This is a genomic window from Kribbella sp. NPDC004138 (genome assembly GCF_053603655.1).
The window spans coordinates 56527-143722 of the sequence record NZ_JBSGFZ010000029.1 but is presented as its reverse complement, the minus strand read 5'-3'; the positions used below and the strand labels follow the sequence as shown (position 1 = coordinate 143722).

General features: G+C 70.0%; 60 protein-coding genes (1 of these 60 cut by a window edge). 37 read left to right on the top strand and 23 right to left on the bottom strand.

All coding sequences use genetic code 11. From position 1 onward, the window contains the following. The 3 genes from ACWEOO_RS34495 to ACWEOO_RS34485 form a co-directional block, all read right to left on the bottom strand. The coding region (locus tag ACWEOO_RS34495) for a CoA transferase (protein WP_452146611.1) at nt 1–1058 on the bottom strand (1058 nt) is incomplete at its 3' end. A 2-nt stretch (nt 1059–1060) separates the two neighbouring features. After that, nucleotides 1061–2071 (bottom strand): acyl-CoA dehydrogenase family protein, encoded by a 1011-nt coding sequence (locus ACWEOO_RS34490; protein ID WP_452146610.1) that lies wholly within the window; start codon nt 2069–2071, stop codon nt 1061–1063. A 24-nt stretch (nt 2072–2095) separates the two neighbouring features. After that, on the bottom strand, nt 2096–3241 hold the full coding sequence (locus ACWEOO_RS34485) for an acyl-CoA dehydrogenase family protein (protein ID WP_452146609.1): 1146 nt from the start codon (nt 3239–3241) through the stop codon (nt 2096–2098). Between the two features lie 110 nt (nt 3242–3351). On the opposite strand from ACWEOO_RS34485, the gene ACWEOO_RS34480 reads away from it, so the two are divergent. The 11 genes from ACWEOO_RS34480 (at nt 3352) to ACWEOO_RS34430 (ending at nt 20960) form a co-directional block, all read left to right on the top strand. Then, nucleotides 3352–4098 (top strand): class II aldolase/adducin family protein, encoded by a 747-nt coding sequence (locus ACWEOO_RS34480; RefSeq protein ID WP_452146608.1) that lies wholly within the window; start codon nt 3352–3354, stop codon nt 4096–4098. Nucleotides 4099–4102: 4 nt separating this feature from the next. Continuing rightward, the gene (locus tag ACWEOO_RS34475; protein WP_452146607.1) at nt 4103–5620 is read left to right on the top strand and encodes an AMP-binding protein; all 1518 of its coding nucleotides are present in this window, start codon (nt 4103–4105) and stop codon (nt 5618–5620) included. Further along, on the top strand, nt 5620–6654 hold the full coding sequence (locus ACWEOO_RS34470) for an acyl-CoA dehydrogenase family protein (RefSeq protein WP_452146606.1): 1035 nt from the start codon (nt 5620–5622) through the stop codon (nt 6652–6654). Before ACWEOO_RS34475 ends, ACWEOO_RS34470 begins: the two co-directional genes overlap by 1 nt. A 124-nt stretch (nt 6655–6778) precedes the next feature. After that, nucleotides 6779–7780, top strand: a complete 1002-nt coding sequence (locus ACWEOO_RS34465; protein WP_452146605.1) for a hypothetical protein — start codon at nt 6779–6781, stop codon at nt 7778–7780. A 5-nt stretch (nt 7781–7785) separates the two neighbouring features. Then, a complete protein-coding gene (locus ACWEOO_RS34460; protein WP_452146604.1) occupies nt 7786–8940 on the top strand; it encodes an acyl-CoA dehydrogenase family protein in 1155 nt (384 codons plus the stop codon). Continuing rightward, nucleotides 8937–10115 carry a cytochrome P450 gene (locus ACWEOO_RS34455; RefSeq protein WP_452146603.1) on the top strand — a complete coding sequence of 393 codons (1179 nt, stop codon included), beginning with the start codon at nt 8937–8939 and terminating at the stop codon, nt 10113–10115. The genes ACWEOO_RS34460 and ACWEOO_RS34455 overlap by 4 nt, the downstream gene beginning before the upstream one ends. A gap of 63 nt (nt 10116–10178) precedes the next feature. Beyond that, on the top strand, nt 10179–11381 hold the full coding sequence (locus ACWEOO_RS34450; RefSeq protein ID WP_452146602.1) for a cytochrome P450: 1203 nt from the start codon (nt 10179–10181) through the stop codon (nt 11379–11381). A gap of 29 nt (nt 11382–11410) precedes the next feature. Next, the gene (locus tag ACWEOO_RS34445) at nt 11411–17956 is read left to right on the top strand and encodes an amino acid adenylation domain-containing protein (protein WP_452146601.1); all 6546 of its coding nucleotides are present in this window, start codon (nt 11411–11413) and stop codon (nt 17954–17956) included. Beyond that, entirely contained in the window at nt 17953–19041 is a 1089-nt protein-coding gene (locus ACWEOO_RS34440; protein ID WP_452146600.1) for an NAD(P)H-binding protein, read from the top strand. Before ACWEOO_RS34445 ends, ACWEOO_RS34440 begins: the two co-directional genes overlap by 4 nt. 3 nt (nt 19042–19044) lie before the next feature. Continuing rightward, the gene (locus ACWEOO_RS34435) at nt 19045–20178 is read left to right on the top strand and encodes a Gfo/Idh/MocA family oxidoreductase (protein WP_452146599.1); all 1134 of its coding nucleotides are present in this window, start codon (nt 19045–19047) and stop codon (nt 20176–20178) included. 5 nt (nt 20179–20183) lie between these two features. Further along, nucleotides 20184–20960, top strand: a complete 777-nt coding sequence (locus tag ACWEOO_RS34430; RefSeq protein WP_452146598.1) for a thioesterase II family protein — start codon at nt 20184–20186, stop codon at nt 20958–20960. Here the strand turns inward: ACWEOO_RS34430 and ACWEOO_RS34425 are convergent. From ACWEOO_RS34425 to ACWEOO_RS34415, 3 genes are read right to left on the bottom strand one after another with little or no spacing between them, the layout of a single operon-like run. Continuing rightward, a complete protein-coding gene (locus ACWEOO_RS34425; protein ID WP_452146597.1) occupies nt 20932–21954 on the bottom strand; it encodes a methyltransferase in 1023 nt (340 codons plus the stop codon). The two genes, ACWEOO_RS34430 and ACWEOO_RS34425, sit on opposite strands and share 29 nt — an antisense overlap. 16 nt (nt 21955–21970) lie before the next feature. Then, the gene (locus ACWEOO_RS34420; RefSeq protein WP_452146596.1) at nt 21971–22990 is read right to left on the bottom strand and encodes a methyltransferase; all 1020 of its coding nucleotides are present in this window, start codon (nt 22988–22990) and stop codon (nt 21971–21973) included. After that, nucleotides 22987–28233 carry an amino acid adenylation domain-containing protein gene (locus ACWEOO_RS34415; RefSeq protein WP_452146595.1) on the bottom strand — a complete coding sequence of 1749 codons (5247 nt, stop codon included), beginning with the start codon at nt 28231–28233 and terminating at the stop codon, nt 22987–22989. Before ACWEOO_RS34415 ends, ACWEOO_RS34420 begins: the two co-directional genes overlap by 4 nt. Nucleotides 28234–28359: 126 nt before the next feature. On the opposite strand from ACWEOO_RS34415, the gene ACWEOO_RS34410 reads away from it, so the two are divergent. Both ACWEOO_RS34410 and ACWEOO_RS34405 read left to right on the top strand, forming a co-directional pair. Beyond that, nucleotides 28360–29301 carry an aldo/keto reductase gene (locus ACWEOO_RS34410; RefSeq protein ID WP_452146594.1) on the top strand — a complete coding sequence of 314 codons (942 nt, stop codon included), beginning with the start codon at nt 28360–28362 and terminating at the stop codon, nt 29299–29301. Then, the gene (locus tag ACWEOO_RS34405; RefSeq protein ID WP_452146593.1) at nt 29298–30572 is read left to right on the top strand and encodes a condensation domain-containing protein; all 1275 of its coding nucleotides are present in this window, start codon (nt 29298–29300) and stop codon (nt 30570–30572) included. The genes ACWEOO_RS34410 and ACWEOO_RS34405 overlap by 4 nt, the downstream gene beginning before the upstream one ends. On the opposite strand, the gene ACWEOO_RS34400 is transcribed toward ACWEOO_RS34405, so the two are convergent. Next, nucleotides 30553–32259: a carbamoyltransferase family protein gene (locus tag ACWEOO_RS34400; protein ID WP_452146592.1), complete on the bottom strand. Its 1707-nt coding sequence runs from the start codon at nt 32257–32259 to the stop codon at nt 30553–30555. The genes ACWEOO_RS34405 and ACWEOO_RS34400 overlap by 20 nt on opposite strands. 1 nt (nt 32260) lies before the next feature. After that, nucleotides 32261–33385 (bottom strand): class I SAM-dependent methyltransferase, encoded by a 1125-nt coding sequence (locus ACWEOO_RS34395; RefSeq protein WP_452146591.1) that lies wholly within the window; start codon nt 33383–33385, stop codon nt 32261–32263. Nucleotides 33386–33570: 185 nt separating this feature from the next. On the opposite strand from ACWEOO_RS34395, the gene ACWEOO_RS34390 reads away from it, so the two are divergent. Then, complete coding sequence (locus tag ACWEOO_RS34390) at nt 33571–34002, top strand: VOC family protein (protein ID WP_452146590.1); 432 nt, start codon at nt 33571–33573, stop codon at nt 34000–34002. A 46-nt stretch (nt 34003–34048) separates the two neighbouring features. Continuing rightward, nucleotides 34049–35641 (top strand): (2,3-dihydroxybenzoyl)adenylate synthase, encoded by a 1593-nt coding sequence (locus ACWEOO_RS34385; protein WP_452146589.1) that lies wholly within the window; start codon nt 34049–34051, stop codon nt 35639–35641. A gap of 3 nt (nt 35642–35644) precedes the next feature. Here ACWEOO_RS34385 and ACWEOO_RS34380 read toward each other — a convergent pair whose 3' ends face one another. Next, on the bottom strand, nt 35645–36742 hold the full coding sequence (locus tag ACWEOO_RS34380; protein ID WP_452146588.1) for a methyltransferase: 1098 nt from the start codon (nt 36740–36742) through the stop codon (nt 35645–35647). 114 nt (nt 36743–36856) lie between these two features. On the opposite strand from ACWEOO_RS34380, the gene ACWEOO_RS34375 reads away from it, so the two are divergent. Genes ACWEOO_RS34375 through ACWEOO_RS34350 form a run of 6 tightly spaced genes read left to right on the top strand, consistent with a single transcriptional unit; the run spans nt 36857 to nt 43418 of the window. Then, nucleotides 36857–38071, top strand: a complete 1215-nt coding sequence (locus ACWEOO_RS34375; protein WP_452146587.1) for a cytochrome P450 — start codon at nt 36857–36859, stop codon at nt 38069–38071. A 13-nt stretch (nt 38072–38084) separates the two neighbouring features. Continuing rightward, complete coding sequence (locus ACWEOO_RS34370; protein WP_452146586.1) at nt 38085–39458, top strand: NtaA/DmoA family FMN-dependent monooxygenase; 1374 nt, start codon at nt 38085–38087, stop codon at nt 39456–39458. Beyond that, nucleotides 39455–40156 carry a PIG-L deacetylase family protein gene (locus ACWEOO_RS34365; RefSeq protein WP_452146585.1) on the top strand — a complete coding sequence of 234 codons (702 nt, stop codon included), beginning with the start codon at nt 39455–39457 and terminating at the stop codon, nt 40154–40156. The genes ACWEOO_RS34370 and ACWEOO_RS34365 overlap by 4 nt, the downstream gene beginning before the upstream one ends. Next, complete coding sequence (locus tag ACWEOO_RS34360) at nt 40143–41846, top strand: AMP-binding protein (protein WP_452146584.1); 1704 nt, start codon at nt 40143–40145, stop codon at nt 41844–41846. Before ACWEOO_RS34365 ends, ACWEOO_RS34360 begins: the two co-directional genes overlap by 14 nt. Continuing rightward, entirely contained in the window at nt 41839–42123 is a 285-nt protein-coding gene (locus ACWEOO_RS34355) for a phosphopantetheine-binding protein (RefSeq protein ID WP_452146583.1), read from the top strand. Before ACWEOO_RS34360 ends, ACWEOO_RS34355 begins: the two co-directional genes overlap by 8 nt. Further along, nucleotides 42123–43418 (top strand): cytochrome P450, encoded by a 1296-nt coding sequence (locus ACWEOO_RS34350; RefSeq protein WP_452146582.1) that lies wholly within the window; start codon nt 42123–42125, stop codon nt 43416–43418. The genes ACWEOO_RS34355 and ACWEOO_RS34350 overlap by 1 nt, the downstream gene beginning before the upstream one ends. Here the strand turns inward: ACWEOO_RS34350 and ACWEOO_RS34345 are convergent. Next, nucleotides 43315–44586 (bottom strand): nucleotide disphospho-sugar-binding domain-containing protein, encoded by a 1272-nt coding sequence (locus ACWEOO_RS34345; protein ID WP_452146581.1) that lies wholly within the window; start codon nt 44584–44586, stop codon nt 43315–43317. The two genes, ACWEOO_RS34350 and ACWEOO_RS34345, sit on opposite strands and share 104 nt — an antisense overlap. 113 nt (nt 44587–44699) lie before the next feature. Here ACWEOO_RS34345 and ACWEOO_RS34340 point away from each other — a divergent pair, with 113 nt between their 5' ends. From ACWEOO_RS34340 to mdoH, 6 genes are all read left to right on the top strand, one after another. Continuing rightward, on the top strand, nt 44700–46556 hold the full coding sequence (locus ACWEOO_RS34340; protein WP_452146580.1) for an ABC transporter ATP-binding protein: 1857 nt from the start codon (nt 44700–44702) through the stop codon (nt 46554–46556). After that, entirely contained in the window at nt 46553–48346 is a 1794-nt protein-coding gene (locus ACWEOO_RS34335) for an ATP-binding cassette domain-containing protein (protein WP_452146579.1), read from the top strand. Before ACWEOO_RS34340 ends, ACWEOO_RS34335 begins: the two co-directional genes overlap by 4 nt. Before the next feature lie 61 nt (nt 48347–48407). Next, nucleotides 48408–49715 carry a condensation domain-containing protein gene (locus ACWEOO_RS34330; protein WP_452146578.1) on the top strand — a complete coding sequence of 436 codons (1308 nt, stop codon included), beginning with the start codon at nt 48408–48410 and terminating at the stop codon, nt 49713–49715. Between the two features lie 47 nt (nt 49716–49762). Beyond that, a complete protein-coding gene (locus ACWEOO_RS34325; RefSeq protein WP_452146577.1) occupies nt 49763–50818 on the top strand; it encodes a glycosyltransferase family 2 protein in 1056 nt (351 codons plus the stop codon). A gap of 122 nt (nt 50819–50940) precedes the next feature. Next, nucleotides 50941–51441, top strand: a complete 501-nt coding sequence (locus tag ACWEOO_RS34320) for a hypothetical protein (protein WP_452146576.1) — start codon at nt 50941–50943, stop codon at nt 51439–51441. Beyond that, entirely contained in the window at nt 51438–53444 is a 2007-nt protein-coding gene (gene mdoH, locus ACWEOO_RS34315) for a glucans biosynthesis glucosyltransferase MdoH (RefSeq protein WP_452146575.1), read from the top strand. Before ACWEOO_RS34320 ends, mdoH begins: the two co-directional genes overlap by 4 nt. 32 nt (nt 53445–53476) lie before the next feature. Here mdoH and ACWEOO_RS34310 read toward each other — a convergent pair whose 3' ends face one another. Beyond that, complete coding sequence (locus tag ACWEOO_RS34310) at nt 53477–55825, bottom strand: alpha-L-rhamnosidase-related protein (RefSeq protein ID WP_452146574.1); 2349 nt, start codon at nt 55823–55825, stop codon at nt 53477–53479. Between the two features lie 197 nt (nt 55826–56022). On the opposite strand from ACWEOO_RS34310, the gene ACWEOO_RS34305 reads away from it, so the two are divergent. Beyond that, the gene (locus tag ACWEOO_RS34305) at nt 56023–56694 is read left to right on the top strand and encodes a GAF and ANTAR domain-containing protein (RefSeq protein WP_452146573.1); all 672 of its coding nucleotides are present in this window, start codon (nt 56023–56025) and stop codon (nt 56692–56694) included. Between the two features lie 25 nt (nt 56695–56719). On the opposite strand, the gene ACWEOO_RS34300 is transcribed toward ACWEOO_RS34305, so the two are convergent. After that, on the bottom strand, nt 56720–57148 hold the full coding sequence (locus ACWEOO_RS34300; protein WP_452146572.1) for a DUF6458 family protein: 429 nt from the start codon (nt 57146–57148) through the stop codon (nt 56720–56722). Between the two features lie 103 nt (nt 57149–57251). Here ACWEOO_RS34300 and ACWEOO_RS34295 point away from each other — a divergent pair, with 103 nt between their 5' ends. Continuing rightward, entirely contained in the window at nt 57252–58700 is a 1449-nt protein-coding gene (locus ACWEOO_RS34295; RefSeq protein WP_452146571.1) for an MGH1-like glycoside hydrolase domain-containing protein, read from the top strand. A gap of 51 nt (nt 58701–58751) precedes the next feature. Further along, on the top strand, nt 58752–59189 hold the full coding sequence (locus ACWEOO_RS34290; RefSeq protein WP_452146570.1) for a ribonuclease H family protein: 438 nt from the start codon (nt 58752–58754) through the stop codon (nt 59187–59189). A 61-nt stretch (nt 59190–59250) separates the two neighbouring features. On the opposite strand, the gene ACWEOO_RS34285 is transcribed toward ACWEOO_RS34290, so the two are convergent. Then, nucleotides 59251–60078 (bottom strand): SAM-dependent methyltransferase, encoded by an 828-nt coding sequence (locus tag ACWEOO_RS34285; protein ID WP_452146569.1) that lies wholly within the window; start codon nt 60076–60078, stop codon nt 59251–59253. Between the two features lie 220 nt (nt 60079–60298). On the opposite strand from ACWEOO_RS34285, the gene ACWEOO_RS34280 reads away from it, so the two are divergent. Genes ACWEOO_RS34280 through hrpB form a run of 3 tightly spaced genes read left to right on the top strand, consistent with a single transcriptional unit; the run spans nt 60299 to nt 65061 of the window. Next, nucleotides 60299–61078 (top strand): class I SAM-dependent methyltransferase, encoded by a 780-nt coding sequence (locus ACWEOO_RS34280; RefSeq protein ID WP_452146568.1) that lies wholly within the window; start codon nt 60299–60301, stop codon nt 61076–61078. A gap of 16 nt (nt 61079–61094) precedes the next feature. Next, nucleotides 61095–62519, top strand: coding sequence for a M1 family metallopeptidase (locus ACWEOO_RS34275; protein WP_452146567.1), 1425 nt, complete (start codon nt 61095–61097; stop codon nt 62517–62519). 43 nt (nt 62520–62562) lie between these two features. After that, complete coding sequence (gene hrpB, locus ACWEOO_RS34270; protein WP_452146566.1) at nt 62563–65061, top strand: ATP-dependent helicase HrpB; 2499 nt, start codon at nt 62563–62565, stop codon at nt 65059–65061. 142 nt (nt 65062–65203) lie between these two features. On the opposite strand, the gene ACWEOO_RS34265 is transcribed toward hrpB, so the two are convergent. The 6 genes from ACWEOO_RS34265 to ACWEOO_RS34240 all read right to left on the bottom strand — a co-directional run bounded on the left by ACWEOO_RS34265 (nt 65204) and on the right by ACWEOO_RS34240 (nt 79770). Then, nucleotides 65204–65743 carry a hypothetical protein gene (locus ACWEOO_RS34265; protein ID WP_452146565.1) on the bottom strand — a complete coding sequence of 180 codons (540 nt, stop codon included), beginning with the start codon at nt 65741–65743 and terminating at the stop codon, nt 65204–65206. A gap of 126 nt (nt 65744–65869) precedes the next feature. Continuing rightward, nucleotides 65870–66841: an AraC family transcriptional regulator gene (locus ACWEOO_RS34260; protein ID WP_452146564.1), complete on the bottom strand. Its 972-nt coding sequence runs from the start codon at nt 66839–66841 to the stop codon at nt 65870–65872. A 175-nt stretch (nt 66842–67016) separates the two neighbouring features. Continuing rightward, a complete protein-coding gene (locus ACWEOO_RS34255) occupies nt 67017–67979 on the bottom strand; it encodes a TAXI family TRAP transporter solute-binding subunit (protein ID WP_452146563.1) in 963 nt (320 codons plus the stop codon). 11 nt (nt 67980–67990) lie between these two features. After that, nucleotides 67991–70012, bottom strand: a complete 2022-nt coding sequence (locus ACWEOO_RS34250) for a TRAP transporter permease (protein WP_452146562.1) — start codon at nt 70010–70012, stop codon at nt 67991–67993. A 211-nt stretch (nt 70013–70223) separates the two neighbouring features. Further along, a complete protein-coding gene (locus ACWEOO_RS34245; RefSeq protein ID WP_452146561.1) occupies nt 70224–76385 on the bottom strand; it encodes an RHS repeat-associated core domain-containing protein in 6162 nt (2053 codons plus the stop codon). Between the two features lie 52 nt (nt 76386–76437). After that, nucleotides 76438–79770 carry a LamG-like jellyroll fold domain-containing protein gene (locus tag ACWEOO_RS34240; protein WP_452146560.1) on the bottom strand — a complete coding sequence of 1111 codons (3333 nt, stop codon included), beginning with the start codon at nt 79768–79770 and terminating at the stop codon, nt 76438–76440. Nucleotides 79771–79988: 218 nt separating this feature from the next. Here ACWEOO_RS34240 and ACWEOO_RS34235 point away from each other — a divergent pair, with 218 nt between their 5' ends. The 3 genes from ACWEOO_RS34235 to ACWEOO_RS34225 are packed head-to-tail and all read left to right on the top strand — an operon-like array spanning nt 79989 to nt 82968. Continuing rightward, complete coding sequence (locus tag ACWEOO_RS34235) at nt 79989–80645, top strand: response regulator transcription factor (protein ID WP_359924600.1); 657 nt, start codon at nt 79989–79991, stop codon at nt 80643–80645. Next, complete coding sequence (locus ACWEOO_RS34230) at nt 80642–82018, top strand: sensor histidine kinase (protein WP_452146559.1); 1377 nt, start codon at nt 80642–80644, stop codon at nt 82016–82018. The genes ACWEOO_RS34235 and ACWEOO_RS34230 overlap by 4 nt, the downstream gene beginning before the upstream one ends. Then, nucleotides 82015–82968: a TAXI family TRAP transporter solute-binding subunit gene (locus ACWEOO_RS34225; protein ID WP_452146558.1), complete on the top strand. Its 954-nt coding sequence runs from the start codon at nt 82015–82017 to the stop codon at nt 82966–82968. Before ACWEOO_RS34230 ends, ACWEOO_RS34225 begins: the two co-directional genes overlap by 4 nt. Here ACWEOO_RS34225 and nadB read toward each other — a convergent pair. The 3 genes from nadB to nadC all read right to left on the bottom strand — a co-directional run bounded on the left by nadB (nt 82897) and on the right by nadC (nt 86346). Then, complete coding sequence (nadB, locus tag ACWEOO_RS34220) at nt 82897–84456, bottom strand: L-aspartate oxidase (RefSeq protein WP_452146557.1); 1560 nt, start codon at nt 84454–84456, stop codon at nt 82897–82899. The genes ACWEOO_RS34225 and nadB overlap by 72 nt on opposite strands. Continuing rightward, the gene (gene nadA, locus ACWEOO_RS34215) at nt 84453–85421 is read right to left on the bottom strand and encodes a quinolinate synthase NadA (RefSeq protein ID WP_452146556.1); all 969 of its coding nucleotides are present in this window, start codon (nt 85419–85421) and stop codon (nt 84453–84455) included. The genes nadB and nadA overlap by 4 nt, the downstream gene beginning before the upstream one ends. Before the next feature lie 64 nt (nt 85422–85485). Next, on the bottom strand, nt 85486–86346 hold the full coding sequence (gene nadC, locus ACWEOO_RS34210) for a carboxylating nicotinate-nucleotide diphosphorylase (protein ID WP_452146555.1): 861 nt from the start codon (nt 86344–86346) through the stop codon (nt 85486–85488). A gap of 67 nt (nt 86347–86413) precedes the next feature. Between nadC and ACWEOO_RS34205 the strand changes: the two genes are divergently transcribed. Continuing rightward, nucleotides 86414–87118: an NUDIX hydrolase gene (locus ACWEOO_RS34205; protein WP_452146554.1), complete on the top strand. Its 705-nt coding sequence runs from the start codon at nt 86414–86416 to the stop codon at nt 87116–87118. 69 nt (nt 87119–87187) lie between these two features. Here ACWEOO_RS34205 and ACWEOO_RS34200 read toward each other — a convergent pair whose 3' ends face one another. Beyond that, nucleotides 87188–87196: the 3' end of a S8 family serine peptidase gene (locus tag ACWEOO_RS34200; protein ID WP_452146553.1), read on the bottom strand. 3750 nt of this gene lie beyond the right edge of the window; 9 of the gene's 3759 nt are visible here — the last part of the coding sequence; its start codon lies beyond the right edge, outside the window; its stop codon occupies nt 87188–87190.

Below are 87196 nucleotides of genomic sequence, written 5' to 3'. Positions count from 1 at the left end.
CAGGTTCGACGATCTCGACTGGTCCGTGGACGTCGAGGGGACGACGGTGAGGCCTCGCGGCCGGAGCGCCAGGGACGCGCCGGGGCCAGCGCACCGTTGCCCCCGGCAACCGACTGCAGGAATCCGCGGGCGGCCAGGTGCGGATCCTCCAGGGCGTCCGCACATGTCATCACGGTCCCTACCACCCATTCGACGTCCAGCCCGGCCGCGAAGATCTCCTGCTTGGTCCGGGACCGGTACCAACCGCTGATCTCCGCGCGTAGCGCCGCACGGTTCGCCCAGCGATTGGCCCACACGAACCGCTCGTCGTAGGTCAGGTCCTCGCGTCCGTACACGGTGCACTGCCGGCTCCAGTCGACCGGCCGGACGGTTCCGGGGACGACGTACCCGTCGGCGCACCGGAAGACGCCCGACGGGAAGCTCGATGCCAGGTGACCGGCGTTCGCGGTCGCCTCGGACGCGGACCGATTCGGTGACGTCATGGTGTACAGCGCGGCCGCAGCCTGGGACTCGAAGGCGAAGGAGGCGACATCCCGCCAGGGCAGCCGTGCCGTCCGCTGCCCACCGAGCAGTGCGGCGCCGGCCAGGACAGCGGCGTACGCACCGGCAAGGTACTGACTCTGCCAGCCGGGAAACCGGAGCGGAACGCCTTCGTCGTCGACGCTTTCCGCGAGCAGCCCGGAGGCGGCCTGCACCAGCAGTTCGTCGTCGGGGTGCGGGAACGGACTGACCTGCAGCCAGACGGGTCCACCCGACGACGAGGGCTCGTCCGGCCCGGGCTCGTCGGCGAGGACCAGGTCGGCCCAGGCCACGCCGTGCCCGACGGCTGCCGGCGTCCGCCGGACCAGCCGTTTGCCGGTGTTGAGGTGGACGAACAGCGGGCTCGGGTCGGCCGTGTCGGCGGCGTCGATCCGGGTTCTCCGGGCGACGTCGAGGGCGGCGGGCTCGAGTTTGACGACGGTTGCCCCGAGCATCGACATCAGCCGGCCGGCGTACGGCCCGACGACGCCTTCGCCGAGCTCGAGGACGCGCAGGCCGGACAGCGGTGGCCGGAGCATGATCAGCCCAGCGCGTGCTGGGCCACGCGCTCGTAGTGCAGGTCCGACGATCCGCCGAACGCCTGGATCCACAGGGCCCGCCGGTACCAGCGGTGGACGGGATGCTCCCAGGTCATCCCGATCCCGCCGAGCACCTGGATCGCCTGTTCGCAGGCGCCGATCGCCGCCCGCCGGGCCGCGACCAGCGCGCAGCTGACGCCGATCGGCGCACCGTCCGCCGCGGCGGCCCTGGTCAGCGACCGCGCGAGCTCGAGGTCGACGTACATGTCGGCGATCCGGAACGCGACCGCCTGGTAGCTGCCGATCGGCCGCCCGAACTGCTGCCGGGTGCAGGCGTGTTCGCGAGCGATGTCGTACGCCCGCTGGGCCACGCCCACGGCTTCCGCGGCCAGCAGCAGGAGACCGCGCGACCGTACTGCCGCGGTCGCCGCCGCGGTGCCGACACCGCTGTACAGGCGCTCCGCGGGCGCTGCGGTGAACACGATCTCGCCGACGGGTCGCAGCGGATCGAGAGACGGCCGACTGCGCTTGACGACACCACGGCCGGACAGGTCCACGCAGAAGAGCATCGGGCCTGTCGGCGACGAGGCCTCGACCAGGACAGAGGAGACAGCATCGACGTCCGGGACCCGGTCGACGGCGCCCGACAGGACCCACGGCTCGCCCGGAGTCGCGACCACGTCCGGCGCGGCGATGGCCGGGAGGCCGTCGGCCAGCCGCAGTGCGACACCGGCCGGCCCAGGTCGCAGCCGTCCGAGGGCAGCGACACACATCGTGCTCCACCAGGGCTGCGGCGTCAGGTGATAGCCGCACTCCTCGGCCAGCAGGACCTGTGCCGTCGGCGGCAGGTCAGGGTCGAACCAGCCCAGCGCCTCCAGCTCGGACCACGCCTGGGGATCAGGCGTGCGAGGGCCGTCGGCGAGCGCGGCGACGCGGTCCGGCGGATAGCTTCGAGCAAGGACGTCGCGTGCGGTCAGTTGGATCGTCAGACTGTCGTCCGTCGTCAGTGTCACGGTCCGCTCCTGTCTGGTGATCGGCTACCTGGTCTTGGGCAGTCCGGCCACCTGTTCGGCGATGACGGACTGCAGGATCTCCGTGGTTCCGCCCTCGATCGTGCTGCCACGGCTGCGCAGCAGCTTCGAGGTCCAGCCGGCGACGGACTGGTGCCCGAGATCGAGTGCATCGATGCCCAGGACATCGACTGCGAGCGCGGTGAGGTCCTGGTGGGTTCGCGACCACTGGAGCTTGAGGATCCGGCTCTCGTCGCCCGGGCGGCCGGTGGCCCGGATCGTAGTCAGCGTGCGTGCGGCGGTGGCCTCCAGGGCCCGCTGGTCGACACACAACTGCGCCAGTCGGCGGCGCAACGACGGGGTCGCCGCCTCGCCGCGCTCCTTCATCGTGGCGATCAGCCGGTCCAGTTGCACACCCAGCCGCGAGACGAGCGTGACGGCGAGCGTGATTCGCTCGTGCGCGAGCGTGCTCATCGCCACCGGCCAGCCCGCTCCCGCGGCCCCGACCAGTCCGGCGTCGCCGACCTCGACGGCGTCGAACCTGATCTGGCAGAAGCCTTCGTCGCCGTTGATCTGCCGGATCGGCGTGACCTCGACGCCCGGGGCCGTCATGTCGACGAGCAGCAGGGACAGGGCCCGGTGCTGCTCGGCGTCCGGATCGGTGCGGGCGAGGACGAGGCAGTAGTCCGCGAGGTCGGCGTACGACGACCAGAGCTTGGTGCCGGAGATCCGGTAGCCGCCGTCGACTCGCACGGCCCGCGTCCGCACCGAGCTCAGGTCGGATCCGGCCTCGGACTCGGAGAAGCCGAGACAGAACATCTGGCTGCCGTGCAGGATCGGCTCCAGGTGCTGCCGTTGCTGGGCGCTCGATCCGTGGCCGATCAGTGTCGGTCCGGCCATGTGCAGGCCGACCACGTTGGGGGGCTCCGGAACCGCGGCCCGGTCACACTCTTCAGCGAGGATCAGCTCGTGCTGGACGCCGAACCCGTGGCCGCCGTGCTCCACCGGCCAGGTGAGACCGACGTACCCGCCGTCGAACAGTCGCCGGCTCCACGCCTGCAGGGCAGGCTTGGCCCGGTCGCCGAGGGCGGGGGCGTACGCGCGGTTGTCCCGCAGCCAGCCGCGCAGCTCGCGGCGGAAGCTCTCCTCGTCCGACCTGCACGCGATGTCCACTTGGTGACCGTAGCCACGTCCGTCGCGCCGCGGCTAGCGTGCGACGGCAGACAGGGTTGATCGCCACATCCGCAACGGATGCCGGCCCGACGGGCGAGGGAGCGTACGCCATGGACGCAACGAGAACGCCGTCCCCGATCGCCGCGGAACGTCAGCGGCGCAAGGTGCAACTGGCGGCGACGGTGAGGATCCTGGCGCGCCGCGGGCTCGACGAAGGGGCCGGCGGGCATGTCACCGCCCGCGATCCCGAACACCCCGACCGGTTCTGGATCAACGCCTTCGGCCAGCCGTTCTCGTCGGTCCGGGTGCGCGACCTGCTGCTCGTCGACCACGACGGAAACGTTGTCGAGGGCAACGGGCGGGTCAATCCAGCCGGGTACGCGATCCACTCGCAGATCCACGCGGCGCGGCCGGAGGTCGTCTCGGCCGTGCACACGCATTCGACGTACGGACGGGCCTGGGCGGCAGTCGGCCGTGGGCTCGACCCGATCACGCAGGACGCCTGTGCGTTCTTCGAGGACCACGCCGTGCACGAGGAGTTCCCCGGGGTCGTCCTGGATCGCGCCGAGGGCAAGCGGATCGCCGGCACGCTGGCCGACGGGAAGGCCGTGATCCTGCAGAACCACGGACTGCTGACCGTCGGGCGGTCGGTCGGCGAGGCCGCCTGGTGGTTCGTCCTGATGGACAAGTGCTGCCAGATCCAGCTGCTGGCGGAGGCGGCGGGCGGCGCGAAGCCGGTGAGCCTCGAGAGCGCGCGGGGAGTGGCCGAGTTGATGGGAACCCCGGCGATGGGGCGGTTCAACTTCCGGCCGATGTACGCCGAGATCGTTGCCGCCGCCCCCGATCTCTTGGCGTGACCCGGTGGTCGCACTGCTGAGCGACCTGGTTCGCGGGTCCGGCGCGGACGAGGCGATCGCGGATCAGCGTCGTACGTTGACATGGGCCGAGCTCGATGCGCGGGTCAACGGCTGGGTACGGGCCCTTCGCGCGGCCGGTCTCCGGCCCGCGGACCGTGTCGCTGTCGTCAGCGGCAACCGGATCGAGTGCCTGGAGATCTTGCTCGCCTGCCTGCACAGCGGCCTGGTCCTGGTGCCAGTGAACTGCCGGCTCGCCGCGACCGAGATCGCCCACATCGTGTCGGACGCCGGCTGCGAGGTTGTCGTGTCGGACCCGGAACGCCGGGAGGTAACGGCCGAGGCAGTGACTGGCCGCGGAGTCCGTCACTTGTGCATCGAACAGGATCTCGGCGACGCGGACGCGGGGGAGCCCGACGCACAGAGCTGCGGCGGCCTGATGCTGTACACGTCGGGGACCACGGGCAGGCCCCGCGGTGTGATCAGCCACCTGTTCACGCCCGGTGCTCCGATCGACAGCGTCCGCGCGACGCTCCGGGGAGCGCGGCACGTGGTGGGGATCCCCAGCGGACGCCGCGGCCTGCTCGTCTGCCCGTGGTACCACTCGGCCCCTTTGTACTTCGCGCTCATGTCCCTGCTCCTCGGCAACCGGACGCGCGTGGTGGATCGGTTCGAGCCCGGCGAGTTCCTGGACGTCGTCGGCGCGGAGTCGATCGATCACTGCCATCTGGTTCCGACCCAATTGGTCCGCCTGTTGCGGTACCGCGCGTCGACCGGCCGGACCGGAGACACCGGCAGCCTCGAGACGGTGTGGCACGGCGGCGGCGCCTGTGATGTCGAAACGAAGAAAGCGATGCTGGCCTGGTGGGGGCCGGTGCTCGTCGAGTACTACGGAGCCACCGAAGGCGGCATCGTGGCGATGATCGACGCGCAGCAGTGGGAACGGCATCCGGGCAGCGTCGGCCGGCCGTTGCCGCGGACCACCGTCACGATCGTCGACTCCGCCGGGAGGGCACTTCCTCCAGGCACGCGGGGCCGGGTCTTCGTCGAGCGGGCCACGCGCGCCGGTTTCGAGTACCACAACGATCCCTCCAAGACGCGGGCCGCGCATCTGCGTCCCGGCGTCTACACCTTCGGCGAACTGGGGCACCTGGACGACGACGGATACCTGTACCTCGACGGCCGGGACGACGACACGATCGTGTCCGGCGGGGTCAACATCTATCCGGCCGAAGTCGTCGCGGCACTCCTGAGGCACCCGGCGGTCGTCGACGCTGCGGTGTTCGCCCGGCCCGACGCGGAGTTCGGCGAGGTCGCGGCGGCGCTGGTGATGACCGAGGAGCCTGACCACGAGCGCTTGCCCGCCGTACTGCGGGAGCACTGCGTGGGACTGATCGCCGGCTTCAAGGTGCCGCGGATGTGGTGGTTCACGCGTGAGTTACCGCGCGACGAGACCGGAAAACTCCGACACGCGACGATCCGCGAGTTTACCCGCGCACACGGCGGGCGCGGGAGACTGGCGTGATGAACACTTCGGATCACGCGCAGGAAGTGCTGAAGGCGGTCGAGGGCGTGCGGGACGGGGTCCTGACCGCGAACCGGGCGGCCGTCGACCGCACCGGCACGATCCCCGCCGAGAACTTCGAGGCGCTGGCCGCGCTCGGCCTGTACGGCGTCGGCATGGACGCCGAGGACGGCGGCGATCCGGACGTCGACTACCCGACGCTCCTCGGGGTCATCGAGCGACTGGCCTCGGGATGCCTGGCGACCACGCTGGTCTGGCTGCAGCACCTGGCGATGACCCGCGTCGCCGTGGGGCGCCAAGGGCCGGGCGCCGAGGCCTCCTGGCGGGCGGACGTCGCCTCCGGGCGATTCCGCGGCGGCATCGCCTTCGCCGGACAGTTGCCCGGGCCCCCGATGCTCCGGGTCGAGCGCGACGGCGACGAGTACGTCGTGACCGGCACCTCGCCCTGGGTCTCGGGCTGGACGCTCGTCGACGGTCTCGTCGTGGCCGCCCGGGATGCCGACGACAACGTCGTACGCCTGCTGACCGCGGCCGGGCCGAGCCCGTCGCTGTCGGCCGCGGACACCGACCTCTGGGTGCTCCAGGCAACGAAGACCGTCGAGCTGCGGTTCGACGGCCACCGGATTCCGGCGGCGTACATGCTGGACGCCACGCCGCTCGGCGAGATCCTCGCCGGGGACCCGGGATCCTTGCGGATCAACGGATCGTTGGCGCTGGGCCTGGCCGATCGCTGCGGGCGGATGCTCGGCGTCGCCGGTGACGACGACGAGCTCGACGCGGTGCGCCGGCGGCTGGACGAATCCGGCCCGGAGGACCTCGCGGCCGCCAGGGCGGCGGCGTCGAACTTCGCGGCCGCCCGTGCAGGGGCTGCCGTCGCGGCGAACGGCGGGCGTGCCCTGCAACAGTCGGATCCGGCGGGCCTGGCGCTGCGGGAGGCTGCGTTCGTTCTCGTCTTCGGCCAGCGCCGCACGATCCGCGAGCCCATGGTCGACGGCTGGCTCAACTGGAGCCGTACGACGGCCGCGGGGGACTGAGAGGTCTCGTTCAACCGCTCGGAACCGGCAGTTGTACGGCGCCTGCGGTCAGCCGCCGCGCTTCCCTTGCCGACGGCGGACACGCAGGATGAACGGACCAGTCCTCGCCAGGCAAGGAGGTCCGATGACGCCGTCCGACCGGACCGCTTCGCTGACTGTTCCGGCGTCCATCGCGGCCGAGTTCCGGTGGAGCTACGACGTCGGCAACCGCCGTCTCGCCGGTCTGTACGAGCGCGGCAAGGACGGGCAGTGGAGCGCGCAGACCGATATCGACTGGTCGATCGACGTTCCGTACGGCGACCGGCTGCCGTTCGACGCCCGGTTCGTCTCGCTCAACGAGGCCGGCGGTCCGCTTGCGGCTCTGGGCCCTGATGCGGCCGACCGCTTCCGCTGGGAGTTCCAGAACTGGATGGTGAGCCAGTTCCTGCACGGGGAACAGGGCGCGATGGTCGCGGCCGGCCGGCTCGTCGAGGTCGTCCCGGGGATCGAGGCCAAGTCGGTGGCCGCCACCCAGGCCGTCGACGAGGCGCGGCACGTCGAGGTGTTCGCGCGGTATGCGTCGGTCAAGATGCCGCACTTCTACGCCATCTCCGCGCCGCTGGAATCCCTGCTGGGAGACACGCTGCGGGACGGCCGCTGGGACATCACCCAGCTCGGGATGCACATCATGATCGAGGCGCTCGCGATGGCGGCCTTCCGCCTCGGGCAGCAGAGCTTCCACGATCCGCTGCTGCGCGACATCTGCCGCAAGGTGGCGCGCGACGAGGCCCGGCACGTCGCGTTCGGCATCCTCGCCCTGGAACCGGCGTACCTGGAGATGTCCGCGGCAGAACTGGCCGACCGGGAGGACTTCGTGCTCGAGTCCGCCGCGCTGATGGCGCGGCGGTTCCAGCTGGTCGAGATCTGGGAGCACCTGGGCATCGACCCGCGGGCCGGCGTCGCGTACGCGCGAACCGATCCGGTGATGGCCCGCTACCGCCAAGCGGTGTTCGCGAAGGTCGTGACGTCGCTGCGAGACGTCGGGCTGCTCACGCCGCGGGTGCGGGACGGACTGCGCGGCCTCGGCTTGCTGGGACCTGCGTCCGACCGTCCCGGTGACCGCGCGGCCGATGGACGGGAACGGTGACGCTGATGCCTGCGACGCTGGTGCGAGTGACCGACCTGCTGCCGCAGATCGCGGCCCGGGCGGACGATGTCGAGAACGAACGTCACGTTTCGGAGGAGATTCTCGACGACCTCCGCCGGACCGGAGCATTGCGGATGCTGTCGCCGGGCCGGCACGGCGGTGGCGACGAACCCCTTCCCACGGTGCTGCAGGTGGTCGAGTTGGTGTCCACCGCGGATGCGTCCGTCGGCTGGACCGTCGCCCAGCACGCACAGGCGCAGCTGATCCTGCGGCACTTCCCGGGTGCCACGGTCGACCGGGTGTTCAGCGGGTCTCCGGACCTTCTCGCGGCGGGTGCCGTCGCTCCGAAGGGCCGCGCCACGCGGATCGCCGACGGCTGGCAGATCAACGGGCAATGGCCGTTCGTCTCCGGAGCGCCGCAAGCGACGTGGTTCTTCGTCCAATGCCTGGAGGTCAAGGACGGTTCCCCGGTCCTCGACCCGGACGATCTGCCGGTCCTCCGGCTCGCGCTGCTGGCCGCGGAGCAGCTCGAGATCGTCGACACGTGGAGCACGATGGGGTTGCGCGGGACGGCCAGCCACGACGTACGGGTCAACCGTGCGGAGTGCGGTGACGCGTACACCTGCCACTTCGCGTCCACGCCGCCGGGCGACGAGCCGATCCTGCGGATCCCCGCGCGCGATCTCGGCGGGCTCTTCGTCGCGGCGGTGGCCGTCGGCAACGCCGCGGCGGCGCTGGACGACACGATCGCGCTGGCACTCGCGGGCAAGCGTCCGGCGTTCAGCCCGCACCCGCTGGGCAAGTCGCCGGGGTTCGTGCAACGGCTCGGCGAAGCGGAGGTCCGGCTGCGATCGGCGCGGGCCCTGCTGTCCGAACAGGCCTCGTGTGTGTGGGAGTCGGCGTTGGCCGGCGTACCGCTGGGTCTGCGCGACCGGGCGGCGCTGCGGTCGGCGGGACCGCACGTGGTCGAGTCGGCGACCGCCGTACTGGATGCCGCGTATGCGCTGGGCGGCGGCACGTCCTTGTACGACCGCTCGCCGCTGCAACGGCGGCTGCGGGACGGTCACACGATCACCCAGCACTTCGCGGCCGGGCCCGACGTCTTCGGCGCCCTGGGCGCTGTGCTCGTCGGCGCGGACCCAGGGACTGCGTTGCGGTGAAGGTCAGCTTCGACTCGGGTGACCCGGAGTTCGTGGCGGATCCGTATCAGACCTACGCCCGGCTGCGGGCCGCCGGCCGTGTCCTGCCCGGCGGGCCCGGGCAATGGATCTTCACGCGGTACGACGATGTGCAGCGGCTGCTGCGGGACGGCCGGCTCGGCAGCGAGTTCCCGGCGGCGGCCCACCGGGTCAAACTCGGCGACGGCCCGGCCGGGGACTTCTTCGGCCGGATCCTGATCGACCGGGATCCTCCCGATCACACCCGGCTGCGGCAGGGCATGCGGCACGCGTTCTCGCCGGGGTCGGTGGCCGGACTTCGCGCGCAGGTGGCCGCGACGGTGGACGAACTGCTGGCGCCACTGCTCGACGACTCCGGCTTCGACCTCGTCCCCGGCCTGGCCACGCCGCTGCCGGTGCTGGTGATCTGCTCGTTGCTGGGCGTTCCTGCCGAGGATGTCGAGCTGGTGCGGCCGCGGATGGTCGATCTGGCGACGGCGTTCGGCGAATTGACGCTCACGGATGAGCAGCGCCGGGCGGCCGATCGCGCGGTGGTGTGGCTGCGCGAGTATGTCGGTGCGCGGCTCGGGCAAGGTACGGCCGGTGACCTGTTGTCGCGGATGCTGGCGACCGAAGCCGACGGTTTCAGCCGCCAGGACACCGTGGACAACGCGATCTTCTTGTTCTTCGCCGGGTTCGAGACGACGACCAGCCTGATCGCGAACGGGACCGTCGCCCTGCTGACGCGGCCCGACCAGTTCGAGCGGCTCCGTCGCGATCCTTCGCTGATCCCGACTGCGGTCGAGGAGCTGCTCCGGTTCGACTCGCCGGTGCAGATGTCGATGCGACTCGTCCGGGAGCCTTTCGTCGTGGACGGCACGAAGATCCGGCCGGGGAGAGTCGCGGTCCTGCTGCTCGGCTCGGCGAACCGCGACGAGCAGGTCTTTCCCGACCCGGACCAGCTGGACGTCGGCCGGCACCCCAATCCGCACCTCGCCTTCGGCGGCGGCCATCACTACTGCCTCGGCGCGCCGCTGGCACGCCTGGAGGCAAGCCTGGTGCTGGAGCGGCTGATCCACAGGTTCAGCCGAATCGAACTGACCGGCCCACCAATCCGGCGCCCACACCCGAGCATCCGATCCTTCCGCTCCGTCCCACTCACCGCGAAGCCGGCCTGACCGAGGCGCCCGACCGGGCTTGGTTGCGTTGGCTGGTAGGGCTGATGCGGGCATATTCGAGCAATGGCCGACACCCGGACCGGCTTGCCGCCAAGGTTCGACACCGCGGATCCTGACCTTCTGCACGACGTGTACTCGCAGTACGTCGGGCTGCGGGAGTACGGACCGCTGTGCCGCTTCGTGCCGGGGGCGTGGGGAGTCACCCGGCACGCCGAGGTGTCGCGACTGCTGCGGCGTCCGGAGCTGGTGAAGTTCTTCCTGCCGCAGGCCTTCTTCCAGGACGCGGTCGGGTCCGGACCGGTGGCCGACTTCTTCCAGCAGATGGACATCGGCCGGGGTGATCCGGGTGTGCGCGAGACGCTCGCCCACGAATTCAGCGCGGCGTCGAGTCGTCGGCGGATCGAGGAGATCCAGGCGGCCGCCGCCGCGGCACTCGAACCCGTCCTCGAAGCCGGCCGCGCCGAGGTGGTTACGGAGCTGGCACGCCCACTGGTGCTGGACGTGTTCTGCGACGTGCTCGGCCTGCCGTCAGCGGTGCGCAGCGCCGTCGCCGGCTGGGTGTCGAGCCTGGTGAACTTCGGTGACATCAGCCCGACCGCGACCCGATCGGTGGACGAGGCGAACGTTGCAGTCCGGCAGCTGCGCGAGGTGGTGTCCGCCGAGTTGGCGGCCCGGGACCGAAGCCCGCGCGACGACGTACTGTCGCGCCTGGCCGCCGTGGCCACCGGCAACGACGTACGGCGGCGCTGCGTCGACACCGTCCTGGCCCTGCTGTACGCCGGTCTCGAGACCACGGCCAACCTGATCGCGACCGGCATCGCCGCACTCGCGGACTTCCCCGACCAATACGCCGTCCTCCGGGCGGCGCCGCACGACGCGCACCTCGCCGTCGAGGAGTTCCTGCGCTACGACCCGCCGATCCAGGTGACGCTGCGCTCGGTCCAGGCGCCGATCGAGATCGGCGGCCAGGTGATCCGGGCGGGGCGGACGCTCGCGCTGATGCTCGGCTGCGCGAACCGTGACGAACGAGTCTTCGCCGAGCCCGCGCGGCTGGATGTGCGCCGGCGCCCCAATCCGCACGTCAGCTTCGGCGGCGGCAGCTTCTACTGCTTCGGCGCCGCGCACGCCCGGTCGAACGCGACCGCGGTCTTCGCGGAGCTCGCCCGGCGATGTGCGTCGATCGGGCCGGCGGGGGAGCCCGAGCGGACCGCACAGTTCAACTTCCGTTCCTATACGCGGCTGCCCGTGAGCCTGCGGCCGGCCTGAGCCGATTCAACGACCGACTGGAGTGGGGCATGATCGAACAGATCGGCGACCTGGTGCTCGATCTGGAGCGGATGCGTGCCGATGTCGCGGACTGTCTGCGGGAGCCGGCGTCCGCCGTCGCCGACGACGCGGACCTGCTCGGGCTCGGACTCGACTCGATCAACGTGATGGTGCTGGCGGGGCAGTGGCACCAGGCCGGTGCCCGGGTGACGTTCGCCGAGCTGATCGAGAAGCGCACGCTCCGGGAGTGGTGGGAGCTCGTGTCGTCGCGGCTCTCCCAGGACGCGGCGGTGCTGGTTGCCGCCGGCAAGGAAGAGGAACCGTTCGAGCTGGCCGACATGCAGCACGCCTACTGGGTCGGTCGCGCGGACGGTCAGCCGCTCGGTGGCGTCGGAGCCCACTTCTATGCCGAGCTCGACGGTGCGGACGTTGACCCGGAGCGGCTGGAACGTGCTGTCCGCGCACTCACCGCACGACACGGAATGCTGCGCTGCGTCTTCCGGCCGGACGGTCGCCAGGAGATCCGCTCGGAGAGCGCCTGGCCCGGTGTGTCCGTGCACGATCTTCGCGGTGTCGCTGCCGAAGCAGCCGAGGGTGCACTGGCCGAGCTGCGGGACACCCTGTCGCACCGGCGTCTCGCCGTCGAGCGTGGCGAGGTCTTCGATGTTCAACTCTCGCTCTTGCCGACCGGGGCGACCCGGGTCCACGTCCAGATCGAGATGCTCGTCGCGGACGCCCACAGCTTCCGGATCCTGCTGGCCGAGCTCGCGTCGCTGTACGCCGCACCCGAAGCGACGCTCCCGCCGATCGAACTGAGCTATCCCGAGTACCTCTCCGCGGCGAGAGCGAGCCGGGAGAGTGCGCGCGAACAAGCGGCGAACTACTGGCGCGAACGACTGGCCGATCTCCCGGCGGGTCCCGACCTGCCGCTGGTCCGCGATCCCGGACAGGTGACGGAGCACCGGGTGACGCGGCGGTTCAACTGGCTGAGCGACGAGCAGTGGAGCACGCTCGCCGACCATGCCCGACGGCACAGCGTCACGCTTCCGGTCGTCTTTCTGACGGCCTTGACCGAGGTGCTCGGTGCCTGGAGCGCGACACCGCGGTTCGCGCTGAACCTGCCGTTGTACGACCGCCGGCCGGTGCACAGCGACGTACCGCTCCTGGTCGGGGACTTCACCAACCTGATCCTGCTCGAGGTGGACACCTCCGTCCGTGCCACCTTCGCGCACCGTGCGCAGCGGATCCAGGAGCAGTTGCACGCCGATGTCCGGCACGCCGACTACTCCGGCGTCGACGTACTGCGTGACCTCATCCGCACCCGCGGGCCGGCCGGTGCGGGCGCCCCGGTCGTGTTCACCAGCGCGATCGGGCTCGGCGAGCTGTTCAGCACCGACGTCCGGAAGACCCTGGGTGATCCTGGGTGGACGATGTCGCAGACGCCGCAGGTGTGGCTCGACTTCCAGGTCACCGAGCGCGAGGGCGGCCTGTACCTCAACTGGGACGTCGTCGAGGAACTGTTCCCGGCGGGCCTGGTCGACGACATGTGGGCCGCGCTCAGCTCGATCATCGACGGGCTGGTCACGGCGGAGTCCCGGTGGACGAGTACTGGCGACGATCTGCTTCCGCCGGACCAGCGAGAGGTCCGGCGGGTCGCGAACGACTCCGGTTCGCCGATGCTCCCGCGGACGCTGCATCACCGGGTTTTCGCCTACGCAAGCAAGCACCCGGACAAGCCCGCTCTGCTCTGGGGCAACGATTCGAGCCTGTCGTACGGCGAGTTGGCCGAGCGTGCGCTGCACCTCGCCGGGCGGCTGGTGTCGTACGACGTCGGCAGGGCCGAGCCCGTGATGGTGCAGGTCCCTCGTGGGCCCGAGCAGGTGATCGCCGTGCTGGGCGTGCTCGCGGCCGGCGGGAGCTACGTGCCGGTCGGCGTCGATCAACCCTCGGCCCGGCGGGACCGGATCGCCCGAATCGCCGGTGCGCGCTTGGTCGTCACCGGAACCGACACCGACACCGCACAGCTGCCGCCGAAGACGACCGCGGTCCCGGTGGCAACGACGGCCGGCGCCGGGCGACTGACCGAGCCGGTCGTCGTCGACCCGGAGACGATCGCCTACACGCTCTTCACCTCGGGGTCCACCGGGGATCCCAAGGGTGTGATGGTCTCGCACCGGGCGGCAGCGAACACCATCGACGCGATCAACGAACGCTTCGCTGTCGGCGCGGACGACCGGGCGCTCGCGGTCTCCGCGCTGGACTTCGACCTCTCGGTGTACGACATCTTCGGCCTGCTCGGAGCCGGCGGCTCGCTGGTGGTGCTGGACGACGGCGTACGCCGCGACGCGGATCGCTGGGTCGAGCTCGTCACCGGGCTCGGAGTCACCATCTGGCAGTCGGTTCCGGTGCTGCTCGAGATGTTGCTGACCGCAGCCGGCGGCCGGTCGCTCGGCCTGAGACTGGCGTTGCTCGGCGGCGACTGGGTCGGGCTGGATCTTCCCGCGCGTCTCGCGGAGCACAGTCCCGGCGCGAAGCTCGTCGCGTTGGGCGGCACGACGGAGACGGCCATTCATTCGACGGTGTGCGAGGTGACGACCGTACCGCCGGACTGGCGCTCGATTCCGTACGGACGGCCCTTGCGCGGCCAGATGTGCCGTGTGGTCGACGGCGTGGGACGGGACCGGCCCGACTGGGTGCCGGGTGAGCTGTGGATCGGCGGCGCGTCGGTCGCGGACGGGTACCGCGAGGATCCGGAGCGGACCGCCCGCCAGTTCGTCGACCACGACGGGATCCGGTGGTACCGGACGAACGACCGGGCGCGCTACCGGCCGGACGGCACGATCGAGTTCCTCGGCCGGATCGACCTGCAGGTGAAGATCCGCGGCCACCGCATCGAGCCCGGCGAGGTCGAGGCGGCCTTCCGCAGCCACCCGTCGGTGGCCGACGCCCTCGCGCTGGTCGTCGGATCCGGAGTACGGCGACTGGCCGTCGCGGTCGTCCCCGCGGCCGGCAGCGCTCCGGACGCGGACGGGCTGCGCGAGTACGTCGGCGGCCTGCTGCCGGGATACATGGTTCCGGAGCAGATCGAGTACGTCGCCGCCTGGCCGCTGTCGGCGAACGGCAAGGTCGACCGCCGAGCGATCGCCGAGCGGCTGGCCGCGCCGACGGACCCGGGGGAGTACCAGGCGCCGGCCGGCGCGGTGGAGGCACTGGTCGCCGAGGCCTGGACCGAGCTGCTGGGACTGCCGGCGGTCGGGCGGGACCAGAGCTTCTTCGCGCTGGGCGGGGACAGCCTGGTCGCGACCCGCCTCGTCGCCCGGCTCCGGGATGCCGGTGTGCGCGGCGCGGATCATTCGCGGCTGTTCAACGCGCCGGTTCTGAAGGATTTCGCGGCCGGCCTGACGATCGGCACGGCGCCTGATTCCGCACCTGCCCTCCGCCCGGCACCGGCCGAACGCTACGAGCCGTTCCCGTTGACCGATGTCCAGCGCGCCTACTGGATCGGCCGCGCGGACGGTTTCGCCCTCGGTGGGGTCGGCTCCCACTGGTACTGGGAGTTCGACGGCCGCGACGTCGACCTGCAGCGTCTCGAAGCGGCTGTGAACCGTCTGGTCGGGCGCCACGACATGCTGCGCGCGGTCATCGACGAGTCCGGCACGCAACGCGTACTGCCGTCGGTCCCGCGCTACGTCGTGCAGGTCACCAGGACCGACGAGGCCGGAACCGAGGAGCTCAAGGCCCTGCGCGACGGGCTGGCCCATCGGATCCCCGACATCAGCCGCTGGCCGCTGTTCGAGATCAGGGCCGTCGAGTACGGCGGCTCGCGGACCCGGCTGGCCTTCAGCTTCGACTACATCGCACTCGACGCGTTGAGCATCGTGACCTTCTTCGCGGAGCTGTCCGCGCTGTACGTCGAACCGTCGGCCGGCCTTCGCCCGCTGGAGCTCTCGTTCCGGGACTACGTCGTGCACAGTGACCGCGACCCCCAGGAGCGCGAGACCGCTCAGCGTTACTGGCTGGATCGGGTCTCCGAGCTGCCGCCTGCCCCGGCGCTGCCGCTGGCGGCGGACCCGGCGACACTCACCGAGCCGCACTTCGTACGCCGCGAACTGCGGATCGAGGCGGCGGCCTGGCATCGGCTGACGGCCCAGGCGCAGCGGCACGGTGTCACCCCGGCCGCCGTACTGGCGACGGCGTACGCCGAGGTGCTGGCCACCTGGAGCGGGCAGGACCGACTGACGCTGAATCTCACCCTGTTCAACCGGCCCCCGGTGCATCCCGGGATCGAGCACGTCCTCGGCGACTTCACGTCGCTGCTGCTGATCGAGCACGATGCCCGGGGCAACGATCGCCTGATCGAGCTGGTGCGCCGGTTCCAGCAGCAGTTGTGGACCGACCTCGAGCACCGCGACGTCTCGGCGATCTGGGTACTGCGCCGGCTGGCGCGCGAACTCGATGTGCCCGCTGTCACGATGCCGGTCGTGTTCACCAGCGCACTCGGTGTGGCGAGCGGTATGGACAGTGGCGAGTTCCCGTTCGGGACGTTGTGCTGGGGCGTCTCGCAGACACCGCAGGTGTGGCTCGACAACCAGGTGATGGAGCGGGACGGCGGGCTCGTCGTCAACTGGGACGCGGTGGACGACCTGTTTCCGGCGGGGATGCTGGACGACATGTTCGCCGCGTACGGCCGGCTGCTCGAGTGGCTGACCGATGCGGACTGGGAGGCACCGCCGCCCGAGCTGCTGCCGGCTCCTCAGCGCGCGATCCGGGAGCGCGTCAACGCGACGGAAGGCCCCTTGCCTGACCGCACTCTGATCCACGACTTCTTCGAGCAGGCCGCCGCGGCGCCGGACAACGACGCTGTGCTCTGGGACGTCCGCGAGCGTTTGAGCTACGGAGAGCTGGCCGAGCGAGCCCTTCGAGTTGCCGGACACCTGCGGGAGCGGGGGCTCCGGCCCGGTGAACCCGTCGGCATCACGCTGCCCCGCGGCCCGGGGCAGATCGCCGCGGTGATCGGCGTCCTGGCGGCGGGTGGATGTTACGTGCCTGTCGCCGTCGATCAGCCGGACGAGCGGATGCGGCGGATCTACGCGGCCGCGGGCGCGCGCTTCGTGCTGACCGGCGCCGAGCAACCGATGCCGGACGTCCTGCGGGCGATCGACCTGACCGAAGCACTGCGAGCCGATCCGTTGCCGGAGCCGGTGACGGTCGATCCCGACGCACTCGCGTACATCATCTACACCTCAGGTTCGACCGGCGTTCCCAAGGGCGTCGAGATGACGCATCGCGGCGCGTTGAACACCATTGACGACGTCAACGAACGGTGCCGGGTCAACTCCGCGGATCGTGTCCTCGCGGTGTCGTCGCTGGACTTCGACCTGTCGGTGTACGACGTCTTCGGGCTGCTGTCCGTCGGCGGCAGCGTCGTACTCGTCGATCATGACGACCGCCGCGAGGCCGCCCACTGGGTGCGGCTCGTGGCCACCCGGGGCGTCACCGTCTGGAACTCCGTACCGGCGTTGCTGGACATGTATCTGGTCGCCGCCGGACTCGGCGCCGTCACCGGACCGTTGCGTGTGGCAATGGTCTCCGGTGACTGGGTAGGACTCGACCTTGCCGAGCGGTTGCGGGAACGCCACCCGGGCTGCCGGCTGATCGCTCTCGGCGGCGCCACGGAGGCCGGTATCTGGTCCAACTGGTTCGAGATCGAGTCGGTCCCCAGTGCGTGGCGCTCTGTTCCGTACGGCGTCCCGCTGCGGAACCAGGCCTTCCGGGTGGTGGATCGCCGCGGGCACGACTGCCCGGACTGGGTCGCGGGGGAGTTGTGGATCGGCGGCGCATCGGTCGCACAGGGCTACCGCGGGGATCCCGTACTGACGGCCGAGCGGTTCCTGGCTGTGGACGGGCAGCGCTGGTACCGGACAGGAGACCTCGGCCGGTACTGGCCGGACGGCACGCTCGAGTTCCTCGGCCGCACCGACTTCCAGGTCAAGGTCCGCGGCTACCGGATCGAGCTCGGCGAGGTCGAGGCGGCGCTGCTCGGCCATCCAGACGTTTCCCGGGCGGTCGCGTTCGTGCAGAACGAAACGGCCGGCCAGCGGCTCCTTGCGGCGGTCGTCCCGGCGCCCGGCACCCTGCCGGATCTCGACGACCTGCTGGAGTTCGTGACCGGCCGGTTGCCGGCGTACATGGTCCCCGACGCTGTCGCGGTGCTGGACGGGATCCCGCTGTCCGGCAACGGCAAGGTCGACCGGCGGGCGGTCGCCGATCTCGCCGGCCTCGACGGCGGGAGTACGCCGGGGGCCGAGAAGGACGAGCCGCCCGAGCCCGGTGTCGAGGAGCTGCTCGCCGAGCTCTGGCGCGACCTGCTGAACGTTGCGGTGGTCGGCCGTCGGCAGAGCTTCTTCACCCTCGGCGGGGACAGCCAGCTGGCGATCCGGCTGGTGGCCGGAGTCCAGCGCCGCCTCGGGGTCGAGCTGTCGTTGCGCGAGGTCTTCGGTGCACCGACCCTGGCGGAGCTGGCAGCAGCCGTGAGCGCGCATCTGCCGGGCGAGGTCGACGAGGGCGAATTGTGATCGGCATCGTCGGCGCGACAGGCGGCGTAGGCACCGCCGCGTCCCGGCAGCTCCGGAGCTGGGGCACGGACCGGTTGCGGCTCGGTGTCCGGGATCCGCGCCGCGGCGCCGCGCTCGCCCGCGAGCTCGGTCCGGGGGTGGAGGTCGTCGCGGTCGACGTGACCGATTCCGCCGCTCTCCGACGGTTCTGTGACGGGTGCGCCGTCGTTCTCAACTGCGCCGGGCCTGCGGTCGATCTGGGCGATCGCGTGGCCCGCGCCACGGTCGAGGCGGAGACGGGGTACGTCGACCCGGCGGCCGGCGGCGACCTACTGAGCGGGCTCGGCCGGCTCGACCCGGCCCGCCGCGGTGTGACCGCGGTCCTGGCCGCGGGTCTGCAACCCGGCCTCACCGGACTGCTGCCGCGCTTGCTCGCTCGACGGTTGCCGCTCGCGGGCGGCGTGGTGTCGGGCTACATCGGCGGCCGGGACCGATTCACGGTGTCCGGCGCCACCGACTACCTCCGCGGCAGCGACGACTTCGGCGTGGCCTTCGCCCAATGGCGTGGCGGCACCCGGGTTCTCGGGTTGCCCGAGCTGGCCGAGGTTGAGCTGCCGTTCTTTCCCGAGCGGGTCACCGTGCGGCCGTACCTCAGTACCGAGCTCGAGAGCTTCGCCGTGCGCATAAGACTCAGCGAGGCGACCTGGGGGAACGTGTTGGCCGGCAAGCACCTGCGGGACGCGCTCGGCCGCACAGCGGCGCTGAGCAGATCGGACCCCGGGGCTGCGGCGGCGGAGTTGCGTGCTGCTGCGGAGCTGGACCTGTTCGGCCGTTCGCCGTACCACGTCGTCCTGGTCGAGGCCGTTGCACCCGATGGCAGTGCCGCGTCGGTCATGGTGCGTGGGACAGGCGCCACCGAGCTGACAGGTGCGGTCGCCGCACTGACGACCCGTGCCGTGGCGTCCGGTGACGTACCTCCCGGTCTGCATCAAGCGGCGGACGTCATGGACCCCGACGCCGTGTTGACCCTGCTGCGGACCGCCGATGCCGTGACCGCGGTCGAGTACCTCGACGGACCCGCCCGCCTCGACGAAGAGGAGTTGTAGCCCATGCGTGCGATCGTGTGCGGTACCCGGTTCGGCCAGGTGTACCTGCAGGCGTTCCGGCAGCCAGGCAATCCGGTCGAGCTGGCGGGTGTCTTCGCCGGCGGCAGCCCGCGATCGCGCGCTGTGGCACGCCATTACGGCGTACCGCTGTTCACCCGGATCGACGACATCCCAGGAGATGTCGACATCGCCTGCGTCGTCATCCGCGGTGGTTTGCTCGGCGGTCAGGGCACCGATCTCGCACTGTCCCTGATGGAACGCGGCCTCCACGTCCTGCAGGAGCATCCGTTGCACCGGGACGAGCTGGCCGCGTGCGTACGGCAGGCGCGGCGGTACGGCGTCGTTCACCGGCTCAACTCCTTCTACGTGCATGTCGAACCGGTACGTCGGTTCATCGCCGCGGCCAGGCAGCTGTTACGGACCCAGCAGGTGCGCTACGTGGACGCCGCGTGCGGTTTCCAGCTCGCCTACTCACTGCTCGACATCCTCGGACACGCACTCGGAGGCCTGCGGCCGTGGGGATTCGTCCAGCCTGCGGACGGCGCCGAAGTGTTCGGCCTGACCCGGCTGGACGTCCCGTTCCGCAGTCTCGACGGCGTCCTCGCGGGCGTGCCGATCACCCTGCGCGTGCAGAACCAGATGGACCCGGAGGACCCGGACAACTACGCGCACCTGATGCACCGGATCACGATCGGCGTCGAGGGCGGGAACCTGAGTCTGCTCACGAGCCACGGACCGACGATCTGGAGTGCCCGGCCGGACTTCCCCCGCACGGTCGGTGCGGACAACGCCGCGTCGCATTTCGCGTCCGGCGGCGGCGATGCGCATCTGGACCTGCCGAGTTCGCTGACCCTCGGTCCGGCCGAGGCGCCCGGTTTCCGTTCTGCCTTCGAGGACGTGTGGCCGGCCGGCGTCGCCCGCGCACTGACCGAGCTCGTCGACGCCGTCGAGGCCGGGCGATCCGGCAGCGCGCACGAGCAGTCCCATCTCGCGCTCTGCGAGCTCTGGCAGGACATCACGAAGGTTCTGGGCCCACCGGAGCTCGTCAGGTCGGACGACCCGTCGTTCCTGCTCGCCGATGACCTGGACGCCTTGCGATCGGCGCGACCGGACGCGACCCCGGCCGGTCGGCGATGAGCCCGGTGCGCGCCTCTGCGGACGGCTGGCTGCGGTGCTACCGTCCGCGGCCCGACGCCCGGGTACGGCTCGTCTGCCTGCCGCATGCGGGCGGGAACGCGGCGTTCTACCGGCCGTGGATCGATCTGCTGCCGCCGACGGTGGAGCTGGCCGCGGTGCAGTACCCCGGCCGCCTCGACCGGATGACCGAACCGCCGGTCCCGGACATGCCCACGATGGTGCGGACCCTGACCGCGGTGCTGCTCGCGGACCGCCGCCTTCCGCTGGCGATCTTCGGCCACAGCATGGGCGCGGCGATCGCCTTCGAGGTCGTCAGCCGGCTGGAGCGTCAGCACGGCGTGGAGCCGGTCAGGGTGGTTCTGTCCGGCCGGCAGCCGCCGGAGCACCACAGATCGGAGACGGTCGACGTCGAGGACGACGACGCACTGTGGGCAGAGGTACGCCGGCTCGGCGGGACGACGGACGACTCCCTCGACAGCGACGCGATTCGCGCCTTCGCACTTCCCGGGGTGCGCGCCGACTATCGCCTGATCGACTCGTACGCGCCGGTGCGGCGGCCACCGATCGCCACCCCGATCACGGCCCTGGTCGGCGATGCGGACCCGGAGGTGAGTGTCGCCGAGGCCGGTGACTGGCGCCGGCACTCGACCGGCGGGTTCGAGCTGCGGGTGTTCTCCGGCGACCACTTCTACCTGGTGGCGCGGCGGACAGCGGTGATCGCGGACGTGGTGCGCGCACTCGGCGAGCCCGCGGTCACCCGCGCGCCGGGCGCGCTTCGATGATCGGGAACATCGCGGTCGGCACCACCTGGACCACCTCGAAGCCGTGCACGGCCAGGAGTTCGCCCACCTCGCGCTCGGTCCGCGCCTTGCCGGCCAGCATCGCCAGGCTCAGCAGGTCGTAGATCTTCCCGACATCGAAGGCGTCGCCTTCCTCGATCACCGGATCCATCAGGATCAGGCTGCTGTCCGGGCGCATCGCGGTGCGGAGCCCGGTCAGCAGCGGTGCGGCTCGATCGTCGGACCAGTCGTAGAGCACGCGCTTCAGGATGTAGGCGTCGGCGTCGGCGGGGAGTGGGTCGAAGAAGCTGCCGGGCAGGATGGTGCAGCGGTCGGTGACGCCGGCTTTGTCGAGAACTGCTGGTGCGTTGGCGACGACGTGCGGGAGGTCGAGCAGGGTTCCGGTGATGCTCGTGTGGCGGGCGAGCAGGCCGGCGAGGAAGGCGCCGTCACCACCGCCGACGTCGACCACCGAGCCGAAGCGCGGCCAGTCGAGGGCGCGCAGCATCGCGCGAAGCTCCAGGCGGGTGCCCGCGGCCTGGATCCCGTCGTACCGCGTGCTGTCGTCGGGATGGGTCGCGAGGTACTCGTAGTACCCCATGCCGTGGACGTGCTCGAAGGCCGACTCGCCGGTCCGCAGGGTGTGCCTGAACTCCGCCCACCCGTGGAAGTTCGCGGCCATCAGCGGGTAGGCGTCGGCCAGCGAGAGGGGGTGGTCGGTGCGGAGGAGGTCGGCGAGTGGGGTGAGGGCGAAGGTGTGGGGTTGGGTTTCGGTGAAGATTCCTTTGCAGGCGAGGGCTCTGAGGACTCGGTAGAGGGAGGGGGCGTGGGTGTTGGTGGCGGTGGCGAGGTCGGTGATGGTGCGGGGTCCGTTGGTGAGGTGGTCGGCGAGGTGGAGTTCGCTGACGGCTCGGATGCCGAAGGGGACGATGTAGTCGGCGAGTTCTTGCAACCGGAAGATCGTGTCGATGAGAGAAGGCTGCCGGGTGGTCGTCATCTGTCGCGCACCGTCCTTAGTCCCGCGTTGCTTCGAAGATGGTCAGTGTCTGGGTCGTGATGCTCCCGGACAGCAGGAGACCGGCCTGCGACAGGAGTGTGGCGAGGTCCTCGCGGCTGCGGTCCGGTCCGGCGACCAGCACGAGCGAGTGCAGATCGAGGAGCTTTCCGATGTGGAACTGGTCGCCGTCCGGCAGTTGCGCCTCCAGCAGGATGAGCCGGCCGTCCGGGCGCATCGCGGCCCGGACCCGCCGGAGAACGGCGCGGGCTGCCGTGTCGTTCCAGTCGTGCAGGATGGTCTTGAGGATGTAGGCGTCGGCGTCGGCGGGGAGTGGGTCGAAGAAGCTGCCGGGCAGGATGGTGCAGCGGTCGGTGACGCCGGCTTTGTCGAGGACTGCTGGTGCGTTGGCGACGACGTGCGGCAGGTCGACGAGAGTGCCGGTGAGGCCGGTATGGCGGGCGAGCAGGCCGGCGAGGAACGTGCCGTCACCACCGCCGACGTCCACCATGGTGCCCAGCTCCGACCACGGGTAGGCGTGCAGGACGTCCCGCAGCACGTACCGGTTCTGTGCGCGGACCGAGCGATCCACTTTCTCGCTCTCGAGCGGGTTCTGCGCGAGGTAGTCGTAGTACCCCGTGCCGTGGACGTGCTCGAACGCCGACTCGCCGGTGCGGAGCGTGTGGCCGAACTCGGCCCAGGCTCGCAGGTCGCCGATGACGAACGGGTAGGCGTCGGCGAGGGAGAGGGGGTGGTCGGTGCGGAGGAGGTCGGCGAGTGGGGTGAGGGCGAAGGTGTGGGGTTGGGTTTCGGTGAAGATTCCTTTGCAGGCGAGGGCTCTGAGGACTCGGTAGAGCGAGGGGGCGTGGGTGTTGGTGGCGGTGGCGAGGTCGGTGATGGTGCGGGGTCCGTTGGTGAGGTGGTCGGCGAGGTGGAGTTCGCTGACGGCTCGGATGCCGAAGGGGACGATGTAGTCGGCGAGTTCTTGCAGCCGGAGGATCGTGTCGACCAGCGAAGGCTGCCGGGTCTCGACGGTCACGAACGACTCACCGCGTTCGCCAGCGCCGCAAGGACTTCCGAGCTCCACGGACTCGCCTGGTCGAGCCGGCGAACCGCGAAGTCTCCGAGGCACGCACCTTCCCACTGCGTCACCGGATCGGAAGCCGGTTCGCCATCCGGAACGATGAGGGTGACGTCACCGGCGTACACCGGCCAGGGCCGCTCGGCGAAGGCGTTGACCAGACGCCCGTAGCCGTCGACGCAGTGCGCCAACACCTGCGCGTCCGGCAACGACCCGTCAGCCACCTCGTGCTCGCCGGTAAGGCCCGCGAGCGCAGGATCGAGGCCGAGCTCGCGCAGGCACAGGTCCTCGATCAGCACCGGATCGCTGACCTGGTACGGCGGCGTCGTACCGGCGACGACGACCAGCCGGCGCACGTCCTGGCCTTGCTCGGCACAGCGCAAGGACAGCTCCAGCGCGAGACGGCCACCGGCGCCGACGCCCACGATGGTCGCCGGCCCGTGGCGTTCTGCGAGCAGCTGGGCGTACTCGCCGACCGTCGCCTCGAGCTCAGCCTCCGAATGCCCGTCGTACGACGTATCGAAAGCCGACACCGGCTGCAGCCCGTCGGGCAGGTGCGCGAGCAGCGGGCCCCAGACCGGCACGCCGGGGACCGGCGGCACCAGCACCACGATGTGGCCGTCTGCCGCGGTCTCGTTCCGCAACGGGACCAGGCGATGCTTCGCCGGCGACGCGTCGTCGGCGCCGGCGACTCCCGGCTCCTCGTGGCCGGCGAGGAACTCGGCCTGCTGGGCCACGGTCGGCGCATCGAGGATGCAGCGCAGCATCTGATCGAAGAACACGGCACCGGCCGCCGGGACAGCTTCGATCAGCCGTCCGGCCAGCTTCGCAGCGAGCAGCGAGTCGCCACCCAACGCGAAGAAGCTCTGATCGCGTCCGACGACCGGCAGCTCCAGGACCTCCGCCCAGGTTGTGGCGACCGCCTGCTCGAGTTGGTTGGCCGGCTCCTGGCCGGCCGCCTCGGGTGCCTGACCTTCCGGCAGCCGGACCCAGGTGCCCAGCGTCGCCAGATCGACCTTGCCGTTGCTGGTGAGCGGCAACTGGTCGACGACCTCGATGCCGGCCGGCACCATGTACGACGGCAGCCGCCCGGCGACGTGGTCACGAACCGCGTCGGCGTCGAGCCGGGCCCGGTCGCTCTTGAAGCGGGCGAGGAACACCGTCATCCCGAGCTCGCCGAGCAGGTCGTCGTCCGGCTCCGGCAGGCAGTGCACGACATCGGCGGACTGCCTCTCGAGCTGGCGCTGCCAGGCGCCGCGGCTCAGGAACACATCGTCGGTCCCACGTCGCTCGTCCGCGAAGTCGCCGGTTTCGTCGAGCCGGGTCAGCAGCTCCAGCGACGTCATGATCTGGTAGTGGTCCCGGGTCATCTCCAGGAAGCAGATCCACCCGCCCGGTGCGAGCAGTTCGTGCAGGCGACTGAGCGTCCGGCCGACGTCCGCGGTGGCGTGCAGGACATCGCCGGCGATGATGATGTCGAAGCTGTTCGGCCGCAGGCCCTGGGCACGGAAGTCCTCGTCGAGGTCGTAGCGCGCATACCGCACCGACGACAGATGCCCGAATCGCTCCCGCGCACTGCTCAGGAAATACGGCGAGAGATCGGTGACGAGGTAGTCCACCTCACCGTCGGCGAAGCCGGCCAGCACGGCCGCGGTCGTACCGCCGCCGCCGGCTCCGACCTCGAGCACCCTCGGCACCGCATCGGCAGGCATCGCCGAGACCAGCTCCCGTACGGCGGCCGCCGCGACCCGGTTCGCCCAGCGGTTGAAGAGCGCGTCGGCGTACAGGTCCTCGGACACCTCCAGGCTGCCTTCGGGGAAGAGGAGCTGCAGCGGATCGGCGTCGGCGCGGACGAGTTCGGCCAGGTGGGTCGCGCTGGTGTGGAAGTAGTCGACGAGCTCGGTGTCGTCGCCGGCCGCCTCGCGGAGTTCCTCGATCCGTTTCCAGGCCGCCGAGACGAGCTCGTCGTCGGCATCACGCAGCAGCCGATACCGGCCGTCGGCCAGGTGCTCCAGGTGCCCGGTGGTGACCAGGGCGCGCAGCCACCGGCGGACCAGGCGATGGTGGGCCGGCGCGACCTCGGCGCGGGTGAGGATGGTGTCGAGGTCGTGCGCGGCGCCGTCGGTGAACAGGTCCGCCGATCGCAGGGTGCGGACCATCGCGAGCAGCGCGACCTCGTCGAGCTCCCGCAGATACGTCAGATAGGTCTCGGGTTCGAGGCCGACCAGCAGATCGTTGCCGGCATCCCTGGCCGCCGGGACCAGCGACGCCGGTGCCGGTTGCGCCTGCGCTGCCAGCGTCGCCGGCTGGACGAAGCCGACGAGGTGCCGCTGCAGTGGATCGGCCCCTTCCACGATCGCCGCGGACGCTGCGACCCCCGGGCAGCTCTGCAGAGCGCTTTCGACCTCGCCGAGCTCGATGCGGTGCCCGCGGATCTTGACCTGGGAGTCGGCACGCCCGAGGAACTCGATGGTCCCGTCGGGAAGGTAGCGGCCGAGGTCGCCGGTCCGGTAGAGCCGCTCGCCGCTCACCGGATGCTCGACGAACCGCTCGGCCGTCCGGGTCTGGTCGCCGTAGTAGCCGAGTGCGAGGCCGACTCCGCCGATGAACAGTTCGCCGCGGACCCAGTCCGGACAGTCGCGGAACGCCGCGTCGAGCACGTGGAAGCGCTGGTTGGTCAGCGGAACGCCGTACGGGATGCTCCGGGCGCCGGACGGGACCTCCTTGATCGGATGCCAGATCGACCAGATCGACGCCTCCGTCGCGCCCCCGAGGCTGATCAGCTGGACGCCCGGGAGACGCTCGCGGATCGCGTCCGGAAGGTTCACCGGGATCCAGTCCCCGGAGAGCAGCGCGACCCGGAGAGTCGGCAGCTCCACCCCGGGAGCCGAGGCCAGGTAGTCGGACAGCATCTGCATCTGCGCCGGCACCGAGTTCCAGACGGTCACGCCGCGATCGGCGATCAACGCCGCCCAGTGCGACGGGTCTCCGCGGCGGTCGTGCTCGGGCAGGACCAGCCGGCCGCCGACGGACAGCGGTCCGAAGATGTCGTACACCGACAGGTCGAACCCGAGGCTCGCCAGGCCGAGCACCGCGTCGTCCTCGCCGACGTCGAAGCGGTCGTTGATGTCGGCCACGGTGTTACGAGCGCCCCGGTGGCTGATCATGACACCCTTCGGCGTCCCGGTGGAGCCGGAGGTGTAGATGACGTAGGCGAGATCGTCCGGCCCCGTCGCAAGGCGCGGCAGGTCGGGTGCGTCCGCGGGTTCGATGGTGTCGACCGCCAGGATGGCGGTTCCTGACGGCCACGAAGCATCCAGATGGGTGGAGGTGGTCAGCACCGCGGCGGGCCGGGCGTCGGCGATGATCTGGTCGCGGCGCGCCGGAGGCTGGCTAGTGTCGACCGGGACGTACGCCGCGCCGGCCAGTAGAGCGCCGAGGACGGCGATGACCTGCGACGCGCCTTTGTCCGCGGTGACGAGGACCAGGTCACCTTCCGTACAGCCGGCCGCGACGAGCCACCGGGCCACCCCGCGGGCCCGCCCGGCCAAGTCGCCGTACGTGAGCCGGCCGAGCTGCGCACATTCCACCGCGACCCGATCCGGTGTGCGCTCGGCCTGAGCCATCACCGGCGCATGCAGCAGGTCTTCAGGTACGGCGGCATCGGTCCCGTTGCACTGCTCCCGGCGCGCTCGCTGATCGGCGGGCAGCGGGACCGGGTCCGGAGCCTCCCAGATCGCCTCGGTCGCCGCCATCTCGCGGAGCAGGCCGGCGAACGCAGCGAACATCGCGTCGACCACCCCCTCGGGGAAGACACCGTCGCGGACGTCCCAGTTGGTGTCGACCTGCCCGTCGCGCTCGATGTTCTGACAGTCGATCCAGACCTGCGGCGTCTGGCTGATGCCGTAGCTGGGCCGCGCGCCGGATCCGTCGGCCGGAGCGTCGCCCGCGACCATGCCGATCGCGCTGGTGAAAACCACCGGGAACAAGGCTTTGGGCCTGCCCGGGGTCCGGGCGAGCTCGCGGACGACCTCGATACCGGTGAAGCTCCCGTGGTCCAGGTCCTGCCAGAGCTGTGCCTGCAGCGCCCGCGCCCGTTCCCGCAGCGGGAGCCGACGGTCGGCGTCGACAGCGAGGAGGCTTACCGAGGTGAAGTCGCCCACCAACTGGTCGACCTGCGGATGCACAGGCAGCCTGTTGAGGACGGTGATGTCCAGCGTGAACGCGGGCTGTGCGCTCCACGCGGCGATGACCTCGGCGTACGCCGTCAGCACGGCGGAGGACGGCGTCAGTCCGAAGCGTGCCGCCTGCGCACGCAACGCGGCCCACTCGGACTTCGTCAGCGTCGTAGCCCAGCGGCGGAAGCTCGGTGGGGCCGCACGGGACTCGTCGAGCACCGGAAGGACAGGTGCTGCAGGCAACGAGTCCAGCCGGCCTAGCCAGTAGTCGCGATCGCGGGCGTGGCGGCTGCCGCTGCGGCTCTCGCGCTCCGCGACGAGGTAGTCGCGGTAGCTGATCTCGAGTTCGGGAAAGACCGCGCCGGGGTCGTCGTAGCGCCGGAGCAGCTCGCCCAGGACCACGCGGATCGACACGAAGTCGCACACCAGGAAGTCGAGCGACAGGTGGACGACGTCGCGCCCGGCGAGCCTGGTGACGCGCAGATCGAACATCGGCCAGCTGTCGGGGGAGTAGACGCGGTGATCCATCGCGGCACGGACCTGGAGGAACTCCGACGGCGCGGCGCCGGTGCGCAGATCGAGCACCGGCACCTCGAACTCGGGCACCTGCTCCAGCACGCGCTGGTAGCCGTCCGCGCTGATGATCGCGCGCAACATGTCGTGCCGAGCGATCACCGCGTTCCAGGCGGCCTGCAGCCGGCCGGCGTCGAGATCGGTGAACTCGAGCTCGCCGTACCCGTGGCAGCCGACACCGCCGTAGTCGAAGGCGTCGCGGCGGCCGAGCAGGTAGGCGGACTGGACGTCGCTGAGCGGGAACCGCTCGTGCCGCTGCTCGGGGCTCGGACGGATCGCCGCGGTGTCCTGACGGAGGTAGTCCAGGACCTCGTCCCGCCGGGTCCGCAGGGTGGCGAGGCGGTCGCCGGTCAGGACGCCGCGCGGTGCCCGGTAGCGCACCGCGCCGGACTCCTCCCACAGCACGACGCCCGCGAGCCGCAGTTCTTCGACGAGAGTTCCGATGTGCATCACAGTTGCCCTTCCTCACGAAAGGTACGTGCGGTTCAGTGGATTCCACGCGTTGCACCAGGTCTGCAGTTTTCGAACCGTATCCGCATTGCGGCGGGCGGCCAACGTGAGCAGAAGGGCACCGGGATGGAACAGCGGAAGGTGGGCGAGAGCGACCTTGTCACGTCGGAGATCGCTCTCGGGTCGTGGCTGACGTACGGCGACCGGGTTGACCGGGAGACCGCGGCCGACTGTGTCCGGCGGGCGTACGAGCTGGGGATCTCGTTGTTCGACTGTGCGAACGTGTACGGCAGAGGCGCCGCGGAGTCCTTGCTGGGTGAGGTTCTGGGCGACTTCCCGCGGGACAGCTATCTGCTGGCGACCAAGGTGTACTTCCCGATGGGACGCGGCGAACTCGGACTGTCGGCCGCGCAGGTCCGCAAGCAGTGCGACGAGTCGCTGCGCCGCTTCGGTGTCGACCACATCGATCTCTATCAGTGTCATCGCTACGACACCCGCACGCCGCTCGAGGAGACGATGACGGCACTGACGGAATTGGTTGCTGCGGGCAAGATCCGGTACGCCGGGTTCAGCGAGTGGACGGCGGAGCAGATCACGGCCGCCGTCGAGCTTCCCGGCGTGACGAGATTCGCGTCCAGCCAGCCGGAGTACTCGATCCTGCACCGCGCGCCGGAGGAAGCCGTCTTCGGCGCCTGTGAGCAGTTCGGGATCGGGAACATCGTCTACTCGCCGCTGGCGCAGGGCGTCCTCACCGGGAAGTACCGCGCAGGAGAAGCGCCGCCGGAGGGATCGCGTGCGGCGAGCCGGGCGACGCGGGGATCGATGGGTAGCTACGCAGGTGCCGAGAACATCGCGAAGGCCGACCAGTTGCGGGAGGTGGCAGCCGCCGCCGGATTGTCGATGACCCAGCTGGCTCTGGCCTGGGCGCTGCGTGATCCGGTGGTCAGTGCCACGATCGTCGGCGCCAGCCGGCCGGAGCAGCTGGAGGATTCCGTGAGCGCGTCCGGCGTCACACTCGACGCCGCCACCCTGGCCGCGATCGACGCCGTGACCGGTACGCCGTCGTGACCGGCGTCGCGCCCGCCTCGACGGGGCAACGGCTGCTGTGGTTCCTCGACCACTACCAGAGCGAGAGCAGCATCAACTGCCCACTGGTCTGCCGGATCCGCGGTGAGGCCGGCGAAGGACGTCTGGAAGCCGCGCTCGACCGCCTCGTGGCGCGGCACGAATCGCTACGGACGACGTTCGACGGGCGCGGCTCGAGGCTGCGTCAGGTCGTTCATGCTCCGGCCCGTGTGGTCGTCCGGCACGAGCGGTGCTCTGCGGGCTGGAGCGACGAGCTCGTCGAACAGCTCCTGGATGCAGAGCTTCGGACGCCGATCGACCCGCAGAAGGGTCCGCTGCGCGCGACCGTCTGGCACTTCGGCGCGGCCGATCACCTGCTCTGCCTCAACCTCCATCATCTGGTCGCCGACTCGTGGTCGTGCGGGGTCCTCTTCCGCGAGCTCGGCGCTCTGCTGGAGGACGCCCCGCCCGATCTGCCGCGGGTCGACTGGCAGTACCGCGAATTCACCGACTGGCAGGACGAGCTGCTCACCGGCTCTGCGCTCGACCGGCATCGGGCCTACTGGCAGCGGCAATTGTCCGGCCTCCGTACTCCGGACCTGCCGGTGCACGGTGGTCCACGCACGGCGTCCGGCCGGTCGGAGATGGTCGAGGCCGGCGTTCCGGGGGAGGTGGTCGACGCGCTGGAGGCAGTGGCCAACTCGCAACGCACCACGCTGTTCGCGGTGGTGCTCGCGACGTACTTCGCCGCGCTGCATCGCCGGTGTGGCGGGCATGACCTGGCGGTGGCCACGATGCTGGCCAACCGTTCGCGGCCCGAAACGCGCTTCACCGTCGGACTGCTCGCCAACATGGCGATGCTGCGTGTCCGGCTGCCCGTCGAGCCCAGCCTGGCGGACATCGTCCGCAAGACCCGGAGCACGGTGCGGGACGCGCTGCGGTTCCAGGAGCTGCCGTACCAGCTCGTGCCCGGCACCGGCGCCGCCCGCGCGGCCAGGACCGACAGCGTGGTCTTCCAGATGATGCCGGAGCCGATCCAGCAGGCCAGCCGGCACGACGCCGTCCAGCTCGAAGGGCTCGTCCCGCACGTCGGCGGCCGCTTCGACCTCGAACTCTCGGTGCTGCCGTGTGCCGACGGTCTCCGGGCGATGCTGTTCCACCGCCCGGAGCGGTGTGATCCGGACTGGGTCCGAAGGTTCCTCGCGGACTACGTCCGCATCACGTCGGCGGCGGCCAGGGCGCCGTATACGCCGATCAGTGCGCTGCCGAGCTGAGTTCCACCGTGCGCTCGAGGTCCGTCTCGCTGCGCGTCACGACGAGATCGTCCAGGACGAGCAGGTCGATGCCCGGGGCGCGGACGAAGGTCGAGACGGCGTCCTGGCTCGAGTGCACGATCGGTTCGCCGGCCAGGTTCAGCGAGGTGTTCGCCACGGCAGGCAGACCGGTCCGGCGCCGGAACTGGTCGATGAGGTCCCAGTAGACCGGGTTCGTCGTACGGGAGACGCGCTGCGGCCGGGCGGACCCGTCCACGTGGGTGGTGGCCGGCATCCGCACCCGTACGTCGGGGCGGACGGTGCCGGCTTCGAGCATGAAGTCGGCACCGTCGCCGACCGTGTCCACGAAGAGGTCGCCGACATGTTCGGCGAGCACACTCGGAGCGATCGGCCGCCACATCTCGCGGCCTTTGACGATGTTCAGCCGCTCCCAGATGCGGCGGTCCCGGGGATCGGCGAGCAGGCTGCGCGTCCCGAGCGCCCGCTGACCGACCTCACCCCGGCCGCGTGCCCAAGCGACCACACGGCCGGCGGCCAGGGCTTCCGCGACGGTCGCGGCCAGGTCGGTCCCGGGCAGCGACCGGGACACCAGCCCGGCCTTCGAGACCGCGGCGGCCACGTCGTCGAGCTCCGTCGACCAGTAGGCGTGGTCCATGCGCACCGGGTGGAAGGAGTCCTGGCCGGCTGCCTCGACGAGTGCCGCGCCGAGCGACACGCCGACGTCGGTCGGCACCGGCGGCACGTACACCCGGTCGTAGAGGCCGCTGCGGGACAGCCGCCCGATCATCGTGCAGTTCATCCCGACGCCGCCGGCGAGGACCAGCGTCCGGGCGCCGGTCAGCCGACGGGCCTCGGCGGCCAGCGAGAGCACCGACTCCTCGACGGCCAGCTGGACACTCGCCGCGAAGTCGGCGTAGGACATCGCCTCCTCGCCGGTCCGTTCGGCGTACGGGTAGTGGCAGCTGAACGCGGACCGTACGGCGTTCTCGTACTGCGGCGTGAAGCTGAGCGCGAACACGTTGGGATCCGGCGTGTGATCGACGCCCGGCACCAGCAGTGCGTAGCCGTCCGGTGTCGGCCGCAGCGGGACGTCGTGGCTGGGCCGGCCGTACGCCGAGAGTCCCATCAGCTTGCCCGCGCCCCACTCGCCGAGTCCCGCCCACTTCGAGGCGGAGGCGTAGAAGAAGCCGAGCGACTGGTGGATCGGCAGTTCCCGGAGGATCTCGATGCGGCCGTCCCGCCCGTGCGCGATCGAGGTGCACTGGCTCTCGCCGGCGCCGTCGATGACCACGATGGCGACGTCGTCCTCGCCGCAGGAGTAGTACGCGCTCGCCGCATGGGCCAGGTGATGCGGTATCCAGCTGACGGGCGGCATCTCGGCCGGCGGCGCGTCGGGGAACAGGAGTCTGCGAAGGCCGGCCGGACCGAACCGGCGGTGCTCGGCGAGCTTGGTCCGGCTGATGTCCCAGCCGATCGCCACACCGGCCAGGGAGTCGGCCGAGATACCCGCGGACCGGAGGCATGCGGTGACCGCGCCGGCGGGGGTCTGGCCCAGCGCGTGCTTGTGTCTGCCGACCTTCTCCTGCTCGACGAGCGTGACGAGCGCACCGTCACGAAGAACAGCGGCGGACGCGTCGTGGAAGCCGATGTTCACGCCGAGCGTGTAACGGCCGTCGGTTGCGGGCATGTCAGGTCCGATCTGTGCTGTCGACGAGGTGATACATCCGGTGGAAGCGCTCCTGCACGGGCAGGATCCGCGCATCGCCGAAGCCGGCGTCCCGTGCGAACGTGCGAACCTGTTCGGGCCGCAGCACGGTTCCGGTGCCGGTCGTCGGCGTACTGGCCATCGCGGCGGGCAGACAGTGCAGGACGCTGGTCGCGTACTGGAAGCGCTCGACCTCGTCGGCCGGCGCGGAGAACTCGAGGCCGACCTTGGCGTCCAGCACGATCGCGGCGCCGCCGGCGGCCCGGCTCGCCCGGCAGGCACACAGGACCTCCACCGGCCGGGGCATCTCGTGGAGCATGTCCAGCAGGCAGACCAGGTCGAACGGCCCGCCTGGTAGCGGCTGTGTCGCGTCGTGCACGGTGAACTCGACCCGGTCGGAGACCCCGGCCTCGCAGGCGTTCTGCCGGGCGTCCGCGACCGAGTCGGCGTCCAGGTCGAAGCCGTGGACGAAAGCCCGGGGATACGCCTTGGCGAGCGCGATGGTCGCCCAGCCCGCGCCGCAGCCGACGTCTGCGATCCGCGCGCCGGGAGCGCGGAGCGCGGCGTGCACGGCGGGCAAGGCCCGCCGGATCCATCCGGCCAGTTGATGGGTGAACAACGCGCGGTTGGCACCCGAGTGACCGCGTCGCCAGTCCGCGCCGAAGCGCGCATCGGGAACCCCGCCGCCGGTCCGGAACGCGTCAAGCAGAGCCGGCAACGCGTTCGCGATGCCGCCGAGCGGCAGCACCGCCATCGATGCCAAGGACAACGGATCGTCCGAGGCGGTCAGCACCCGGGCATGCTCGGCCGGCAGGCTGAAGACCCGCTCGGCCGGCGGGCGCGTCGCGTCGTCGACCTCCAGGATTCCCGCGACCGCCTGCTGTTCGAGCCATTCGCGTGCGTACCTGGGCGCGACGCCGGCCCGTGCGGCGAGGTCGTCGTACGTGCCGGGCGCGGCGTGCAGGGCGTCGTACAGGCCGAGCTGCAGGCCCAGGTAGCTGGACAGCAGTTCCTGGGTCGCGAGGCACGCGAGCCAGAGCCGGACCTGCATCGCGCGGGCACGGGTGCCGGGGGCCGCGGCTCCGGCGGTTGACGATCCTGCGTCCATCGACCCTCCATGCCCGGTACGACCGTCCGGCGAGACGCTGACGGGGCGAGAGCCTACGAAACCTTCGGACGCCGGCGTAGGCGCGACGTTGATCGCGCGCTGCGCGCTTGATTGCGGCTGTGCCGGTGCGACCCTAGGGTGTTCGGGACGAGCGATCCGACCGACGACGTGGAGGTAGCCGCGGCATGTCAAGTGACCAGGGAACCCGGCCGGCCGTGATCCCGATGCTGGCGTACGAGGACGCTGCGGCCGCGATGGACTGGCTGGCGAAGGCGTTCGGCTTCCGGGAAGTGACCCGGATGCTCGACGACAACGGCGCGGTGATGCACGGCGAGATGGCTGCCGGCGACGGCATGATCATGCTGGCGACGCCGACCCCCGACTACGAGAGTCCGCGGCACCACGCCGAGCACTGCGAGGCGGCCCGGTCCTGGCTGAGCGTCCCGTACGTCATCGACGGCGTGTACGTGCGGGTGGACGACGTCGACGCGCACTACCGCCAGGCGCAGGAGGCGGGCGCGACCATTCTCGGGGAGCCGTCCGACAATCCCTACGGCCGGACCTATCGGGTCGAGGACGTCGAGGGACATCGCTGGATGTTTGCGCAAGGCAACTAGCTTCCGACGACGAAGGCGGGGCCCTGATGCAGCGAGCGAGACGATCGTGCTGACCGGCGCCGTACCGTGGCCGGCCGACCGGGCCGCGGCGTACCGCCGGGCCGGGTACTGGAGCGGTGAGACGCTGGCCGACCTGGGCCGGGAGCCGGCTCGCGAGGCTGCTGGGCGCACTGCGCTGGCGACGCTTCAGCGCCAGGTCAGTTACGGGCAGCTGGACCGGTGGGCGGACGAGCTGGCCGGTGGACTTCGTGCGCTCGGTCTGCGCGCCGGGGACCGAGCTGTGGTGCAGCTGCCGAACACGCCGGATTTCGTTGCGCTCTGCCTGGCGCTCTTCCGGCTCGGTGTGCTGCCCGTGCTCGCGCTGCCCGCGCACCGGCGGGTCGAGCTGGCCTACCTCTGTGCCCACACCGAGGCGAAGCTGCTCGTGGTGCCTGACGTGGTAGCCGGATTCGACCATCGGGAGCTCGCTCGCGAGATCCGGCCGACGGCGCCGGCCTTGGAGCACGTGCTGGTGGCTGGCGACCCAGGGGAGTTCGTCGCCCTCGACGAGACGCGCGGCGAACCGGCGCAGGTGCCGCCACCCGACCCGGACGACGTCGCGCTGCTGCTGCTGTCCGGAGGTACGACGCAGTTGCCGAAGCTGATCCCGCGGACGCACAACGACTACGGGTACCAGTTGCGTGCGACAGCCGCCGCGATGCATTTCGACGACAGCGGCGTCTATCTGGCCGCACTGCCCGCGGCACACAACGCCGCGCTCGGCTGTCCTGGAGTGCTCGGAGCGATCCGGGCCGGTGGCACCGCCGTCCTGGCGGCGAGTCCGAGCCCGGACGAGGTGTTCCCGTTGATTGCGCGGGAGCAGGTCACGCTGACGACCTTGATGCCGGCCTTTCTGCCCCTGTGGATGAAGACCGCCCCCGCCTTCGGCGCCGACCTGTCGAGGCTGACGATCGAGGTCGGTGGAGCGCGGTTGGAGCCCGAGCTCGCGGTGGAGGCCGAGCGCGTGCTGGGCTGCCGCTTGACCCGGTGGTTCGGGATGGCCGAAGGTCTGCTCTCGTTCACCCGGCCGGAGGCTCCGGCCGAGCAACGGCACCGGACCGAAGGGCATCCGCTCTCGGACGACGACGAGATCCGTGTTGTCGACGAGCACGACCAGCCCGTGCCGCAGGGTGAGGTCGGCGAGTTGCTGACGCGCGGCCCGTACACGATCAACGGGTACTACCGCGCGGAGGAGCACAACGCGAAGACCTTCACGGCCGACGGCTTCTTCCGCACGGGTGACCTGGTGACCGTGCGGCCCGACGGGAACCTGGTCGTCGAGGGGCGGATCAAGGACGTGGTCAACCGCGGCGGCGAGAAGATCTCCGCGGCCGAGGTCGAGGAACACCTGGCCGCCCACCCGCGGGTGCACGAGGCAGCCGTCGTCGCGCAGCCCGACCCGGTCCTGGGGGAGCGGACGTGCGTCTTCGTCGTCGCGGCGACCGGCGATGCGCCCAGCCTGTCGGATCTGCGGAACTTCCTCGGCGATCGCGGCCTGGCGACGTACAAGTTCCCGGACGCGGTGGTCACCGTCGAGTCGTTGCCCTACACATCGATCGGCAAGGTCCACAAGGCGGCGCTGCGGGCCCGGCTGGCGTGACCGTCAGACCATCGAGACCCACGGTGCGAGCCGGCCGGTGCTGCCCAGGTCGACGACGCTCAGTCCACGGTCGCCCTCGCCGACGCGGAGGAACGCCCAGGTGGCGGTTCGCGCGCCCAGCGTCGCGTAGTGGTCCGTGATCTCCCCGGTGAACTGCTCGATCAGGTCCGCGCGTCCCGGAGCCATCGCCTCCGCGGTCCCGCGGACCAGCGGTGAGGCCGGCGTCGCCGGAATGGCCGAGGTGGCCAGCACGGTGACGTCGTAGCCTGCCTGCGCGGCCCAGGCGGCGAGCTCGTCGCGCAGCAACAGGTCGCCGTCGCTGTCGCGGAGCAGCATCGTCGCCAGGAACGCGCTGCCACCGGGCTCCAGGTGCTCCGGAAGACCGCCGAGCACCTTGCGTGCGATCGCGAATCCGTCCGGCCCGCCCGCGCCCGCGACCGGGAACGAGTGACCCGGCGGAACCGGCATGAACGGCACGTTCGCCACGACATGGTCGTACCGCTCGCCGTTCACGGCGTCGTACAGATCTCCGACACGGACGTCCACCTTCGCGGTCGCGCCGTTCAGAGCGGCATTCAGCACGGCGATCGCGGCCGCGCGCGGCATGAGCTCCACCAGCGTGACCGATGCGCAGGACGCGGCCGCGGTCAGGCCTTGGAAGCCAGGACCGGCACAGAGGTCCAGGCAGGAACGACCCGTGCCGTACGACGCATGCATCGCCAGCGCCAACGAGTCCGGGCCGAAGTACGTGTCCACCTGCGTCGGCCCCGGAGGCTCTGCGAGCAACCACACGCCGTGCGGGCGAAAGAGCGAAAGGCTTGGCAGCGATACGTCCGTGCCGTCGAGCTGCGCGACGTCCGCCGCAGCCAGGACCGGGAGCGCGGCAGCCACCTCACTCGGAAGCGTGCTTCGGCTGACACAACGCTGCAGCAGCAGGAGATCCACGAGGCTACGCAACGATCCGTCGATCCGGTCCGCCTCGCGCGCCCAGCGATCGCGCCGGGTCGCATGCGGTGGAAAAGCAGCCAGGAACGACGCGAAGCCGTGCCGCTCCAAGGCGCCCGGTAGCCGGCTCAACGCGTCGTACTCCGCCTCGTCCATCGACACTCCTTCGCACCGGTCTGCGGACCGTCGTCACGGTATTGCCTGGGTTGCACTCCCGTCGACGGCCGCAGACGCTGATGACCTGTGCCCAGTCGCGCCCCGGAGGATCCTGTGACGATCGACCCGCTGCCTCCCCGGTTCGATCACGACGCTCCCGATGTCCTGGTCGATCCGTATCCCGCCTACCGGGAATTGCGGAACGCCGGCCCGCTGTGCCGCTTCGGTCCCGGGCAATGGGGCGTCACGCGGCATGCCGAGGTGTCGGCGTTGCTGCGGGACCGGCGGCTCGGGCACGGGTATCCGCCGGAATACCGGCGATTCGCGGTGGGCGACGGACCCGCGGCCGAGTTCTTCGGTGCCATCAGCATCGTTCGCGACCCGCCCGAACACACCAAGCTCCGGGGGCTGATGAGCAAGGCCTTCACCCCGGCGCTGGTCCGTGGGCTGTCCGCCCGGCTGGGCGAGCTCGTCGACGAGCTCCTCGATCCGGCCGCGGACACCGGAACGCTCGATGTGGCGAAGGACCTCGCGTACCCGTTGCCGATCACGGTGATCTGCGAGCTGATGGGGGTGCCGGCGAGCGACCGCGATCTGGTGCGGCCGCGTGCGGCGGATCTGGCGCGCGGCTGGAACACCCACGTCGCGGAGACGGATCGGCCCGCGGTGCACGACTCGGTCGTGTGGCTGCGGGAGTACGTCGGTGCGATGCTCGACGACCGCCGGCGGGCAGCCGGCGACGACCTGCTCAGCCGGATGGTCGCGGCCGCCGGCGACGACGGCACCGGGCTGACCCGCGACGAGATCGTCGACAACGCGGTCTTCCTGTTCTTCGCGGGCTTCGAGACGACGCGGAACATGATCAGTACCGGATGCGCCGCGTTGCTGGAGCATCGTGACCAGCTCGCCAGGCTCCGTGCGGAGCCCGGGCTGGCGCCGTCGGCGGTCGAGGAGTTCCTCCGCTACGACGCGCCGGTACAGGGCGCCGGCCGGATGGTGCTGGAGCCGATCGAGGTCGGCGGTCAGGTCATCCGGGCGGGCAGGGTGCTGGTGCTCCTGCTCGGCTCTGCCAACCACGACGAGCGGGTGTACGCCGAGCCGGATCGGCTGGACATCGGCCGCTCCCCGAATCCACAGCTGGCGTTCGGCAGCGGCAGTCACTTCTGCCTGGGCGCGCCACTGGCGCGTGAGGAGGGTCGCGTGGTCTTCCAGCGTCTGCTCAGCCGGTTCGCCGTGATCGAACCGGCGGGCGATCCGGTTCGACGGTTCACGAGTGCGGGCAACATCCGCGCCTTCGAGAGCGTGCCGCTGTCGGTACGCGCAGCCTGAGGAGGCGGTTCACATGCATCTGAATGTCCTGAGCCAGGGAGTGCCGTCGCCGCTGTTCGAGGGCCTGTGGCGGCACCCGGACGACGCCACCCGGACGGGTTACCGGTCGCTGTCCTACTGGACGTCACTCGCCCAGCGGCTCGAGGCGGCGTGTATCGACGCACTGTTCCTGGCCGACATCCACGGTGTGTACGACGTGTACGGCGGGTCGGCGGCGGCCTCGGTCCGCCATGCCCACCAGGTGCCCGCGATCGACCCCACGTTGTTGCTCCCGGCAATGGCAGCCTCCACCGAGCACCTCGGTTTCGCGGTCACGTACTCGGTGTCGTACCACGCGCCGTACCAGTGCGCCCGGGTGTTCTCGTCGTTGGACCACCTGACCGGCGGCCGGGTGGGCTGGAACATTGTCACGTCGGACCTGCGGCTGGCGAAGGCGACCGGGCTCGGCGAGTACATCCCGCACGACGAGCGCTACGACCGTGCCGACGAGTACCTCGAGGTGGTGCGCGCACTCTGGGAGGACAGCTGGGCCGACGGTGCGCTGCGGCACGACGTGGCTGCCGACGTCTTCACGGATCCGGACCTGGTGCGCCCGGTGCAGCACAAGGGCCAGTGGTTCACCGTGGACGCCGTCCATCAGTGCGAGCCGTCGCCGCAGCGGACGCCGGTGCTGTATCAGGCCGGTTCGTCGGATCGTGGGACCACGTTCGCGGCGCGGCACGCGGAGGTCGTGTTCGTCACCCTCAGCAGCGCCCGGCGCGGCGCCGAGAAGGTGCGCGAACTCCGCCGGCGCGCAGAGCAGTTCGGCCGTGACCCGCAGGCGATCAAGGTGCTGCAGGGGTTCCCGGTCCTGCTCGGTCGCACGAAGGCCGAAGCGGAGGCGCGGGCAGCCGAGTTCACCGAGCTGACCAGCCCTGGTGGCCTGTTGGCGAAGTGGTGCGGGTGGGTCGGCGTCGACCTCGCGGCGTACGACGACCGGACGCCGATCACCGACATCATGCCGGAGGACGGCCGCTCCGTGACCGGGTTCCTGGCCGGCGCGTCGCCGGACCGCGACTGGACCGTGGGCGACGTCCGGGACCTCATCGCGACGCCGCGGCGGCCGCACGCGCACGACCGCCTCAGCCTGTTCGGTACGCCGGAACAGGTGGCGGACCGGATGGAGGAGTACCTCGACATCGCGGGGGTGGACGGGTTCAACCTGTACCCCTGCCCGCCGACGTCGGGTGTCGACGACATCTGCGACCTGCTGGTGCCGGAGCTTCAGCGACGCGGTCTGTTCCGGACGCAGTACGACGAGGCCGAGCAGACTCTGCGGCAGCGCTACCTCGGCGCGAGCCGATCGGCGTACGCACCGGCCGCGGACCTGTCGGGCGGACTGGCATGAGTTCCGTTCTGGTCATCTCGCCGCATCTGGACGACGCCGTGCTGTCCACCGGCGAGTACCTCGGCCAGCATCCCGGCGCCACGGTCGTGACGGTGTTCGCCGGCGTGCCGGGCCCGGAAGCGCGCGGACATTACGACGCCGCGACGGGTGCGGCGAACGGGGCGGAGATGATGACGCGGCGCCGGCAGGAAGACGCGCTCGCGCTCGGCCTGCTCGGCGCCACGCCGTTGCATCTGGAGTTCCTGGACCGCCAGTACCGCGTTCGCAGCAGCGACGACGCGATCGCTGCCCGGTTGCGGGAGACGATCGAGAGCTGTCGCCCGGACGTGGTCCTCGGGCCGGTCGGACTGCTCCATCCCGACCACGTGCAAGTGGCCCGCGTCTGGAGCCGGGTTGCGCGTGAGTTCGCCGGCATCGTCTCGCTCGCCTACGAGGAGCTGCCGTACCGTGTCCAGTTCCCGACCCTGGCCGTTGATCAGGTCCGGGCCACCGCGAGGAGCTCGGGCGCCAAGGAATGCGCGCAGGGCAACGAACTCCGGCCCGACAACGCCACCGGCCGGAAGGCACAGGCCATCCTCGCGTACGGATCGCAGCTCGGGACCCTGCCCATGCTGAGTTGCCTGGTGCCGGAGCGGCTGTGGCGGCTCTGGCCCGAGCCGGAACGCGCCGACGCTGGGGTGCAGGTTGAGTCGCGCTGACACCGCCCGCCGTCGCCTGCTGTCCTGGCTCGACGACCCGAGTCCCGGCCGGGGCGTCCATTTCGCCGGCGCGCAGGATGCTTGGGAGTTCTGGAGCTACCAGCGGCTCGCCGCCGGGGTTCGCGGGGTGTCCGCGGCGCTGGTGCGGTCGGGGATCGTGCCCGGCGATGTGGTCGCGGTCGTCGCCGACGGCGGTCGGGGTTTCGTCACAGCTCTGTTCGGCGCGATGCACTGCGGCGCGACCGCCTCTCCGTTGCCGCCGCCGACGGCATTCGGCGACCGCGAGCTGTACGCCCAGCAGGTCGGGGCGTCGTTCCGGGCGGCGGAGCCGGCGATCGTCCTGGTCGAGGCGCCGTACGAGCGTGTCATCCGCGATCTTGCGCGCCGAGCCGGTGTCGCGGCTGTCGAGGATCTCGGCACGTTCACCGACTCGTCGCCCGCGGCCCCGGTCGACGGCGTGCCCGGTCCCGCGCTGGTGCAGTTCACGTCGGGATCGAGCGGACGCAGTCGCGCGATCGCCATCAGCTCCGCCGCTCTCGCCGCGAACGTCGCGGCGATCAGGGACTGGCTGGGGATGGACGGCTCGCAGGCCACCGCGTCCTGGCTCCCGATGTACCACGACATGGGCCTGACCGGTTGCCTGATCACCCCGGTGGTGGACGGCTCCGACGTCTGGCTGATGTCTCCGCGGCAGTTCGTTCGCGATCCGCTGCGCTTCCTGCGGTGTTTCGATCGCGGCGGCGATCAGGCGGCGCGCCATACGGCGATGCCGAGCTTCGGACTCGCGCACGTCGCGGCACGGGTACGGCCCGGCGACCTGGCCGGTCTCGACTGCACCCAGGTGCGATCGGTGATCATCGGTGCCGAGCGCATCGATCCCGACGCCGTACGGCGCTTCACCGAGCTGCTCGGGCCGCACGGGCTGGATGCGGGTGCTCTGCTGCCGGCGTACGGACTCGCCGAGGCAACGCTCGCCGTCACCGGATTGCGACAAGGCAGACGGCTCCGGGCGCTGACGTTCGTGCCGTCGAGTCTGAGCACGGGCTTGCGGGTCGAGACGGCTGGGACCTCCGGCCTGACGCTGATCGGCTGCGGCACACCGATGGCAGGTGTGGTGGTCGACGTCGAGGACTCCGAGGGGCAGCCGCAGCCCGCCGGCACAGTGGGAGAGATCGCCGTGTCCGGAATGTCGATCGGCAGCGGGTACCTCGGCGACCTCGACGCTGCGACCGGCTCACTCACAGCATTCGCGGAAGGAAAGGTGCGGACGGGCGACGCGGGCTTCCTGCTGGACGGCGAGCTGTTCGTCATCGGCCGCCTCGGCGACAGCCTGAAGGTCCGCGCGCGGACGGTCTTCGCCGAGGACCTCGAGGCCGCGATCGCCGCGGAGGGAGTGCCACCGCAGCGCTTCGCCACCGCGCTCGGGGTGCGCGAGGGTCGCAGTACGGCGGTTGCCGTCATCGAGCGGGCCCGTCCGGAGTGGCTGTGGGCCGCTGACCGGGTTCTCCGGCGGTCCGCCGAAGGCGCCGAGGTGGTCACCGTGGACGCGCCGCGCGGCCGCATCCCGCGCACGACCAGTGGCAAGCCGCAACGGGCGCGGCTGTGGCAGATGTTCGGGGCGCGGCAGCCGGCCGGTGATCCGGCTGCTCGTCGCCCGAGGCAACTATCGACAGGAGACAGCGATGACTGAAGCGAATCCGACCATGGTGTCCGGCCGGCCGGTCGACGAGATCCGCGCCGAGGTCCGGGCGATCGCGCTCGAGCTCGCGCCGGCCGACGACGTCCCGGCGACCGACGACTCCCGGCTGGTCGAGGACCTGGCGTTCCACTCGCTGGCGTTGCTCGAGCTCGCCTTCGCGCTGGAGGACCGGTTCGACCTCGATCCGATCGAGCAGGAACGGGCCCAGCAGATCAAGACCCTCGGCGACATCTCCGATCTCGTCGTCGAGGAGCTCCAGGCCCGCTGATGACGGCGCGCGGACAGCTCGACGCTTTCGGCGCGGCGACCGCGACCGCGGCGTACCGGGCCGACCCGTACCCGTACCTGGCGCAGCTGCGGCGCCGCGAGCCGGTCCTGCGCCTCGCCGATGGCACCGTCGTGCTGACCAGGTACGACGACGTGGCGGGGATCCTGAGCGATCGGAGGGCCGGCACGGCGCCGCCGCACGGCGGGCTCGACGGCTACGGCGCGGTGTCCGGTATCCAGGGGATCGCGGGCAACGACGTCCCGCGCCCGGTGAGCATGCTGGATCCGCCGATGCACGGCAGAGTTCGCGGCGCACTGGGCCAGGCGTTCGGGAGGGACGCACCGACGGTGCTGCGGCCGACAGTCGCTCACCTGGTGTCGGACATGCTGGCGAAGGCCGCCGAACGCTCCGGCCAGACGGTCGACGCGGTGACTCAGCTGGCGCTCCCGGTGCCGCTCGCAGCCATCTGCGGGTCGTTCGGGATCCCTGAGGAGGACCACGCGGACGTGGTGCGATGGAGCCGAGCACTGGTCCGCAACGGGGATCCGGGCTCCAGCGTCACCGACGCGCAGCGCGACGCCGCCCAAGATGCCGAGCGCGAGTTCGCGAGCTACATGGGCCGCCTGGTGGTACGGCGCCGCCGTACGTCGGGCGAGGACATCGTCAGCCGACTGGTGCGGGCCGATGTCGCCGGCGCGCCTCTCGACCTCGGCGAGCTCGTGGCGAACGCCGTGTTCCTACTGGTCAACGGCTACCACAACACGGTGAACCTGATCGCCAACAGCCTGCTCGCCCTGCTCCGGAATCCGGATCAGCTGGCCGCGCTGCGCCGCGCGCCGGCGACCGAGGTCCCGGCAGCGGTCGACGAGCTGCTCCGGTACGACAGCCCCATCCAGTCGATCGCCCGGGTGACACACCGCCCGATCGACCTCCGCGGCCACAGCCTTCCGGCCGGCACCGGGATCATGGCGATGGTCGCGGCCGCACACCGCGACCCGGAGGCGTTCGCCGAGCCGGATCGGCTGGTGCTCAGCCGCCGGCCCGCGCGGCGGGTGCTCTCCTTCGGAGGCGGGCATCACTACTGCCTCGGAGCGGGACTCGCGCGCTCCGAGGCCGAGTACATCCTCGTGGCTGTCCTGCGGCGCTTCCCGGAGCTCAGCCTCGCAGGTCAGCCGGTGTGGGCTCCGACCTTCACCCTGCGTGGGCTGGAGAGCCTTCCCGTCTCGCTCGGTCGTCCGGCCGGCCCTCGGCGCGGAGCACCGACGTCGCGACGTCGAACCCACGCTCCCGGGTGAGCTGTGCACCGAGGGACGTGCTGGCATCGCGTTGTTCAACTGCGCGTTCCACGCAGCTGAGCAGACGCGCGGGCGTCCAGCGGCGCCAGTCGAGCCGGACGCCGGCGCCCAGCGCCGCCAGTACGTCGGCATTCTCGAACTGGTCGACGGTCGACGGCATGATCACGGCCGGACGCCCGTTCGCCGCGAAGACCGTGCTGGTGCCGAGGCCGCCGTAGTGGACGCCGGCCAGTGATCGCGGAGCCAGCACCGACAGCGGGATGTAGCGGTCGACGAACAGCGGACCGTCGACACCGGATCGCTCGGCACGGAAGTCGATGTAGACGCCGCGCACCCCCAGGGACCGGCAGACCGCCGCTGCTGCCTCCTGAAAACCTGGGGTCGACTGATGCGGCGGTGCCCGGAAGGCCAGGACGTCGTCGCCCTCGTCGAGGTACCGCTCGAGTCCGGACCGGTTGCGCCAGAGCCGCGTCACGTCCCAGTGCGCGAACCCGGTCACCATGACGTGGGCCGGTAGCCGGCGGGAGTCGAGGAGCAGCGGAGAACTGAGGACGAGCGCTCGCCCCGGCGAGCAGCACAGGTCGAGAAACGAGCCGGTCGGTCCCGCGATGCCCGCCGCTTCGCAGGCACTGCGGATGCGACCGAGGAAGCGCGCGTCGAGCCGGCGCCCGAAGTCCTTCCAGGCCAGCCGGTTGAGAACCGGCCCGAGGGTCTTGAACGGCTGGTACAGCGGCATTCGCTCCGCGTTCGGGAACAGCCATGCCGCCGGGCTCACGGTGAACCAGGGCACACCGCGATTTTGCGCCACCAGCGCGGCGGCGATCTGGATCGGATGCGCCACGACGACGTCGTCGGAGCGGATCGTCTCGTCCAGCTGCGCGATGGTGTTGCCGAGCGACCCGAGCACCCAGGTGTCGGTCAGCCGGAGGAAGGCCCGCCAGCCGCCGCTCTCGTCGAATCCGCTGTCGGCGCCGTCGCCCGGCGCCGATTCCAGGGCCTGGAAGGGGATCCGCTCTCCGCGGGCCAGCAGCGCGACCTGCGGCCCGGCCACCAGCAGTACGTCCTCACCCAATGACCGCAAGTGACTCGCGAGGCCGATGTAGGGCAGCACGTCACCCAGCGAACCGCCGGTCACCAGGACGAACCGGCGCGCCGAAGCTGTCGGCATGGTGGCTCCCATCGTCTCGTGAAGCTCGAACACCCTGTATTTGCTCGGCTTTCGGACCGTCGTGCCACCGTATAGCGTCGATCCGGACGGCAACCAACCTGCGGGAGCTGGAGATGAACGGCATCGTGGCGCGCCTGGTCGCTGAACGCATCGCGTTGCTGAAGTCGTTCCGAGCGACGGGCGTCGCCCTGCTGCTGGCGGTCGTACTGGTATCCGTGGTCGGCAGCCTGGTGCCCGCGCTGACCGCGACGGCGGTGGCCTGGCTGGTCTCCCGGGTGCAGCAGGGAGACGGGACCGCGGACCTGGCGATCCTCTACGCTCCGCTGACCCTGTTCGCGGTCGTTCTGGTGCTGGGCAACGCGGCCGAGGCGGCGCGAGAGCCGCTGTACCACCTCGCCCGTATGCGCATCGACGGCGCACACCGGCGGTCGCTGTCGGAGCTGATCACGGCGGCGCCGACGATCGGCGCGCTCGAAGGACCTCAAGCGCAGACCCTGATTCGCGAAGCGAAGGCGGATCCGGACAACTGGACGCAACGTACGCCGGCCGACGGGGCGCTCGCGCAACTGCGGCTGCTGGCCTCCGGGATCGGCCTGGCCGGCTCGTGCGTGGTCCTGACGCGCTACGCCTGGTGGCCCGTCCCGCTCCTCGTACTGTCGGCGTTCACGTTTCGCTTCTTCCTGCACCGGCACGCACTGCGGTGGTACCGGCAGGCCCAGCGCGGCCTCGGCCAAGCGCTGCACGGCGACGCGTGGGAAGCAGCGATCACCTCGCCCAGTGAAGGCAAGGACGCCAGGGTGTTCGGCTTCGGCGACTGGGCGGTCGATCGGATGCTGCACCACGTCCGCGGCACGTTCGAGCCGGTGTGGGGTCTGGGCAACGGATTCGTCGCGCGGCTGCTGCCACAGACCTTGGTCGTCGTGGTGCCGTTGGGCGTGGTCTACACGATGGTGGCGAGCTCTGCTGCGAGCGGAACCACGTCGGTCGCGGTGACGACCGCCGTACTGGCGGCCGGTTGGTCCCTCTTCCAGATCCTCGGCAACGACGACGCGCGCGAGCTGATCGGAGCCACCGCGTGTCTCGCGGCGCTGGACCAACTCCGCGATCTGCTGAGCCGGGACAGCCTCGAGCCCCGGAAGTCGGCGCCGCCGGCTGCGATCGAGACCGGCAGCCCGCCGCTCGTACGGTTCGATCGTGTCTCCTTCGCGTATCCGCGCACCGCGCGGCAGGTCCTCGACGGGCTGGACCTCGAGATCCGGCCAGGAGAGCTGCTGGCGGTCGTGGGGATGAACGGCGCCGGCAAGTCGACGCTGATCAAGCTGCTCGCCGGCCTCTACCGCCCGACCGCCGGTTCGATCAGTGCCGACGGCACCGATCTCGCGGATCTCGGGCCCGAGTGGCGTCGGCGGATCTCGGTCGTCTTCCAGGACTTCGTCCGCTACCAACTGCCCGCCGCGGACAACGTCACGCTCGGTCGGCCGGGAGCGGCGGTGGACCCCGGCGTACTCGACGCTGTCGCTCGCGAGGCCGGCCTCGACGCCGTCGTCGCCGACCTCCCGGACGGCTGGCAGACGCCGCTGTCCCGGTCCCGGAGCGGCGGCGTGGACCTGTCCGGTGGTCAGTGGCAGCAGGTCGCGCTCGCCCGGGCGCTGTACGCGGTCCGGATGGGCGCGAAGATCGTCGTACTGGACGAGCCGACGGCTCACCTCGACGTCGGCACCGAGACCGAGGTGTTCCAGCAGCTGACGAGCGCCCTGCACGACACCAGCGTCGTACTGATCTCGCACCGCTTGTCGACGGTACGCCGCGCGCACCGGATCGTCCTGCTGGAGGACGGCCGGATCAGCGAGAGCGGCACCCACGCCGAACTGATGCGGCTCGGCGGGTCGTACGCACGGATGTTCTCGCTCCAGGCCGAGCGGTTCCGGCAGGGACACGACGACCGGATCGAAGAGGGCGAGCTGATATGAGGCGCTACGTCGAACTCTGGGCGGAGCTGTTGCGGCTGTCGGTACGGCGGTTCCCGGCGCAGACGCTGTGGTTGCTGGCGGTGAAGGTGGTCTCGGTCGGACTGGTCGCCGCCTCGGCACTCGCGTTGCGCGAGGTCGTCGACGCGGCGGTGGCCGCGGACGCCCGGTCGGCGATCCGGGCAGCGTTCGTCGCCGCGCTCGTCTGCGGGCTGATGGCGTACGTGGACCAGGTCGACATCGTGCTGCACTTCGGGCTCGTCGAGCGGCTCGGCCTCCTCGAGCTGCAGCCCGGGATCGACCGCGACATCGCCGGCCTGGAGACCCTCGACCATCTGGAGCAGACGGAGTTCCTCGACCGGATCACGGTGGTCCGCGGGCGAGCCTGGGACCTGGCGTTCGGTGTCTGGGTCGCCGTCGACTCGATCTTCAACATGGCGCGGCTCGCGGTGTTGCTGGTGCTGCTCGGCGTCGTGAACCCGTGGCTGCTGCTGTTGCTCGGATTCGCCTACGTGCCGTTGTGGTTCGAGCAGCGGGGCCAGCGCGCGGTGATCGCGGCCGAGACCGAAACCGCTGAGTCGTTCCGGCTGCAGCGGCATCTGTTCGACCTGGCCGCGGACGCCGCGACGAGCAAGGAGATCCGGACTGCCGGAGCCGGCCCCGAGTGCGCTCGTCGGCAGGCAGCGGCGTGGGCCGACGTCGAGTCGACGCAGTTCCGCGCGCGCTGCCGGCTGGCGGTGTGGAAGCTGACGGGCTGGCTGATCTTCACCCTGGGATTCAGCGCCGGTCTGGGACTGGTGGCGACCGGCGCGCTCCAGGGATCGGGAACAGTCGGCGACATCGTTCTCGCCATCACCGTCGTCGCCAACATGCGACAGGCCCTGCAGAACACGGTGTACCGGACCGCGGAGGCGGCTGGAGCCGGCCGGTTGATCGAACCGTTCTTGTGGCTGCGGGACTACACCGAGGCCGAGCGATCCAACGCCCGCGGCCGGCAGCGCCCGCCCGAAGCGCTACTGGACGGCATCTCGATCGAGCACGTCGGCTTCACGTACCCGGGTACCGAGCGTCCGGCCCTGCAGGATGTGTCCCTGCGGCTGCCTGCCGGATCGGTGATCGCGGTCGTCGGTGAGCGCGGGTCCGGAAAGTCGACGCTGGTGAAGCTGCTGCTCAAGCTCTATCAGCCGACGTCGGGTGCGGTCCGGCTGGACGCCCTGGACCTGGCCGACGTCGACACGGCCGCCTGGCGATCCCGGACGAGTGCCGCATTCCAGGACTTCGGTCGCTTCCGGACCAGGTTCGCCGAGACGATCGGCCTCGGCGACCTGCCGAACATCGCCGATCCCGGCCGGATCGACGATGCCGTCCGGCATGCCGACGCGACGGCCCTCGTGGACCGGTTGCCCAGCGGGATCGAGACCCAGCTCGGGCGGGAACTCGGAGGTGTCGACCTGTCCGAAGGCCAATGGCAGAAGACCGCACTCGCGCGGGCGTCGATGCGGCCGGCCCCACTGCTGTTCGTCCTGGACGAGCCGACCGCGTCGCTGGACGCCCCCAGCGAGCACGCGGTGTTCGAGGCCTACATCGCGCGTGCCCGCGCGCTGGCCGGACGGGCCGGAGCCATCGTGGTGATCGTGTCGCACCGGTTCTCGACGGTGACCGGCGCCGACCGGATCGTCGTCCTCGACCGGGGGCGGGTCGTGCAGTGTGGCTCCCATTCGGCGTTGATGCGCGATCCGGGACGGTATGCGGAGCTCTACGCGATCCAGGCCGCGGCGTACACGGCCACGTGAGCTGTCGCCGTACAACTCACGTCCTCGGCCGGTCCGAGCGTGGCACCTACGATCGTGAGCTGTGGCAGAGACCCGGGAGTTCGCGGCGTCGATCGGGCAGCGGCTGCTGTGGTTGATGGACCGCTACCGGGGCTCCGCGGGAGCGCTCAACGAACCGATGACATGGCGCCTGCGCGGCCCGCTCGACATCGGCGCGCTGTCGGCCGCGGTCGACGCGCTGATCGAACGGCACGAGTCGTTGCGCACGGCGTTCCTGATGCGGGACAACCAGTTGCTGCAGGTCATCAAGCCGCCGGCGTCCGCGGGCCTGGCTCCCGAGACCGTGTGCTCCGGTGCCGGTGAGCAGGAGGTGCTCGCGGCGCTGGAGGCGGAGACCGGATCCAGGATCGACATCGGCGAAGGTCCGCTGCGGATCCGGTTGTGGCGGCTGTCGCCGACCGATCACATCCTCTGCCTGAACATCCACCATCTCGCGATGGACCGTCGATCGGCGACCGTCATCGCCGACGAGCTGGCCGCGCTCTACAGCGGCGCGGCGCTGCCGCCGTCCGGATGGCAGTACGCCGCTTGGGCCGAATGGCAGCGCGACCGCATGTCGGGTGCGCGACTGGCCGAGTTGCGGCACGCCTGGACCGAACGACTGCAGCACGTTCAGGTACCGGCCCTCCGGCAGGTGTCCGAGGCGGCACCTGACGCTGGACCGGAGCCGGACTGCGTCCTCGAGGAGCGGCAGGTGTCCGGTCTGCAGCGTCTCGCGGCGGACGCTTCCGCAGGCTTGTTCGCGGTCACACTCGCGATGTTCTTCGCGCTGATCTGGGCACGGACCGGGGTGCGCGAGCCGGCAGTCGCCTCGGTGTTCGACGGGCGTGACCGGCCGGAGGTCGCGGACACGGTCGGATTCTTCGAGCACCTGGTGCTGCTGCGGGCCTCGGTGCGTGCGGACCAGCCGATGACGGACCTGATCGCCGCTGCCCAGGCCGAGATCGACTTCGCGGCCGCGAACGGGCTGCCCCTGCACCTGCTGCCGCCCGCGGCGGCGCGGCTCGGCGGACCGGACGGCGCCCGGCGGATCGACGACGTGGTCTTCAGCCACATCATCTGTCTGGACGAGCCGGTCGAGTTCTCCGGTCTCCGGCTGGACCACGTCCCGGTCAGCCTGGAGCGGACCGAGGAGCGGTTCGGGCTGCGGGTGCTGTTCGCCGAGTACCCCGGCCAGCTGGTCGGCATGTTCCATTGCGCGCCGAAGGTGATGCCGTCCTGGGCAGCCGGCTTCGGCGGCGTGTTCAGCCGGTTGGCGGACGAGCTCGTCGAACGACCGAGTGCGACCGTCGGCCGGACAACCCTCGGCGCCGGCCTGCGGAGGGTGTGAGCACGCGACGCGGGACGGCGCCGTCTACTCGCGGAAGGTACTCATTCGTGACCCCGTCGATCAGCGTAGTCATTCCCACGTACAACAAGGCGGCCTTGCTGGAGCCGACGCTGCGAGCCCTGGCGGCGCAGGAGAACTGTCCTGACTACGAGGTCGTGGTCGTGGACGACGGCTCCAGTGACGCAACGGCCGAGGTTCTGCAGACGATGCGCCGCTACGAACCGGCCGCCTGGTCCGCCCTGCGGGTCGAGGCCGACGGTGTGAACAGAGGCCGCGCCGGGGCCCGCAACGTCGGGCTCGCCGCGGCCGCCGCGGAGTACGTGGTGTTCCTGGACGACGACTGCCTGACCTCGCCGGCCTTCGTCTCCGCGCACCACGCGGTCGTCGCGAGTGAGGATCGTGAGGTGATGGTCCTCGGAGCGACCATGCTGTCGAACGAGGTCAGCAGCGAGGAACTGTCGCCCAGCACACTCGCGGCGCATCGCCGGGCCGTCGCGGCGGTCGATTCGGGGGAGTGGACGACGTCCTGGAACTGCTTCGTGTCGAACCACGCCGGTGTGACGGCGACGGCCGCCCGGCGGGTGGCAGGGTTCGACGAGGGCTTCGTGGGATGGGGCGAGGAGGACATCGACTTCGGGTACCGCCTGCACAAGGCCGGCTGCAAGGCGCGGGGCCTGACCGAGTTCGTGGTGAAGAGCTCGCATCGGCGGGACCTGCACAACGAGGGCCGGGAGTGGCTGCGGAACTACGTCTACTTCACCCGCAAACACGGCCGGCCGATCGAGCTCCTGTTCCGCTGGCAGATCGTGATGGGCGTGATGTCGATCTACCAGTTCGACTATCTGACCCGGATGAACCGGCCGGCGTCGCGGCGCCGGGCCGAGCGGGAGTACGAGGCGTTCGTCCGCGCCGCGGAGTCGAATCCCGAGCGCATCCAGCACTGGCTGATGATCCGCGAGGCCGCCGCGCTGACCGGTGATCCGCTCTTCGCCCGCGACGGCTTCGGTTCGTTCGCACCCGGACAGTCGGCGTCGCGGGGCTGGCTCACCGATCCGGAGGCGATCGTCGCCACACTCGATCGGATGGCCGACGAAGCCGCCTAGGGCAGCGTGGCGCGTTGCTTCTTTTGGCATGGCGTGCGCCGGGTTGATTCCTTGTTCCGGTCCGGACCGCGCCGAAGAATCTCCTGTGTTTCACCGCCGCCCACCGCAGGGGGAGACGCAGGGTGTCCGAAGACCTCCAAACGTCCACGACAGTCGATCCGTCCGTCGCCGGCGCGCCGCCCGGCCTGCCGGATTCCGCGGTCTCGGGGTTTCTCCGCGGCTATGGCGTCACCGATCCGGTCGTCCACCAGGAGCTCGCCGTTGTGGTTGCCGACGGCAACCCCTGGAGCAGGGTTCGGATCGACCGGCTGCAGACCGCCGTCGACGCGTGGTTCACGTCCGCGCTGCAGGGACGACTCGACACCGCGCTCCCGGTGCACATCGCGGCTCGAGCCGCCTTCTTCCTGTGCTCCGGACCCGCTCGCTGGCCGAACGTCGTCCTGTCCGCCGGGCCGCTGCCGCCCGATTTCCGTCCGGCCATCGTCGCGAACGTCCCGATCCCGACGCCGACGGAGGCAAGAGTGACGCTGCCGACCGCGGACCTGACGCCGATCTGGGCCGCGGACCGTCCGCTGGCCACCTTGTCCACCGAACGGCCCGACGCCGGCCGGGGTGCGCCGTGACGGGGCCGTCCGGTACCCGCGCGGCGATCCTAATCGCCGCCGGCCTGACCGCGGTGGCCACTGCGATCTCTCTGGGTCTCGTGCTGGCGGGAATCGGCGTCCATTGGCTCATCGGGACGCTACTCGTGGTGCTCTTCGTCCCGTTGACCGCGAATCTCGCACTGTCCTTCTGGGCGGCGATGGCAGGCTTCCTGGGGTCACTGGGCGCGCTGAGCGTCCCGGGCCCGCAGTCGGACAGTGAACAGATCAGCGGCCGTACGGCGATCCTGATCCCGATCTACAACGAGGACCCCGAGGTCGTCTTCGCCAACGTGCAGGCGATGTACGAGAGCCTCCGGGCGACCGGTCTGTCGAGCTCGTTCGACTTCTTCGTGCTGAGCGACACGACCGATCCGACGCTCTGGCTCCAGGAGCAGGCGGCGTGGCAGACAGTGTGCGCCCGCACGGGTGGCAACGGCCGGATCTTCTATCGCCGCAGGCCGTTGAACACGGCCCGGAAGACCGGCAACATCGCCGACTTCTGCGAGCGGTGGGGGAGCAAGTACCAGTACATGATCACGCTCGACGCCGACAGCGTGCTGGAGGGCCGGACCGCCGTACGGCTGGTGCGCTGTATGGAGTCGAATCCTCGTGCGGGTCTCGTCCAGACGGCCGCCGCCTTCGTGAACGGGAGAACGCTGTTCAGCCGGTGCGCCCACTTCGCCGGTTCGCTGTACGGCAGGCTCGACCTGAACGGGCAAGCGGCATGGCAGTTGGGGAACGGCAACTACTGGGGGCACAACGCGATCATCCGCGTGGAGGCGTTCACACAGCACTGCGGGCTCCCGGCCATGCACAAGCGGGCTCCCTTCCGCGGCCACTACCTGAGCCACGACTTCATCGAGGCAGCGCTGCTCAAACGGGCCGGCTGGGAGGTCTGGCTCGCGCCCGACGTTTCCGGCGCGTACGAGGAGTCGCCGCCGAACCTGGTCGATCACCTGATCAGGCAACGACGCTGGTGCCAGGGAAACCTGCAGCATCTCAACCTGCTGGCCGCGGCCGGTCTCACGCCGCTCAGCCGGCTCCATCTCGTCATCGGCATCTGCGGACAGATCTCAGGTCCGCTGTCGCTGGTGTTCAGCGCGGGTCTGCTCGTCACCTCGATGCACTCGCCGGAGCGATCGTGCTGGGGCGGAGCGCTGTCCGACTGCTCCCTCGGCTGGTCCGCCGAATGGTTCGGCGTCGCGTGTGTCGTGACGATGCTGTTCGTGCCGCGTCTCCTCGGGCTGATTGCCGCGCTGGCGACGAGCAGCGTCCGTACGGCGCACGGCGGAGCCATCCGCATCGCGGCGAGCGCGGTGGTCGAGTGGGTGCTGTCGATCCTGCTCTGGCCGGCGATGGCGCTCAGCCAGGCGGCCTTCGTCATCACGATCCTGCTGGGCAGAGACTCCGGCTGGAAACCGCAGCGCCGTGAATGCGCTGCCCTGCCGGTCCGGGAGGCGGCGCGCGTGTTCGGCGGACATACGGCTGCGGGCGTGGCGATGGTCGGCGCCCTGTGTGCTTCGGTCCTGCCGCTCTGGTACTGGCCGATGGCGGTCGGGCTCCTCCTGAGTATCCCGCTCGCCTGCGTGACAGGATCCGAGGCAGTGGATCGACGGTTCCGTCGCCGCCTGCTGCTCACACCTGAGCAGACCTCCATCCCTGCGATCCTGGCCCGCTCGGACGAAGTGTCGCGTGTCCTTCGCGGCCAGGTCGGGAGGCTGTCGGGTCGTCCGGTGCCGGAGATGGTCGCCGATCCTGCGGTGCACGCGATCCACACCCTGACCAGCCGGATCCATCCGCTGCGTTCCTGGGGTTGCGACGACCTGCTCGACGACGTCCGCGCGAAGACCTCCGAAGGCGCCGAACTGACCTCGAAGGACCTGAACATCCTCCTCTACGACGAGAACGTGCTGAGCCGCCTGACAGACCTGCAGCCCGAGCGGACGGAAGGCGAGACACGCCGCCTCGATCGGCGGACCTGAGCGGCGGCGGCAGGTGCGGTGCTGCGGTCTGATCAGCGTGTTGCTGCCATTGTCACGGTGATCTGTGGGGGTGCGGTGATTTCGGGTGGTTTGCCGGCTTCGGCTCGGATCTGCAGGGGGCCGTGCGGGGTGGGGACGGAGGCCTGGGCCCACTCGAGGCCGCCGAGTTGCGGGGCGACGGTGACGGACGTCATCCCGGGGGCTGTCGGCCGGACGCCGAGCAGCGTCGCGACGTAGTGGTACAGCGGATGGGCGCCCCACGCGTGGCAGTCGCTGCGGGTCGGTTCGGGGTGTTCGACGACCGTGCGCAGGCCCTGGTCCAGCAGCCCGAACCATAGGTCGAGCCGGGCGAGCAGCACGTCGGTGCGCCCGATCGCGTGCAGTGCTTCGAACAGGTAATGATCGAAGTACACCGTCGTCCGCGCCAGCGGTACGGGCGGTTCCAGGAGCATCGTCCGCACGGCTGGCTCGCCGTACTTCGCGCCCGCGAGCAGGGCCAGCGCTTGCGAGTGTTCGCTGAAGGCGGTGTGGCCGAGGTCGTCGGCGTACAGCCCGCGATCGGCGTCGTAGAACGCTTCGTCGGCAGCTTCGAGGAGTTGGTCGGCCAGTCGTGCGTACCGAGCGGATGCGTCGGGCTCGCCGACCCAGGACTCCAGCTCGGCGACCTGCCGTGCGACCAGCGCCAGCTGGAGGTGCAGCACCGCCGACACCCCGCGCCCGGGACCTGGCCAGTCAGGATGTTGCTCCCCGTCCTGGACGATCCCGGGCGGACTGCCGGCGTCCCAGCCTGGCACCCAGTCGGTGAAGTTCCAGCCGTGCAGCGCGTGGAAGATCCCGCGGTCGTCGACCGACTCCTGGTGAACCTCGACGGCCGCACGTACGGCGGGCATCAACTCTGTGACGAATGCCAGATCGCCGCGCCACAACGCGAAGTCGTGCACCATCGCGACCCACCACAGTGTGAACGGCGGGATCGGGGAGGACCTGCGGGACGGCGTCCGGGAGGCGACCAACCCGTTGCCGTCCTGGCTGTGGGCGAAAGCGCGCAGTGCCTGCCGGGCGAGGGCGTCGTCGCCGGTGGTGGCGTAGGCGATCAGGCATTGCAGCCGGGTGTCGCCGGCGTACTGAAGCTGCTCGTAATAGGGGCAGTCCATGGTCGTCTCGTGGCTGCAGGCCTGCAGCGTCCGGAACGCGAGTACGCCGACCTGCGCCAGCCGCGGGTCGCTCGCGGTGAAGCGGCTGCGGTCTTCGTACGGATAATGGGTCTCACGGAACCGCAGCCCGGTGATCGTCAGCGGTTCGGCCGCGGTGGTGACGAGGACCTCGACATAGCGGCCGGACTGCCACCACAGCGTGCTGTGTCGCTCGTGACCGCCGCCGGCGACGAAGCTGTCACCGATGCCGTCCGCTCCGAGACCGGGACGGCCGAACAGCTTGCCCGCGACGACATCGCGATGTCCCTTACCTGCTCCGGCCTCCGTCTCGTAGAGGGACTCCTGCCAGTGCAGCCGCACCTCGGCGTCGCGGCCGCCGTCGAGATCGAGGACCGGGTATGCGCAGACGTACTGGTCGAGATCGATGAGCACACGGCGGCAGGTCCCGGGCGGCACCGACAACGCCGTACCGTCGAGCAGCCGCTGCCAGTCGCGGGCCTCGACGTCGAGGTTGTCCGCCGGCTGTACGACGCGGTCGTGCGTCGGCTCACCCGCGGGGTGGGCGGCGACATGGCGGATGCGGGCGCCCTCGGCCCACCGCTGCGCCGGTGCGGGCAGGCGGGACGGCACCAGCAGTCGCAGGCCGTTTGTCGTCCGTCCTTCGGTGGCAGCTGACCACTCGAGGTCGTCCGTGCCGGTTTGCCAGCCCCATGGGTACGTGCGGCCGTCGCTGACGTGCCTGGCTCCGCAGCCGTACCCGTCGCCCTTCGGCCGGCGGCCGTGTCCTGGCAGGGTCGCCGCTTGCCAGGTCGCCGTACCAGTGTCGAGCTTGGGCGGCCGGCCGTGCACAGTCTCGGCTGCGAGGAGGAAGGTGGGGCCGTCGCCGAGGCTCAGCTGCGCGAGGGGCGCGTCGTCGCCGAGGCTCCACACGCGAGCGGCGAGCCAGTGGGCGCCGGGCGGCAACTGCAGCCGGTAGCTCTCGAACGGCCAGTGGCCGATGTCGCCCCGCGACGGCCCGCGGCCGAGGAGGTCGCCGTCGAGCCACAGTTCGTACCGTTCGTCCGCCGAGACGTGGACAACGATCTCAGCCGCCTCCGAGCACTCGACCCGCAGCCGGAATCCGACCACGTCGCCGCTTTCTGCCGCCAGGATCCACCGCGCGGGCCAGGCGGCCTGATCCACGAACGGGGCTTCCTCGAGCTGGAGCTGCTGAACGTCAGCGGTCATCGTCACACCGGTCCCTTCCAGAGAGCTCGACTGGCGGCAGAGTCGCCATCATCTACGAGTTCCTCGAACGCGGGTGGTTTCGCGTGCTGTTCTGCGGGTACCGGGTTTATCAGGCGGGATTCTTGCCCGCCGCGCGACGCCTCGGTCTGTTCGCTGACGCGAGGGGTCGCCGTTTCGGCACTGTTCGAGGTGAAGCCATGGCGCAGCATCGGCGGCCGACCGAGCTGCTTCCTGTCCTGGGCGTCGACCAAGCCGTCGATGCGGTCGTACGGTTCGCCGTCCACGCCGTCGGTTGCACGTACGCCTCGGTGGTGCTGGTTCACGAGCAGACAAGCGTCGAAATCGTCGCGCTGACCGACCCCAGGCTGGTCGGGCTGTGCCAGGTGCAGATCGAGCTGGGGGAGGGGCCGCTGATCAGCGCGATCCGGACAGATCGGGAGCAGATCGTCCCGGACGTGCTGATCGAGCAGCGCTGGTCGCATCTGTGGACCGATCGCGCGCTCGCGGCGGGCATCCGCAGCGCTGCTCATATACCGGTGCCGGCCGGTCGGCAGGCGTCGGTGACGCTGAGTCTGTTCAGTGAGATCCCGGACGGTTTCGATGACGACGACGTCGCCTTCGCACACGTCCTGGGCACTCAGGCGGCGATGGCGATCGCGACGGTCCGTCCCGAGGCCGGCCTGGTCGTGACACCCGACGTACGCGAGCTGGTCGGGCGGGCGACCGGCATCCTGATGGAGCGCGACGGTATGGACGGCTACGAGGCGTTCGAGGCGCTCAAGCAGAACTCGCTGGACACCGGGCGGCCGCTTCGCGAGGTCGCCCAGGAGTTGATCGACGCCCGCGACTACGCCGAGTCGTCACGCTAGCGCCGGCCTCAGGACCTGCGCCGGGTCAGCGCCTTCGGGGCGCGCCGAGGAGCCGTCGGCGGCGCGCGGTGACGGGCGCCGCGGCGACGTCGGCGGGTTCTTCGGCGGCGGGCGTGGTGGGGAGGCCGCTGGCGGCGGGGTCGAGGTCGATACTGCGGGCAGTCGGGGAGTCCGCCGTCGTCGCCGGTGCGGGTTTGGGTTTGCGGACGACGTACGCGCGGATCCGTCCGGACTGGACCGTGCGGTACTCCTCCTCGACCGACTCGTCCAGGGCCTGCGTCGCGACGCGGCGGCGCTTGTTGGTGATCACGTACGACAGCCAGATGCCGGCAGCTCCGGCCAGCATCAGGATCACCCCGAGGGCAGGTAGGTCGACCGCGTCACTACGGTCGCGCAGGCCGAACGCGATGATCGCGCCGGCGGCCATCAGAAAGATCCCGAACCCAATGCTCATCACGCGCCTCCCTTGACCGGGCTCTGACAAGCACCCGGTACCCGCCGTTCAACCCTCGGACCGGGGCCGCAGCGCGAGGTCGGCGGTCTGATGGAATGAGCGGATGACCACGACAGACTCACGGCCGACGCTACGGTTCGCGGATCCGGAGAGCCAGGCGCTGTACGGGGCGACCTACGACGCGGCGCTCGAGAACCTGCTGGGCACCAACAGCGTTCCGTTCGGCGAGATCTACGCCAGGAGCGGGCTGATGAATCCAGCGGTCGGCATGGTCCGCGCCGGCGGCGGCTACGAGCAACCGTGGACCCGGGACGCGACGATCAACAGCTGGAACGCGACGAGTCTGCTGGCGCCGGCGGTGGCCGCGAACACGCTGTGGGCGGTGGTCGAGAAGGATGCCGGGGGCAACCTCAGGGTGCAGCAGGACAGCCAGCAGTGGGATCAGGTGGTGTGGACCGTCGGCGCCTGGCACCACTATCTGGTGACCGGCGACCGGGACTTCCTGCGGAGTGCGTACGAGGTCGTCACGAACACGCTCGCGCTCCGCGAGCAAGCGACGGTCTTCGGCGCCGATGCGCGCTACGGCCTGTTCACCGGCCCGTCGTTCTTCAACGACGGCGTCTCCGGTTTCCCCCTGCCGACGGCCGACGGGGGCGAGTCGCGGGGGAGCGAGAGTACGTCGTACCCGGAGGTCGTCTCGGGGATGTACCTCAGCACCAACGCGCTGTACTACGCGGCGTACACGCGGGCGGCCGAGATGGCGGACGCACTCGGCCGGCCGACCGACGGCCACCGGTCCAAGGCGGCGGCGATCAAGCAAGCCATCAACGAACATTTCTGGAATCCGCGGACCGGAAGCTACAACTACGAGCTCACGGCCGATGGCACGCCGGGCGTCTATCAGGAAGGCACGGGTCTGGCGTTCGCGCTGCTCTTCGGGATCGCCGACGACGCGCAAGCCAGTGCGCTGATCTCGAATGCGCAGCGGATGCCGTGGGGAATGCCCGACACGTATCCGCACTGGGACCGATACTCCGGCGCGGAGCCCGGACGGCACAACGCGATCGTCTGGCCGCTCGTGCAAGGGCTCTGGGCCAAGGGGTTGGCCGAGCATGGCGATGTGGAGGGGTTCGCGACGGAGACCAGGCTGCTCGCGGAGCTCGTCAGGAACAGCGGCGGCTTCTGGGAGATCTACGACGGGAACACCGGCGCCGTCGAGGGCGGCTACCAGGGCGCGACCGGCGTACTGAAGCGCCGCTGGGATTCGGAACCGGACCAGACCTGGTCGGCGACGGCGTACATCGACATGATGCACACCGGGCTGTTCGGGATGAGATTCGACGACCGCGGCCTCACCTTCGCGCCGTCCCTCCCGGCTGGTTGGGGTGATGTCACGCTGAGCGGCCTGCGGTACCGCGACGCCGGGCTGACGGTGACGCTCCGCGGCACCGGCACCGTCGTCCGCGGGTTCGAGCTCGACGGCAGCCCGCAGTCCGGCGTACCGGCCTCCCTTCAGGGAGACCACACGATCGAGATCACGCTCGGCGGGTAGCATCTGGTGCCGATGCCTTCAGTTCGCACTCGCCGGCCGCGTCCGGCTGACATGACAGTTCCCCTCGGAGCGCGCACCGTGTTCACCGACGGCGCGTGCTCGCGCAACCCTGGACCCGGCGGGTGGGCCTGGGCGTTGTCGAAGACCGAGTTCGCGGCCGGTCACGAGGCCGCCTCCACGAACCAGCGGATGGAGATCCGCGCCGCCCTGGAGGCCGTGCGCGCCAACGACGGTCCGCTGCTCGTCGTCTCGGACTCGACGTACGTCGTGAACTGCTTCCGCGACCGATGGCACGCCGGTTGGCTCGAGCGAGGCTGGCTCACGTCGGCGAAGAAGCCGGTCGCCAACAGAGACCTGTGGGAGCCGCTGGTCGGGCTGGTCACCGAGCGCGGAGATGTCGCGTTCCAGTGGGTCAAGGGCCACTCCGGCCACGACATGAACGACTTCGTCGACCAACTGGCCGTCGCCGCCTGCTTCCCGTCGGCCTGAGCTCGACACAGCTGCGGCGGGCAGAGGCGCGCAGCCCGTCGGGCTGCGCGCCTCGTGCCGGTCAGACCTTCTTCGCGATGCCTGCCATCAGGATGCGCTGGTACGCCGCGAGCTCGTCGGCGGCCGGGACGTCGGCATCCGGGTCCTCCGGGTGCCAGCGCGCCAGGAAGTCCACGCCGGGCGGGATCAGCGGCAACCCGAGGAAGTGCTGCTCGATGCGCTCCGGGGTCCGGATCCAGCCGTTGCCGAGGCTCTCGAGGCCGGCCCGCTCCATCGACTTCTGCAGCGGCTCGCCGGTGTCGACGAAGTCGGTGATGAACAGGTAGCTGCCCGGGGCGAGCGCGTCCATCAGCGTGCGGACCCATTCGTCCGGCTTCTCGTCGTCGTGGAAGTGCATGTGCAGGCCGACGACCATCAGCGCGATCGGACGCGAGAAGTCCAGGTGGGCCTTGATCTCCTCGTTGTCGAGGATCGACTGCGGCTCACGCAGGTCGGCGGTGACGACGATCGTGCTGTTGTTGGTGGCCAGCAGGGCACGGCCGTGGGCGAGCACGATCGGGTCGTTGTCGACGTACGCAGCCCGGGCGTCAGGGTTGATCTCCTGCGCCGCCTGGTGGGTGTTCTTCTGCGTCGGCAGGCCGCTGCCGATGTCGAGGAACTGGTCGATCCCCGCCGTCCGCACGAGGTAGTGCACGCCCCTGACCAGGGCCTCACGGTTCTCGATCGCGCAGCGTCCGGCGTCCGGCACGTACTTCAAGTACAGCGCGGCGCCCTCGCGGTCGGCGGCGAAGTTGTCCTTGCCACCGAGGAGAGCGTCGTAGACGCGGGCGATGGTCGGCTGGGAAGTGTCGAAACCCGGATTGTATTCCGAGTCGTCTGATGGGGCCATTGGCGCAGCCTTCATGTCGGGAAAGGAACCTCTTGTCATCCTAGGGGAGACGGAAGTCACTTGGCACTCGGGTGCGGCCTGTCGGTGCGCCTGACCAAATCTTCACCAAAGTCCCTGATTCCTCAACTGTCAAAGGTGTTCGGGCCGGCAAAGTCCTGACATATCAGCTGCACCACCGAAATCGGTCCCGGCGGCGATCGTCGGGGCGTACCGTGGGCCCGTGAGCGTCGATCCGGTAGCGCACAACCGCGTGGCGTGGGACCTTCAGGTCGAGAGCGGCAACGAGTGGTCGAGACCAGTCACTCCCGAGACCGTCGCACGGGCACGCGCCGGTGACTGGTCGGTCGTGCTCATCGGGTACCGGCCGGCCGACCGGGCGTGGTTCCCCGCCGACCTGTCCGACGTGGACCTACTTTGTCTGGCTTCGGGCGGCGGGCAGCAAGGCCCGATCCTCGCCGCGGCCGGCGCGCACGTCACGGTCTTCGACAACTCGCCGCGCCAGCTCGCCCAGGATCAGCTGGTCGCGGAGCGCGAGGGCCTGGAGCTGCGCACGGTGCTGGGTGACATGCGCGACCTGTCGGAGTTCGGCGACTCGTCGTTCGACCTGGTCTTCAACCCGGTCTCGAACCTGTTCGTGCCCGAGCTCGCACCGGTGTGGCGCGAGTGCTTCCGGGTGCTGCGGCCGGGCGGCGCGCTGCTGTGCGGCTTCCTCAACCCGGACGTGTACCTGTTCGACAACGAGGCCATGGACACCCGCGGCGAGCTGGTCGTGCGCCACCGCCTTCCGTACAGCGACCTGACCCACGTCCCGGCCGAGGAGCGCGAGCGGCTGTGGGGAGCCGACGCGCCGCTGGAGTACAGCCACACGATGGCCGAGCAGCTCGGCGGGCAGCTCGCCGCCGGCTTCGTGATCACCGGGTTCGACGAGGCGCCGCACCATTCCGACGCCACCGCAGGCTGGCTGCCCGGCTACTTCGCCACGCGGGCCCTCAAACCCTGACAGACCTGGAGGAATTGTGGGACGTTTCGACCGTCGCCGCGGTTACCTGGTGATGATCTGTGCGTTGTCTCTCGGACTGGTGGCGGCGCCGAGCCTGACGGCGAATGCGGCCCCCGTACGAGCGCCGCTGTTCTCGCCCGGCGCGCCGGGCGCCGGGGATCCGTACTTCCCTGACATGGGAAACGGCGGCTACGACGTCGGTCATTACGACATCAGGCTGGCGTTCGATCCCAGAACCAAGGCGATCAGCGCGACCACGACGATCGTTGCCAGAGCCACGCAGAATCTGTCCCGGTTCAACCTGGATTTCCAGGGGCCGCTGAAGATCAGCAAGCTCTCCGTCAACGGGCGCGACGCGGCATTCACCCGCAGCGGTGCGCAGGAGCTGGTGATCACTCCACGGCACGGTCTGTGGCGGGGGAGCACGTTCCTCGTCTCGGTGACCTACGCAGGCGTCCCGCAGAAGATCGACGACCCGGCGCTGGGCCTTTCCGGCTGGGTTGCCACCAAGGACGGTGCGGTCGCGCTCAACCAGCCGATCGGCGCGGCGACGTACTACCCGGTGAACGACACGACCGGCGACAAGGCGACGTACACCCAGACCGTCACTGTGCCGACCGGACTCACCGTGCTCGCCAACGGCGAACCCGGACCGACCACCAAGCACAACGGCCGGACCACCTTTCGGTGGCAGATGAAGCAGCCGATGGCCAGCGAGCTCGCGATGCTGGCGATCGGGAAGTACAACGTCACTCGCTCGGTGACCGCCGACGGCCGGCCGAACATCACCGCGATCGGTCAGTCGATCGACACGAAACCCGGTCAGGGCCAGGTGTTCAACCGGACCACGGCGCAGATCGTCCAGTGGGAGTCGTCGATGTACGGGCGCTACCCGTTCGACTCGACCGGCGGCATCCTCGCCGACGTCGGCGTGCACTACGCCCTGGAGACGCAGAGCCGTCCGGTGTACGACCAGCGCACGAGCAAGGTCAGTGGTGACCTGCTCGCCCACGAGCTCGGCCACCAGTGGTTCGGCGACAGCCTCACTCCGGTGCACTGGTCGGACATCTGGCTGAACGAAGGCTTCGCCACCTACTCGGAGTGGCTCTACCAGGAGAAGTTCAACGGCGTCCCGGTGCAGCAGAGCTTCGCGGAGACCTACGCGAACGAGAAGGACTGGTCCGGCAAGGTGGCCGACCCCGGGCGGGACCAGATCTTCGACGACCTGGTCTACAACCGCGGCGCGATGACGTTGCAGGCGCTCCGCCTGAAGATCGGCGACCGCGCGTTCTTCCAGGTGCTCCGGCAGTGGCCGACGACGTACCGGAACGGCAACGTCTCGACGCAGACCTTCATCCGGTTCGTCGAGCGACTGACCCACCGCGACCTCGACACGTTCTTCCAGACCTGGCTCTACCAGCCGGGAAAGCCGAGCCTCTGACGCCGCGGCCCGGCCTGCTGTAGTGGTCCGATAGCGTCGGGGCGTGTTGCTGCCTGAATCGTCGGTGCCGGGGGCTGATCTGCCGGTCCGGGCGGTTCTGCCTGCCACGGTCGAAGCGGTGCGTTCGCGCGGTACGGCGGTCTTGGTCGCGCCGCCCGGATCGGGTAAGACCTCGCTGCTCCCGCTGGCGTTGGGCGACGCCCTGGGCGGGAAGATCATCGTGGCCGAGCCGCGAAGGTTGGCGACCCGCGCGGCGGCGGCCCGGCTGGCGACGCTGGTCGGCGAGCCGCTCGGGCAACGGATCGGCTACGCGATGCGCGGCGAACGCAGCGGCGGCCGAGAACTAGGTGGCCTACGTGTCGAGGTGGTGACGACAGGGCTCCTCGTACGGCGTCTGCAGCAGAGCCCGGAGCTTCCGGGCGTCGCGGCGATCGTGATCGACGAGTGCCACGAGCGGCACCTCGATGCCGACCTGCTGCTGGCGTTCGGCGTCGACATCCGGGCGAACCTTCGGGAGGACCTGGCGATCGTTGCGACCTCTGCCACGCCGGACACGGCCAGGCTGAGTCGCGCACTGGGCACTGACGTTCCGGCGCCCGTGATCACCGCGTCCGCCGTGCTGTACGACGTGGCTGTCGAGTGGGCGCCGCCACCGCTTCCCGTGCCGCTGCTTCCTGGCGGGCGGGTCGATCCGCGCCTGCTGGATCACGTCGCGGCCGTCGTCGAGCGTGCGTGGACCGAGAACGACGGCGACATCCTCGTGTTCGTCCCGGGGGAGGCCGAGATCAACGGGGTGACGCGCCGGCTGGCCGGCCGGAACGTCCTGCCGTTGTTCGGTCGCCAGTCGAGGGCCGAACAGGACCGCGCGCTGGCCCCGACCGCTACTCGCCGGATCGTGGTCACGACGTCGGTCGCGGAGAGTTCGCTGACCGTGCCCGGGATCAGGGTTGTGGTCGACTCGGGTCTTGCCCGGGAGCCGCGGACCGATCAGTCCCGGGGCCTCGGTGCGTTGGTCACCCGCCGGGTGTCGAGATCGTCGGCCGACCAGCGAGCGGGTCGCTCCGGGCGGGAGGGCCCTGGCCGGGTTTATCGCTGCTGGTCCGCCGTCGACCACACGCATCTCGACGATCATCCGGCGCCGGAGATAGCTACCGCCGATTTAGCAGCCTTCGCTCTCGATCTCGCGGCCTGGGGTGCGCCTGCCGGCGACGGTCTGACCTTGCTCGAGGCGCCACCGGCCGTGGCGATGACCGCGGCCACCGAACTACTGCGCCGCCTCGACGCCGTCGACGACAGCGGCCGGATCACCGAACGGGGACGGCGGTTGGCGGCGCTCGGGGCGCATCCCCGGTTGGCTCGTGCGCTGATCGACGGTACGCCGCGCATCGGCTCCGACCGGGCGCGCGAGATCGTCGCGATGCTCTCGGACGACTCCGGCCGCGACTTCGGCGACGATCTACCGGCCCGCTGGCGAGCACTCCGCCGCGGCGACGATCGCGGAGCCACGGCCCGCTGGCGAGAGGAAACACGGCGCCTCGGCCGGGACTCATCGGGTGGTCCAACGGAGGCAGTGCCGGACGACCTTGCGGTGGGGGTTGTGGTGGGGCTGGCGTATCCGGACCGGATCGCGCGGGTCCGGGGAGCCGGCTCGGCGACGTACCAAATGTCCGGCGGTACGGGTGCGGCGCTCGACCCGCAGTCGCCGTTGCGGAGCACACCCTGGCTGGCGATCGCGGTGGCCGACCGGGCACCGGGGCGCGCCGACGCCAGGATCCGTTCCGCCGCGCCGATCGACGAGCAGACCGCGCGAGACATCGCCGGCGAACTGGTCTCGACCACCGACCAGATCCGCTGGGACGACGGCCGGATCGTCACGCGGCGCGTCGAGACGCTCGGCGCGATCGTGCTCAACGACGTACCGCTGGCAAAGCCCGACCCACTGCTCGTGCAGGCGGCCGTCCGCGACGGTATCCGCCGCAGCGGTCTGTCCGTACTGCGTTGGTCGGACGCCGCTCTCGCCTTGCGGCAGCGGCTCGCGTTCTGCCACGCCCACCTCGGAGCCCCGTGGCCCCCGGTCGACGACGAAGCCTTGCTGGCCGATCTCGACGAATGGCTGGGTACCGAGCTCGCCACGGTCCGCAATCTTGCCCAGATCGACGTGACCTCGGCGCTCCGGCGACTACTGCCCTGGCCGGCAGCAGCCCGGTTCGACGAACTCGCCCCGGAACGGCTCCAGGTCCCATCAGGCTCACACGTCCGCCTCGAGTACGACGGCGCCGAGCCGCCGGTCCTCGCCGTGAAGCTGCAGGAAGTCTTCGGCTGGACCACCACCCCGCTCGTCGCCGACGGCCGCGTCCCAGTCGTCCTGCACCTACTGTCTCCCGCACGACGCCCGGTCGCGATCACCAGCGACCTCACCTCCTTCTGGAAGCAGGGCTACCCCCAGGTCCGAGCAGACCTCCGAGCCCGCTACCCCCGCCACCCCTGGCCCGAAGACCCACTGACCGCCACCCCCACCAACCGCCCAAAACCCCGCCGGTAAAACCGAGCGGGGCTGGCGGGCCAGCTGATTCAGCTGTTATCGGCGGCGGTCGACGCGTCGCGCTGTGCGACGGGCTGTCCGTCGGGCCACCCTGCGGGAGCCGAACATGGTCACCTCCAACGTCGTGTTCGGGTCGGCGGCGTCATTTGGCCGACGCGGCCTTCTCCATCTCGTGCAGTTCCTTGGCCTCGGCGGCGTCGAGCAGTCCGATGCTGACCAGGTCGAGCGGACTGATGAAGCCGTCGGCCAGCCGGAAGCCGCCGGCTCGCGCGACCGCGTCGCGCAGCGGGACGGCCCAGTGGTGCTCGATCAGCAGCAGTGCGGCGGCAGAGTCGTTCGGGATGTCCTCGAGAACGTCCCATTCCTCCCCCTCGAAGACCTGCATCCCGTCGGCGGCGGCCTCGGCCCCCAGCTCGGCGCCCTCCTCCATGCCTTCCTCACCTTCGATGCCGAGGCCGATCAGGGCGCCGATCTTCGTGCCCAGCTCGACAGCTTCGTCCAGGGTGAGGTTGCTCAGATGGGCGACCTCGATCTCGCCTGCTGCGTCCTTGTGGACCGCCAGCGCGTCGATCACCTTGATGGTGTCGCTGGCGCGCAACCGTTCGAGTTCGTCGATGATCTCTCCGTGAAAGTTCGGGTGGTTGAACCCGAGAACGATCAACTGCACCGGTCCGATGGCCATACCCGTTCCCCCTTCCGTGCCGGGCGACCGCTCCTCAGCCAGCCCTGAACCATCCTCGTCGCCGGCCCCGCCAGCGGCATCACCCGCAGCGGATAGCTCGGCAGGTCGGCTGCGCCACCATCGCGCCTACCTGAGTGGCTGCAAGTCGCGCGAGCCGGACTCGCTGGAGAGCTTGATGGGCTTCCCGACGCCGTTCCCCGCGGTCGTGTCGCATGCGTCCCGCAGGTATTGCGCTCTGAATTCCCGGGGGCTCATGCCGTAGCGCTGACGGAATGCGGCACTCAGGACGCTGTTGGACGAGAAGCCGCAGCTGTGGGCGAGCTCGCCGATGACGATGTGAACAGGGCTGCGCAGGCGTTCGTGCACCAGCGCGAGTCGTTCTTCCCGGATCAGTTCCCGAGGTGTCGTACCTGCCTGCTGCATGGCCAGCTGCACCTGCCGCAGCGACCAGCCCAGGGCACGTGCCACCGTGGCGCCGGTCAGCCGCGGATCGGTGGCGTGCTCTCGTACGTAGCGTCTGACCATCGCCTCGACCTCGCCCAGGCCGCCCTCGGTGTCCGGTCGGTCGTCACCGACGGCGAGCATGCACAGCAGGTCGACCAGCCGATCGCAGACCGCGTCGAATTCGGCTGCCGACAGGTGCGCCCGCTGAGCGAACAGTTCACCCAGCACGCCCACGAGGACCCGGCCCAAGCCGCGGTCGGTGTCGAGAGTCCGGTTCGCCGACCGGCGAGCCCCGGGGCGGAGGCGGTTGTCCATCTCCGCCCCGGGAATCGTCAGCAGCGCGATGTCGGCGTGGTCGAGCTTCGCTTCGAACGGCGAGTTCGACGACGCCAGGAACGCCCCACCTGGGCCGACCCGAAACTCCTGATCATCTTGGTGGACCAGCAACTGACCGCGGATCGTCACCATGAGCGTGCGGCTGTCGTGCGGATCCTCGGACGCCATTGCGGCGGTTCGATGTCCCTGCGCACAGTCGGCCGATACCCGGCCGAGCGTGTAGGCGACCGTGCCGATACGAAGCAGCCGGCCCCGGAACGTCCCTGGCGAACAGGTCGGATCCACCCGGTAACGGGTGGCCGCGCTGATGACGCTCATCCAGTACTCGACACGTTCGGGTGGCCGGACGTCGTCGGTCGTCCACGAGTCGATCGAATAGGACGAACTCGGGGCACCACGCCTGCAGATCGCGGTTGACATAGGGGCCTCACTTGTCCGGCGCATAGAGCCTTGGGCGGTTACTTCTGACGGCTCGTCAATCGACGGTGGGCACTCAGTCCAGTGCGTCGATGGCCTTCTTCGCGGCCGGGTGCAACGGCACCGGGTCGGTCATTGCGGCGTTCTTGAGGTCGATTCCCTTGGCCGCGGGATTGACCTGCACGAGGGCTTCCTTGTTCTGGAGGAGCAGGCTGGTGAGTTTCTCGGCCAGGGCGTCGGGCATGTCCTTACGCACCAGCAGCAGGTTCGGCACGATGATCGTCTGGGTGTCGGTCGGCTGCTTGTACGCCGCGGCCGGGATCACGCCCGCGGCGTACACCTTGCCGTGCTCCTTCTGCAGGGCGGGCAGGACGTCGTCGAGCGGGATGAAGCGCACCTTGGCGCCCATGGACGTGGTGAGGTCGGTGATGCCGCTGGTGGGCAGTCCGCCGGACCAGACCAAGGCGTCGATCTGTCCGCTCTTCATCGCGTCCACCGACTCGGGCAGGCCGAGCCGCTGGGCCGTGACGTCTTTGACCGGGTCGATGCCGGCGGCGGTGAGCAGGCGCCGCGCGATCACCTCGGTGCCGGAGTTCGGCGAACCGGTGGAGATCCGCTTGCCCTTCAGATCGGCCATCTTCGTGATGCCGGACGCCGCCCGCACGACGACCTGGGTGTAGTTCGAGTACAGCCGGCTCAGCGCGACGACGTCCTGCGGCGCGGTGAAGCTGTTCTTGCCCTCGACCGCGTCGGCGGCGCTGTCGGCCAGGGAGAAGGCGATGTCGTAGTTCCCGGCGGTCAGTCCTTGGATGTTCTGCACGGAGGCGCCGGTCTCGCTGGCGGTGGCGCGGTAACCGTCGAGGTTGTCCGAGATCAGTGCGGCCAGGGCACCGCCGAGCTGGTAGTACACGCCGGTGGTGTTGCCGGTGGCGATGGTGAGGCGACCACCTCCCGCGCCGTCACCGGACTCGGGCTTGCGTTGCCCGCCGCAGGCGGCCATCGAGACCGTCAACGCGAGTGCGACCACCAGAGTGGACAAAGAACGGATTCTCATGTGGGTAGCGGCCCTTCCGTGGTGTTCCGCAGGCGTTGACGCCGTGCGAGGTTGATGACGACGGCGGCCCCGAGCAGCCCCAGGCCGACGCCGATCGTGGTGGGTGCGAGATAGAGCAACAGCAACGCGGCAGGAAAGCAGAGGACACGCTCCAGCCAGCCGGTCCGGACGGCGATCCATCCGCCGGTGACCACCGCCAGTGCCGCGACGGCGAGCGCCGAGACCACCAGCGTCCACGCCGCACCTCCCAGACCCTCGAGGCCCAGCAGGTTGGCCCCGTTCGGTGTCAGCACGAACGCGAAGGGCACCAGGAACGCAGGCAGCGTGTACTTCCACGCCTGCCACATCGTCGGGATCGCCCGCCCGCCGGTGATCGCCGCCGTCGCGACGGCAGCGAGCGCGGTGGGCGGCGAGACCTCCGACAGGACGGCGTAGTAGAAGATGAACATGTACGCCTCGGCCGGGGCCACGCCGAGCTGGAACAGGGCGGGCGCGATCACCACAGCGGCGATGATGAACGATGCGGTGACGGGCACCGCCAACCCGAGCACCATGACCGCGAACGCTGACAGCGTGACGGTCATGATCAGCACCACGGTGTGGTTCTCGGAGATCGCGGAGGCTGCGGACACGATGATCTCGGCCAAGTTCAGGCCGAGCCCGGTCTGGGTGACGACGGCGACGATGATGCCGGCTACGGCGCAGGTCGCCACGACGGGTAGGACCGAGCGGGTGCCCTGCGCGAGCGCCAGGCCGAGCCGGCGTGGCGTCAACCGGTGCTCACGGTCCAGGAACGACAGCCCGATCTGCAGCAACGTCGCGTAGACGACGGCCTTGAACGGCGGAATGTCCATCGCCATGAAGCCGATGATCAGGAACAGCGACACGAAGTGGTATCCGAACCGCAGCAGCAGCCGGCGTGCCGACCGGGTCGACGGCTCGGCCGCGTCCGTGCCGTGCCGCCTGGCGTCCATCTCGATCGCCAGCAAGATGCCGAGGTAATACAGAACGGTCGGGACCGTCGCGTAGCCGAGGACCACGAGATAGCTGACCTGGAGATACTCGGCGATGATGAACGCCGCCGCGCCGAGCGTGGGCGGAGACAGGATCGCCCCGATGCCGGCCGCTGCCAGCATGCCGCCCGCCGGCTCGGGCGGATATCCGGCGCGGCGCAGGATCGGCCAGGCGACCGTGCCCAGCGACACCGCCGTCGCCGTACCGGAGCCCGACACCGTGCCCAGCAAGAAACCCGCCAGTGTGACGGTCCGTCCGGGCGCCGTCCGGCTGCGTTTGAACGCCGCGAACGACACGTCGATGAAGAACTTCCCCGCACCCGAGGCGTCCAGCACAGCGCCATAGATCGTGAACAGGACGATGTAACTCGCCGCCACCGCCAACGGCGTCCCGTAAAAGCCCGCCGTACCCATGAACAACTGCGCCACGATCGCCGAGAAGTCGAAACCCTGATGCGCCAAGGACCACGTGTACGGCAAATAGCCGCCGTAATAGGCGTATCCGATGAACAACAGGCTCACCACCGGCAGAACCCAGCCCGTCGTACGCCGGCAGGCCTCCAGCGCCAGCACCAGCAGCAACGACCCCGCCAGCAGATCGAGCTGGGTGGGAGCCTGCCGCCGCTCCAGGAACGCGTCGAAGTCCAGCAGCGGATACAGCGAGACCACCAGCGCAACCGACGCCAGAATCCAGTCCGTCACCGGCGGGTCGTCGCGGCGCTGATCTCCGCGGAACGGGTTCAGGAACGCCGGCACCCGCCAACCGCGGTAACACAGCAGCGCACCCGGCAACACCGCGGCAAGAAACAGCATCAGATAGAACTGCGTCCCTGCCGGAATCGGAAAGAATACCTGCACCAGAACGCCGACACTGACCAACGCGCAGCATACCGAGAGAGCGCGGTCCAGGGCCGGACTCAGCCTCCGCGCCGGCCTTTCCTGCTCGAATGCAGCCAATTCCTCTGCGCTCGGGCCGGCCCCAACCGAATCGACAGCGACAGTCATTTAGTGCTCGTTATCATAAGGGGCCTCCTGTGAATTGAAGATCTTCCGCAAACGATCCTCAATTCACAGGAGGCCCACAACCCCCACTCCCGCATCCTTACGTCGCCTTAAGAAGAATCCCTGGACACCATGGCTCGGAGGCGCGCGGGCAGGGCAGCCCGCCCGTGCAGCCGCGCCTGAGCACCGTGATCCAGCGTTCGCTACCTGACTTTCAACGGCGCTCCCACGGGCGCCTGAAATGCTGCTGTTTCACTGGCCTCGAGCAGCCCGGATAATCCTTGGTCAAGTTGCACATGTTGATGTTGTAGGTGCGCTTCGGCGGGCTGTGGAACCACGTTTCTTCGAGCCACTTGTAGGCCAGGTAAGCCACCATGCCCCGTCTGCCCGCTTTTCCGTCGGCTTTGAATTCGCCCTTGATCTTGCCGAGTTGCCCTCGTGGGGTGACGCCGCCCTTCTTCCAGATCTCGCCGACCCGGTAGAGGGTCCAGGTGCCGCGGGCGACGACGTACCACTTGACGTAGTACCACCCGCCGCCATCGGCGTGCCCCTTGGCGACGGCCGAGCCCAGGACGGCGCAGGTGTTGGCCGGGGTGCCCCTGATGAACCGGCAGATCGCGAATCCGGCACCGGCGACCTTCACCAGCGCGTAGTCCTCGCCGCCGAGGATCCCTCCCTTCTTCGGCCGCTTGCGGTGTTCCTTCTTCTTGGGCTTCTTGGCAGCCTTCTTGGCCTTCTTCTTCTTGAGCTTGGCCGCCTTCTCACGCGCCTTCTTGGCCGCGGCCTTCTTGGCGGCCCGCTTGGCCGCCGCGATCTTCTCCTTCTTCTTCTTCGCGAGGTAGCGCTGGTAGTCGCAGCCATCGCAGTAGTGGCGGGAGGCGGCACTCTTGGTGGCCTTCTTGTGCTTCTTTGCCTTCTTCTTCTTGGGCGCGTGGTTGTAGCCGCCGCAGCCGTCGCAGTAGTGGCCGCCGGGCAGGACGCGCCATTGGCCGTCGGGGTCGCTGGCCGTGATCGGGGTGTTGTCGGCGTACGCGTAGCCGTTGAGCTGTTGCGGGTTGTCGAAGTCGGCGACCGGGTCGGTGGAGATGAAGCGTCCGCGGGCGGAGTCGTACTCGCGAGCGCCGAGATGGGTGAGTCCGGTGGGGTCGTCGACGCCGTCGACGTAGCCGTGTTCGTCGGGCCAGGTCGCGGGTTTCGTGCCGCGGTCGACGCCGAACGGGGTGAAGCGGCGTTGCTCCTGGCTCAGGTCGGTGGCGTTGACCGAAAGGGTGTTGGTGCCGTTGTGGTCGGCAACGGTGAAGGTCAGACCGGACGCGTTGCGGACGGCGCTGGTGCTGCCGAGGTCGTAGTAGCGAGTGGGTGTCACCGTCCCGGTGGGGCTGAGGTGGAGTTCGGTGTTGTCGAGGTACAGAGTGGTGCCGGCGGTGTCGCGGGCGATGAGCCGCTCGCCGTCGGCGTCGTACAGGTAGCTGGTCACCTTGCCGTTCTCGGTGAGGGTGGCCAGACTGCCTTCCGCGTCCCAGGTGAGGGTCTGGGCCTTCCCGGCGACGTTGCGGGCGGTGGTGTTGCCCGCGGCATCGTAGGTGAAGGTGTCGTTCCGGGTACCGGTGGCGACGCCGCCCAGCGCGTGCGGCCGGGGCCCTCCGGCGGCGGGGTAGGTGTAATTGGATGTGGTGGCGGCACCGGTGACCGGGTCGTGGTTGGTCTCGCTGAGCCGGTTGCCGGTCTTGTCGTAGCTCCAGCCCTGCCAGTACGGCGCGGGCCCGGCCAGTGCGCCGGCGCCGGGCTGGGTGGCGCAGTCGGCAGCAGGGGTCCACGCCTCGGTGAGTCGGCGCAGGTAGTCGTAGCTGAAGCACTGGACATCACTTACGCCGTCTTGCGGTGTGTCGGCGATCTTGGTGATGTTGCCGGCCGGGTCGTAGGTGTACTTCACGTCCGCCAGGTGTTCGGGGGCAGTAGAGCGGTCGACCAGGACGCGGTCCAGGTTCCGGGTCGCGTCGTCGTAGAACGCGGTATGGACGACCTGCTTGCCGGTCGATGCGGACAGGGTCGACTGGGCGACCTCGTCGTACGGCGTGTAGGTCGCCGCGGTGAGCATCGTGCCGAGACCACTGCCGGCGGTCTGCAACCGGCCGGCCGCGTCGTAGCTGTACCGCAGCGTCTCCGCCGCGAGCCCACCCGCTGCCGGGTAGGACACCAGCGACGGCAGCCCGGTGGCGGTGTAGCCGGTGTTGGTCTTGTACGACCCGGCCAACGCGCCCTCGGACGCGGGAATCGTGACCGTGCTGGTCAGCGGCCGGTACCGGATGTCGTAGGCGTCGACCGACTTGGTGTAGGCGTTGCCGTTCACGAAGCGGGTCGAGGTCGCGAGCATGCCCTTGACGCTGGTGCCCGAGACGAGTGTGTCGTAGGTCCACTGAGCGCGCTTGGTGCCGGACGTGGACCCGTCGTACATGCCGGTACGGCGTCCCAGGCCGTCGTACGTATAAGCGAGGGTCGTGCCGCGCGCATCGATGCTGGTGAGGATCTGGCCGGCATTGTCGTAGGTGAAACTGCTCGTCCCGGTGTCGGGGTCTTCGCGTTGGGTGACCCGGCCGCGCAGGTCGTAGCTGGTGTTCCAGGTGTTGCCCGCCGGGTCGGTCGTGGCGACCACGTCGCCGCGGTTGTTATAGGTGTACGTCGTCGCGTCGTACGAACCGGTCGGCGAGCCGCCGGTGTACTGGCGCAGCTCGACCACCGCGTCGTCGGCATCGGTGATCGACGTGGTGGCCGTATCGCCGTCCGGCGGGTCCACGCTGATCCGGTCTCCGCCGTACGTCGTGGTGGTGCGCCACTTCTCGAACCCGTGCGAGCGGAAGATCTCCACCGTTTCGCGTTCGGCGCCGTCGTAGACGGTCACGTCCTGGCCGGGTACGGCCGCGTCGGTCACCCCGGTGAGCAGCGTCGTACCGGCGGTGCCGCTGTTCCAGTACGAGCCGTTGGACTTCACCTCGAGGCCGCGTGAGTCGTAGAACTTGTCGGTCACGACCCGGCCGCCGTCAGCTGCGGGATCCTGCGTCTGTCGTTCCCGTAATTGCCCGTCGTACAGGTCGTAGCCGGCTTCGTACGTGCCGTCGTCGCGAACCTCCTCGGTGGTGATCACCGACGGCGCGTCCTGGCGGATCAGGTACGAGTACTTGGTGTTCGGGGTCTTCCCGGCCGCCTTTGACCGGTCCGGCAGCCAGACCGCGGTGATCCGGCCGAGCGGGTCCCGCGTGGTGTCGGTACGCCGCCCGTTCTGGTCGACCTCGGCGACCGACTCACCGAACGCCGGCTCGACGGTCGTCGTGGTCACATACCCGGCCGGGTTGGTCACGGTGATGTCGGTGACGGCCGCGCCACTGGCCGGGGTGTAGGTGGCGGACGACTTGCGGTCCAGCTGGTCGTAGGTCTCGATCGGCCGGCCGTAGCTGTCGTAGACCGTGCGTCCTTCCTGGGTGTAGACCGGCGTGGTGCCCGAGTAGGAGGCGAGTTCCTTGCTGAGGGTCTCGTCACCCCTGGTCGGCGCCGCACCCAGCGTGGTGGAGCCGTCGTAGTAGGTCAGGTCGTCCGACACCGCGTCGGCCGGGTACGACGGTGTCGCGGTGCAGGCCACGGACACGGTCTGCTCGCGGGCCTCGAGGTCGATCAGGTACGACGAGGTGTTGCGGGCGTACGTGGTGCGGGTGCATTCCTCGTCGCCGGTCTTGGCGGTGTCGCCGAGGTCGTTCTCCTCGACCTCGAGTCCGTAGGAGTCGTAGGTGGTGCGGGTCTCGGTGTTGCGCCATTCTCCGGACGACAGCGCCTCACGGTGTCGTTCGGCGGTCTCGTTGACCATGTAGGCCTTGAGCGTGCCGTTGCGGGTCACCTGGGTGGCAGTGGGGGAGGAGATCAACGGATCGGTGATCGCGCCCTCCAGTACGCTGCCGCCTGCCTCGGTGTAGGTGAGCGACTCGCGTTCGAACCCGGCCAGCGCGGGATGATCGGTGATCGTGCCGCCGAGGGAGTCGGTGATTGTCACCGACCGGGTGCCGCCGTTCGGAAGCTTGTCGCCGTCCATGCCGCGCAGGTACAGGCTTTCTTCCTGGGAGCGGGTCTCGCCGGGGTTGCCGTGGAGCTCGCGCACGCGGCCGTAGCCGCGCCACTGTCCCCAGGTGCGGTACTTCAGCGGCGTCAGCTCGTTGTCGTCGTAGTGCCACGCGCCGCCGCCGACGTACTCGTAGTCGGTGCGCTCGATCCCGGCCACGCCGGACTGGTCGTCCTCCAGCACCGTGACCGGCACGTACTTGTGGAACCAGTCCCGCGTCAACGACTCCGACCCGTCGGCCTGCCAGTACTGCGGGAAACACCGCTTGGTGTTCTGGTCCGGAGCCGGCAACGAACCCGCCGTACATTCCGGCGCCGAGTAGTTCACGTGGGTGTGCCCGCCGGCCTCGTCGTACACGTCGGTCAACCGCCACTTGTACATCGGCGGAATCCCCTCCGCGGCGTCCACCCGGTTGGCCAGCTGCACACCCTGGAACGACACCGAAGGAAGCGACGCGGTCCCGCCGACCTTGCCGGTCGCGGTGATCGACGCCAGCCACAACGCCGGCGATGTTCCGTCACCGGGGTCACGGAACTCGTAGCCCAACGCCCACGACGTCGCGTCCCGGTAGGTCGTCCCGGACACCCACAGCTGGGTCGTCACCGTCGCCAACCGCTTGCGCGTCCAGAACGTGGGCGAATACAACCCCGTGCACGACTTACCCGCCGAACAGTTCTGGTCGTACGGCACGTCCGGCCAGTTCGCGGCATTGGCCGACGTGATGTCGCCGGTGCCGCAGGTCGCACCCGCCGCGCAGCGCTCGTCCACCGTGAACGACACCCGCATCGGAGCCGGCGCCGAGTACATCGTCGTGGACCGCTGGCCGTAGTCGATCCGCTTCAGGTACCCGCCGCGCACGTACTGGGTGCCGGCGGTCGCGGTCAGGTTCCGGCCGTAGTAGTTCGTCTCGCTGCCGTAGAAGTACGACATCGCGTTGCCGTTCGGGTCGACCACGTAGTCCAGGTTCCAGCGCCACGCCTGCGTGCAGTACGACGCCGCGAACGACGCCCCGTGGCACGGCTCGCCCGTGTCGTTGCCGAACACCGGCGCCGTCCAGACCGATCCGGTCTCCTCGTTACCTGTGGCCCACCCCGGCAGCCGGTTCAGCCCGAAGTAGTACTGCGTGCCGTCCAGCGATGTCAGCCGCCAGTGCTCGCCGTCGTTGTCGCCGTTCACTCCACCGGTCAACCGCTCCAGCCGCGAACCGTCGTCGTCCCGCAGCTTCCAGGTACCGGTGGCGTCGTCACGGACCAGTTCGGACGCGGTCCCACCCAGCACCAGGTACGCGTTGTCGGTCTCCCAGCACAGGTCCTGCGGCTTCGGCGTCGTCGAAATCTCATCCGAGCACGATGTGTACCGCCGCTCGACGAACCCCTCGTCCAGACCCCAGCCTTCCCCGACCCACGACGACTGGTTGTTCGTCGACGCCACCCGGCCGTCGATGTCACCCGACGAATAGCCGAGATCCAGGTCCGGTTCCGGGCCGCCGAAACTGTCGGGGCTGTCCATCGAGTAACCCCACGAGAACGCACCCGACGAGCCGCCCGCGTTCCACGACGCCGACGCCGACAACGCGGTCGGCTTGTAGCTACCCGCGCTGCCCGACGGTGCCGACGTCAACGCCAGCACTGTCGCCTCACTCGACGCGGCGACCTCGGTGGCGATCCGGTTGTCGCCGGTGACACTGGACTTCAGCACCTGCCCGTCCGCGCACCCGGCCTTGTCCGGTGTGGTCAGCGCACACGCCGGCAGCCGTACGAGCCGCAGCCGGCTTGCCCAGTCACCGCCGTACGCCGAACGGAACGCCGAGTAGTCCACCTCGACCTTCACCTGGCCACTCGCACCCTGGTCGGTGCGACCGACGCTGAACAGCATCCCCGAAGCGCCCACCTTTTCGGCAGCCGAACGGTCGTGGACCTGAACGCGGACCCGGCTCACGGGCGTCGACGCGGCGCCCTGGACCCGCCCCGCGCCGACCCGAACCGGCAACCGGCCGGCCTGCGCAGTGGTGCCGTCGCGGGGGAGCGACACCTCCGCCGCACCCGGCTCCGGTCGACTGACCTGTGGAGGTTGGTGCAGCACGGACGCTGCCTTCGGATCGGCCGGACGCGACCTCGGCGCGGAGTCGTGCCCAGGCACCGAGAACTCGGTCTGCGCCGCCGGCCGCCACGCGTTCGACGTACCGACATCGGCCCGCGCGGCGGGTATGTCGACCAGGCAGGTGGCCGCGAGCGCGACGGCCGTGACTATTCCGGTGAACGGCACCAGCATGGCGCCACTCCTTTCATGGGGCGGGGCGGAACTGTGCCCACGGGCGGGCGGGTCACTGCTGGGACGGCAAGTACAGGTCGGCGATCTGCTGATCCGAGAGCACGCCGGCATACATCTGAACGTCGTCGATGGCGCCGGTGAAGAAGCCACCGAGGCCGGCCGCCGACGTCCATCCCGCTCCGAAGCGTGCCGCCCCGGTCGCGTTCCACGCGCTGCGGTGATACGTCTCGGCCACGAATTGGCCGCCGACGTACAGCCGCAGCGTCTGGTCCTTCGCGTCGTACACCCCCGCGACGTGTGTCCACCCGCCGGCCACCGGCTCGTCGAACGGGCCGACCGCCGTGTGCACCTCCGCCACCGCCGAGTCCGCGACCGGCATCGCCATCGACCAGCGGTAGCCGCCGTACATGTCGTCCCAGGCGTATCCGAGGCTGAAACCGCTCACCTGCGAGCCGTCCTGACTGATCACGACTTCGTTCTTGCCAACCGCGGACGGCTTCACCCAGGCGGCGACCGTGAAGCTGCCGTCGGTGCGGACCGCCGGCCCTGACGCCGTCAACACACCGGTGGTGCCGTTCAGCTGCACCGCGTTGCCGGTCTTGCCGGCGACGCGTGTCACACCGCTGGCCGACCAACTGGCCGGATGCGCCCCGCCGGTGTCCCCGGCCGTCGTGCCGGAGCTCTCGTCCATCAGCCACTGACCGTCGCGCCGGGCCACCTGCTGGATCTCGCCCGGCAGCAACACCCGGTTGTAGACCTGCAGCTGGTCCACGTCACCCGGCCAGTACTCGCCGTAGACGCCGTTGACCTTGGACCGCCCGATCTGGAACGAGCCGGCCGCGCTCCACGGCGTGGTGTACGCCGTGGTGGCCTCGAGAACACCGTTGACGTAAAGCCGGATCTGGGCGTTCGGCGCGTCGTACACACCGGTCAGGTGAACCCACCTGCCGTCCGCGGCGGGCACGGTGGTGGAGATCGCCCGAATGTACGTCGGCGACGCGACGTCGGCCGAGGTGCGGTTGAAGATCCACCGCCGGTAGGAGCTCGAGTAGTACAACGTGAAGGCGCCGGCCTGGTTCCCGACCTGGGTGGCGATCACCGAGTTCCGCGACGTGTCGGTCAGCCGCACCCAGCCCGACAGGGAGAACGAGCTCAGCGTGTCGACCACCGCCCCGCTCGTCGCCGCATACCCCGTGGTGCCGTTGAGCGTCAGGGCACCGCCTTGCCGGCCGTCGCCCCAGGAAGCGCCGCCACCCAGGGAGGCGTTGTGCCCTCCCGGCGCGGAGTCGACCGCCACGGTGCCGTCACCGGTCTCGTCCAGCCCCCAGTTCGCGACCGGGCCGGGAGCCGGGCCCGCGTAGAACACCGCCGTCACCACCGCGGAACGGTTGCCTCCGGCATCGACCGAGCGGACGTGCACCCAGTTCACGTATCGATCCGGCACGACCGAGACCGTCACCTCGCCACCCGGCGCCGACGGCGTCGCGGTCAGGTTCAGCGCGGTCGAGGTCCCGTTCAGGGCGTACTCGTACCTGACGACATCGGACTCGCCGTTCGCGCCGAAGGTCACCGGCAGGCTCGTCCCCATCACCGCGTCGCCGGCCCCGTTGTCCGGGAACCCCGACGACGCCGCCGTCGGCGCCTCAGGAACCGTCGCGTCCACCGCGAACTCACACCACGGACTCCAGGCGCTGACGTCGATGCCGTCCTCGGCCCGCACCCGCCACTTGCCGACCGCACCGTTGCCGAAGGCGCCCGACGGAACAGTGGTCGCCACGACCGTCGGCGTCGCACCCGCGACGGTCGGCGAGACGTACTCCCCGACAGGGGCCGAACCGTCGACCGTCCACCACTCGAAGTGCGCCTGGACCGAGTTGTCGGCGTCCTGGAGAGTCGCTCGGAGCGTCGGCGTCACCGTGGACACGACCAGCCGATCGGCGCCCGTCACGCACGAGGCCGAGCCTTCGGTGGTGAGGTTGGCCGGGCTGTCGGGAATCGTGTTGTAGTCGATGGTGATGCTCGGGTTGTTGGCGAACTTCTTCCACGAGTACGAATCGTTGTGGCTCTCCGCCCACGTCGACGCCCGGAGTCCCTGCGTGACGTTGGACCAGCCGTTGGCCGCAGCGTTGGTGACCTGGCTGGTCACGTTGAACTCCACCCCGCCGGCCGGGCAACTGGACGACGAAAAGCCCTTCGCGAAGCTCTTCTTCTCCATCTGGTACGCCCAGGTCGGCTGGTTCTTCCAGGTCGTCGCCGAGGAGATCGGGTTGGTCGCCCACACCTGCACCTCGCGCACGGTGCAGGACCACGACCAGTTCGCGGAGGTCTGCAGCGTGGCCTTGAGGATGTGCTTGTACTTCACGCCGCTGGTGTCGAACTGGAAGAACGAGCGGGTGCGCTTGTTGTCCGTGCTGTCGTAGCCCACCCGGGCGACCTTCTCCGAAGTGCCGAGGTTCGCGCCGTTGTAGAACGACGTGGTCGGGTAGTTGCTCCACACCTGGGTCCAGGCCTGCTTGATGCCGGACCACGACGGGTCGATGTAGACCGGGAACCGGGTGGTCTTGGCGGTCAGCAACGCCCGATCCGGCACCAGCGACAGCTGATCCCCGGCCACCTGGGCGCCAACTTTCGTGACCCGGCCACCGGGCTGTACGGCGGACCCGTGACCGGAGGAATCCCACATGTACGGCGCGGGTCCGCTGAACACGACCTCGCCGGCCGGATCCGTCGCGGTCAGGCCGGCCGCGGTGGCATGCACCGTCAATCCCTTGGCGGTGAGGCGATACGGCAACGATCCGAGCGCCGGGTTCGCCGCGGCCGCCGCGTTCTTGACCACCAGGATCTGCGACAGACCGGCAGTCGACGCAGTGAGGACGAGGTCGACACCGGGAAAGACCTCCTGGTACGTCGCGGTGTCGCCGGACAGCACCGGCTGGGGGAGTTTGCCCGGCCAGCCGACAGCCAGCTCGCGGCCGTCCCGGCGAAGCCGCACCAGAGGCGTATCGCCGCCCCCGGAGAATGCCAGATCGAGCGGGCCGGCGACCGGTGCTACCGTTCCGTCCGCTCTGGCTCGCAACGTCATGTTCACCGGCACCCACCCGGACGACCCGCGGACCCGGACCGGCAACGCCGACTCGTGCCGGGTGTACGAACCGTCCGGATTGGCGAACACCTGCCCTGTCTCGGTGGTCAGCGTGCCGACCTCGACCTGGCGCCCTGTCCTCGCGGCGACATCCCGCGCCTGTGCTTCGCCCAACACCGTTGAGGCTTCAGCCGGCGTCGAGGCGATGACGACCAGCAGACTTGCGAGGAGGGCGAGGACACTGCTCATCGCCACCGCCAACCAACCGGCCTTGCGCGGGCGTTGAAGAATACGAGACGGCATGACGGCCTCCACGGGGCGACGAAGGAAGAACTGAGTCCTCCGTGTCAAGGAACACGGCCCGGCACTGTCGCGTCCACGACGTCGCCCACGATCCTGCGCGTATCGACAACAGACGTGCGCGTGTCGACCGGCACCCGGTCCAGAGGTGGTTCTCAAGGCCACGTAAGGATTCGGCGCCCGGGGTTGCGCAGTGCGGCCGTTGTCACGACATTGACGTCGTGCGCATACTGATCGCCGAGGACGACGACAGCGTCGGTGAGGCGCTGGTCGACGTCCTCGGCGCGCATGGTCACCAACCGGATCGGGTCTCCAGAGGCGCCGACGTGCTGCTTCGGCACAGCTCGGCCGATGTGGTGTTGCTGGACCTCGGCCTGCCCGACGGAGACGGGCTGGACGTGCTGCGAAAGCTGCGCCAGGTCAGCGAGGTGCCGCTGGTGGTCGTCACCGCGCGCGGTGACGAGCGGTCGGTGGTGCGCGGCCTGCGGCTCGGGGCGGACGACTATCTGGTGAAGCCTGTGCGGTTGGGCGAGCTGCTGGCCCGGATCGACGTAGTGGTCACCCGTCGCGCCCGGAGCTCACTGCCGGCTGGCGTGGTCGAGGTGGGCGACGTCGTGATCGACCTGACCGCTCGACGCGTCAGGGTCGGCGAGCGGGAGATCGCGCTCACTCCGAAGGAGTTCGACCTGCTCGGGGCGCTGGCGCGCCGAGTTGGCGCCGCGGTGAGCCGCGAGGTGATCCTCGACGAGCTGTGGGGCGACGCCTTCCTGGCGAGCTCGCGGGCGCTCGACGTCCATCTTGCCCAGCTACGCGTCAAACTCGGCAGTCCAGGTCTGATCACCACCATCCGCGGGTTCGGATACCGGCTCGGCGCATGAGAACGCGAGTTCTGATCGTGCTGACGATCTTCTCCCTCGTCGCAGTGGCCGGGTTGGTGCTGCCGCTCCTCGCGACCACCTCTCAGGCTCGCACGCAGGCGCTGTTGCTCAGCCGCGTCGCAACGCTTGACCGGCTCGCTGCACTGGCCAGAGAGGTGCGGGACGCCGGCGACCTGGCCACCGTGCAAGCGGAGGCGTCCCGGATCACCGAGGTGTACGGCGAAGACCTGCTGCTGGTGGGCCCGAGCGGACACCCTCTGATGTCCACCGGCTCACTGGATCTCAATGATCCGGGTGTGCGAGAGACCCTGGCCTCCGCGTCGCGGAACCTCGCGCAGACGACCCTCGACCCGGTGCGGCCGTGGAGCGAGCGACGGCATCTGCTGGCCCGTCCCGTCGGCACTCCCCATGAGTTGGCCGGCGCAGTCGTGCTGCGCGTCGACGCCGGCCGGGCGATCTCCGGCGTCCGTCGCGACTGGGCGCTGATCGTGACCGGGGCGATCGCTGCCGAGCTGCTCCTCCTCGAGTTGGCGATTCTCCTCACCCGCTGGGTGGTCCGTCCGGTCCGCCGGCTCGAGGAAGCGGTCGTCGGCCTTGCCGAGACGCCGACGACGGGCCCGGCTGTGATGCTGTCCGGCCCGCCCGAGCTACGCCATCTGACCCGATCGTTTGCGGACATGGCGGCCACGGTCACGCGATCCCTGGAGATGCAGCGCCGGATGGTGGCCGATTCGTCGCACCAGCTGCGGAACCCGCTGGCGGCCGTCCGCCTCCGGCTCGACGCCCTGGCCTCGGAGCTCCGCGATCCGTCCAGCCCGCGGTTCGCAGGCATCCAACAGGACCTCGATCGGCTCGAAGCGCTGCTCAACGATCTGCTCAGGCTTGCCGAGGCCGAGAGCCGGCGCCCGGATGCCGTGGCCGGTCAGTCGGTGGTGTCCGAGGTGCTGCCCGGTGAAGTGGGAGCATGGCGGCTGCTCGCTGCCGAGAACGGTGTCGACCTGGCAGCCGAGCTCGCCGCTGTACCGCCTGTGGCGGTCAGCGAAACCGACCTGCGACAGATCGTCGGCGCCCTCGTCGACAATGCGATCAAGTACGCCGGCCACGGAGCGCGGGTGACCGTCCGGATCGAGAAGTCCGGCGCGGATGGCGTCCGGCTGAGTGTCGTCGACGACGGGCCAGGGCTTCCCCAGGAGCAACGCGAGTTGGCATTGCAGCGGTTCTGGCGCGCCGATCAGCACCAGTCGCCGGGAGGCAGCGGCCTCGGCCTGGCGATCGTCGACCAGTTGGTGAGCGCCGCCGGCGGGACGCTCACGATCGAGGCGGTGACGCCACACGGCCTGGCGGTTCACGTCGACCTGCGGACGGCGACATGAGCGACGAAGCAGGCACTGGGCAGCACATGCTGCGCTTGTCCCGGCGGGTTCTGCTGGCTGCCGGACTGGCGTCGCTCGTCGGTGGTTGCAGCTCTGACCACCCCATCGTGGACCGGCTGGTCGTGGCCGGCGGTGAGCGCGGCGGGTTCTACCTGGAGTTCGCACAACTCCTCGCCACCCAGCTGACGGCTGCGAAGGTCGCCCGGGCCGTCGAGGTGCGGTCGACCGAGGGCAGCCTGCGGAACCTCGAGCTCCTGCGTCTCAAACAAGCAGACTTGGCAATCTGCCTCGCCGATGCCACGGCGCAGTCTCGCGAGGTTGTCGCTCTCGGCAGGGTGTACGAGAACTATTTGCAGTGCGTGGTCCGCGCGGCCGGACCCGTCCGCAAATTGCCTGACCTGGTCGGCAAGCCGATTTCTGCCGGGCCACCAGGCGCCGGTGCCGCGCTGACCACGAACCGGCTCCTGATCGCGGCGGGCATGAACGCCGAGCGTGCCCCCGCGGTCGCCAACCTCCATCTGTCGGACGCCGCCGACGCGCTTGCCGCCGGACGGATCGACGCGATGTTCTGGTCCGGCGGGGTACCGACCCGGCGGCTGTCGGATCTTTCCGCTCAGGTGCCGATCCGCCTGCTGCCGCTCGATCGCTGGCTGTCCACGCTGCGCACGGCGTACGGCGTGGTCTACCAGCGGGCGCAGATCCCGGCCGGCACCTACAGCGGTGCCGAACAGGTCAGCACGATCGGCGTACCGAACCTGCTGATCTGCCGGCCCGAGGTGCCCCGTGCGGTCGCGTCGAAGATCGTCGACGTGCTCGTCAGGCATGCGGCAGGGCTCGTGCCGGCCGCTGCGGTCGGCGCGCACTACCTTGATCCGAACTCACTCATCGGTACCAGCCCGTTGAAGCTCCACCCGGGGGCGGCCGAGCGCTACCGCAGCCTCCACGGCTGAGATCAGCGTGGTCGGGCGGCCTTCGTGGTCGAGGCGTACGACGATGTGCTCGTCCCACCGTTCGTCGGCGTGCGGATGGTCGGAACGCCAGTGACAGCCGCGGCTGTCCTGGCGGGCGGTCGCCGCGACGACGACAGCCCGCGCCACCGTCGCGAGCGGTCCGGTGCCCATGGCGTCGAGCTCGTCCGCGGCGGCGTTCAGACCGGCTCCGTCGCGACGGATGCCGGCGTACCTGCTGAGAATCGCGCGGATCCGCTCCGGGTGCCGATCCTCGCCGAGCAGGAGTTCACGGGCGCGGCCGACGTCCTTGGCGGGGAGGTCGAGGGTCAGAGCCGTTGCGACGCGTCGTCCGAAGACGAGTCCTTCCAGCAGGCTGTTCGAGGCGAGCCGGTTGGCCCCATGGACGCCGGTCGCGGCGACCTCGCCGACCGCGTACAGGCCGGGTACGTCGGTTGCGCCGTTCCGATCGGTCCGAACGCCGCCGCACAGGAAGTGTTCGGCCGGCGCGACCGGTATCTGCTCGGTCAGCAGGTCGACGCCGATGCGTGCGCACGAGGCCAGTACGGTCGGGAACCGCCTCCGCAGGACGTCGGGCGCGACAGCCGTCGCATCCAGCCAGACATGGTCCGATCCGTCGCGGCGCATCGTCGCCTCGATCGCCCGAGCGACGACGTCTCGCGGCGCCAGGTCGGCTCGCGGATGCCGTCCGGCCATGATCCGGCGGCCGTGGACGTCGCGCAGTACGGCGCCCTCACCTCGGACAGCCTCGGTGACCAGGGGCAACTGACCGCTGGTCTCACCGGTGTGGAGCGCGGTCGGGTGGAACTGGACGAACTCCATGTCCACCAGCGACGCGCCGGCTCGCAGCGCCAAGGCGATCCCGTCACCGCGCACCGTCGCGGGATTGGTGCTGGCCAGGTACGCGTTGCCGATACCGCCGGTGGCCAGTACGACGGCGCGCGCCTCGATCTGCTGGACCTCGGTGCCCGTCTCGACGAGCACGCCGACCACGCTTCCGTACTCCGACTGGAGCAGACCGGCGGTACGCCCGGTCACCGTCTGGACGCTGCTTCGCTGCAGGGCATTGAGGAGCGCGCGATGAACCTCGGCGCCGGTGGCGTCACCGCCTGCGTGCACGATCCGGGGACGGCTGTGGCCGCCCTCCAGGGTCCTCGACAGCGAGCCGTCGCTGTTGCGGTCGAAGCGGGCCCCCTGGGCGATGAGTTCGGCAAGACGCTGCGGTCCCTCCTCGACCAGCGCACGGACGTTGCGGGGATCGCAGAATCCCGCGCCCGCGACCTCGGTGTCGTACAAGTGGTCGAGCGGATCGTCCGCGCCGTACGCGGCCGAGATGCCACCCTGCGCCCAGGGTGTGCTGCCGTCGCCGGCGCTGAGCAGGAGTACTTCGCGGGTCGCCGCGAGGCCGAGTGCGGTTGACAGGCCCGCCACGCCGGAGCCGATGACGACGACATCGGCCACGCGCTTCATCGAGCGCCCGCAGGCTTGCCGATGGCAACCATCCGCTCGACCGAGCGCCGGGCCCGCTCGACGACCTCAGGCGGTAGCTGGATCTCGTCGCGTCCCTCCCGCAGGCACCGCACCAGCAGCTCCGGGGTGATCATCTTCATGAAGCGGCACGAGGCCTTCGGGTTCACCGGCAGGAACGTCGTCCGCTGGTTGACCTTGCGCAGCTGATGGAGCATGCCGATCTCGGTCGCGACCAGAGCCGTCTTGGCGGTCAGGCCGCGAGCGGTGTCCAGCATGCCGGCGGTGGAGAGGATGTGGGTCCGCTCGGCCGGAAGATCACCGACGCCGGCGAGCCAGACGGCCGACGACGCGCAGCCGCACTCGGGGTGTACGAGGACCTCGGCCGCGGGATCGGCGGCTACCTGAGCGCGCAGGTCGGCCGCGCTGATCCCGGCGTGCACATGACACTCGCCCATCCACACCTCGATGTTGTCCCGGCCGGTCTGTCGCCGGACGTGCGCGCCGAGGAACTGATCGGGCAGGAACAGGATCGGCCGGTCCGCCGGAATCGAGTTCACCACCTCGACCGCGTTGGACGACGTACAGCAGACGTCCGCCTCGGCCTTCACCGCAGCGCTGGTGTTGACATAGGCGACAACAACGGCGTCGGGGTGCTCGGCCTTCCAGGCCCGGAGCTGGTCGGCGTCGATGGTGTCCGCCAGCGAGCAGCCCGCCTGGGCCGTCGGGATCAGCACGGTCTTGTCCGGGCTGAGGAGTTTGGCGGTTTCGGCCATGAAATGCACGCCGCAGAACACGATCGTGGACGCATCGGTACTGGCCGCGATGCGCGACAGTGCGAGTGAGTCGCCGACGTGGTCCGCCACGTCCTGGATCGCCGGTTCCTGGTAGTTGTGGGCGAGGATCACCGCATCCCGCTCCTGGGCGAGGCGCCGTACCTCTTCCTGCCAGCTGATTGCCGTGGTCACAACAGGTCCTTCTTCCGGGAGGTTTTCGATTGGTAAGCGATAACTGGGCATGACGATGCCTGGTTCATCCGTCGTTGCCGGCCACCAGCAGACTGATGTCGAGTGCGGTAGGGGAGTGGGTCAGGGCGCCGACCGAGATGGCATCGACGCCGGTGGCGGCGACATCCGCAATGGTGTCCAAGGTGATGTTGCCGGAGGCCTCGAGCCGGGTGGGAGATCCGGAGGTGTTGCGCCACTCGACGATCAGGGCCATCTGCTCGATCGTCATGTTGTCCAGCAGGATCCACTCGACCCGGCAGTCCAGCGCTTCGCGGGCCTCATCGGCAGTGGTGACCTCGACCTCGATGGCCATGCCGTTGTCCTCGGCGGCCATGCCGTCCCGGACCCGGCGAACGGCCGGGAGGACGCCGCCGGCCGCGGCGAGATGGTTCTCCTTCAGCAGCACCATGGCGGACAGGTCGAGCCGGTGGTTGGTCCCGCCGCCGCAACTCACGGCGTACTTGTCCATGGCCCGGAGGCCGGGTGCTGTCTTTCGGGTGTCGAGGAGCGCGACCGGACGCGCTCCGATCGCGGCCACGAAGGCCGACGTGAGGGTTGCGATGCCCGACATCCGCTGGGCGAAGTTCAGCGCGACCCGCTCGCCGGTGATGATCGACCGCGCCGCGCCGCTGATCCACGCCAGCGGCTGCCCCGGGACGACGGGATCACCGTCGGCAACAGCCGTCCGCACCTTCACGGTGGGATCGACTGCGGCATACACCTCCTGTACGGCGGTCAGACCGGCCACGCGACCGGCCTGCTTGGCGATCATCGTCGCCTCGGCCTCCAGCGTCTCCGGGACGCTCCACCGGGTGGTGACATCGTCTGCCGCCTGGTCCTCGGCCAATGCCGTCAGCACCGCGCTCCGGACCGTCTGCGTTTCCATCTGTTGCACCCTCCCTGATGTTTTCGCTTCACAGGCGATAACTAACTGGCACGCTACCATCGGCCTCGTGCCCACAGCCAAGAAAGGTGATCCGGTTAACTTCCGCAGTTATCCGCACGAGGTGCTCGCTGTGGTCCTGTCCGTTCGCGAGGGCAGGCTGTGCGTGCTGCTGTGGAAACGCGCACAGAGCCCGTACCGCGGCCGCTGGGCGCTTCCCGGCGGCGGAGTCGAGCCCACGGAGCGGCTCCGGGAGGCCATCACCGGGCACCTTGCGACGAAGGTCGACGTGCGCGACGTCGCGCACCTCGAACAGCTGGCCACACACAGCGCGATCGATCGTGATCCGCGGGCCCGCGTCCTGGCGACGGCGTATCTGGGCCTGGTTCCGTCCGACGTACAGCCGATGCTTCCGTCCGACACGCAGTGGCACCCCGTGGACGAGCTGCCGCGGACCGCGTTCGATCATCACTACTTCATCGAGGCCGCGGTCGCGCGGCTACGCGCGAAACTGTCGTACACGAACATCGGTTTCGCGCTGGCTCCGCTGGAGTTCACCATCGCGGAGCTCCGTGATCTGTTCGGCGCCGCACTCGGCTACGAGCTCGGCGCCACCAACCTCACCCGCGTCCTGACCCGCAGACACGTGATCGACCCCACCGACCGCCGAGCCAGCCCCGGCCAGAGCGGCGGCCGTCCGGCGACCGTCTACAAGTTCGCGGCCCGCGAACTGACCGTCACCGACCCGTTCGCAGTACTCCGCCCACCCCGCTGACACCGTGGCGTTCTCGCGGACCGTTTGAGAAAGTGCGGGCGACCGGCGTCCGCCGGCCGCCCGCCCGCATTATCTGAG

Coding starts and splice junctions, on each gene's coding strand:
- ACWEOO_RS34480 (WP_452146608.1), top strand. CDS start 3,352: ATGGACGCAACGAGAACGCCGTCCCCGATCGCCGCGGAACGTCAGCGG.
- ACWEOO_RS34470 (WP_452146606.1), top strand. CDS start 5,620: ATGAACACTTCGGATCACGCGCAGGAAGTGCTGAAGGCGGTCGAGGGC.
- ACWEOO_RS34465 (WP_452146605.1), top strand. CDS start 6,779: ATGACGCCGTCCGACCGGACCGCTTCGCTGACTGTTCCGGCGTCCATC.
- ACWEOO_RS34460 (WP_452146604.1), top strand. CDS start 7,786: ATGCCTGCGACGCTGGTGCGAGTGACCGACCTGCTGCCGCAGATCGCG.
- ACWEOO_RS34450 (WP_452146602.1), top strand. CDS start 10,179: ATGGCCGACACCCGGACCGGCTTGCCGCCAAGGTTCGACACCGCGGAT.
- ACWEOO_RS34445 (WP_452146601.1), top strand. CDS start 11,411: ATGATCGAACAGATCGGCGACCTGGTGCTCGATCTGGAGCGGATGCGT.
- ACWEOO_RS34435 (WP_452146599.1), top strand. CDS start 19,045: ATGCGTGCGATCGTGTGCGGTACCCGGTTCGGCCAGGTGTACCTGCAG.
- ACWEOO_RS34425 (WP_452146597.1), bottom strand. CDS start 21,954: ATGACGACCACCCGGCAGCCTTCTCTCATCGACACGATCTTCCGGTTG.
- ACWEOO_RS34415 (WP_452146595.1), bottom strand. CDS start 28,233: ATGCACATCGGAACTCTCGTCGAAGAACTGCGGCTCGCGGGCGTCGTG.
- ACWEOO_RS34410 (WP_452146594.1), top strand. CDS start 28,360: ATGGAACAGCGGAAGGTGGGCGAGAGCGACCTTGTCACGTCGGAGATC.
- ACWEOO_RS34400 (WP_452146592.1), bottom strand. CDS start 32,259: ATGCCCGCAACCGACGGCCGTTACACGCTCGGCGTGAACATCGGCTTC.
- ACWEOO_RS34395 (WP_452146591.1), bottom strand. CDS start 33,385: ATGGACGCAGGATCGTCAACCGCCGGAGCCGCGGCCCCCGGCACCCGT.
- ACWEOO_RS34390 (WP_452146590.1), top strand. CDS start 33,571: ATGTCAAGTGACCAGGGAACCCGGCCGGCCGTGATCCCGATGCTGGCG.
- ACWEOO_RS34380 (WP_452146588.1), bottom strand. CDS start 36,742: ATGGACGAGGCGGAGTACGACGCGTTGAGCCGGCTACCGGGCGCCTTG.
- ACWEOO_RS34370 (WP_452146586.1), top strand. CDS start 38,085: ATGCATCTGAATGTCCTGAGCCAGGGAGTGCCGTCGCCGCTGTTCGAG.
- ACWEOO_RS34365 (WP_452146585.1), top strand. CDS start 39,455: ATGAGTTCCGTTCTGGTCATCTCGCCGCATCTGGACGACGCCGTGCTG.
- ACWEOO_RS34355 (WP_452146583.1), top strand. CDS start 41,839: ATGACTGAAGCGAATCCGACCATGGTGTCCGGCCGGCCGGTCGACGAG.
- ACWEOO_RS34350 (WP_452146582.1), top strand. CDS start 42,123: ATGACGGCGCGCGGACAGCTCGACGCTTTCGGCGCGGCGACCGCGACC.
- ACWEOO_RS34345 (WP_452146581.1), bottom strand. CDS start 44,586: ATGCCGACAGCTTCGGCGCGCCGGTTCGTCCTGGTGACCGGCGGTTCG.
- ACWEOO_RS34340 (WP_452146580.1), top strand. CDS start 44,700: ATGAACGGCATCGTGGCGCGCCTGGTCGCTGAACGCATCGCGTTGCTG.
- ACWEOO_RS34335 (WP_452146579.1), top strand. CDS start 46,553: ATGAGGCGCTACGTCGAACTCTGGGCGGAGCTGTTGCGGCTGTCGGTA.
- ACWEOO_RS34310 (WP_452146574.1), bottom strand. CDS start 55,825: ATGACCGCTGACGTTCAGCAGCTCCAGCTCGAGGAAGCCCCGTTCGTG.
- ACWEOO_RS34305 (WP_452146573.1), top strand. CDS start 56,023: ATGGCGCAGCATCGGCGGCCGACCGAGCTGCTTCCTGTCCTGGGCGTC.
- ACWEOO_RS34300 (WP_452146572.1), bottom strand. CDS start 57,148: ATGAGCATTGGGTTCGGGATCTTTCTGATGGCCGCCGGCGCGATCATC.
- ACWEOO_RS34295 (WP_452146571.1), top strand. CDS start 57,252: ATGACCACGACAGACTCACGGCCGACGCTACGGTTCGCGGATCCGGAG.
- ACWEOO_RS34290 (WP_452146570.1), top strand. CDS start 58,752: ATGACAGTTCCCCTCGGAGCGCGCACCGTGTTCACCGACGGCGCGTGC.
- ACWEOO_RS34285 (WP_452146569.1), bottom strand. CDS start 60,078: ATGGCCCCATCAGACGACTCGGAATACAATCCGGGTTTCGACACTTCC.
- ACWEOO_RS34265 (WP_452146565.1), bottom strand. CDS start 65,743: ATGGCCATCGGACCGGTGCAGTTGATCGTTCTCGGGTTCAACCACCCG.
- ACWEOO_RS34260 (WP_452146564.1), bottom strand. CDS start 66,841: ATGAGCGTCATCAGCGCGGCCACCCGTTACCGGGTGGATCCGACCTGT.
- ACWEOO_RS34250 (WP_452146562.1), bottom strand. CDS start 70,012: ATGACTGTCGCTGTCGATTCGGTTGGGGCCGGCCCGAGCGCAGAGGAA.
- ACWEOO_RS34245 (WP_452146561.1), bottom strand. CDS start 76,385: ATGCTGGTGCCGTTCACCGGAATAGTCACGGCCGTCGCGCTCGCGGCC.
- ACWEOO_RS34240 (WP_452146560.1), bottom strand. CDS start 79,770: ATGCCGTCTCGTATTCTTCAACGCCCGCGCAAGGCCGGTTGGTTGGCG.
- ACWEOO_RS34230 (WP_452146559.1), top strand. CDS start 80,642: ATGAGAACGCGAGTTCTGATCGTGCTGACGATCTTCTCCCTCGTCGCA.
- ACWEOO_RS34225 (WP_452146558.1), top strand. CDS start 82,015: ATGAGCGACGAAGCAGGCACTGGGCAGCACATGCTGCGCTTGTCCCGG.
- nadB (WP_452146557.1), bottom strand. CDS start 84,456: ATGAAGCGCGTGGCCGATGTCGTCGTCATCGGCTCCGGCGTGGCGGGC.
- nadC (WP_452146555.1), bottom strand. CDS start 86,346: ATGGAAACGCAGACGGTCCGGAGCGCGGTGCTGACGGCATTGGCCGAG.